Consider the following 90,711-nt stretch of genomic DNA (forward strand, 5'->3'; position numbering starts at 1 on the left):
AAGATGGACGGGGTATCAACTAATCTGGCGTTGATTTTTGGCACGCTGTTGAGTTCTCAAGGTGCGGACGCTTCCTTTGTACTCACCCTCGCGGGCTTTCCTCCGGGCGCTTCCTTCGTTTCCGACTCTATCAGATCTTTCCGATCCGATTTCCTCGGTGCTTTCCGGCCCCTTTCGCTTTCGCTCCGGGCCCTTCCGGCGGTTCCGACTCTATCAGATCCTTTCGGGCCTGATTCCCGGTCAGCGGGAGTTGTCTTCACGGCTGTTGGGCCGTTCCGACGAGTGAGACTTTAGCGGATTCCCCGCCCCCGACGCTAATCGGGGAGCTGCGTCCAAACCTTCGAACGCGGATTCCTCATTTCGCAAAAGCGCACGGAAAGACAAGACGGCACGACGAATCGACGCCGTCAGGCGTTGTGGTTCTTGCGGAGTGGCTGTCCGGGGCCGACCGGAGTCGGTGCTCACGTCGGACAACCCGGAGAACACTACGGTTCCGATAATCCCGTGTCAACCCCGGGCCTGGGGCGTACGCTCTGCGTATGACTACGCATGCGCACACCACCCAGTGGTGGGCCGCCTGACGGCGGCCCGTACGTACGCATGCAGACGACGGCCGCCGCCTCGGCGGCCGTTCGCGTATCCCCCTCCGGGAGTCCGGCCGACGGGCCGGCGGCGCTCGTGACGAGACGGCCAGGAGAGAGAGGGAGAACGAACGCGATGAAGCGGATCTTCAGTGGGGTCAAGCCGACCGGGCATCTGACGCTGGGCAACTACCTCGGTGCCGTGCGGCGGTGGGTCGAGGTGGACCAGCACCGGGCGGACGCGTTGTTCAGCGTCGTGGACCTGCACGCGCTGACCGTGGAGCACGATCCGGCGCGGGTGCGGCGGCTGAGCCGGCAGGCGGCGACGCTGCTGCTGGCGGCGGGGCTCGATCCGGAGCGGTGCACGGTGTTCGTGCAGAGCCATGTGGACGAGCACGCGCGGCTCTCGTATCTGATGGAGTGCGTGGCCACGGACGGCGAGATGCGCCGGATGATCCAGTACAAGGAGAAGAGCGTCCGGGCGCGCGAGGCCGGGCAGAGCGTGCGGCTGTCGCTGCTGACGTATCCGGCGCTGATGGCGGCGGACATCCTCGCGTACGGGACGGACGAGGTGCCGGTCGGCGAGGACCAGACGCAGCACGTGGAGCTGGCGCGGGATCTCGCGGTGCGGTTCAACCATCGGTACGGGCACGTGTTCACGGTGCCGAGGGCGACGAGTCCGGCGGTGGCGGCGCGGGTGATGGATCTGCAGGACCCGACGTCGAAGATGGGGAAGTCGCACGAGAACGGGTCCGGCATCGTCTATCTGCTCGACGACGCCGACACCGTGCGGCGGAAGATCATGCGGGCCGTGACGGACAGCGGGCGGGAGGTCGTCCACGACCGGGAGGCCGCTCCCGGGGTCGCGAACCTGCTGGATCTGCTGGCGGCCGCGACGGGTGGGAACCCGATCGAGCTGGCCGGTGTATATGAGTCGTACGGAGCGTTGAAGAAGGACACGGCGGAGGCCGTCGTCGAGCTGCTGCGGCCGGTGCGGGAGCGGCATGCCGAGCTCGCGGCGGACTCGGGGGAGGTGGACAGGGTGTTGCGTGAGGGAGCCGAGCGGGCGCGCGGGATGGCGCGGCCGCTGGTCGACAGGGCCTATCGGGCGATCGGACTGTTGCCGGCCGTGTGAGGGACGCGGGAGCCGACGGCGCGGCCGCGCGCGGGTGCGCGGCCGTGGCGGTCAGCCGTTGCCGGAGGCGAGCTCGCGGCTGCGGTCGCGGGCGGCTTCGAGGGCGGCGATGAGGGCGGCCCGTACGCCGTGGTTCTCGAGCTCGCGGATGGCGGAGATGGTGGTGCCGGCGGGGCTGGTGACGGCCTCGCGGAGCTTCACCGGGTGTTCGCCGCTGTCGCGGAGCATGACGGCGGCGCCGATGGCGGCCTGGACGATCAGGTCGTGGGCCTGAGCGCGGGGCAGGCCGAGGAGGATGCCGGCGTCGGTCATGGCCTCGACGAGGTAGTAGAAGTAGGCCGGGCCGGAGCCGGAGAGCGCGGTGGCGGCGTCCTGCTGGGACTCGGGGACGCGCAGGGTCTTGCCGACGCCGCCGAAGATCTCCTCGGTGTGGACGAGGTGTTCGTGGGTGGCGTGGCTGCCGGCGGAGATCACGGACATGCCCTCGTCGACCAGGACGGGGGTGTTGGGCATGACCCGGACGACGGGGGTGCCGGTGGTGAGGCGTTCCTCGATGAAGGAGGTGGGGATGCCGGCGGCGGCGCTGATGACCAGGCGGTCGGCGGCGACGTGCGGGGCGAGTTCGTCGAGGAGGCGGCCCATGTCCTGGGGCTTCACGGCGAGGATGAGGGTGTCGGCGCGCTTGGCGGCGTCGGCGTTGCTGACGGCCTCGACCCCGTAGCGGGCGTGGAGTTCTTCGGCGCGCTCGGCGCGGCGGGCGGTGACGAGGAGGTGGGCCGGGCGCCAGCCGGCGCGGATCATGCCGCTGAGGAGCGCTTCACCGATCTTGCCGGTGCCGAGGACTGCGACGGTCTGGGTCATGGCTCTGTTCACCTCGCCGGAAGGGGCTCCACGTGCAGGGCCATCCTCGCACCGGGGGCCGCCGGGTGGGGCGGGTGTCCGAGGAGCGGTCATGCCGGCGGCGGCTCAGGCGGTGCGGCGGCGGAGGGTGGCGGCACCGAGGGCGAGGACGAGGACCGCGCAGCCGGCGACGACGAGGGCGTCGCGGACGAAGTCGGCGGTGAGGTCGGGGTGGCGCAGGACCTGGTTCATGCCGTCGACGGCGTACGACATGGGCAGGAGGTCGGAGACGGCCTCCAGGGCGGGGGCCATGCGGTCGCGCGGGGTGAACAGGCCGCACAGCAGCAGTTGGGGGAAGATCACGGCCGGCATGAACTGGACGGCCTGGAACTCGGAGGCGGCGAAGGCCGAGACGAACAGGCCGAGGGCGGTGCCGAGCAGGGCGTCGAGGAGGGCGACGAGGAGCAGCAGCCAGGGGGAGCCGATGACGTCGAGGCCGAGGAGCCACAGGGCGAGGCCGGTGGCGAGGGTGGACTGGACGACGGCGAGCAGGCCGAAGGCGAGGGCGTAGCCGGCGATGAGGTCGGCCTTGCCGAGGGGCAGGGCGAGGAGGCGTTCGAGGGTGCCGGAGGTGCGTTCGCGCAGGGTGGCGATGGAGGTCACCAGGAACATGGTGATGAGGGGGAAGATGCCGAGCAGTGAGGCGCCGATGCCGTCGAACGTCCGCGGGCTTCCGTCGAAGACGTAGCGGAGCAGGACGAGCATCAGACAGGGCACGAGGAGCATCAGGGCGATCGACCGCGGGTCGTGGCGGAGCTGGCGCAGGACGCGGGCGGCGGTGGCGAGGGTGCGGGCGGTGTTCACGGGCGGGGCTCCTCACGGGGTGCTGCCGCGCGGGCGGTGGCGGCGTCGACGAGGTGGAGGAAGGCGTCCTCGACGGTGGTGGTGCCGCCCCGGCGGCGCAGGGCGTCGGGGGTGTCCTCGGCGAGGAGCCGGCCCTCGCGCAGGAGCAGCAGCCGGTGGCAGCGCTCGGCCTCGTCCATGACGTGGGAGGAGACGAGGAGCGTGGTGCCGCGGTCGGCGGCGATGCGGTGGAAGAGGTTCCACAGGTCGCGGCGGAGCACCGGGTCGAGGCCGACGGTGGGTTCGTCGAGGACGAGGAGGTCGGGGGCGCCGAGGAGGGCGACGGCGAGCGAGACGCGGCTGCGCTGGCCGCCGGAGAGCCGTCCGGCGAGGGCGTCGGCGTGGGAGGTGAGGTCGACGTCCGTGAGGGCCCGGTCGACGGCGGTGCGGCGGTCGTCGCGGTGGGCGCGGCCGGGGAGGAGGACGGCGGCGAAGTAGTCGAGGTTCTGGCGGACGGTGAGGTCGTCGTAGACGGAGGGGGCCTGGGTGACGTAGCCGATGCGGGAGCGCAGGGCGGGGTGTCCGGCGGGCCGGCCGAGCACCTCGAGGGTGCCGGTGACCTTGGCCTGGGTGCCGACGACGGCGCGCATGAGGGTGGTCTTGCCGCAGCCGGAGGGGCCGAGGAGGCCGGTGATGCGGCCGCGGGGGACGGTGAAGTCGAGGTCGCGGAGGACGGGGCGGTCGCCGCGGACGACGTGGAGGCCGGACGCGACGATCGCGGAGGGGGGCACCTCATCGCTTTTATTCACCATGTGATGAATAGTGGGCCTGGGGGTGCCGCAACGTCAAGGACCCCGGACGGCGTCCGGGGTCCTCGGGGAGACTCGGGGATCTAGCGCTTCGGCTTCTTGCGGCCGGACGGATTGCCCGTGCGGTGCGAGCGGCGCTTCTCGTAGCGGGCGACGGCCTCCTCGTACTCGGCGCGCCGCAGCTTCTCGCCCGGGGCCTCGACGAAGGAGCGGACGAACCAGGCCAGGAGCGTGCCGATGAAACCGATCGCCTTCAGGCTGCGCAGGGCGTCCTCGCGGGCCGGGTCGGCGGGGCGGCGGCCGAAGCCCTCCCACGTCTTGCGGAAGGCGATGGCGCTGCAGACCGCGAACATCACCACCACGAGCGTGTTGACGAAGCCGCCGACCGCCGCGATCTCCAGGCCCTGGAACGCGAAGCGCAGCACCAGGGCGCCCGCGACGGCGGCGGCGAGCGAGCCGACGGCCACGCCGGCCCGGCGCAGCCCGTACCGGCCGCTGTGGTCCACCCAGGTCGTCCCGAAGAAGCGGAGCTCCTCGGGCTGCGGCCCCGCCGGAGTGCCGGTCCTGCTCTGCTTGTCGTCGCTCACGGGATCGATTATCCCCGGGCGGGGCGAGGACCGCCGTCAGCCGCAGCGGCGGGCCACATAGCCGTCGGCGCCCGTCTTCACGTAGGCGTCGGACACGAACTGACCCGGGCTGATGTTGTCCCAGATGTTGGTGGTGCCGTAGGGGCCGGTGATCCATTCGCCGGGCGTCTGGCAGTAGATCTGGACCCAGGCGCCCAGGGTGAGGGTCCGGACGATCGGGTACTTGGTGCCGGGGCCCGAGCGGACGTTCACCCGGTAGCCCGGCGCGATCGGATAGGCGGTCACCTCCGCCACCGTGGCCACTCTCTCCTCCGGCGCGCCGGCCTCGGCCCGGACCGGCACGGTGCCGTCGACGTTCCCGGCCTCTGCGTTCTCGACGCTCATGACCACTCCCCCGTTTTGGCGTGAAAGCGCTGTTTCGGAAGCGCTCCGGTGAAATTCACTCTCCGCGACGCGCAGGCTAGCAAGCCCCACCGACATCGGCGGCACCATCGACTAGGCTCCGTGCGTCGCGCACGCGCGCGGACTCGACGGGGAACCACACGGGGGTTGGCGATGCCGCCGTTGCGCAGTACCGGTGCGGACCGGGAAGCGGAAGGGCCCGACTACGCGGGCGAATACCGGCTCCAGGTCTGTCTCGGCGCCGGTGGCATGGGCGTCGTCCACCTCGCCACCTCCGCCTCGGGGCTCCGGCTCGCCGTCAAGGTGGTGCACGCGCAGTACGCGAAGGACCCCGAGTTCAGGGCCCGCTTCCGCCAGGAGGTGGCCGCCGCCCGGCGGGTCAGCGGCGCGTTCACCGCACCCGTCGTGGACGCCGACCCCGACGCCGTACGCCCCTGGATGGCGACCCTCTACGTGCCCGGGCCCACGCTCGCCGACCAGGTGAAGCGGAGCGGCCCGCTGTCCCCCGCCGAGCTGCGCCGGCTCACCGCCGGGCTCGCGGAGGCGCTGCGCGACATCCACCGGGCGGGCGTGGTCCACCGGGACCTCAAGCCCAGCAACGTCCTGCTGACCGATTCCGGCCCCAAGGTCATCGACTTCGGGATCTCCCGGCCCTTCGACAGCGACCTGCACACGGAGACGGGCAAGCTGATCGGCTCGCCGCCGTTCATGGCGCCCGAGCAGTTCCAGCGGCCGAGGGAGGTCGGGCCCGCCGCCGACGTCTTCGCGCTGGGTTCGGTCCTCGTGCACGCGGCGACCGGGCACGGGCCCTTCGACTCCGACAGCCCGTACATCGTGGCGTACCAGGTCGTGCACGACGAGCCGGATCTGACGGGCGTCCCGGCCGACCTGGCGCCCCTGGTGGCCCGCTGCCTCGCGAAGGAACCGGCCGAGCGGCCGACGCCCGCCGAGATCATGGCGGCGCTGCTGCCGCCCTCGTACGAGGCGGCGGCGTTCATACCGTCGCAGCGGCGCTCCCCCGGCCCCGCCCTTTCCGCTCCGGCCCCCGCCTCGAGCTCCGCCGTCTCCGGGGCGTGGGACGCCGACACGCCGGTACGGGCGGTGCCGCCGCCCCGCAGGCGCCGACGGCTGCGGCCTCGGCTGCCCGTCACCCTGGGCCTCCTGCTCGCCCTCGCCGCCGGCGGCACCGTCGCCGTCCTCGCGGCGCGCGACGGACAGCGTCCGGCCGGTCCGGCGCGCCCGGCGGAGGCCGCCAGGGCCTTCCCCGGCTGGCAGACCCACCTCGGCAAGGCCGGCGCCGATCCGGCGGCACCCGCCTGCGCGCTGGCCGAAGGCGCGCTCTACTGCGCGGGCCCCGGGCCCGTCGTCAGCCGGCTCGACGCCACCACGGGACGAGTCGTCTGGTCCCGGCCGGCCCCCGGGACGAGCGGCGGCGGCGCCGCTCCCGCACTGCTGCCCGGCGGCACCGTCGCCGTCACCGCCGACACCGGCGAGCTGCGCACGTACGCGGCCGGGACCGGCGCCCCGGGCTGGCGCACCAGCCCGGCGGCGGCCGAGACCAACCGGCCGGCCGGCTCCGTCGTCGTCCTGGCCGGCGGCACCGGCCGGCTGCGCGCGGTCGACGGCGCCACCGGCAGGCAGGTGTGGCGCCACGGCCTGCCCGGCCACGGTGTCCCGCAGCTCGGCCCGTACGACTCCGCCTCCGGCCTGCTCACCGTCTTCGAGCCGACCGCCGACGCGACGCACACCCTCGTCAGCGCGGTGCACCCGGCGACCGGCAAGACCGTCTGGTCGCAGCGCCTGAAGGGCAACCTCACGCCGGTCGCGTACGACCAGGGCGGCGCCCTCGTCCTGTCCGCCACCTACCGCGACATGCAGACCGAGGCGCTGGTCCGCTACGACCCCGAGCGCCGTGAGGCGCGGCGCGTGCCGCTCCCGTACCGCGTCGACAGCGCGTCGATCGCCGTGGTCGGCTCCACCGCGTACCTGCTGGGCAGGCTCGGGGACCTGACCGCCGTCGACCTCGCCGGGCGGCGGGTCCTGTGGGAGCTGGAGACCGGCAGCCGTAACGTCTCCGCGCTCACGCCCGGGGACGGCGACCGGCTGTACGTCTCCGCCTCCGACGGCCGGCTCCTCGCCGTCGACACCCGCCGGGGCGTCCTCGCGGGCCAGACCCGCCCCCGCCTCGGCGACGGACGCCTCGCCTACGTCCCCTCCGTCCCCGCCCCGGCCACCTCCGGCCCCCGCGCCTACGCCACCGCCCCCGACGGTTCCGTCTTCGCGGTGGACACGCGCGACCCGGGGAGCTGGTGACGCGGGGCGTCGCAGACGCGGACGGGACGGGAATGGGCGGGGCCGCGGCCCGGAAACCCGCGGGGCTTCGCCCCGAGCGGCGACGGCCCGGCGCACGGCCGCCGGCTCCCGTCGGCCGACGCCGCGCGAGCCGAACGGCGAGCCGGGGGAGCTGGTGACGCAAGGCGTCGCGACGCGCACAGGTTGGGGCGGGGCGTCGCCCCGAGCGGCGCGGCCCGACGCACGGCTACCGGCTCCCGCCGGCCGACGCCGCGCGAGCCGAACGGCGAGCCCGGGGAGCTGGTGACGCAAGGCGTCGCGACACGCACGGGCTGGGGCGGGGCGTCGCCCCGGGCAGCGACGGCCCGACGCACGGCTACCGGCTCCCGCCGGCCGACGCCGCGCGAGCCGAACGGCAAGGCCGGGGAGCCGGTGACGCGAAGCGTCGCGACGCGGACGAGCTGGGGGGCGTCGCCCCGGGCGGCGACGGCAGGGCCTCCGTCTGGACGGACACCTTCGCCGTCGACGACCCGGCGAGCGGCCTGCGGCTCGTCTCTTACCGGCTGCGCCTCACGAGCGAACGGCAAGACACCACCGACGCCGCGACGGCGCGTGGCCGAACGCCGCACAAGCGCAACACCGCACGGCCGAAGGCCGCACAGGCGCCAGGCGCACAGGCGCAACGCCGCACAGACGTAAGGCCGCACGAGCGCAACACCGGCCGAAGGCCGCACGCGCGCACAGGCGCACGAGCGCAACGCCGCACGGCCGAAGGCCGCCCAGGCACGCCAGCGCAACGCCGCGACGGCGGTGCGGGGAAGCTCCCCGCACCGCCGTCGGGTGCGTTCAGGATCGGTCCCGGCCGGGGGCCGGCCGGGAGGGCCGGGTGTCAGCCCAGTTTGGAGACGTCGCGCACCGCGCCCTTGTCCGCGCTCGTCGCCATCGCCGCGTACGCCCGCAGCGCCGCGGAGACCTTGCGCTCGCGGTTCTTCGGGGCGTAGACGCCGTTCAGGGCCTCGCGGCGGGCGGCGAGGGTCGCGTCGTCGACGAGGAGGTCGATCGAGCGGTTCGGGATGTCGATGCGGATCCGGTCGCCGTCCTCGACGAGGGCGATCGTGCCGCCGGACGCGGCCTCCGGGGAGGCGTGGCCGATGGACAGGCCCGAGGTGCCGCCGGAGAAGCGGCCGTCGGTCACCAGCGCGCAGGTCTTGCCCAGGCCCCGGCCCTTGAGGAAGGAGGTCGGGTAGAGCATCTCCTGCATGCCGGGGCCGCCCTTGGGGCCCTCGTAACGGATGACGACGACGTCGCCGTCCTTGACCCGCTTGTTCAGGATCTTCTCGACGGCCTCCTCCTGCGACTCGCAGACGACCGCCGGACCCTCGAAGGTCCAGATCGACTCGTCGACGCCGGCCGTCTTGACCACGCACCCGTCGACCGCGAGGTTGCCGCGCAGCACGGCGAGGCCGCCGTCCTTGGAGTAGGCGTGGGCGACGTCGCGGATGCAGCCGCCGGCCGCGTCCACGTCGAGGGAGTCCCAGCGCTCCGACTGGGAGAACGCCTCGGCGGAGCGGACGCAGCCCGGGGCGGCGTGGAACAGCTCGACGGCCTCCTCGGAGGCGGAGCCGCCGCGGACGTCCCAGGTGTCCAGCCACTCCTTGATGGAGCGCGCGTGCACGGCGTGGACGTCCTCGTTGAGCAGCCCGCCCCGGTAGAGCTCGCCCAGGATCGCCGGGATGCCGCCGGCCCGGTGCACGTCCTCCATGTAGTACGTGCCGCGCGGGGCGACGTTCGGGGCGACCTTGGCCAGGCAGGGCACGCGCCGCGAGACGGCGTCCATGTCGGTCAGGCCGTAGTCCAGCTCGGCCTCCTGCGCCGCGGCGAGCAGGTGCAGGATCGTGTTGGTGGAGCCGCCCATGGCGATGTCGAGGGCCATGGCGTTCTCGAAGGCCGCGCGGGTGGCGATGTTGCGCGGCAGGACGGAGGCGTCGTCCTCGTCGTAGTAGCGGTGGGTGAGCTCGACGACCGTGCGGGCCGCGTTCTCGTACAGCGCGCGGCGGGCGGTGTGGGTGGCGAGGACGGAGCCGTTGCCGGGGAGGGAGAGGCCGATGGCCTCGGTCAGGCAGTTCATCGAGTTGGCGGTGAACATGCCGGAACAGGACCCGCAGGTCGGGCAGGCGTTCTCCTCGATGCGGAGGATGTCCTCGTCGGAGACCTTGTCGTTGACCGCCTCGGAGATCGCGTCGACCAGGTCGAGGGTGCGGACCGTGCCGTCGACCAGGGTCGCGCGGCCGGACTCCATGGGGCCGCCGGAGACGAAGACCGTCGGGATGTTGAGGCGCAGCGCGGCCATCAGCATGCCGGGGGTGATCTTGTCGCAGTTGGAGATGCAGATCAGGGCGTCGGCGCAGTGCGCCTCCACCATGTACTCCACGCTGTCGGCGATCAGGTCGCGGGACGGCAGGCTGTAGAGCATGCCGCCGTGGCCCATGGCGATGCCGTCGTCGACGGCGATCGTGTTGAACTCACGGGCGATGCCGCCGGCGGCCGTGATGGCCTCGGAGACGATCCGGCCGACCGGCTGGAGGTGGGTGTGGCCGGGCACGAACTCCGTGAAGGAGTTGGCCACGGCGATGATCGGCTTCCGCCCGATGTCGGCGCCCGGTACACCGGAGGCGCGCATCAGGGCGCGTGCGCCCGCCATATTGCGGCCGTGGGTGACAGTGCGGGACCTCAGCTCGGGCATCGTCGCTCGCTCCTCATGATGGATGTCTCTGGAGTCGAGCGTACGCTTCGACTCCAAGAGCTGGACACGATGTCCGTATGACGGACAAGTTGTTCAGTGTGCGGTCAGCCGCCCCGGCCGGTCGCGGCCGGGCCGGTCGGCCGCCGGGACCGCCTCACGGCTGGGTCAGATAGCGCTGGAGGGTCGGGGACACCTGGGCCACGATCTCCTCCGGGTCCGCCGACGCCAGCGGCTCCACCTGGATCACGTACCGCAGGATCGCGATCCCGATCATGTGCGAGGCCGCCAGCTCCGCGCGGAACTTCGGATCCGGTACGTCGAGGTCCGCGGCGATCCGTTCGAGCAGGCGCCGCAGCACGAAGCCGCGCAGCACCTTCGCCGCCGCCTCGTGGGTCAGCGCGGAACGGATGATCGCCAGCAGCGGCGCCCGGGTCGCCGGGTTCTCCCACACCGAGATGAAGAAGCGGGCCAGGCGCTCGCCGATCGCCTCGCGCGGGCCGCCCACGATGGCCGGAACGACCGTCGCCGGCTCGAAGGAGACCTCGATGGCCGCCGCGAAGACCTCGTCCTTCGTGCCGAAGTAGTGGTGGACGAGGGCCGGGTCGACGTCCGCGGCCTTCGCGATCCCTCGCACCGAGGTCTTGTCGTAGCCGCGCTCGGCGAACAGCGTCCGCGCCGCCTCCAGGATCCGCTCCCGCGCGCCCGGTCCGCTCTCCTCCGCCGCGGTACGGGAGGGGCGGCCGCGCCGCCGGGGGGACGGCTCGGTCACGGGCGCGGAGCCTCGGTCGGTGCCGCCGCCGCGGCCAGGTGCAGCCGGGTGAAGGCCAGGGCCTCGGCGAGGTCGGCCTCGCGTTCGGCGGAGGACATCGCCCTGCGGGTGTTGACCTCGATGACGACATGGCCGTCGTAGCCGGTGCGCGCCAGGTGCTCCAGGAGCTCGGCGCACGGCTGCGTGCCGCGGCCCGGCACCAGGTGCTCGTCCTTGGCGGAGCCGCGGCCGTCGGCGAGGTGGACGTGGCCGAGGCGGTCACCCATGCGGTCGAGCATGGCGAGGGTGTCGGTGCGGGCGGTCGCGGTGTGCGAGAGGTCGATCGTGAAGTGCCGGTAGTCGTCCTTGGTGACGTCCCACTCGGGGGCGTACGCGAGCATCTCGCGGTCCTTGTACCGCCACGGGTACATGTTCTCCACCGCGAACCGGACGTCCGTCTCGTCGGCCATCCGCCAGATGCCGGTCACGAAGTCCCGCGCGTAACTGCGCTGCCAGCGGAACGGCGGGTGCACGACGACCGTCGAGGCGCCCAGCTTCTCGGCGGCCGCCTGGGCGCGCTGGAGCTTGACCCACGGGTCGGTGGACCAGACGCGCTGGGTGATGAGCAGGCAGGGCGCGTGGACGGCCAGGATCGGCACCTGGTGGTAGTCCGAGAGCCGGCGCAGCGCCTCGATGTCCTGGCTGACCGGGTCGGTCCACACCATGATCTCGACCCCGTCGTAGCCGAGGCGTGCGGCGACCTCGAAGGCCGTCGCCGTCGACTCCGGATACACCGAGGCCGTCGACAGGGCGACCTTCGCATCCGGGACGCGCACCGCTGGTTCTGCCACGCAGACAGGGTACGGGGCGGGCCGGAGGACCGGGGGGTGGTTCCGGTCACCCCCGGCCCGGCCGCGGGTGGTTCCGGTCACCCCGGCCCGGCCGCCGCGGACGGACACCCCGGTCGCCCGGCCGGACACCTCCGCCGGCGCCCCCGCCCTCCCGGAGCCCTACGGCAGGTGGTCCAGGCGGCGCAGGATCACGCCCTCGCGCAGCGCCCACGGGCAGATCTCCAGCTCCTCGATGCCGAAGAGGTCCATGGCGCCCTCGGCGACCAGGGCCCCGGCGAGGAGCTGGGCGGCCCGGCCCTCGGAGACGCCCGGGAGGGCGGCGCGCTCGCCGGCGGTCATGGCGGCGAGGCGCGGGACCCACTCCTCCAGGGACTTGCGGGACAGGTTGCGCTGGACGTACAGGCCGAAGCCCGAGCCGGGGGCGCCGGCGATGCGGGCGAGCTGCTTGAAGGTCTTGGAGGTCGCCACGACGTGGTCGGGCGGCCCGAAGCGGCTGAACTCCCCGACCGTACGGGCGATCTGCGCCCGTACGTGGCGGCGCAGGGCCTTCACGTCCGTCAGCTCCGGCGGGTCGCCCGGCAGCCAGCCGGAGGTGAGGCGGCCGGCGCCGAGCGGCAGGGAGACGGCCGTGTCGGGCTCCTCGTCGATGCCGAAGGCGATCTCCAGGGAACCGCCGCCGATGTCGAGGAGGAAGAGCTTGCCCGCGGACCAGCCGAACCAGCGGCGGGCGGCCAGGAAGGTGAGCCGGGCCTCCTCCTCGCCGCTGAGGACCTGGAGCGCGATGCCGGTCTCCTCGTACACGCGGGCGAGGACCGCGTCGGCGTTGCTGGCCTCGCGCACCGCCGAGGTCGCGAACGGCAGCACCTCCTCGCAGCCCTTGTCCTCGGCGGCGGTGAGCGCCTCGCGGACCGTGGCGATCAGCCGCTCCACGCCCGCGTCGGCGATCGCGCCGCGCTCGTCGAGGAGCTCGGCGAGCCGCAGCTCCGCCTTGTGGGAGTGGGCGGGCAGCGGGCGGGCGCCGGGGTGGGCGTCCACCACGAGGAGGTGCACCGTGTTCGAACCGACGTCGAGGACTCCGAGTCTCATGGACGGAACGCTACTGCGCGCGCCCGCATACGCTTGGCGTTGTGCCAAAGACGAAAAAGGCGAAGCCGGGCAAAGACAGTGCCGCCCTCACCCCCGACCACGACGCCGCCAAGGCGGTCAGGGCCGCGCACGCGGCGAAGTCCGTGAAGGTCGGCAGGAAGCGGAGCAAGGGCGAGGAGCCCGACGAGAAGGGCCTGGACTTCCCGCGCGCCTGGGTCGAGTTCGCCGACCCGGACGACGAGGAGCAGGTCTACCGCTGCGACCTGACCTGGCTGACCTCCCGCTGGACCTGCATCTTCGGCAACGGCTGCCAGGGCATCCAGGAGGGGCGGGCCGACGACGGGTGCTGCACGCTCGGCGCGCACTTCTCCGACGAGGACGACGAGAAGCGGGTCGCCGAGCACGTGGCGCGGCTCACGCCGGAGCTGTGGCAGTTCCACGACGTCGGCACCGGGACGGGCTGGGTGCAGGTCGACGAGGACGGCGACCGGCAGACCCGCCGCTGGGAGGGCTCCTGCATCTTCCAGAACCGTCCCGGGTTCGCGGGCGGCGCCGGCTGCTCGCTGCACATCCTGGCCGTGCGGGAGGGCCGGGAGCCGCTGGAGACCAAGCCGGACGTGTGCTGGCAGCTTCCCGTGCGGCGCACCTACGACTGGATCGACCGCCCGGACGACACCAAGGTCCTCCAGGTGTCGATCGGCGAGTACGACCGGCGCGGCTGGGGCCCGGGCGGCCACGACCTGCACTGGTACTGCACGTCGGCGAGCTCGGCGCACGTCGGCCCGGAGCCGGTCTATGTCTCCTACCGGCCCGAGCTCGTCGAGATGATGGGCGAGGGGGCGTACAAGGTCCTGGTCGGGCTGTGCGAGGCGCGGCTCGCCTCGCACCTGCCGCTGGTGGCGCCGCACCCGGCCGACCCCGCGTAGCGGCCCCGGGCAGCGGCCCCGGACGTCAGGGGGACGAGGGCGCCGGATCCTCGCTCGGTGTCCCGGGCCCCGAGTCGGTGGGCGTGGGCGTGGGAGTGGGCTCGGTGGTCGGATCCGTCGTCGGCGGCGGAGTGGTCGGGTCGGTCGTCGGGGGCGGGGTGGTCGGCGGCTCGCTCGTCGGCGGCGGGGTCGTCGGCTCGGTCGTGGACGGGGGCGGGGTGGGGCCCGTGGTGGGCGGCCGCGTCGCCCCGTGGCCGTCGATCCGCACCACCGCGCCCGACGGCTCGACCCCGACCCGGGCGCTCCAGGGTCCGGCGGGCTCGCGGGAGGGGTCGACGGAGATCCGGACCGTGATCGAGCCGCCCGGACGCAGGGTGCCGGCGGCCTGGCTCACGTACAGCCAGGGGGCGTCGGACCACAGCGACCAGGCGGCGGGCGCACCGCCCTCGTTGGTGAGGGTGAGCAGGGTGGTGGCGCCGCTGCCGCGCGCGGTGACGGTGATCCGGGCGGGCGCGGGCTCTCCCGGCCGGGCCGGGGCGGCGGGCCCGCCGGGGCTGATCACCTCCACGGAGACGCCCCCGGGGGCCGCGCTGCCGCGCGGGTCGGGCGGGGCCTGGGCGTTGCCCGTGTTCTCGTAGCGCTCGTACGGGCGGCCGCCGGAGCCGCCCTGCACGGTGCCCGGCCCGTCCTGCTCGCGCGCGCTGATCCGCGCTCCGTCGTGGCCCTCCCCGGCGACGGGCGTGCCGCGGTACGAGGTCCACAGGGCGAGGACCGGGGCGGCGACGACCGCGGCGACGACGGTGGTGGTGACGGCGCGGGCGCGGAGCCGGTCGCGGCGGGCCGCGTGGTCCTTCGGGTCCAGCGGGAAGCCGGTCGGGCCGAAGCGGGGCGCGCCGGCGCGGACGCGCGGGACGTGCAGCATCGCCATGTACGCGGCGGCGCGCGGGGCCTCGACGATCGGGAGCCGCCCGGCGGGGGCGGCCAGGGTGCCCGGCCAGGGCGCGCAGGCGCCCGCGCGCTCGGCGACCCGGCGGCAGCGCGGGCAGTCGTCGACGTGCCGGACCAGCTCGGCGCGCAGGGCGGCGGACAGCAGCACCTGGTGGTCGCCGGTGAGGCGGGTCACGGTGGGGCAGTCGCCGGTCTCGACGACGGCGAGGGCGGCGCGGGTGCGTTCGACCTCGCAGCCGGCGGTGGCGAGCAGCTCGCGGGCGGCGACCGGGTCGAGCGAGAGCACGGCGGCGACCTCGCGGGGCCCCAGGCCGTGCCGCACGGACAGCTCCAGGGCCTCGCGCTGCTCGGGCGTGGTGCCCGCGGCCTCGGGCCAGGCGAGCGCGGCCAGTTCGGCGCGGCGCCGCTCGGCGACCTCCGGGGGGACCGGTCGGGGGGCGGGCGGGGTGACGGCGGGGCGGCCGGTGTGGGCGCCGTGGCGGCTGCGGCGCTGCTCGCCGAGGCTGCGCAGACAGGCCCAGCGGGCCAGGGCGTACAGCCAGGCGCGGCGGCCGGAGTCGTCGGCCGGGCAGCGGCCGTGGTGCCGCTCGGCGATGGCGAGGACGTCGCCGAGGACGGCGGTGGCCGTGTCGTGGTCGCAGAGCACCGAGAGGCAGTACGTGAAGAGGCCGTCCAGGTACTCCTCGTACCGGGCGGGGGGCCGCTGGCCCGGGGTGCGGGGGCCGCCGGTGGTTCGCGTGGGTTGTTCCAGCCTGCTGCTCGTCACCCGGCGACGGTAGGCAAGGGGGCGGGAGGTCTTCTCACCGCTTGCACACTTTTAATCCGTACGGGTGAAGCCATCACCCGAAAGGGGACACCGGACCGGTCTCCGCATGACCGGCCCGGTGCCGCCGGCGGCGGCCGGTGGGGTGCCGTCGGGGTCCGCTGTCAGTGGCGGGGGCTACGGTGGCGCCCATGGCTGCTCGTACCAAAACCGCCAAGGACCGGCCGTCCTACCGCTGCACCGAGTGCGGCTGGCAGACCGCCAAGTGGCTCGGCCGCTGCCCCGAATGCCAGGCATGGGGGACGGTGGAGGAGTACGGCGCGCCGCCCGCGGTCCGGACCACCGCCGCGGGCCGGGTGTCCACCGCCGCGCTGCCCATCGGCCAGGTCGACGGGCGGCAGGCGACCGCCCGCGGCACCGGCGTCGACGAGCTGGACCGGGTCCTCGGCGGCGGGCTCGTGCCGGGCGCGGTCGTGCTGCTCGCGGGCGAGCCGGGCGTCGGCAAGTCCACGCTGCTGCTGGACGTCGCCGCCAAGGCCGCGAGCGACGAGCACCGCACGCTGTACGTGACGGGCGAGGAGTCCGCGAGCCAGGTCCGGCTGCGCGCCGACCGGATCAACGCGCTGAGCGACCACCTCTATCTGGCGGCGGAGACCGACCTGTCGGCCGTCCTCGGGCACCTGGACGCCGTGAAGCCCTCGCTGCTCGTCCTGGACTCGGTGCAGACCGTCGCCTCGCCCGAGATCGACGGCGCCCCCGGCGGCATGGCGCAGGTCCGCGAGGTCGCCGGCGCGCTGATCCGGGCCTCCAAGGAGCGCGGCATGTCGACGCTGCTCGTGGGCCACGTCACCAAGGACGGCGCCATCGCGGGTCCCCGGCTCCTGGAGCACCTGGTCGACGTGGTGCTCCACTTCGAGGGCGACCGGCACGCGCGGCTGCGCCTGGTCCGCGGCGTGAAGAACCGGTACGGGGCGACGGACGAGGTCGGCTGCTTCGAGCTGCACGATGAGGGCATCACCGGGCTCGCCGACCCGTCGGGCCTGTTCCTGACGCGCCGCGCCGAGGCCGTGCCCGGGACCTGTCTGACGGTGACCCTGGAGGGCCGCAGGCCGCTGGTGGCCGAGGTGCAGGCGCTGACGGTCGACTCCCAGATCCCCTCGCCGCGCCGGACCACCTCCGGTCTGGAGACCTCCCGGGTGTCGATGATGCTGGCGGTCCTGGAGCAGCGCGGCCGGATCAGCGCGCTGGGCAAGCGGGACATCTACAGCGCGACCGTCGGCGGGGTGAAGCTCTCCGAGCCCGCCGCCGACCTGGCCATCGCCCTCGCGCTGGCCTCCGCCGCCAGCGACACCCCGCTGCCGAAGAACCTGGTCGCGATCGGGGAGGTCGGGCTCGCGGGCGAGGTCCGGCGGGTGACCGGCGTCCAGCGCCGGCTCGCCGAGGCGCACCGGCTCGGCTTCACGCACGCGCTGGTCCCGGCCGATCCCGGGAAGGTCCCGCCGGGCATGAAGGTCACCGAGGTCGCGGACATGGGCGAGGCCCTGGGGGTGCTGCCGCGCGGCCGCCGGGCCCGCGCGCCGCAGGAGGCGGAGGGGTAGGCCGGCACCGGGCCCGGGCCGGCTCGGGCGGGGGTTCGGGCGAGGGCGCGGGCGGGGGCTCGGGTGGGGCGCGGGGGGCGCGCGGGCGGGGGGCTTCCGGCGCGCGGCGGAGGGCGACGGGGCGGTGTCGCTAGACTTTGCCCTGGTCTCGCCCATCCGTACGAGCCGGAGGAGTGCAGTGGCAGCCAAGGACAACGAGGCACTGATGCGTGCGTCGCTCAGCGCCGTCGCCCCCGGCACCGCCCTCCGTGACGGTCTCGAACGGATTCTGCGCGGCAACACCGGCGGTCTGATCGTCCTCGGCATGGACAAGACCGTCGAGTCGATGTGCACCGGCGGCTTCGTCCTCGACGTCGAGTTCACCGCCACCCGGCTGCGCGAGCTGTGCAAGCTCGACGGGGCGCTCATCCTCGACAAGGACATCAGCAAGATCCTGCGGGCCGGCGTGCAGCTCGTCCCGGACGCGTCCATCCCCACCGAGGAGACCGGCACCCGGCACCGCACCGCGGACCGGGTCTCCAAGCAGTGCGGCTTCCCCGTGGTCTCGGTGTCCCAGTCGATGCGGCTGATCGCCCTGTACGTCAACGGCGAGCGCCGTGTCCTGGAGGAGTCGGCGGCGATCCTGTCCCGCGCCAACCAGGCCCTGGCGACCCTGGAGCGCTACAAGCTGCGCCTGGACGAGGTGGCCGGCACGCTCTCCGCCCTGGAGATCGAGGACCTGGTGACCGTCCGGGACGTCACCGCGGTCGCCCAGCGCCTGGAGATGGTGCGCCGGATCGCCACCGAGATCGCCGAGTACGTGGTGGAGCTCGGCACCGACGGCCGGCTGCTCTCGCTCCAGCTCGACGAGCTGATCGCGGGCGTGGAGCCGGAGCGCGAGCTCGTCATCCGCGACTACGTGCCCGAGCCGACGGCCAAGCGTTCCCGTACGGTCGCCGAGGCGCTGACCGAGCTGGACGCCCTGACCCACGCCGAGCTGCTCGAACTGCCGATAGTGGCCCGGGCGCTCGGCTACACCGGCTCCCCGGAGACGCTGGACTCGGCGGTCTCGCCGCGCGGTTACCGGCTGCTGGCCAAGGTGCCGCGGCTGCCGGGCGCGATCATCGAGCGTCTGGTGGAGCACTTCGGCGGACTGCAGAAGCTGCTCGCGGCGAGCGTGGACGACCTCCAGACCGTGGACGGCGTCGGCGAGGCCCGGGCGCGCAGCGTGCGCGAGGGCCTGTCGCGGCTCGCGGAGTCGTCGATCCTGGAGCGGTACGTCTAGGACGCGTCCGGGCGGTGGACCGAAGGGCCCGCAGGCCCTACGGCCGGGCGGGCGCGGGAGGCCGTACGGTCGCGGCCGCCGCCGTGGGGCGCGAGGGCCGTCGCCCGCGCGTGCCGCCCGGCCGGTCCGTCAGTCCTTGTCCAGCCGGAACGAGACCGGCGACAGCTTCACGCCCGAGACGGTCGCCTCCACCAGGTAGGTGTCCGGGCCGACCTCGCCCGCGGGGGCGGTCGCGCACTGCGGGGCGCTGCGGCGGCGGTCCCACTCCACGGTGTGCGTGATCGCCGCCCGCGCCGGGACCTTCAGGAGCAGCGGGGCCGCGACGCGCGGGCAGTCCTTCGAGGACCACAGCTCGCCCTTGGTGTCACGGATCGTCAACACCGCTGCCTTCGGCCCGAGATCGGCCTTGCAGTCGGCGGCCGAGGTGTTGTGCACGACCAGGTGGAAGCGGGGCTTCTCGCCCGGCTCGTAGGCCACCTTGGCGCTGCGGAGGGTCAACTGCAGTGCGCCGGGTGCGCAGTTCGGCAGCGGGGAATCGGCCGGAACCTGCTGTCCCGCACCCGTACCGGCACCGCCGTCGCCGCCCGCGCCGTCCGTGTCGCCGTTCTTGCCGACGCCGGAGGGACCGCCGTCCGCGCCCGCGCCGGCACCCGCGTCCGTACCGGCGTCGCCCTCGCCCGTTCCGTCACCGCCGCTGGTGTCGCCGCCGCCCGACTCCTCGCGCCCGCCCGGCTGTTGGCTGATCGCTGGGCCGGTGCCGGAGGGCCCGGGGGTGATCGAGGGCGCGGGGGAAGCGCCGTTGGAGGAGTCGTCGCTCTTCCCGCCGTCACCGCCACCCGAGGTGACGGCCCATACGGCGAGCAGCGCCAGCACGGCGATCAGGCACAGCGCGACGGCCCTCCGACGCCAGTAGATGGAGGAGGGAAGCGGCCCGACCGGATTGCGCAGAGATCCCACGCCACGAACCTTACGAGAGATCGCGGCCAACTCCCGCCCCCCATGCCGCCCCAGGCACAAGTTTTGCCGATGATCACATCCGGAATCGGATCCCGACCATCCGGCACCCCCTCCTTTCGTCGGGGACGAGGGTCGCCGATCGGCCGGGGCGGACCGGTCCGTGGGCCGGATACCGTCCTGACCATGGAAAACCTCCCTCACCTCTCCGACGGCCTGTATCTCGACATCACCGCCTTCGCCCACTCCACCCCGCACTGGTTCCAGAAACTCGCGGAGGTGTGGACGGAGCTCGGCCTGCTGCTCTTCGGGGCGCTGTTCCTGGCCGGCTGGTGGCGGAAGCGGAACGGGTCCGCCGACGCGATGGCGCTCGCGCTGCTCGCCCCGCTCGCGACGGCCTTCGGTTACGTGGTGAGCGAGGGGCTGAAGTCGCTGGTCGACGAGGAGCGTCCGTGCCGGGCGGTGGCGGGGGCGCCCGCTCCGCTGGTCGACTGCCCCGCGTACGGCGACTGGTCCTTCCCCAGCAACCACTCGGCCATCGCAGGGGCGGCCGCCGTCGCGCTCGCCCTGTCGTGGCGCGGGCTGGTCTGGCTGACCGCCCCGATGGCCCTGCTGATGGCCTTCTCCCGGGTCTTCGTCGGCGTCCACTACCCGCACGACGTGACGGTCGGCCTGCTGGTCGGCGGTGCGGTCGCGTTCGTCGTCGTGAAGGGGGCCGGGCGGCCGGTCCGGTCCCTGGTCGAGACGGCGAGGTCGAGCCGCAGCGGCGCGGTGGTGTGGTGCGTGGGGCGCGGCCCGCGCGTGCGTGCCTCCGCGCGCCCCGAGGGCGTGCGCCACGGCGCGTACTGACAGCGGGGGGAACGTGCCAGGATCGGGGGTGCCATGACTTCCACTTCCGCCACTTCCGCCCCGTCCTCCGAGACCCCGCCCGCCGCCGAGACCCCGTCCGCCGCCGTGGGCACGGCCCCCGCCGTCCCCGCGGCCCCCGTCTCGTCCTCCCCCTCCCCCTCCCCTTCCTCCGCCTCCGCCCCTTCCTTCTCCGCCGAGCTGCACGGGCCGGTCCTCGCCTGGTTCGACCGGCACGCCCGCGATCTGCCGTGGCGCCGTCCCGAGGCCGGGGCGTGGGGCGTGATGGTCAGCGAGTTCATGCTCCAGCAGACCCCGGTCGTGCGGGTGCTGCCGGTGTACGAGCAGTGGCTGGCGCGCTGGCCGCGCCCGGCCGACCTGGCCGCGGAGGCGCCGGGGGAGGCCGTCCGCGCCTGGGGCAGGCTCGGCTACCCGCGCCGGGCGCTGCGCCTGCACGCGGCGGCCGTGGCCATAACGGAGCGGCACGGCGGTGACGTACCGAGCGATCACGGGCAGTTGCTGGCGCTGCCGGGGATCGGGGAGTACACGGCGGCGGCGGTGGCCTCCTTCGCGTACGGGCAGCGGCATCCGGTCCTCGACACCAATGTGCGCCGGGTCTTCGCGCGGGCGGCCACCGGTGTGCAGTACCCGCCGAACGCCACCACCGCCGCCGAACGCCGGCTGGCTCGGGCCCTCCTGCCCGAGGACGAGGCGACGGCGGCCCGCTGGGCGGCGGCCTCCATGGAGCTGGGCGCGCTGGTGTGCACCGCGAAGAACGAGGACTGCGGGCGCTGTCCGCTGGCCGACCGGTGCGCCTGGCGCCTCGCCGGGAAGCCGGCGCACGACGGCCCGCCGCGGCGCGGCCAGACGTACGCGGGCACGGACCGGCAGGTGCGGGGCAAGCTGCTCGCCGTGCTGCGGGAGGCCGTGGACCCGGTGGAGCAGGCGGCGCTCGACGCGGTCTGGGACGAGCCGGTGCAGCGGGCCCGGGCCCTGGACGGTCTGGTCGCCGACGGACTGGTCGAGCCCCTGGAGGACGGCCGCTACCGCCTCCCGCTGTCCTGAGCCGCGCCGGGCCCCCGGCGCCCGGTGTTCGGGGCGCCGGGGGCCCGGGTCGCCTTCGATCCGAAGGATCCGGAACCTGTGGATCCGCTGTTACACAACCGATGGGTAGCCGTGCGTCCGCCGACGGCTCTCCCGCACAGCCTCGTGACAACCGCTCCGTAGCGTCGTCGACGTAAGAGATCAGGGCTGGTCACGGGGACTGGTGACGGGGATCGGAGGCGGTTCGGGATGGCGCACGGCGAGGTGCTCGATTTCGAGGAGTACGTACGCACTCGGCAGGACGCGCTGCTGCGCAGCGCCCGCCGTCTGGTGCCCGACCCGGTGGACGCCCAGGACCTGCTGCAGACCGCGCTCGCCCGGACCTACGGCCGCTGGGACGGCATCGCCGACAAGTCGCTGGCCGACGCGTACCTCCGCCGGGTCATGATCAACACCCGGACCGAGTGGTGGCGGGCCCGCAAGCTCGAAGAGGTGCCCACCGAGCAGCTTCCCGACGCGAGCGTCGAGGACGCCACCGAGCAGCACGCCGACCGGGCCCTGCTGATGGACATCCTGAAGGTGCTCGCGCCCAAGCAGCGCAGCGTGGTGGTGCTCCGTCACTGGGAGCAGATGAGCACGGAGGAGACCGCCGACGCGCTCGGCATGTCGACCGGTACGGTGAAGAGCACGCTCCACCGCGCCCTGGCCCGACTGCGCCAGGAACTGGAGAGCCGGGCCGCCGACGGCGACACCCGGGCTCTGGAGGCGGGTGTCCTGGAGCGGACGGCCAAGGCCGTACGAGGCGACGAGCGGAAGCAGGAGCGGTGCGCGGCCTGAGACCGGCCAGGACGGCCCGAGCCGGGACGGCCGGGGAGCGGGCGGCGAGTGTCACGGCGATGGCCGGGCTCGCCGCCGTCGGCGTGCTCGTGGCCGGCTGCGCGACCGGTGGTACCGGCTCCCGTGACGAGGGGGCGGCCCGCCCCGACGAGGTCGCCTCGACCCTTCCCGCCACACCGAAGCCGTCCGCCTCGCCGGGCGGCGACGGCGGGCGGGCCGCCGAGCGGGTGGACCCGATCGCCCTGCTGAAGGCCGACCCGAAGATCGGGGAGCGGCTGAAGGCCGATCTGAAGCCGTGCGCGGCGGACGCCTACCCGGTGGACACCTCCTACGGGAACCTCACCGGCTCGACCTCGCCCGACGTGGTCGTGAACGTGATGACCTGCGGGGACGCCGTCGGCATCGGCACGTACGTGTACCGCGAGGAGAACGACACCTACCGGAACGTCTTCATGGCCGAGGACGCCGCCGTGTACGGCACGATCGACCGGGGCGACCTGGTCGTCACCAAGCAGGTGTACGCGAAGGGCGACCCGGTCGCCTTCCCCTCGGGCGAGGACGTGATCACCTACCGCTGGATGGGGAACAGGTTCAGCCAGCACGACTGGGTGCACAACGACTACAGCAAGGCCGTCGGCGACGGCGGCATCGACGGTGCCGCGCCCGCGCCGAGCGAGCCGGGCTCGGACTAGGAAAGGGCGGACGGCGCACATGGCCGAGACCCATGTCCTCTTCGTCGAGGACGACGACGTCATCCGTGAGGCCACCCAGCTCGCGCTGGAGCGGGACGGCTTCACGGTGACGGCCATGCCCGACGGCCTCTCCGGCCTGGACGCCTTCCGCGCGAACCGGCCCGACATCGCCCTCCTGGACGTCATGCTGCCCGGGATGGACGGCGTCAGCCTGTGCCGGCGCATCCGCGACGAGTCCACCGTCCCCGTGATCATGCTGTCGGCGCGGGCCGACTCCATCGACGTCGTCCTCGGCCTGGAGGCCGGGGCGGACGACTACGTGACCAAGCCCTTCGACGGCTCCGTCCTCATGGCCAGGATCCGGGCCGTGCTGCGCCGCTTCGGCCACGCGGGCGGGACGGGCGCGGGCGACGGCGGGCGCGAGGACGCCGCCGCGGGCGGGGTGCTGGCCTTCGGCGACCTGGAGGTCGACACCGACGGCATGGAGGTGCGCAAGGCCGGGGCTCCGGTCGCGCTCACCCCGACGGAGATGCGGCTGCTGCTGGAGTTCTCCACGGCGCCGGGCACGGTGCTGTCCCGCGACAAGCTCCTGGAGCGGGTCTGGGACTACGGCTGGGGCGGCGACACCCGGGTGGTGGACGTCCATGTCCAGCGGCTGCGCACCAAGATCGGCCAGGACCGGATCGAGACGGTCCGGGGCTTCGGGTACAAGCTCAAGGGATGAGCGCACGCGGGAGACGGGCCCCGGTCGCCGGGGCACCAGAGATGAAGCAGGTCAGCAGGTGGTGAACGGGCTCGCCCTCCGTACGGGCGTCCGCTGGAAGATCGCCGTCGCCATCGCGGCGGTCGGCGCCCTCATCGCGGTCACGCTCAGCCTGGTCGTCCACAACGCGGCCCGCGTCTCCATGCTCGACAACGCCCGCGAGGTGCAGATGTGGCGGCTGATCTCCGCCCAGCGGGTGTACGAGAGCTCCAAGCCCAAGGAGCCGCGCTTCGGCACCAAGATCAACGACCCGGCGCTGCCGCCGGAGCTCGACCAGCTCATGCGCGACGGACGGCGCGGCACCTACATCCAGCAGCACGACGGCGGGCCGCCGGACGTGTGGGCGGCCGTGCCGCTCGCCAACGGCGACGTGCTCTCGCTGCACGTCCCCTTCGCCGACCGCAGCGCCACGATCATGAAGGACCTCGACCGGGCCCTGATCATCGGCTCGGTGTCCGTGGTCTTCGGCGGCTGCGCGCTCGGCGTGCTCATCGGCGGCCAGCTCTCGCGCCGGCTCCGCAAGGCTGCCGCCGCGGCCGGCCGGGTCGCGCAGGGCAACACCGAGGTGCGGGTCAGGGACGCCGTCGGCGGAGTCGTCCGCGACGAGACCGACGAGCTCGCCCGGGCCATCGACGCCCTTACCGACGCCCTGAACGAGCGCATCGAGGCCGAGCGGCGGGTCACCGCGGACATCGCGCACGAGCTGCGCACCCCGGTGACCGGGCTGCTCACGGCCGCCGAGCTGCTGCCGCCGGGACGGCCCACCGAGCTCGTACGGGACCGGGCGCAGGCCATGCGGACGCTGGTCGAGGACGTGCTGGAGGTGGCGCGGCTGGACAGCGCGTCGGAGCGGGCCGAGCTCCAGGAGATCGCGCTCGGCGAGTTCGTCGCGCGCCGGGTGCGGGCGCTCGACCCGGACGCGGTGGTCCGGGTGGTGCACGAGTCCTGGGTCAACACCGACCCGCGCCGCCTGGAGCGCATCCTGGGCAACCTCCTCGCCAACGCGGCCAAGCACGGCAAGGGCCCCGGCCCGGTGGAGGTCACCGTCGAGGGCCGGGTGGTCCGGGTCCGGGACCACGGTCCCGGCTTCCCCGAGGCGCTGCTCCGGGAGGGCCCGAGCCGCTTCCGTACGGGCAGCAGCGATCGCGCAGGCCAGGGCCACGGCCTGGGCCTGACCATCGCGGCCGGCCAGGCCCGGGTCCTCGGCGCCCGGCTGACCTTCCGCAACGCGGCCCCCGAGGGCACGCCGGACGGCGCGGGCGGCGCGGTCGCGGTGCTGTGGCTGCCGGAGCACGCGCCGACCAACACGGGAAGCTTCCCCGTGCTGCGGCTGGCGGACTGACCCCTTCCGCCGTTCCGCCGGCCGGCCCCGTCCGGTCCGCGCCCCGGCCGGGTCACTTCTCCTCGGGGATGCCGAGGTCCTGCGGGACCCCGAAGTCCTTGGAGAAGTCCAGTTGCTCGCTGCGCTGGGTCAGCGAGTACCAGTTGCCGTTGTCGTCGCGGAAGATCGCCTCGATCCCGTACGGCCGCTCCTGCGGCTCCTGCACGAACTCCACGCCCTTGGCCCGGAACTCCTCGTAGTCCCCGCGGCAGTCGTCGGTGCGGAACGCGCCCGCGCCGAGGACGCCCTTGCTGAGCAGCCTCTTCAGCGCGGCCGCGGACTCCTCGTCCATGGCGGGGCCGTCGGGGCTCATCAGGGCCAGCTCGACGTCCGGCTGGTCCTTGGCGCCGACGGTGACCCGGAATTGCGCTCCCGGGTATCCGGCTTCCCGCCGCCGGGCGGGCGACCGGGGAATCCGCCCGCGTACAGCAGGGCGAAGCAGCCGGGTATGAGCGCGGCGCCCCGGCCGACGTGCCGGGCGCGGTACTCGGTCGGGGTGAGGCCGGTGAGCTGCTTGAAGCGGGTGGAGAAGGTGCCGAGGCTGCTGAAGCCGACCAGGCCGCAGATCTCGGTCACGCTCAGGTCCGCCGTACGCAGCAGCTCCTGGGCCCGCTCGATGCGGCGGCGGGAAAGATACTGGCCGGGGGGCTCCCCGTAGGCCGCCTTGAAGGCGCGGACGAAGTGGAACCGCGAATAGCCGGCATGCCGGGCCACCGCGTCCAGGTCGAGCGGCTCGCCCCAGTCGCGGTCCATGGCGTCCTTGGCGAGGCGCAGCCGGCGGAGCAGGGCCAGCCGCGCACCCTCGGGGGTGCCGGTCTCCACGTCTCCGAGGTTCGCACGCCGCACTGACAACGGCCCCCGCCGTCCCCAGGGGGCGGCGAGGGCCGTCGCGGACCGGTCTACTCGGTGGGGCCGGCGGGGCCGGTGCCGCGCAGCGGCTCCTCCTTGACCAGGAAGGCGAGGACGAAGCCGAGGACGGCGACGGCCGAGCCGACCAGGAAGGCGGAGTGGGTGCCGGCGGCCACCGCGTGCTGGTACGCCTCGCGGAGCGCGTCCGGCAGCTTGGCCAGGCTCGCCGCGTCGAGCTGGGCCGAGTGGGCGGTCGCGCCGCCGCCGCCACGGGCGGCCATCTCGTCCTGGACCCGGTGGTTGAACAGGGCGCCCATGACCGCGACGCCGAAGGACGAGCCGAGGGTCCGGAAGAGGGTGGTCGAGGAGGAGGCGACGCCCATGTCCTTCATCTCGACGCTGTTCTGCGCGACCAGCATCGTGATCTGCATCAGGAAGCCCATGCCGGCGCCGAGCAGCGCCATGTAGAGGCCGGAGGTGAGCCGCGAGGTGCCGGTGTCCATCTGGGCGAGCAGGAACAGGCCGGCGACCATGAGCGCCGAGCCGACGATCGGAAAGATCTTGTACTTGCCGCTGTTGGTGGTGATGCGGCCGGAGATCATCGAGACGACCATCATCGACAGGAGCATCGGCAGGAGCAGCAGCCCCGAGTTGGTCGCGGAGGCGCCCTGCACGGACTGCTGGAACAGCGGCAGGAAGAGCACCGCGCCGAACATCACGAAGCCGACGAGGAAGCCGATCACGGACATCAGCGTGAAGTTGCGGCTGCGGAAGATGTGCAGCGGCACGATCGGGTCGCTCGCGCGGGTCTCCACGAAGAGGAAGGCCACGAGGGCGAGGACGCCGCCGGCCGCGAGTCCGACGATGGTGGCCGAGCCCCAGGCGTACTCGGTGCCGCCCCAGGTGGTGACGAGGACGATCGCGGTGATGCCGAGGGTGAGCAGGGCCGCGCCGAGGAAGTCGATGCGGGTGCCGGCGGTGCGCTGCCGCTTCGGCAGGTGGAGCACGGTGGTGACCATCGCGAGGGCGACGGCGCCGAGCGGCAGGTTGATGTAGAAGGACCAGCGCCAGCCCCAGTGGTCGGTGATGGTGCCGCCGACCAGCGGTCCGCCGATCATGGCGAGGGCCATGACGCCGGCCATCATGCCCTGGTACTTGCCCCGGTCGCGGGGCGGGATCAGGTCGCCGATGATCGCCATGACGCCGACCATGAGACCGCCCGCGCCCAGGCCCTGGACGGCGCGGAAGCCGATGAGCTGCCCCATGTCCTGGGCCATGCCGCTGAGGGCGGAGCCGATGAGGAAGAGGACGATCGAGCCGAGGAAGACGCCCTTGCGGCCGTACATGTCGCCGAGCTTGCCCCAGATGGGCGTGGAGGCGGCGGTGGCCAGGGTGTAGGCGGTGACGACCCAGGAGAGGTGCTCCAGGCCGCCGAGCTCACCGACGATCGTCGGCATCGCGGTGCCGATGATCATGTTGTCCAGCATCGCGAGCAGCATCGCGATCATGAGGGCGAGGAGGACGACGCGGACACTGCGCGGCCGTATCGACCCGGTCTCCGCCCGCTTCTCCGCCTCCTCCTTCCCCGTCGTCCCGTTCTCCGTGGTCACGGGTGTTCTCGGTGCGGTGGTCGCCATGTCGTTCCCTTACTTGCCGCCCGGCTAGTTACTACACTGGGGGACGGTAGACCCGTCACTAGCCGGGCGTCAAGTAAGTTTGTGCGTGGAGAGCGAGCAGATCATGGCCAGAGGCAACACCCGTCAGCGCATCCAGGACGTGGCCCTCGAACTCTTCGCCGAGCAGGGGTACGAGAAGACCTCGCTGCGCGAGATCGCGGAGCGCCTCGACGTCACCAAGGCCGCGCTCTACTACCACTTCAAGACCAAGGAAGACATCCTGATCAGCGTCTTCCAGGACCTCACCCGCCCCATGGACGAGCTGATCGCCTGGGCCGGCGAGCAGCCGCGCACCCTGGAGACCAAGCGGGAGATCCTCCGCCGCTACCAGCGGGCGCTGCTCGCCGCGGCCCCGCTCTTCCGCTTCATGCAGGACAACCAGGCCGCGGTGAGCAAGCTGAGCGTCGGACTGACCTTCAAGGAGCGCATGATCGCGCTGACGGGCCTCGTCCAGGAGCCGGACCTCTCGATGGCGGACAAGGTCCGCTCCATCAGCGCGATCTTCACGCTGCACGCCGGCACGTTCTTCATGCAGAACGTCGAGGGCGACCCCGAGGAGAAGCACGAAGCCGTCCTCGAGGTCGCCCTCGATCTGATCGAGCAGGCCCATCGGGCCTGACGGACCCGGTGGGTCAGATGGAGACGCCGTGGGACCGCAGGAAGGCGGCCGGGTTCACGGCGGAACCGTAGTTCGGGGTGGTGCGGATCTCGAAGTGGAGGTGCGGGCCGGAGGAGTTGCCGGTGTTGCCCGAGAGGGCGATCTGCTGACCGGCGGCGACCTTCTGGCCGATGCCGACCTTGATCTTCGAGAGGTGGGCGTACTGCGAGTACGTGCCGTTGGCGTGCTTCACGACGATCGCGTTGCCGTACGCGGGACCGTCGCCGCCGCCGTACGGGCCGGCCTTCACGACGGTGCCGGCGCCGGCCGCCTTGACCGGGGTGCCGACCGGAACGGCGAAGTCCTGGCCGGAGTGCTTGTGGGCCCACATGGCGCCGCCCTGGTTGTAGCTGGCGGTCAGCGTGTAGCCGGCGACCGGCTTGACCCAGGCCGCCTTCTTGGCGGCCTTCTTGACGGCGGCGGCCTTCTTCACGGCGGCCTGCTTGGCGGCGGCCTGCTTCTGGGCGGCGGCCTTGGCGGCGGCGGCCTTCACCTGCGCGGCCACCTGGGCGGCGGCCTCGGCCTGGACGTCGGCCTGCTTGGCGACGGCGGCGGACGCGGCGACGGCCTGCGTGTTGGCGACGGCGGCCTTGCCCTCGGCGGCGAACGCGGAGCCGCCTCCGGCCACCAGCGACGCTCCCAGACCCGCGGCGGCGAGGGCGACGGCGGTGGTACGGATGCTGGGCTTCATGACGCGCTTCGACATACGGGGGAGAACCTCCGGGCAGAACGGGACCCGGCGCCAGAGTGGTGAGCGCCGGGCTTGCTCATCCTTGGTAACCCGGACCCCCATCCCGGCCAAAACACCCCATCTACGACATCACGTCGTAGCGATCTCCCGGGAAGTTCACCTCTTGACGACCCGAGCCGGGGCGTACGAAATCGGACAAAGCAGCCCGCGTAGACCCGTTTAATCGCAGGTCGCCGATCCCCGAACGGCCCAAATGGCCGCAGCTCGCCCGCTTCGGGACCCTCCGGGACCAAAGTCCCGACGGTTCAGCCCTGAACGTCCCGAATCCGGACCAAAAGTCGCCACTATTCCCCCTAGTACCGTCCGAAACGCCTGTGCGCCTTGTCACCACGGCCGGCCCGCGAATGCGAGCTGGGTCACGCGAGCAGGGCCTGCGGACACCCCTCCCGCACTACGCTGACGGCTTCGGAGACGTACGCGGAGAACGCGGGGGGACGCACATGGATCCGGCACTCATCGGCACCCGGCTCGCCGGCACGGTGATCGGCCCGCTGCTGAGGAAACTGCTGGTCAGCGACGGTCCGGGAGCCGGCCTCACCGGCGGGGCCCGCAAGGTGCGGCTCTCCGGCCTCGTCTCCTTCCGCGGCGAGAGGCGCACGCTCACCGAGAAGGACGTCCGCAAGCTCGCCACCACCCTCGTGGAACGGGCCGCCACCGGCCCCGGCGAGCCCCCGTTCCCCGCCGGCGAGACCGAGGCCGTCGCCGCCGCCCTCGCGGCCCGCCTCCTCGCCCTCGGCGACCTCGACATGGACGACGTCCAGGCCGCGGCGCTCGGCCCCCAGGCCCTCGCCCGCCGCCTGCGCGCCGCCGCCCCGCCCGCCGACGGCCTCGCCACCGCCTCCGTGCTCTTCCTGGACGCCGTCACGGAGGCCGCCTGCCGCCACATCCTGGAGTTCTTCACCCAGCGCTCCACCTTCGTGGCCCGCACCCTCGTGGAGCAGAGCCGCGGCCAGGCCGAGCTGGGCGAGAAGCTCGACCGCCTGACCGACCGGGTCCCGCACCCCGACGTCCGGGACGCCGACTTCGAACGGCGCTACCTGGCCCACCTGGCCAAGAAGCACGGCCGGCTCACCATCTACGGCATCGACCTGCACCACTCGCCGGACGAGTGGCCCCTGGACATGGCGTATCTGTCGCTGGAGGCGACGGGTCCGGCGGAGACCGGCGAGGCGTGGGACGAGCTGAGCACCACGGAGCAGCTCTTCCGGCTCCGGCACCCCGGCCCCGCCACCCTCCCCGCCGACCGGGCTCTGGCGGAACACTCCCGCATCCTGCTGCGCGGCCTCGCCGGCTCCGGCAAGACCACCCTCGTGCAGTGGCTGACCGTCTCGGCCGCCGCCCACGGCCGCGCGGAGGGCATGGCCTACCTGCACGGCCGCATCCCCTTCGTCCTGCCCCTGCGGACCCTCACCCGGCACGGCGAGCGGCTGCCGGCCGCCGCGCACTTCCTCTCCGCCGCCGGCTGCCCCCTCACCGCCCCCGACGGCTGGGCCGACCGGGTCCTCGCCGCCGGACGCGGCCTGATCCTCGTCGACGGCATCGACGAGATCCCCGAGGCCGAACGCGGCCGCGCCCGCACCTGGCTCCGCGACCTCCTCGCCGCCTACGGCGACGGCAACCGCTGGCTCGTCACCTCGCGCCCCAGCGCCGTGGGCGACGACTGGCTGGCCCGGGACGGCTTCACCGAGCTGACCCTCTCCCCCATGTCCCGTGCCGAGGTGGCCACCTTCGTACGCCGCTGGCACCGGGCCGCGGGCCCGGACGCCGCCCCGTACGAGCAGCCGCTGCTCGACGCCCTGCGCACCACCGAACACGTCGCCCAGCTCGCCACCAACCCCCTGATGTGCGGCCTGATCTGCGCGCTCCACCGCGACCGCCGCGGCTATCTCCCGCGCGGCCGCAAGGCGCTCTACGAGGCCGCCCTGTCCATGCTGCTGACCCGCCGTGACCGGGAGCGGGACATGGGCGCCCCGTACGGCGTCGCGCTCGACGAGGCCCCGCAGATCCAGCTCATCCAGCGCCTCGCGTACTGGCTCACCCTGAACGGCCGGCTCCAGATGGACCGTGCCCACGCCGAGACGATCGTCACCGAGGCCGTCCCCGCCGTCATGGACGCGTCGGCCCACGCGCCCGGCACGGTCTTCACCCACCTCCTGCACCGCAGCGGTCTGCTGCGCGAGCCCACCGCCGACACGGTCGACTTCGTCCACCGCACCTTCCAGGACTACCTGGCCGCCAAGGCCCTCGTGGACCACTGGGACATCGGCGTCCTGGTCTCCCACGCCGCCGACGACCAGTGGGAGGACGTCATCCGCATGGCGGTCGGCCACGCCCGCCCGCGCGAGTGCGCCGAGATCCTGCGCGAGCTGCTCGCCGCCGCGGACCGGGCCGAGAACCGGCGTACCCGCCTCCGTCTCGTGCTCCTCGCGGCGAGCGCGCTGGAACACGCCACGGAGGTCGATCCCCGGACCCGCGAGGACGTGCTCGCCCGGACGGGAGAGCTGATCCCGCCCCGCACCCCGGACGAGGCCCGCGAACTGGCCGGGGTCGGCCGCCTCCTGCTCGACCTTCTGCCCGCCCCCGAGGGGCTCGGCGACGAGGAGGCCGAGATGGTCGTGGTGGCCGCGAGCCATGTCACCGTCGACGCGGCCATTCCCTACCTGGCCCGCTTCGCCCGCCACCCGGCCCTGGACGTCCGGGCCCAGCTCGTGTGGGCCTGGCAGCGCTTCCCGACCCGCCCGTACGCCGAGGCCGTCATCGCCCGCCTGGACCTCACCGAGCTGCGCCTGCTCGTCCTCGACGACGAACAGGCGGCCGAACTCCTGCGCCTCGGCGTCGTCGCGGAACGGCTGGAGATCGACGAGGAGGTGTCGGACGCCCGTACGGCCGCCCTCCTCGCCCGGGGCGGCCTGCGCGGCCTCGTGCTGTCCCGGGGCGCCGGAGGCCGGCTGCCGGCGGAGCTCGCGGCGCTGGGAGAACTCGACACCCTCTCCGTGCTGCTGGACGACGCCACCCCGTGGAGCCTCGGCGAGCTCCCGGCCGCGGCGCCGCTCACCCGCCTGTTCTTCGCCCACCCGCCGACGGAGGGCGTGGCCGGGCTGGGCCGCTACGAGGACCTGGTCCACCTCTCGATGGCCCAGGCCGAGCCGACCGCCGAGGACTGGCGGGAGCTGGCCGCCCTCCCGCGCCTCGTCTCGCTCGTCGCCGGCCTCGACAGCCTGGCCACCTGCCCGGCCGGCGTCGCCCTGCCCGGGATCACCGTCCTCAATCTGGTCCTGAACCGACAGCGGCCACGGTCCCTGACGCGCGTGGCCGAGGTCTTCCCCGCCGTACGCCGTCTCACCCTCTCCCTCATCACCGTCGAGGGAGAGGTGCTCGACGTGGCTCCCGTCGCGGCCCTGCCCGAGCTGTCGGTGCTCCGGGTCCGTGACGTCCCCCTCACCGGCACCGAGCACCTCCCGCCGACCGTCCGGATCCTCACCTGACCGCACGCACCCGCCCACACAAAGGGGCGGCCCCGGAACCGTCAGGTTCCAGGGCCGCCCCTTCAGCGCTTCAGGAGCAGCGCGACGTCAGGTCACGCGTCCTTCGACAGGTTCGGACCCGCGCCGCCCGCCGCCTCCACCGGAGGGACGTCCGGCAGGGCCGACTTCTCCTCGCCGCGGAAGGTGAACTTGCGCTCCTCGCCGTCGCCCTCCGTGTCCACGACCACGATGTGGCCGGGCCGCAGGTCGCCGAAGAGGATCTTCTCGGACAGGGTGTCCTCGATCTCGCGCTGGATCGTCCGGCGCAGCGGACGGGCGCCGAGCACCGGGTCGTAACCCTTCTTCGCGAGCAGCTCCTTCGCGGACTGGGAGAGCTCGATGCCCATGTCCCGGTCCTTCAGGCGCTCGTCGACGCGGCCGATCATCAGGTCGACGATCTGGAGGATGTCGTCCTGAGTGAGCTGCGGGAAGACGATGATGTCGTCCACACGGTTGAGGAACTCCGGGCGGAAGTGCTGCTTCAGCTCGTCGCTGACCTTCGCCTTCATCCGCTCGTAGTTGGACTTCGTGTCGCCCTGGGCCGCGAAGCCGAGGTTGAAGCCCTTCGAGATGTCCCTGGTCCCGAGGTTGGTCGTCATGATGATGACCGTGTTCTTGAAGTCCACGACCCGGCCCTGGGAGTCGGTCAGACGACCGTCCTCCAGGATCTGGAGAAGGGAATTGAAGATATCGGGGTGGGCCTTCTCGACCTCGTCGAAGAGGACCACGGAGAACGGCTTGCGGCGCACCTTCTCGGTGAGCTGGCCGCCCTCTTCGTAGCCGACGTATCCGGGCGGAGAACCGAAGAGGCGGGAGACCGTGTGCTTCTCGCTGAACTCCGACATGTCGAGGGAGATCATCGCGTCCTCGTCGCCGAAGAGGAATTCGGCGAGCGCCTTGGACAGCTCGGTCTTACCGACACCGGACGGGCCGGCGAAGATGAACGAGCCACCGGGGCGCTTCGGGTCCTTCAGACCCGCACGCGTACGCCGGATGGCGCGCGAGAGGCCGATGACGGCGTCCTTCTGGCCGATGACGCGCTTGTGGAGCTCGTCCTCCATGCGGAGCAGACGCGAGGACTCCTCCTCGGTCAGCTTGAAGACCGGAATGCCGGTGGCGGTCGCGAGGACCTCGGCGATCAGCTCGCCGTCGACCTCGGCGACGACGTCCATGTCGCCGGCCTTCCACTCCTTCTCCCGCTTGGTCTTCGCGGCGAGGAGCTGCTTCTCCTTGTCGCGCAGGGAGGCGGCCTTCTCGAAGTCCTGCGAGTCGATCGCGGACTCCTTGTCCCGGCGGACGGCGGCGATCTTCTCGTCGAACTCGCGGAGGTCCGGCGGCGCGGTCATCCGGCGGATGCGCATCCGGGAGCCGGCCTCGTCGATCAGGTCGATCGCCTTGTCCGGCAGGAAGCGGTCCGAGATGTAGCGGTCGGCCAGGGTCGCGGCCTGGACGAGGGCCTCGTCGGTGATGGAGACCCGGTGGTGGGCCTCGTACCGGTCGCGCAGACCCTTGAGGATCTCGATCGTGTGCGGCAGCGACGGCTCGGCGACCTGGATCGGCTGGAAGCGGCGCTCGAGGGCCGCGTCCTTCTCCAGGTACTTCCGGTACTCGTCGAGCGTGGTGGCACCGATGGTCTGGAGCTCACCGCGGGCCAGCATCGGCTTGAGGATGCTGGCGGCGTCGATCGCGCCCTCGGCGGCACCCGCACCCACCAGGGTGTGGAGCTCGTCGATGAACAGGATGATGTCGCCGCGGGTGCGGATCTCCTTGAGGACCTTCTTCAGGCGCTCCTCGAAGTCACCGCGGTACCGGGAGCCGGCGACCAGCGCGCCGAGGTCCAGGGTGTAGAGGTGCTTGTCCTTGAGGGTCTCGGGCACCTCGCCCTTGACGATGGCCTGCGCCAGGCCCTCGACGACGGCGGTCTTGCCGACGCCGGGCTCGCCGATGAGGACCGGGTTGTTCTTGGTCCGGCGGGACAGCACCTGCATGACCCGCTCGATCTCCTTCTCGCGCCCGATGACCGGGTCGAGCTTGGACTCGCGGGCCGCCTGGGTGAGGTTGCGGCCGAACTGGTCGAGGACCAGGGACGTCGAGGGCGTGCCCTCGGCAGGACCGCCGGCGGTGGCGGCTTCCTTGCCCTGGTAGCCGGAGAGCAACTGGATGACCTGCTGCCGCACCCGGTTGAGATCGGCGCCCAGCTTCACGAGGACCTGGGCGGCGACGCCCTCGCCCTCGCGGATCAGGCCGAGCAGGATGTGCTCGGTGCCGATGTAGTTGTGGCCGAGCTGGAGGGCCTCCCGGAGCGACAGCTCCAGGACCTTCTTGGCACGAGGGGTGAAGGGGATGTGCCCGGACGGGGCCTGCTGGCCCTGGCCGATGATCTCCTCCACCTGCTGGCGGACCGCCTCGAGCGAAATCCCGAGGCTCTCCAGGGCCTTAGCGGCGACACCCTCACCCTCGTGGATAAGGCCCAGGAGGATGTGCTCGGTGCCGATGTAGTTGTGGTTGAGCATCCGGGCTTCTTCCTGAGCCAGGACGACAACCCGCCGCGCGCGGTCGGTGAACCTCTCGAACATCGTTAATCGCTCCTCAGAGCGGTCAGTCAGTTAGGGGTCGATCCCCTCCCTGTCCTTCCGCAGCTTAGTCCCGCAAGCGGGGACCGCTCATTCCAACTGCCGACATCCGTCCGGATCACCCCCTCACTTCTCGGGGAGACCTGCTGCCGAACAGCCGACAAATGCTCCAACTCGATGGTGCGAGACGATGTTCCCGCAGGCCAAGCTGTTAGCCACGGCTCCAGTACGCCGATGGCGAACGTGAGACGCTTCCGCCCGCGAGACGCCCCTCCTCACATGGAATGTCTTACCCGGAAGTACCGACACTCCATGCGGCGCACCCCGGTTCCCTCCGCTACGGGCGAACAACCTTGCGCGGTCGAATGCACCCGTACGCCCCCATCCTGGACACCCGGTGCTCCCGGGCGGGGACTCCCGGTCACCGTTTCCCGTAACCCGCCGGGTCCCGGAGGCGTTCCCCCGGTATGGCCCTCACCGTCCCGCCGCCCCGTTCGCCGATCGACGGCGGCCTGGCCCGGTGGTACGAGCACGAGCTGGGCTGGGCGACCGCGGCCGGGCCACCGGTGCAACTGGTGACGGGCCTGCGGTTCGACGTCCTGGAGCTGCCGGCGGCGGCCGGCCGCGGTGTGCTGCGCCGGATGGGCGCCGCCGTCGGTCCGGTGGCCCTCATGGGGCGGCGGATGCGGCTGCTCGTGGCCGCGGGGAGCGCGGAGGAGCTTCCCGGGCTGCTCGACTGGCTGGAATGGGGCGGGATCTCACTGGATCTGGCGATGCTGGGCACCGACGGCCGGATGACCGCCCCCGTGCCTCCCGGCCGGAGATCCGCCGGTCGGAGCGGTTCCGGCCCGCCGGAGGCCGCGGTGTGGCTGAGGGCCCCGGAGCCGGGGCGCGAGGTCGAGCCCTCGCTGCCGGCCCTGCGGCCCTCGCTGCGGGGACGGGCCGCCGCCGAGGCGGACGCCCCCTGTCTGGTGCGGCTGGTCGCCACCGCGGCCGCCGAGTGCCACCGGGTGCGGCTGCTGAGTGCTGCCGCCCGGGGCCGCCGGCCGGAGCCGGAGGCGGGGGCGGCCGCTCAGCAGCGAGGCGCTCAGCGGTTCGCGTCCTCGTAGGCGGCCTTGATCTCGGCGGGCACCCGGCCGCGGTCGTTCACGTTGTAGCCGTTCTCCTTGGCCCACGCGCGGATCTTGGCGGTGTCCGGGCTGCCGCCCGAGGCCGCGACGCGGCCCTTGCCGCGGGCGCCGGTGCCGCGGCCACCGGTGCGACGGCCGTTCTTGGTGTACGGCTCGAGCAGGTCGCGGAGCTTGTCCGCGTTGGCGGTGGTGAGGTCGATCTCGTAGGACTTGCCGTCCAGAGCGAACGTCACGGTCTCGTCCGCCTCGCCGCCGTCGAGGTCATCGACAAGAAGGACCTGAACCTTCTGTGCCACCGGATTTCCTTTCATCGAAAATGCAGTACGCGGAAAGGAAACCGCTTTTCCCGGAAAAACACAAACCCCTGGGAGAGGTTCAGAACCCCGGCAACGCGGGAAACGTGCGCGATTCGGACATAGACACTCCGAAGAGGCCGCCATCCGCCCGCCCGGTCACAGGTGCAGAAGCATCCGGCTGTTGCCCAAAGTGTTCGGCTTCACTCGTTCGAGACCCAGGAACTCGGCGACGCCCTCGTCATAGGAACGCAGGAGCTCGCTGTAGACATCTCCGTCGACCGGAGTCTCGCCGATCTCGACGAAGCCGTGCTTCGCGAAGAAGTCGACTTCGAAGGTGAGGCAGAAAACCCGGCGGACACCGAGCCATCGCGCGGTGTGCAGCAACTTGTCGAGCACCTGATGTCCCACTCCGGCGCCCTTGAAGTCGGGATCGACGGCGAGAGTGCGCACTTCGGCCAGGTCTTCCCACATCACGTGGAGGGCGCCGCAGCCGACCACCGTGGCGTCGTCGTCGCGTTCCGCGACCCAGAACTCCTGGATGTCCTCGTAAAGCGTCACGGGCGCCTTCTCGAGGAGGATGCCGCGGCGCGCGTAGGGCTCGACGAGACGGCGCAGCGCGGCGACGTCGGAGGTGCGGGCCCGGCGTACGGTGACGGCGTTGGCGGATGCGGAAGGCATGGGGGGACGTTATCGCCCGGGCCCGCCCGCCCCCTCGCCGCCCTCGGGCGTTTCGGCGGGCGGCGGGGCCGCCTCGGGGGTGTCGCGCCGGGCGATTCGGACGGCGTCCTCCAGCGCCTCGCGCTGTTCGGGCGACATCATCCCGAAGAAGGCGACGAGGGCCGCGGCGGGGTTGTCGCTCTGCGCCCAGGCTTCGTTCATCAGTGCGGCCGAGTAGGCGGCCCGGGTGGAGACCGCCGTATATCGATAGGCGCGGCCTTCGACTTCCCTGCGCACCCAGCCCTTCTGATGGAGATTGTCCAATACCGTCATGACGGTGGTGTAGGCGATGGACCGTTCCTGCTGGAGATCCTCCAGGACTTCCCGGACGGTCACCGGCCGGTTCCATTGCCAGACGCGGGTCATGACGGCGTCTTCGAGCTCTCCCAATTGACGGGGCACAGCGCCACCTTAGTGCGAGACCGGCGAATACACAGCCATTCCCGGACGAAACGCCCCTGAAGACAGCAAAAAGGACGTACGGCCTGACGGCGGTCGTACGTCCTCGGGGCCCCGGGCTGCTACGGGGCGGTGCTGCCGCTCTGCTGGCGGGTGGCCTCGGCGCGGGCGAGGGCGGCGTCCACGGCGGCGTCCTCCTTGGCCTTGTTGGGGCCGCCCTGGCTCTTGACGATCACGACGATGAGGGCGGTGAAGAACACGGCCATCACGACGGGGGGCAGGAGCGCGGATACGTATTCCATGGCGTCCAGAGTAGCTATCCGGCGGCGCGTTCCTCGGGCGGGGGCGGCGGTACGGGGCGCCGGCGCGGCGGGAACACCTCGGAGGGCTTGGGCACCGGGCGCTCGCCGGGCTCCGGCGGTTTCGGCCCGGGTCGTCCCGGGCCGTCCGGCGCGGGCGCCCTCGGGCCCTCCTCGGCGGCGCGGCCGCCGGGCAGGGCGAGCAGCCGGGTGCGCGGCGCGGGCGCGGTCCCGGCCGGGGCCGGGACGGGGGTCCGGGCGGGGGTCCGCGGCCGGGCGGAGCCGGGGGCGGGGAGCGGTGCGCGGGTGCCGGCCTGGGCGACGCGGGCCAGGCGGGCGCGGACGGATCGTTCCGCCAGGACCTGGCAGCGGGCCAGCAGCGCGGCGGCCGCCGGGTTGCCGCGCAGGGCGCGCAGGGCGGCGAGGTCGTCGGCGCCGGGGTCGTAGCCGGCGGCCAGGGCGTCCCGGAGGAGCTCCAGATAGCCGGGCAGGGCGGCGGGCAGGGCCTGGCGGTAGCGCACCAGGTCGGCGAGGAGGAAGGCGCGCTGCCGGGCTGCCTCGCGCACCGCCTCGTCCACGGAATCGGCCAGGCGCAGGCAGTCCTGGACGTCGTCGTCCTGAAGGGGGGCAGGGTTGAGGGCGGTGGCGAGGGCGCGTCGGAGCACACGCAGCTCGTCCGCGCTGAACGCCATGCCGCCGCGGGGTCCGTAGGGCGTGGGCATGGGCCGACGATACGCGCTAATCGGACAAATCTCCCGTTTCTCGATCTTCCCGGCGGGTCGGTACGCCGATCGGGTCGAGAACTCGCCCGCCCGGCCCTACATCCGCGACACGTTCCGCTCGTAGACCATCCGCAGGCCGATCAGCGTCAGCCACGGCTCGTGCGCGTCGATCTCCTGGGAGTCCGCCAGGACCATCGGCGCCAGACCGCCGGTCGCGATGACCGTCACGGCCGACGGGTCCCCGTTCGGGCCGGCCAGCTCCCGCTTCATCCGCGCGACCACGCCGTCCACCTGACCCGCGTAGCCGAAGACGATGCCGGACTGCATCGCCTCGACCGTGTTCTTGCCGATCACGCTGCGCGGGCGGGCCAGCTCGATCTTGCGGAGCATGGCGCCCTTCACCCCGAGCGCCTCGACCGAGATCTCGATGCCCGGGGCGATCGCGCCGCCCGCGTACTCGCCGCGCGCGGTGACCGCGTCGTACGTGGTCGCCGTGCCGAAGTCGACGACGATCGCCGGACCGCCGTACAGCTCGACCGCCGCGACCGCGTTGATGACGCGGTCGGCGCCGACCTCCTTGGGGTTGTCCGTGAGGACCGGGACGCCCGTCTTGACGCCCGGCTCCACCAGGACCGCCGGGACGTCCCCGTAATAGCGCCGCGTCACCTCGCGCAGCTCGTGCAGCACCGAGGGGACCGTGGCGCAGATCGCGATCCCCCCGATGCCGTCGCTCAGCTCGACGCCGAGCAGCGGATGCATGCCCATGAGGCCCTGCAGCAGGACCGCCCACTCGTCGGCGGTGCGCCGCGGGTCGGTGGAGATGCGCCAGTGCTCGACGATCTCCTCCCCGTCGAAGAGACCGAGCACCGTCTGCGTGTTGCCGACGTCGATGGTGAGCAGCATCAGGCCCGCACCTCGCGCAGGTCGAGGCCGATGTCGAGGATCGGGGAGGAGTGCGTGAGGCCGCCCACCGCCAGGTAGTCCACGCCGGTCGCCGCGTACGCCGCCGCGTTCTCCAGGGTGAGCCGGCCGGAGGACTCCAGGACCGCCCGGCCGGCGACCAGGGCGACCGCCTCCTCCGTCTCCGCCGGCGTGAAGTTGTCGAGCAGGATCAGATCGGCGCCCGCGTCCAGGACCTCGCGGACCTGGTGCATGGTGTCGACCTCGACCTCGATCGGCACGTCCGGGAACTGCTCCCGCACGGCCTTGAACGCCTCCGCGACGCCGCCGGCCGCCACCACGTGGTTGTCCTTGACCAGGGCCGCGTCGGACAGCGACATGCGGTGGTTGACGCCGCCGCCGCAGCGCACCGCGTACTTCTCCAGGGCACGCAGGCCCGGCGTCGTCTTGCGGGTGTCGCGGACCTTCGCCTTCGTGCCCTCCAGGGCGTCCGCCCACGCGCGCGTGGCGGTGGCGATGCCGGACAGGCGGCACAGGATGTTCAGCGCGCTGCGCTCGCCGGTGAGCAGGTCGCGGGTGCGGGCGGTGACGCTGAGCAGCGTGTCGCCGGCCTCGACCCGCGCGCCGTCCTCGACGTGCCGCTCGACCTCGAACTCGTCGGTGCAGACGATCGACAGGACCGCCTCGGCGACCCGGAGACCGGCCACCACACCGGCCTCGCGGGCGGTGAAGTCGGCGGTCGCGACGGCGTCCTCGGGGACGGTCGCCACCGTCGTCACGTCCACGCCGCCGTCGAGGTCCTCGGCGATGGCCAGGTGGGCGATGTCCTCCACCTGCACCGGGTCGAGCCCGGCGTCGGCGAGGAGCCCGGCGAGCGCCGGGTCGAGACCGCACTCGTACGCGTCGGCCTCCCCGCAGCCGCAGCCGTCGCCGCAGCCGCCACCGGCCTCGGCCGGGGCGTTGATCTGGATCAGGGGCACGTCCACGGGCTCCGGACGTGCTTCTTCGGGCGTGCTCACGGCTTCGGCTCCCTGGGTGCGTCGGGGGTTACGGGCGGAAAGTCTGCGGTGGCGGTGCGGTGCACCACCAGTCGCCGGTCGGGCGTCAGCCGTACGACCAGATGCCGGCGCCAGGACGCGTCGTCCCGGTCGGGCCGGTCCTCGCGCCAGTGGCAGCCGCGGGTCTCCTCGCGGGCCTGCGCCGAGGCCACCAGGACCCGGGCGACGACCAGCAGATTGGCGGTCTCCCACGCCTCGACGCCGGGCTCGGCGGCCTTGGGGCCGTCCCGCTCCGCGTCGAGCTCCGCGAGGCGCTGCAGCCCCTCCAGGGCGTCGGCCGCGTCGCCGAGGCTCGCGGCGGACCGCAGCACGCCCGCACCGGCCGTCATGATCCGCTGGATCTCCCGGCGCTCCTCGGGCGGCAGCAGGGTCTGTACGGAGCCGGAGGCGGCGGCGGCCGGCGGCAGGCCCTCGCGGTGCGGGCCGTGCGCCGTGATGTCGTCGGCGATCCGCTCGGCGAAGACCAGGCCCTCCAGGAGGGAGTTCGAGGCCAGGCGGTTCGCGCCGTGCACACCCGTGCAGGCGACCTCGCCGCACGCGTACAGGCCGGGCACCGTCGTACGGCCGCGCAGGTCGGTGCGGACACCGCCGGAGGCGTAGTGGGCGGCCGGGGCGACCGGGATCGGCTCGGTGACCGGGTCGATGCCGTGGGCGCGGCAGGCCGCCAGGATGGTCGGGAAGCGCCGCTCCCACATCTCGGCGCCGAAGTGGCGGGCGTCGAGATACATGTGCTCGGTGCCCTGCTCCCGCATCCGGCGCATGATCGCCTTGGCGACGATGTCCCGGGGCGCCAGCTCGGCCAGCTCGTGCTGCCCGAGCATGAAACGGACCCCGTCGGCGTCGACGAGATGGGCGCCCTCGCCCCGTACCGCCTCGGAGACCAGCGGCTGCTGGCCCTCGGAGCCCGCGCCCAGGAACAGCACCGTCGGGTGGAACTGGACGAACTCCAGGTCGGACACCTCGGCGCCGGCCCGGAGCGCGAGCGCCACGCCGTCGCCGGTGGAGACGGCCGGGTTGGTGGTGGCGGAGAAGACCTGGCCCATGCCGCCGGTGGCGAGGACCACGGCGGGGGCGTGGACGGCGCCGACGCCGTCGTGCTGGCCCTCGCCCATGACGTGCAGGGTGACACCGGCCGTGCGGCCCTCGGCGTCCTTGAGGAGGTCGAGGACGAGGGCGTGCTCGATGAAGCGCACGCCCCCGTCGCGTATCGCCTCCACCAGGGCGCGGGAGATCTCGGCGCCGGTCGCGTCGCCGCCGGCGTGCGCGATCCGGCGGCGGTGGTGGCCGCCCTCACGGGTGAGGGCGATCTCGCCGTCGTCGGTCCGGTCGAAGTCGGCCCCGGTGGCGATGAGCCGCCGGACCGCGCCCGGACCCTCGGTGACCAGGGCGCGCACGGCCTGCTCGTCGCAGAGCCCGGCGCCCGCGACGAGCGTGTCGTCGAGGTGCTGCTCGGGGGTGTCGCCCTCGCCCAGCGCGGCGGCGATGCCGCCCTGCGCCCAGCGGGTGGAGCCGTCGTCGAGCCGGGCCTTGGTGACGACGACCGTGCGCAGCCCGGCGGAGGTGCAGCGCAGGGCCGCGGTCAGACCCGCGACGCCGGAGCCGACCACGACGACGTCCGCGTCGATGGACCAGCCCGGGGCGGGGGCGTGCAGCCGTATTCCGGTCACTTCGTGACTCCGAAGGTCAGGGGGAGGTTGTCGATGAGCCGCGTGGTCCCCACCCGCGCGGCGACGGCGAGGATCGCCTCTCCGTCGTGGTCGTCGGCGACCTCGGTGAAGTCGGCCGGATCGACCAGGGCCAGATAGTCCAGAGAGAGCGGCGGATCGGCCTTCGCCGCGTCGTCCAGGACGGCCTGGGCGGCGGCCCGCACGGCCTCGGCGCCCCCGCCCTCGGCGGCCTGCGCCACCGCGTGCGCGTCGGCCGCGGCGCGGGCCTCGCCCAGCCGGGACAGCGCCTCGGCACGGGTCTCGGCCCGCCCCTGCGCGCCGGGCAGGGCGGCGGCCCGGGCGCGCAGCGCCTCCTGGGCGGCGAGCCGGTCACGGGCGGCGAACAGCGCGCGGGAGAGCGCCAGGGCCGTACGGCGCTCCCCGGACGACAGGTAGCGGTTGCGGCTGGACAGGGCGAGGCCGTCGCTCTCGCGCACGGTCGGCACGCCGACGATCTCGACCGGGAAGTTCAGGTCGCGGACCATGCGGCGGATCAGCGCCAGTTGCTGGGCGTCCTTCTGGCCGAAGAACGCCAGGTCCGGGGCCGTCAGGTGGAGGAGCTTGGCGACGACGGTGAGCATGCCGTCGAAGTGGCCGGGCCGGGAGGCGCCTTCGAGGCGCGCGCCCATGGGGCCGGCGGTGATCCGCACCTGCGGCTCCCCGCCCGGGTAGACCTCGTCGACGGAGGGCGCGAAGACGGCGTCCGCGCCGGCCGCCTCGGCGACCTCCAGATCGGCGTCCAGGGTGCGGGGATAGCGGTCGAGGTCCTCGCCCGCGCCGAACTGGAGCGGGTTGACGAAGACGGTGACGACGACGGTGCCGTCCGGGCCGACCCGCTCGCGGGCGGTGCGGACCAGGGTGGCGTGGCCGTCGTGCAGGGCGCCCATCGTCATGACGACGGCGCGGCGGCCCGCGCTCCCCAGAGCGTGGAGCTCGGCGGCCGTACGGACCGGCGTGAGAGTCATCGGCGGGTGTCCCCCTCGGCGAGCACGCCCAGCAGGTCCTGAGCCAGCTCGGGCTTGAGCAGTCCGTGCGCGAGCGCGCGGTCGGCGGTGGCGCGCGCCATCGCCAGATAACCGGCGACGGTGCCCGGCGCGTGCTTGTGGAGCTCGGCGACATGGGCGGCGACGGTCCCGGCGTCGCCGCGGGCGACGGGCCCGGTCAGGGCGGCGTCACCGGACCGCAGCGCGTTGTCCAGGGCGGCGCCGAGCAGCGGGCCGAGCATCCGGTCGGGGGCGGCGACCCCGGCGGAGCGGAGCAGCTCCATGGCCTGGGCGACCAGGGTCACCAGGTGGTTCGCCCCGAGGGCGAGGGCCGCGTGGTAGAGCGGCCGGCTCTCCTCGGCGATCCACTCCGGCTCGCCGCCCATCTCGATGACGAGGGCCTCGGCGGCCAGCCGCAGCTCCTCGGGGGCGGTGACGCCGAAGGAGCAGCCGGCGAGCCGCTGGACGTCCACGGAGGTGCCGGTGAAGGTCATCGCGGGATGCAGGGCCAGCGGCAGGGCGCCGGCCCGGCGGGCCGGGTCGAGGACCCGCACGCCGTACCGCCCGGAGGTGTGCACCAGGAGCTGTCCTGGGCGCACCGCGCCGGTGTCGGCGAGGCCCTCGACGAGACCGGGCAGGGCGTCGTCGGGGACGGTGAGCAGGACCAGGTCCGCGAGGGCGAGCACCTGCGCGGGCTCGACGACGGGGACGTCGGGCAGCAGGTCGGCGGCACGGCGCCGGGAGGCGTCGGAGACCGCCGAGACGGCCACCGGGCGGTGTCCGGCGAGCTGGAGGGAGGCGGCGAGGGCGGGGCCCACGCGGCCCGCGCCGACGACCCCGACGGTGAGCCTGGCGGGACGGTCCTCGGCCCGGTCGGGCTGCTGCCGGGGCTCTGCTGGTGCGTTCACGATGTGGGTCGGCCTTCCGTTCCAGTCCTCGGCGGGTACCGGACGATTTCTGGTCATGCTACGCCAGCGTTTCGCGCTCTCCCCCGACTGTCCACAGGGTGTGGGCGGCAGTGTGACGATCATTCCGGGCCTGTGGACGACTCGGTGAGGCGTCTCGCCCCATGGACGATGATCGGGCCATGGAATCCGATCAGCACAGCAGCGAGGAATCGGCCCGCGAGTACCGCGCCCGGGTATGGGGCGGCGCCGCGCGCCGACTGTGGGAGACCTCGATGGACGGCACCACCGGCGGGCGCCTGCGTGAGCTGGCCGACTGGGCGGCGACGACGCCGTACGGGGCCGGGCCGGTCGACACGTACGGCGACGCGGTCGTCGAGGAGCTGGAGCGGCGGGTCGCCGAGGAGCTGGGCCTTCCCGCCGCCGCCTTCTTCCCCACCGGGACGATGGCCCAGCAGGTCGCGCTGCGCTGCTGGGCCGGCCGGACGGGGAACGCGGTGGTCGCCCTGCACCCGCTCGCCCACCCCGAGCTGCACGAGAACGGGGCCTTCGAGACGGTCGCCGGTCTGCGCACGGTCCATCTGACGGACGAGCCGCGCCTGCCGACCGCCGAGGAGGTGCGGGACCACCCGGAGCCCTTCGGGGCGCTGATGGTGGAGCTGCCGCTGCGGGACGCGGGCTTCGTGCTGCCGAGCTGGGAGGAGCTCGTGGAGGTGGTGGAGGCGGCCCGCGAGCGGGACGCGGTGGTCCACTTCGACGGGGCGCGGCTGTGGGACTGCCCGACGCATCTGGGTCGCGGGCTGCCGGAGATCGCGGGTCTCGCGGACAGCGTCTACGTGTCGTTCTACAAGTCGCTGGGCGGCCTGTCGGGCGCGGCCCTCGCCGGCCCGGCCGAGCTGGTGGAGGAGGCCCGCCTGTGGCGCCACCGCTACGGCGGCCAGGTCTTCCAGCAGTACCCGGCGGCCCTGTCCGCCCTGCGCGGCCTGGAGACGGAGCTGCCCCGGCTGCCCTCGTACGTGGCGCACGCGCGCGTGGTCGCCGCCGCGATGGGGGAGGCCCTGGCCGAGGCGGGCGTGCCCTGGTTCCGGGTCCACCCGGAGATACCGCACACCCACCAGTTCCGCGTCTGGCTGCCGTACGACCCGGACTCCCTCACGTCCGCCGCGCTGTCCCTCACCGAGGACACCGGCACCGCCCTCTTCCGCCGCTGGTCCCCCGCCCCGGCGGGCGGCCCGCCGGGCCTGGCGGTGACCGAGGTGACGGTCAACGCACCGGGCCTGACCTGGTCCGCCCAGGACGTGAAGGAGGCGGTACGGAGCTTCTTGAGCCGGCGATAGCGGCCGACGGAAGCGGGGGCCGTGCAGGGGGCCGCGTTCGGGACGTAAAGCGTGATTTGTGGCGCGGAACGAGGGGCCGCGCCTGGCAGGTCGGGGTTTCCGCGCCGTAAATCATGCAGTCCCGAACGCGGCCCCCGGAACGGCCCCCGCGCACCCACCCCCTACCCCCACTTGGACCCCGGTCGCAACCGACGCAGCCGGCGCCGCAGGTGCCCGCGGATCACCCGCAGCGCCGCCAGCTCGTGGGTGCCGGGCGCCGGCGGGCGCGGTTCGCCGAGCCGGGCGGCCCGGTAGCTGTCCAGAAGGTGCTGCTGCAGTGCGTCCATGTCCCCACCGTGCGCCCACCCCGCCCCACCCGGCCCGCCGATTGACGGCCCTCGTCAAACGGCACGACACCGCCCCCACCGGCCCCCGCACCATAGGAGGGTGAGCGTGACCATCGACATCACCGGACTGCCGCACGAGCGGATCGCCTTCTCCCCCTCGCCGCTGGCCGAGCTGGGCAACGCCCTGCACGCCCTGGCCGAGCCGGCCCACCACCCGCGCGTGCACGGGTGGACGACGGCGACGGCGGCCGGGCTGAAGCCGGAGCTCGCCGAGCGGCTCCATGAGGCGGACTTCATGTGGCGGTCCACCCGCTCCGACTTCCTGCTGCCCGCCCGTCCCCGCGAGACCCTCGCCGAGGAGCTGGACGACCTGGACCGCATGGACGACGAGACGTTCGTCGGCGCGGCCCTGGAGATCTCGTGCAGCAGCCGCTATTCGGACGGCATCCCGTCTCCGCTGGTCGACGAGCGGTCCCGCCGCCGCGCCCTGGATCTGGCGGCGGCGCGCGGCCCGCGCCAGGCCGCCTTCGTGGAGCGGATGCTGGCCGAGCCCGCCGCGACCCGCGCGTGGATCCGCCGGCTCCTGGAGGACTGCGACGACGCGTTCTTCGCCGACACCTGGCGGCGGGTCCGGGTCCAGCTCGCGACGGACGCCCGCCACAAGACGGAGCTGCTGCGCCGCAAGGGCCTGGCCGAGGCCCTGACGGCGGCCTCCCCGGCGCTGTCCCTGGAGGCGGACGGGCGCGGCTCCCGGATCGTGGTCGACAAGCTGGGGCACGGCCGCACGGAGGCCCACGGCTCCGCCGTGACGCTGATCCCGACCGTGTTCGGCTGGCCGCATCTGTTCGCGCTGTGCGCGCCCGGCTGGCAGCCGGTGATCCAGTATCCGGCCGCGGCCCACGAGGTCGGCGGGGCGGAGTCGGTCGAGGCGGTCAAGCTGCGTCTGGAGGCCATCGCCCACCCGATGCGGATGCGTCTGTGCCGGAGCCTGGCGCGCGGCCCGTACGCGACGAGCGAGCTGGCCGACGCGTACGGCATCACCGCCCCGGAGGTGTCCCGTCACCTCTCCGTCCTGAAGAAGGCGGGCCTGCTCACGACCCAGCGCCGGGGCCGCTATGTGCTGCACGAGCTGGACTTCTCGGTCGTGGCCCGGCTGGGCAGCGACTTCCTGGAGTCGGTCCTGCGCTAGGGAGGCGCCCGGCCCGCCCCGGGCGTTCAAGGGAGGCGCCCGGCCCGCCCCGGCGAGTTCAGTCGAAGCGGATGTGCGACAGCCCGACCCGGATCCGCCGCAGCCGGTGCCGCAGCGGACCGTCCGTGTTCGGCGCGAGCCGCAGCCCGGCGAGCTCCGCGATCCGGTCGGCGACCTGCGGCACGGTCAGCGCGTCCGTGCGGATGTGGTGGGCGAAGGCGGGGGCGGCGAGCCGTTCCAGGCAGCCGTCGAGTTTCCGTACGGCGAAGCTCTCCCGTTTGAGGCCGCGTCCGAGGCCCCGCTCGCTCAGCCGCCGCAGCACGGTCTCCCGCTCCGCGAGCAGGGCGACGTGCCGCACGCGTTCCTCCCCGTGCGTCTCCCGCAGCCGGCCGACCGTCTCGGCGAAGTACGCGGGCTCGACGACGGTCATCGGCGCGATAACCACTCCGTCGTGCCGCCGCAGCGCCAGGTCGAGCACCTCGTACACGCCTTGGCGCCACGCCGCCAGGTCCTGGAAGTCGCCCCGCAGTCCCGGCGGCAGGGTGCGGTGCAGGCCGAAGCCCACGTGTTCGGGGTCGCAGACGACGCTGCCGGGCAGGCGGCGGCGCAGTTCGTACGCGGTCTGGGTCTTGCCGCCGCCGAAGGGCCCGTTGAGCCAGAGCAGCACGGCCGGTCAGACCGCTCCGCCGCCGGCCCGGACCAGGCCGGTCTCGTACGCGAGGACGACGACCTGCACGCGGTCGCGCAGGCCCAGTTTGGTGAGGATGCGGCCCACGTGGGTCTTCACGGTGGCTTCGGACAGCACCAGCCGGGCGGCGATCTCGCCGTTCGACAGGCCCTGGGCCACCAGCATCATGACCTCGCGTTCCCGGTCGGTGAGCCGGTCGAGCTCCTTCTGGCGCGGCTCGGGGCCGGCCGAGGGCAGCATCGGGGAGAAGCGGTCGAGGAGGCGGCGGGTGGTGGACGGCGCGACGACCGCGTCGCCGCTGTGGACGGAGCGGATCGCCCCGAGGAGTTCGCCGGGCGGCACGTCCTTGAGCATGAAGCCGCTCGCGCCCGCCTTGAGGCCGGAGAAGGCGTATTCGTCGAGGTCGAAGGTGGTGAGGATGAGCACTTTCGGGGCGTCGGGCTGCGAGCAGATCCGCCGGGTCGTCTCCACCCCGTCCAGCTTGGGCATGCGCACGTCCATCAGGACCACGTCGACCGCGGTCCCGCGCAGCACCTCCAGGGCCTCCACGCCGTCGCCCGCCTCCGCCACGACCTCCATGTCCGGCTGGGCGGCGAGCACCATGCGGAAGCCGGTGCGCAGCAGCACCTGGTCGTCGACGAGCATCACGCGGATGGACATGCGGGTTCCTTCAGGGTCAGTGAGCGGGTTTGAGGGGGAGCAGGGCACTGATGCGGAAGCCGCCGCCGGGGCGCGGTCCGGCGTCCAGGGTGCCGCCGACCATGCCGACGCGCTCGCGCATGCCGATCAGTCCGTGGCCGCGGCCGTCGGCGCCGCCGTCCTCGTACATCTCCTGTGGCGCGCCGCGCCCGTCGTCCTCGACGAGCAGCCCGAGGCCGTCGTCGAAGTAGACGAGGCGGACGCTGGCGCCGGCTTCGGGGCCGCCGTGCTTGCGCGTGTTGGTGAGGGCCTCCTGGACGATCCGGTAGGCGGTGAGCTCGACGCCGCTGGGCAGCGGGCGCGGGGTGCCCTCGATCTTGAAGTCGACGGCGAGGCCGGCGCCGCGGACCTGCTCGACGAGGTCCCCGATCTGCTGGACGTCGGGCTGCGGCACGTATTCGCCGGCCTCCTGGTGCTCGCCGGTGCGGAGGATGCCGAGCAGCCGGCGCATCTCGGCGAGGGCCTGGCGGCCGGTGCCGGAGATGGTCTCCAGGGCCTGCTTGGCGGTCTCGGGCGAGGAGTCCATGACGTACGCGGCGCCGTCGGCCTGCACCACCATCACGGAGACGTTGTGGGCGACGACGTCGTGCAGCTCGCGGGCGATCCGGGCGCGTTCGGCGGCGACGGCGACCTTGGCCTGCGCCTCGCGTTCCTTCTCCAGGCGGGAGGCGCGCTCCTCCAACTGGGCGAAGTAGGCGCGGCGGGTGCGCAGGGAGTCGCCGAGGACCCAGGCGAGCGCGAACGGCACGGTCATGATGACGGTGAAGAAGATCTTGGCGCCGAGCGAGTCGCTGCCGTCCTGCACCGGCCAGCGCAACTGGGAGAGGGTGCTGGCGCTCAGCCCGCCGGCGAGGGCGAGCCGGGAGGCCCAGCGGGCGCCGTCGTGCGCGGCGACCGTGTAGATGATCACGAGCATGGCGAAGTCCGCCATGAAGGGGACGATCCCGAGGGCGAGCTGGACGAGGCCGAGGCCGACGGCGAGCAGCAGCATCTTCTCGGGCATGCGTCGGCGCAGGGCGACGACCAGGGAGAACAGCGCGGCGACCAGGCCGTACGCGGCGGGCGCCCCGCTGTTCGGCACCGGCTCCGAGGCCACCCACAGCAGGGAGAACCCGAAGAGGACGACGGCCCAGAAGGTGTCGACGCCCGTCGGGTGTCTGCGGAGGAAGTCGTAGAGGCGCTGCACGTGCCCAGCGTAGGGAACGGGGATAGGTGCATGGGTCAACCGTGGGGTCGATCCTTCCCGTGAGGCCCCTACTCCCCAAGGTGGAGACTGGGGCCTGTGACGGATGAGACGTGTCAATGGCAGGGGTGGCGGGACGCCATGGAGCGGGCGCTGTACGGCCCCGGGGGCTTCTTCCTGCGGCCCGAGGGGCCGGCCGGCCACTTCCGTACGTCGGTGCACGCCTCGCCCCTGTTCGCGGGCGCGGTGGCGCGGCTGCTGGTGCGGTCGGCCGAGGAGCTGGGGGCGGACGAGGTCGCGTTCGTGGACGTGGGCGCGGGGCGGGGCGAGCTGCTGACGGGGGTGCTCGCGGCGGTGCCGCCGGGGCTGCGGGTCCGCCCGTACGGGGTGGAGCGCGCGGCCCGCCCGGAGGGCCTGGATCCGCGGATCACGTGGACCGGGCGGCTGCCGGACGGGGAGCGGGGGCTGCTGTTCGCGAACGAGTGGCTGGACAACGTGCCGGTGGAGGTGGCGCAGGTCGACGAGGCGGGGGCGGTGCGGTACGTGGAGGTGGACGGGGCCGGCCGGGAGCGACTGGGCGGGGTGGTGGCGGGGCCGGACGCGGAGTGGCTGGAGCGGTGGTGGCCGCTGCGGGAGCCCGGCGCCCGCGCGGAGATCGGCCGCCCGCGCGACGCGGCCTGGGCGGCGGCGGTGGCCTCGCTCGCGGCGGGCACGGCGGTGGCCGTCGACTACGCCCACCTCTCCGCCGCCCGCCCCCTCTTCGGCACCCTCACCGGTTTCCGCGCCGGCCGCGAGGTCCCCCCGGTCCCGGACGGCACCTGCGACCTGACGGCCCACGTGGCCCTGGACGCGTGCGGGGCGGCGGGAGCGGCCGTCGCGGGCCCGGGCCGGCCCGGAGCCGGGCCCTCCGCGCCCGAACCGGTCACCCAGCGCGAGGCGCTGCGGGCCCTCGGTGTGTCCGGGGAGCGGCCGTCCCTGGCGCTGGCCTCGACCGACCCCGTCGGCTACGTCCGGGCGCTGGCCTCCGCGGGCGAGGCGGCGGAGCTCACCGCGCCGGGCGGCCTCGGCGACTTCCTCTGGTTGGTCCAGCGCGTGGGATGACCGAGCGCCCCCCGCCCCGCCGGAGGGCCGCCCGCGCCGTCGGAGGCGTAACGCGCGCGAGGGATACTGTCCCGCATGACGGAGACGACGGTCGGCATCGGTGGCGCGGCGGAGAGCACCGACATGGTGCTCAACATCGGGCCCCAGCATCCCTCCACGCACGGTGTGCTCCGGTTGCGGCTCGTGCTCGACGGCGAGGTGGTGCGCGAGGCCGAGCCGGTGGTCGGCTATATGCACCGGGGCGCCGAGAAGCTGTTCGAGGCGCGGGACTACCGGCAGATCATCATGCTGGCCAACCGGCACGACTGGCTCTCCGCGTTCTCCAACGAGCTCGGGGTCGTCATGGCCGTCGAGCGGATGCTGGGCATGGAGGTCCCGGAGCGGGCCGTGTGGACGCGGACGCTGCTCGCCGAGCTGAACCGGGTGCTCAACCACCTGATGTTCCTCGGCTCGTATCCGCTCGAGCTCGGCGGCATCACGCCCGTCTTCCACGCCTTCCGCGAGCGCGAGGAGCTCCAGACCGTCATGGAGGAGGTCTCCGGCGGGCGGATGCACTACATGTTCAACCGGGTCGGCGGCCTCAAGGAGGACCTGCCGGCCGGCTGGCTGGGCCGGGCCCGGCAGGCCGTCGCGGACGTGCGGTCGCGGATGGACGTGTACGACCGGCTGGTGCTCGGCAACGAGATCTTCCGGGGGCGGACCCGCGGGGTCGGCGTCCTGTCGCAGGAGACGGCGCACGCGTACGGGGTGTCGGGGCCCATCGCCCGCGCCTCGGGCGTCGACTTCGACCTGCGCCGGGACGAGCCGTATCTCGCGTACGGGGAGCTCGGGGACACCCTGCGCGTGGTGACCCGGACCGAGGGCGACTGCCTGGCCCGCTTCGAGTGCCTCCTGGACCAGACCCACAACTCCCTGGAGCTCGCCGACGCCTGTCTGGACCGGATCGAGGAGCTGCCGCAGGGGCCCATCAACCAGCGGCTGCCGAAGGTCCTCAAGGCACCGGAGGGGCACACCTACGCCTGGACCGAGAACCCGCTCGGCATCAACGGCTACTACCTGGTGTCCAAGGGCGAGAAGACCCCGTACCGGCTGAAGCTGCGCTCGGCCTCGTACAACAACATCCAGGCGCTGACCGAGCTGCTGCCCGGGACGCTGGTCGCCGACATGGTGGCGATCCTCGGTTCGCTCTTCTTCGTCGTCGGCGACATCGACAAGTAGCCCCGCGCCCGCCCGCGCTGCCGCGCCCCGCGCCGCGACGCCGGACGGCTCCGGGGGCGGTCAGGAGTTGACGGCGCCGCGCAGCTCCACCACGTCGAGCTGCTCCGTCTCGTCGTGCGCGGTCAGGTCGATGACCTGGCCGATCGCCCGCTGCTCGGGGGCGGCCGGCCTCGCGGCATCGGCGAGGACCTCCTCGCCCACGACGTCGGCGAGGTCCGCGTTCTGCACGGCCTCGATCGCGGCGGCCGCCTTCTTCGCGCCCAGCGCGGCCTGCGGGCCGGACGCGCTCTGCGTACCGAAGTAGTCGAATCCGCCCGTGGGCCGCTGGACGGGCCGGCGGGCGGCGTACGGGGCGATCGCGGCCGCGGCGGGCACGGTGCGCAGAGCGGCGGCCCCGGACGTCTTCCCGTGCTGCTCGTTCCGCGCGTCCGCCCCGGGCCGCCCGTCCTCCCCGTGCTGCTCCGGCGGCCCGTCCTGCTGCCGGGCGGCCGCCGGCTCGGGCTCCTTGTCCGCGTCGGCCGCGCTCTCGGCCTCCGTCGCCGGTTCCGCCTTCTGTTCCGCCTTCGCCGTCAGGTTGCGCAGGGCCTCCGCGGCCCTGCGGTACGCCTCCGGGGTCGGGGTGGAGCCGGCCGCGGGCAGGGACTTCGGGCCGGCGGACGCGCTCGTCTCCAGGGCGAGCACGCGGCGGCCCTCCAGCGCGCTGGCCCGCTCGGTCTCCGCGGTGGCGTAGCGGCGCAGCAGGTCGGCGTGCTCGCTGCGGAGGCCGGCCAGCTCGACGCGCTTGGCGCGCAGCTTGGCGTCGAGGCGGGCCCGCAGCTCGCGGGACTCCTCGAGGTCGGACTCCAGTTCGGCGATCCGCTCCTCGGTCTTCCACTGGTCGGCGGTGCGGGCCCGGTTCAGCTCGGCGACCTGACGGCCGGCGCTGCGGTCCCAACTGCGCATGAGGACGGCGCCGGTGACGGCCGCGGCCGCCGCGGCGGCGACGAGGAGCCGTAGCACCACGGGATCACCGAGCAGCCAGGCGCCCGCGGCACAGACGACCGAAGCCCCGGCGACCGCGGAGGGCGGCAGGAGCTTGTGCAGAGGTGGGGAATGGCGGTGGCGTCCACGTGGCATGGCCTGAAATTTACCGTGCGTAGGCGCCGTATGGGGGGTCGGCCCGGCAATCTCTTGGCGAGTTCTCGACGTCGCCGAGCCGGGCCGTCGCCATTCCCGGGCGGGCCCGGCCGACTCCCCTTACCCGGCGCCTACTTCTTGAGCAGCCCCTTCGACTCCAGATAGGCCCTCGCCACGTCCTGCGGCTTCGCCCGCTCGGCATCGACCTTGCGGTTGAGTTCGGCGAGATCCTCCGTCGTCAGCACCTTCGTGATCTTGTCGAGGGCGGCGGCTATCTCCGGGGAACCGGCGTCCTTCGCATTGACGACGGGCAGCACGTTGTCCGCGTTCTGCAGCTTCTTGTCGTCGTCGAGGAAGACGAGTCCGAAGGACTCGAGGGTGGCGTCCGTGGTCGTGGTGAGGACGAGCTGGTCGACCCCGTCCTTCACGGCCTGCTTGGCCTGCGGGGTGCCGACTCCCTTGGGGTCGACGCCGATGACGTCGATCCCGTAGGTCTTCTTCAGGCCCGGCGCGCAGAAGGGCCGGATCTCGCATTCGTCGCCGGCCGCGATCTTCACCTTCAGCTTGGCGCGGCCGAGATCGGAAAGCGTCCTCAGCTTGTTCTTCTCCGCGAATTCCCTGCTCACGGCGAAGGCGTTCTGGTCGACGGCCTCACCGACGGCGAGCACCTTCAGTCCGCGCGGCTCGGCGAGCTTCTTCAGCGCCTCGGTGGTGGCGACCGGGTCCGCGGAGGCGACCGGCTTCTCCTCGGGCGCCTTGGGCCCGTTCACCTTCGCGTTGAGGAATTCCGCGAGCGTCGCCGCGTATTCCGGTACGACGTCGATCTCGCCCTTCTCCAGGGACGGTTCATAGAGCTCGCGATTCTTCACCGTGGTGACGCTCGCGGAGTATCCGGCGTCGTCGAGGATCTGGGCGTAGAGCTCGGCCAGGACCTTCGACTCGGTGAACGCGGCGGCTCCGACGACGATCGCGCCCTTGCCGCCGCCCGCGCCCCCGTCGGGGGCCGCGCCGGGCTTCGTCTTCTCCAGGCTGTCGCCGCCTGCGCACGCGGCCAGCGAGACGGCGAGTGCCGCCGCGCCCAGTGCCGTACCCGTGATGCGCGAGGTCCTGCCCACTAGATCATCCCTTCAGTCGTCCGGCGCGGCCGAGGAGCCGGTCCGCGGCCACCAGGAGCGCCTCCACGAGGAGGGCCAGCAGGGCCACGAGCACGGCGCCGGCGACCACCTGCGGTGTGTCGTACGTGTGGAATCCGGCGGTGATGATGCGGCCGAGGCCGCCCTGGCCGACCATGGCGGCGATCGTCGCCGTGGCGACCACCTGCACAGCCGCCGAGCGCAGACCCGCCATCAGCATCGACCGGGCGAGGGGGAGTTCCACCCCGCGGAAGAGCTGGCCGCCGGACATGCCCATGCCCCGGGCGGCCTCCACGACGGCGCGGTCCACCTCCCGCACGCCCACGTAGGCGTGGGTGAGCAGCGGGGGTATCGCGAACAGCACGAGGGCGGTGACGGTCGGCACGTAACCGGCGTTGCGCAGCGGCGAGACCATGAACAGGGCGAGGACGGCGAAGACGGGGATCGCCCGGCCCGCGTTGGAGACGTTGACGGCGACGGCGCCGCCCCGGCCCAGGTGCCCCAGCCACAGGCCGAGCGGCAGGGCGAGGGCGCAGGCCAGGAGCAGGGCGGTCCCGCTCACGTACAGGTGCTCGGCGAGCCGGTGCGCGATGCCGCTCTCGCCCGACCAGTGGGCACCGGTGGTCAGCCAGCTCCAAGTGTCCGCGACGACCGTCATCCCCGCCGCCTCCCGTCGCCCGCCCGCCGGGCCGGCGTCCGCGTCCAGGGCGTGAGGAGCCGCTGGAGGCCGAGGAGCAGCAGGTCGGCGATGACGGCGAGCAGCACGCACAGCACGGAGGCGGCGAGCACCTGGGCCTTGAAGAAGGTGGGCAGCGCGTCCTCGATGAGGTTGCCGAGACCGCCGCGGCCGACGAGGGAGCCGACCGTGGTGAGCGCGATCGTGGACACGGTCGCGATCCGTACGCCGGCCATCAGGGCGGGCAGCGCGAGCGGCAGCTCGACCTCCCACAGCAGCCGGCCCGCCCCGTATCCCATGCCCCGGGCGGCCTCGCGGGTCTCCGCGGGCACGGCCGCGAGCCCGGCGAGGACGCCCCGCACCAGGATGGTCAGCGAATACAGCACGAGCCCGGTCACCACGAGCGCCGACGACAGGCCGAGGAAGGGCAGGAGCAGCGAGAACATCGCGAGCGACGGGATCGTGTAGAGCAGGGTGGTGAGCCCGAGGACGGGGCCGGCGAGCCGTGGTCTGGCCCGCACGAGCAGGGCGAGGGGGAAGGAGACGGCGAGGCCGAGCAGCACCGACGTCACGGTGATGCCGACGTGTTGGAGGGTGGCGTCGGTCAACTCCTGGGAGCGCGTGCGCAGATACTCGCCGCAGATCCAGTCGTTCGTCACCAGGCAGTTCGCCGCGGCCATGCGCACCCCCTTCCCCCCACGCGTCCGTCGAACATCCGTCTGACGACCCTAGCCCCCGCCACCGACAATCGGCCGACGATCACCACGAAGCGCCACGATGTGGCAATACTTCCTTCACACATACCCGGTCGCGACGGGCCAGAATGGGGAACCATGATCCGGTTCGAGCACGTGACCAAGCGGTACGAGGACGGCACGACCGCCGTCGACGACCTCTCCTTCGAGGTCGCCGAAGGCGAACTGGTCACCCTCGTCGGCCCGTCCGGCTGCGGCAAGACGACCACCATGAAGATGGTGAACCGGCTCGTCGAACCCACCGAGGGCCGGATCCTGCTCGGCGGCGAGGACGTCTCCGCCGTCGACCCCGTCCGACTGCGCCGCACCATCGGCTACGTCATCCAGCAGGTCGGCCTCTTCCCGCACCGCACCGTCCTCGACAACACGGCCACCGTCCCGGCCCTGCTCGGCTGGAAGAAGGCCAGGGCCCGCGCACGCGCCGCCGAACTCCTCGACCTCGTCGGCCTCGACCCCACCACCTACGGCCACCGCTACCCCGAGCAGCTCTCCGGCGGCCAGCGCCAGCGCGTCGGCGTGGCCCGCGCCCTCGCCGCCGATCCGCCGGTCCTCCTCATGGACGAGCCCTTCGGCGCCGTCGACCCGGTCGTCCGCGAACGCCTCCAGACGGAGTTCCTGCACCTCCAGGCCACCGTCCGCAAGACGGTGCTGCTCGTCACCCACGACCTGGAGGAGGCGGTCCGGCTCGGCGACCGGATCGCCGTCTACGGGCAGGGCCGCATCGAGCAGTTCGACACCCCCGCCACCGTCCTCGGCGCCCCCGCCACCCCGTACGTCGCCGACTTCGTCGGAGCCGACCGCGGCCTCAAGCGGCTCGCCGTCACCCCCGTCACCGAGGCCGACCTCGAACCGGCCGACGGCCCCACCGGCGCCACGGGCCCCGCCGGGCCGACCGGCGCCACCGACCCCGCCGGGCCGACCGGCGCCACGGGCCAGGACCTCGTTCCCCTCCCCCTCGGCGCCTCCCTCAAGGACGCCCTCGCCGTCCTCCTCCAGCACGACGCCGGCCGGCTCGCCGTGCACGCCCCCGGCGACCCCGCGCGCGTCCTCGGCACCCTCACGACCGAGGGCGTCCACCGCGCCCTGCGCCGTACGACACCCCCGGAGACACCCCTCAGCTCGCGCTGAGCCGCCCGCTCATCCACACCAGACCCGGCGGGATCTCCCGGTTCCAGGTGTTGAAGTTGTGGCCACCGCTGTCCAGCGTGATGGACGAGACCCGCGCCGGCGCCTTCACCTTCTTGATGAACTCCCGCGTCCCCTTGAGGTTCCCCTCACCCTGCTTCGACGTCGTCACCAGGAACGACGAGTTCCCCTGCGGCAGGTGGTCCAGGCTCCACAGCAGGTTCGCCCGCTTGCGCGCCTTGTCGTCGCCGTGGAACAGATCACCGGTCGTCACGTCCTCGGCCGCCTTGTAGTACGCGGAGAAGCCCGCGCCCGCCGCGAACCGGTCCGGGTGGTGCAGCGCGATCTTCAGCGCGCAGTAGCCGCCGGTCGAGTTCCCCATGAAGCCCCAGTTCCGCGGCTTCGTGCCCACCCGGTAGGTCTCCGAGATCGCCTTCGGCAGATCCTCGGCGAAGAACGTCTCCGTCTGCGGCCCGCCCGGGATGTTCACGCACTCCGTGTCCCGCGGCGGCGCGACCGTCGGCCGCAGCATCACCAGGATCATCGGCTGCATCTTCTTGTCCTTGGCCTGCTGGAAGGCCGTCTTCGGGTACTTCAGGCCCTTCAGCAGGTTCTCCGCCGTGCCCGGGTAGCCGGTCAGCACCACGGAGGCCGGAAAGGTGGACTTCGCGTACCGGCCCTGGAAGTACTCCGGCGGCAGGTACACATACGCCGGCGAGTCGATTCTCGACTTCTCACCGGCTATGACGACCTTCTGGATCTGCCCGCCGACCGACGGACGCCCGCCGCCCGGCACGTCCAGCGCCTGCGTGCCGACGACCTTCACGTCCTTCGAACCGGCCGAGTGGTCCACCACCACGCCCATGTCCTGCTCCTGACCGAACAGGTCCGCCCAGGAGCCGTAGAAGAGGAACGAATTGTTCGCCGCCAGACCGACCGAGGCGAACAGGGCGAGCTGCGTGGCCAGCAGCAGCCCGATCCGCCCCAGGACGGACTTCCAGCCACCACGCGCGAGCCTCGGCCACAGCCAGATCGTGGCGACGAAGAACACCACGGCCAGCGCGACCGCCAGAGCGAGGACCTTGTTGCTGGTGAGACCCATGAGACGTCCGAGCCTTCTTCCTGATCTTTCCCTGAAAATTTCCCTGACGGCGAGTGAACCCGCCCCATCGTCGCTCCGTCCTAGAGGGCGCACACCTCCGGTACGCCCGCCCGACCAGCGTGGCCCACCGGATCAACGATCTCTTGCGGAGTCACGGGAAGCACGGGAAACGATGTCTGTCACGGTAGATGGGGACAAATCAGGATCGGTTCCGGATCGCGTACGCCGGATTCTGCGCGGACCACGCCCCGAGAAGGTCCCCGCGCTCGTCGGAACGGCCTGCACGCTCATCGGCCTGATCGACATCGCCGCCGGCGTCTTCCCGCGCTTCCGCACCAGCCGCATGCACGCCCTCGCCGAAGTCCTCCCCGGCACCCTCGGACCGCTCTCCGCGGCCCTCTCCCTCAGCGCCGGCGTCCTGCTGCTGCTCCTCGCCCACGGCCTCAAGCGCAACAAGCGCCGCGCCTGGCGCGCCGCCGTCGTCCTCCTCCCGATCGGCGCCGTCGCCCAGTTCGTCTGGCGCCACTCCCTCGCCGGCGCCCTGCTCTCCCTCGCCCTGCTGGCCCTCCTCGTCCGCCACCGCGACGAGTTCGCCGCCCTGCCCGACCCCCGCAGCCGCTGGCGCGCACTCGCCAACTTCGTCGTCATGGGCGCCGGATCCATCGCCCTCGGCCTCGTCATCGTCAGCGCCCACCCCCGCCGCGTCATCGGCAGCCCCAGCCTCACCGACCGCCTCGAACACGTCCTCTACGGCCTCTTCGGCTTCGAAGGCCCCGTCGCCTACACCGGCGGCGTCGACTGGACCGTCGGATACTCCCTCGGCGCCCTCGGCATGCTGACCGCCCTCACCACCATCTACCTCGCCTTCCGCCCCGAGCACCCCGCCGCCCGGCTCACCGAGGACGACGAGACCAAGCTGCGCGCCCTCCTCGACAAGCACGGCGCCCGCGACTCCCTCGGCCACTTCGCCCTCCGCCGCGACAAGGGCGTCGTCTTCTCCCCCAGCGGCAAGGCCGCCGTCTGCTACCGCGTCGTCTCCGGCGTCATGCTCGCCAGCGGCGACCCCATCGGCGACGTCGAGGCATGGCCCGGCGCCATCGAACGCTTCATGGACGAGGCCAAGGCCCACTCCTGGACCCCCGCCGTCATGGGCTGCTCCGAGACCGGCGGCCACGTCTGGACCCGCGAGACCGGACTCGACGCCCTCGAACTCGGCGACGAGGCCATCGTCGACGTCGCCGACTTCTCCCTCACCGGCCGCGCCATGCGCAACGTACGCCAGATGGTCAAGCGCATCGAACGCAACGGCTACACCACCAAGGTCCGCCGCGTCGCCGACCTCAGCGACGGCGAACTCGAGCGCATCCGCCGCGCCGCCGACGACTGGCGCGGCACCGACACCGAACGCGGCTTCTCCATGGCCCTCGGCCGCATCGGCGACCCCGGCGACGGCGAGGCGGTCATAGCGACCGCCCACAAAGAGGACGACCCCGACACCCCCGGCGCCGACTCCCCCTACGGCGACCTGAAGGCGATCATCCACTTCGTCCCCTGGGGCCCCGACGGCATGTCCCTGGAACTCATGCGCCGCGACCGCGCCGCCGACCCCGGCATGAACGAGCTCCTCATCGTCGCCGCCCTCCAGAACGCCCCCCGCCTCGGCATCAAGCACGTCTCCCTCAACTTCGCCATGTTCCGTGCCGCCCTCGCGCGCGGCGAGAAGATCGGCGCCGGACCCGTCCTGCGCCTGTGGCGCGGACTCCTCGTCTTCCTCTCCCGCTGGTTCCAGATCGAGTCCCTCTACAAGTTCAACGCCAAATTCCAGCCCCGCTGGGAACCCCGCTTCGTCGTCTACCGCAAAAGCCGCGACCTCCCCCGCATCGGCTTCGCCGCCATGCAGGCCGAAGGATTCGTGAACCTCTCCCTGCCCCGCCCCCTCGCCCGCCTCACCCGGCGCACCCGCACCACCGCACCCCGCCCCTGCGCCCACATCGTCCCCTCCCAGGCCGAGCACGAGGTCCGCGCGGCCTGAGCTCCCCCCGGGCCTCAGGGGGTGTCTCGCCGATCATGCCGGATCAGGGAGCGGCGTCTGGTGCCGTGGATCGCAAGGCGGAGGAGGGAGTCCATGCGGAGCATCGGCGACCGACGACAACGCGGCGAGGCGCGGTGCGCATGGGGGCACCTCCCAGGCGAAGCTCTGGGGGAGTCGCGAGCCCGGCATGATCGGCGAGACACCCCCTACGCTGGACGCATGAGTACGACGAACGACCGCGGCACCGCACTCGGCCTGCCGGAGTGGGACCGCTGCGCGGTCATGGGCGTGGTCAACGTGACCCCCGACTCCTTCTCCGACGGCGGCCGCTGGTTCGACACCACGGCCGCCGTCAAGCACGGCCTCGACCTCGTCGCCGAAGGCGCCGACCTCGTCGACGTCGGCGGTGAATCCACCCGCCCCGGCGCCAGCCGCGTCGACGAGGACGAAGAACTCCGCCGCGTCATCCCCGTCGTCCGCGGCCTCGCCGCCGAAGGCGTCACCGTCTCCGTCGACACCATGCGCGCCACCGTCGCCGCCCGCGCCGTCGAAGCCGGCGCCGCACTCGTCAACGACGTCAGCGGCGGCCTCGCCGACCCCGCCATGGTCCCCGCCGTCGCCGCCGCCGAAGTCCCCTTCGTCGTCATGCACTGGCGCGGCTTCAGCAAGGACATGAACAGCCTCGCCGTCTACGACGACGTCGTCACCGAAGTCCTCACCGAACTCCGCACCCGCATGGAAGCCGTCATCGACGGCGGCATCGCCCCCGAACGCATCGTCGTCGACCCCGGCCTCGGCTTCGCCAAACTCGCCCCCCACGACCTCGCCCTCGTCGCCCACCTCCCGGCGCTCCGCGCCCTCGGCCGCCCCCTCCTCGTCGCCGCCTCCCGCAAACGCTTCCTCGGCCACGTCCTCGCCCACGACGGCGCCGCCCCGCCCCCCGCCCGCGAACGCGACGCCGCCACCGCCGCCGTCTCCGCCATCGCCGCCCACGAAGGCGCCTGGGCCGTCCGCGTCCACGAGGTCCGCGCCACCGCCGACGCCGTACGAGTCGCCAGAGCCGTCGAAGGAGCCAGGTGACCCACCCCGCCGCCCACCAGGCCGACCGCACCGCCGTCGAAGCCGCCAACACCGCCTACTACGAGGCGATGGAACAGGGAGACTTCGACACCGTCACCGACCTCTGGCTCGACGAGGACGCCACCCCCATCACCTGCGTCCACCCCGGCTGGCCCGTCCTCACCGGCCGCGGCGAGGTGCTCCGCTCGTACGCCCTGATCATGGCGAACACCGACTACATCCAGTTCTTCCTCACCGACGTCGAGATCTCCCTCGCCGGCGACGTGGCGGTCGTCACCTGCACCGAGAACATCCTCAGCGGCGGCCCCGCCGAGGACGGCGCCGCACTCGGCCCCCTCGTCGGCGAGCTCGTCGTCGCCACCAACGTCTTCCGCCGCACGCCGGACGGCTGGCGCATCTGGTCCCACCACGCCTCCCCCGTCCTCCCCGAGAACGACCCCGACGACGCGCCCGACACCGACGACTGAACCCCCCCGCCCCGGCGCCCGACCAGAGGCGCCGACCCGGCTGTCGGTGCCCGCAGGTAGATTCGATGGTGGACACCCGGCCGTCCGCACCCGGCTGCGTGGCCAACCGAACTACGACAGCAGGAGTGATTCGCGTGGATCGTGTCGCGCTGCGCGGCCTCAAGGCCCGAGGACACCACGGCGTCTTCCCCAAGGAACGCGAGGAGGGCCAGACCTTCATCGTCGACCTCACCCTCGGCCTGGACACCCGCGCCGCGGCCGCCGACGACGACCTGACGAAGACCGTCCACTACGGCGTCGTCGCCGAGGAAGTCGTCGACGTCGTCCAGGGCGAACCGGTCGACCTCATCGAGACGCTCGCCGAGCGCATCGCCCAGCAGTGCCTCAAGCACGCCGGCGTCCAGGAGGTCGAGGTCGTCGTCCACAAGCCGGACGCCCCCATCACCGTCCCCTTCGACGACGTCACCGTCACCATCACCCGGAGCCGCGCATGAAGCCCCAGCACAGCGACCCCACCGTGCAGCCCGTACCGGCCGCGGTGACCGCCGCCGTCGACGCGGCCGACGTCACCCTCTCCAACCCCAAATGGGCCGTCCTCGCCCTCGGCGCCAACCTCGGCAACCGCCTGGAGACCCTCCAGGGCGCCGTCGACGCCCTCGAAGACACCCCCGGCCTGCGCGTCAAGGCCGTCTCCCCCGTCTACGAGACCGAGCCCTGGGGCGTCGACCCCGACACCCAGCCCTCGTACCTCAACGCCGTCGTCCTCGTGAAGACCACCCTTCCCCCGGCCTCCCTGCTGGAGCGGGCCCACGCCGTCGAGGAGGCGTTCCACCGCGTCCGCGAAGAGCGCTGGGGCGCCCGCACCATAGACGTCGACATCATCACCTACGCCGAGGTCGTCTCCGACGACCCCGTCCTCACCCTCCCCCACCCCCGCGCCCACCAGCGCGCCTTCGTCCTCGCCCCCTGGCACGACGTCGACCCCGAAGCCCAGCTCCCCGGCCACGGCACCGTCACCGACCTCCTCGCCGGCCTCGGCCACGAAGGCGTCGCGCCGCGCACCGACCTGGAACTCCGACTCCCCGAGTAGTCGTTACGCTCCTCAGAGAGAACACGGACAGGCGCTCGGACCACACGAAGGACACCCGGTGAAACAACTGCGGCTCAAGGTGCTCGCCGGACTGTTCCTCGCGGCCGGCATCCTCTCCTGGGGCGGCGCCCGGCTCTGGGACTCGATCGGCACGCTGCCCAGCGTGCCGCTCGCCGCCCCCATCGTGCTCGCCGCCATCGCCGCCGTCCTCACCGCCACGGCCCTCTCCCTGCGCACCCGCCTCAAGGCCCAGCGCGAGCGCCGCCCCGACGCCAAGGGCGTCGAACCCCTGATGGCGGCCCGCGCGGTCGTCTTCGGCCAGGCGAGCGCCCTGGTCGCCGCCCTGGTCGCCGGCATGTACGGCGGCACGGGCGTCTTCCTCCTCGGCTCCCTCGACGTCCCGGCCCGCCGCGACCAGGCCCTCTACGCCGCCTTCGCGGTCCTCGCCGCCTTCGCCGTCATCGCCGCCGCCCTCTTCCTGGAACACGTCTGCAAGCTCCCGGAGGACGGCGACGACAACGACAGCGGCCGCGCCCCGGCGGCCTAGCCCGCCCGTGGCTACCAGGGCTCCCGCACCAGGTGCCCGTTCACCAGGAACGTCGGGTGCGGGGCGAGCTTGTAGCTGTAGAACGTGAAGGGCTTCGCCCCGAGAGCGGGACGGGGGCGGACCTCTCGGACCTGGACCCAGGAGGACTCGGGCGGGAGGAGGGAGTGGTGCTCGGGGATGAAGGTGCCACGGCTCTGCCAGCGGTCGGACACGACAAGCTGGGAGGCCCCGCCGCGCTTGGCCGGCGTGAACCGTGCTCCGATGATCGGAGCGATCTCCGCCAGGAACGGGACATTGGCGCTGACGATCATCCGCGCTGGCCATCGCTTGATGCGGCAGCCGTCGCCGTCGATGTATCCGTCGAGAAACCCACTGAACGTATCGATGTCACGCAGCACCACTCGCGGAAAGCGCTGCCGCATGTGGTGAGCGTCCCCGCCTACGTAGTGCCTCAGCGCGTCCGAGAGGTACGAGGAGACCACCCGGACCCGGAAGCCCGCCAGGTCTCGCTTCAAGTACCCAGACGGCCGACTGACCGCCTCCAGCCTCGCAGGGAGCCCCGTGCAGGCCGTCAGGGCGGTCGCGTAGCGGGCCGCGAAGTCCTGCTCGTTCACGACCAGCGATACGTAGTTCTTGCCGACCGTCCCGTCGGCGCAGGTAGCCCCCACGAAGTAGCCGAACTCGTATCCCGGCCGGATCATGAACCGCTCCCGGCGCAGCTTCCGAGCCGGCGTCCAGGCGACCGTCGTCCCCGCCGCGTCCTTCGCATGCGTCCAACCGCCCGGCGTCGCCAGCAACAGATCCCGGCTGGCGGTGAAGGTCATGTGGTCCGTGACCACGTCGACGGCGTCGCGGCCCTTCACCGCCGTCACCCCGACAACCGTGGTCTCCGCCGTCCGGTCGCCGTCCAGCGTCCACACGGCGCTGCCGGGCGCCACGTTCTTAGCCTGGACGCAGCCGTCCACCAGGTTCACCAGCATCTTGCTGGGAAGCCCGTACCCCATACCGATCCCCCTTGATCAGCGATCAACTCGACTGATCGGGGACGGTATGGAGCAAGGCGGACAGCCCGCTACTAACGGGCCAATATCAGGGACATAGCCTCAGCTCGTGTAGTAGCGTCACGAAGTTGGCCACGCACCGCCGAGGTCGTCGTCTTCGCACCCGGCTTCCGGATGCCGCGCAGCGACATGCACATGTGCTCGGCCTCGATCACGACGATCGCGCCCCGCGCCTCCAGGATTTTCATCAGCGAATCGGCGATCTGGGTCGTCAGCCGCTCCTGCACCTGCGGCCGACGCGCGAAGACATCGACAAGCCGGGCGAGCTTCGACAGCCCCGTGATCTTCCCAGTCTCCGCAGGGATGTAGCCCACGTGAGCCACCCCGTGGAACGGGAGCAAATGATGTTCGCAGAAGCTAACGAGTTCGATGTCCTTTACGAGGACCATTTCATCATGGCCGAGGTCAAAAGTGGTGGTCAGGACATCCTCAGGTGCCTGACGCATACCCGACAAGAGTTCTCTGTATGCACGCGCAACGCGCGCGGGCGTCTCCTTGAGCCCCTCGCGGTCGGGGTCCTCGCCGACCGCGATCAGCAGCTCCCGTACGGCGTTCTCGGCGCGCTTCTCGTCGAACTCGCCGATCGTGCCCTCGCCGTCCAGCGTCACCGGGTCGGTCATCTGTGCCTCGTTCCGTCTGTCTGACATGACGCGAAAAAACCGCGCCCCCACAGGCTAGAACCTGCGGGGGCGCGGCTCGCATTCCGGGCCCGTCGCCGGGCCTGGGGAGCCTCAGGGCTCCGGGGTGTCCTCGGGGGCTACCTCGATGGCCTTGGTGGTGTCCACCGAGGGGGTCGTCGAGGAGGAGCCGTTGGCACTGTTGGTCAGGGCCAGCTCCTTCGGGGAGAGGACGGGCGGGCGGGTGGAGGGGGTCCGGCGGGAGGAGCCGGTCCAGGCCGGGCGGGCCGGGCGCTTGACGATGGGGGCGAAGATCTCGGCGATCTCCTCCTTGCCCAGCGTCTCCTTCTCCAGCAGGGCGAGGACGAGGTTGTCGAGGACGTCGCGGTTCTCGACGAGGATCTCCCATGCCTCGTTGTGCGCGGCCTCGATGAGCTTCTTGACCTCTTCGTCGACCAGCGCGGCGACCTCTTCGGAGTAGTCGCGCTGGTGCGCCATCTCGCGGCCGAGGAAGGGCTCGGTGTTGTCGCCGCCGAACTTGATGGCGCCGAGCCGCTCGGTCATGCCGTACTGGGTGACCATCGCGCGGGCCGTGGCGGTGGCCTTCTCGATGTCGTTGGCGGCGCCGGTGGTCGGGTCGTGGAAGACCAGTTCCTCGGCGGCGCGTCCGCCCAGCATGTAGGCCAACTGGTCGAGCATCTCGTTGCGGGTCGTGGAGTACTTGTCCTCGTCGGGGAGGACCATGGTGTAGCCCAGGGCCCGGCCGCGGGACAGGATGGTGATCTTGTGGACCGGGTCGGAGTTCGGCGAGGCCGCCGCGACCAGGGCGTGGCCGCCCTCGTGGTACGCGGTGATCTTCTTTTCCTTGTCCGACATGATCCGGGTCCGCTTCTGCGGGCCGGCGACGACGCGGTCGATCGCCTCGTCGAGCGCCTTGTTGTCGATCAGCTTCTTGTCCGAGCGGGCGGTGAGCAGCGCCGCCTCGTTGAGGACGTTGGAGAGATCGGCACCCGTGAAGCCGGGGGTGCGGCGGGCGACGGCGCCGAGGTCGACGTCCGGTGCGACCGGCTTGCCCTTCTGGTGGACCTTGAGGATCTCCAGGCGGCCCTGCATGTCGGGGCGGTCGACGGCGATCTGCCGGTCGAAGCGGCCGGGGCGCAGGAGGGCGGGGTCGAGGATGTCGGGCCGGTTGGTGGCGGCGATGAGGATGACGCCGCCCTTCACGTCGAAGCCGTCCATCTCGACGAGGAGCTGGTTGAGGGTCTGCTCGCGCTCGTCGTGGCCGCCGCCGAGGCCGGCGCCGCGGTGGCGGCCGACCGCGTCGATCTCGTCGACGAAGACGATGGCGGGGGCGTTGGCCTTGGCCTGCTCGAAGAGGTCGCGGACGCGGGAGGCGCCGACGCCGACGAACATCTCGACGAAGTCGGAGCCGGAGATCGAGTAGAACGGCACTCCGGCCTCGCCGGCGACGGCGCGGGCGAGGAGGGTCTTGCCGGTTCCGGGCGGGCCGTAGAGCAGCACGCCCTTGGGGATCTTGGCGCCGACGGCCTGGAACTTGGCCGGCTCCTGGAGGAATTCCTTGATCTCGTGGAGTTCCTCGACGGCCTCGTCGGAGCCCGCGACGTCCGCGAAGGTCGTCTTGGGGGTGTCCTTGGTGATGAGCTTGGCCTTGGACTTCCCGAAGTTCATGACGCGGGAGCCGCCGCCCTGCATCTGGTTCATCAGGAAGAGGAAGACGACCACGATGAGGACGAAGGGCAGCAGGGAGAACAGGACGGAGAGGAAGGGGGACTGCTTCTCGGGGGAGACGGTGTAGCCGCCCTCGATCTGCCCTGCCTCGAACTTCTCCTGGAGCTTGTCGGCCAGGTCGGCGCCCTGGGTGCCGATGTAGCTGGCCTGGACCTTGCTGCTCTTGTCGATCTTCTGGCCGTCGATGAGCTCGATCTTGACGACCTGCTCGTCACCGGTGGTGAGCTTTGCGGATTTGACCTGGTTCTTGTCGATCGCCTGGACGACCTTGCCGGTGTCCACCGTCTTGTAGCCCTCGGACGAGCCGACGACCTGCATCAGCACGACCACGGCGAGGACGGCCAGCACGATCCACATGACCGGCCCGCGGAAGTATCGCTTCACGTCCATCCATACGGGGCGCGCTCGGCGCCCCGTCCCTCCTGCCCGTAGGTGAATGCTGCTGTGTGAGAAAAGAACTGTTCTTCGGACGGTACCCCAGCATTGTCGCCCGGGACCGTCTTCCCTTGGTTCAACGGTGGGAAGACGGTTCGGGTTCCCTTGGGTCAGCCGCCGTAGACGTGGGGGGCGAGGGTACCGACGAAGGGGAGATTGCGGTACTTCTCGGCGTAGTCGAGGCCGTAGCCGACGACGAACTCGTTGGGGATGTCGAAGCCGATCCACTTGACGTCGATGGCGACCTTGGCGGCGTCCGGCTTGCGCAGGAGGGTGCAGACCTCGAGGGAGGCCGGCTCGCGGGAGCCGAGGTTGGACAGGAGCCAGGAGAGGGTCAGGCCCGAGTCGATGATGTCCTCGACGATCAGGACGTGCTTGCCCTTGATGTCGGTGTCGAGGTCCTTGAGGATGCGGACCACGCCGGAGGACTGGGTGCCGGCGCCGTAGGAGGAGACGGCCATCCAGTCCATGGTGACGGGGGTGGACAGCGCGCGCGCCAGGTCCGCCATCACCATCACGGCTCCCTTGAGGACGCCGACGATGAGCAGGTCCTTGCCCGCGTACTCCGCGTCGATCTTCGCGGCCAGTTCGGCCAGCTTCGCGTCGATCTCTTCCTTGGTGATGAGCACCGACTTGAGGTCGGTGCCCATGTCCTTCTCGTTCACCCGGGTCACTTTCGTTGCAGCCTTGCGTCAGCCTTGCCGAATGACCAGTCTGCCACCCTGGCGGCGCGCTTCGACGCGGCCGGGCAGGTTGATGGCTCCTTGGCCGCGCCAGCCGGTGACGAGCCGGTCGAGTTCTTCGATGTGGCGGGCGAAGAGGGAGCCGGCGGGGGCGCCCTCGGCGATGACGGCGCGGCGCAGGACGCGGCGGCGTACGGCGGGGGGCAGGCCGAAGAGCTTGGCGCATTCGAGGCGGCCGGCTTCGTCGCGTACGGCGGCTTCGGCGTCGGCGGCCCAGGAGTCGAGGGCGTCGGCGTCGTCGCGGGAGAGCTGGGCCGTGCGGGCGAGGGCTTCGACGACGCCTTTGCCGAGGGCTTTCTCGAGGGCGGGGAGGCCCTCGTGGCGGAGCCGGGAGCGGGTGTAGGCGGGGTCGCTGTTGTGGGGGTCGTCCCAGACGGCGAGTTCCTGGGCGATGCATGCCTTGCGTACGGTCTGCCGGTCGAGCTCCAGGAAGGGGCGGCGGTAGCGGCGGGCGGTGCCGGATACGGCGGCCATGCCGGAGAGGGAGCGGATGCCGGAGCCGCGGGCGAGGCCGAGGAGGACGGTTTCGGCTTGGTCGTCGCGGGTGTGGCCGAGGAGGACGGCGGTGGCGCCGTGGCGTTCGGCGGCGGCGTCGAGGGCGGCGTAGCGGGCGTCGCGGGCGGCGGCTTCGGGGCCTCCGTCGCGTCCGACGGTGACGGCGATGGCTTCGACGGGGTCGAGGCCGAGGGCGGTCATGCGGTCGGCGACTTCGGCGGCGCGCTGGTCGGAGCCCTGCTGGAGGCCGTGGTCGACGGTGATGCCGCCGGCGCGGAGGTCGAGTTTGCGGGCTTCGAAGGCGAGCGCGGAGGCGAGGGCCATGGAGTCGGCGCCGCCGGAGCAGGCGACGAGGACGAGGGGCTGTGCGCCGGGTGTGCCGCTCGGGGTGGTGTCGGGGGTGGTGTTCCGGTGTTCGGTGAGGACGTCGTGGAGTACGCGGCGGACCGCCAGGCGTATCGCCGCGACCGCAGGATGGGGACCCATGTCCGGTGCCCTTCGTGGAGAGTGTGCAGTGCCTCGGTCGGAGTCTTAACGGTCGGAAGTGGGGGTTCGGTCACTCAGAGTGCGTCGATGGTGACAGAACCTGGCCGTTACCCGAGCATTGCACGCCTTACCCGCCGTCTACGGTCCCTCGGATGGGTGATGGGTGGGGTGTTCTTCGGTCATCCGACTCACCTGTCTCAGGAGTCTGCCTTACGGTGCACCCTCGCCACCCAGTCGGCCGGTTTGGCGATCTCGGACTTGGTGGGGAGCGTGTTGGGGGAGGTCCACACGCGGTTGAAGCCGTCCATGCCGACCTGGTCGACGACGGCGCGGACGAAGCGTTCGCCGTCGCGGTACTGGCGGAGTTTGGCGTCGAGGCCGAGGAGCTTGCGCAGGGCGAGGTCGAGGCGGGAGGCGCCGCGGGCGCGGCGCTGCTGGAACTTCTCGCGGATCTCGGCGACGGAGGGCACGACGTCGGGGCCGACGCCGTCCATGACGTAGTCGGCGTGGCCTTCGAGGAGGGACATGACGGCGGTGAGGCGGCCGAGGATCTCGCGCTGTTCGGGGGTCTGGACGATTTCGACGAGGGAGGGGGCGGGTTCGCCCTGTTCGCCTTCGGGGCGGCCGCCGACGAGGGCCTGGGCGGCTTCGCGGAGGCGTTCGACGACGGTGGAGGGGTCGACGTCGGTGGCGGCGAGGAATGACTGGATCTCGCCCTGGAGGTGGTCGCGGAGCCAGGGGACGCCGGTGAACTGGGTGCGGTGGGTCTCCTCGTGGAGGCAGACCCAGAGCCGGAAGTCGTGGGGGGAGACTTCGAGCTCGCGTTCGACGTGGACGATGTTGGGGGCGACGAGGAGGAGGCGTCCGCCGCCGTCGGTGCCGGCGGGCAGTTCGCGGGTGGCGGGGGCGAAGGTCTCGTACTGGCCGAGGATGCGGCTGGCGAGGAAGGACAGCAGCATGCCGAGCTCGACGCCGGTGACCTTGCCGCCGACGGCGCTGAGGACGGTGCCGCCGGGGGTGTTGGCGCGGCGTTCCCGCATCTTGTCGAGGAGCGGGGAGAGCAGTTCGCGGAAGCCGGCGACGTTGGCCTTGATCCAGCCGGCGCGGTCGACGACGAGGACGGGTGTGTCGTCGGGCTGGTGGCCGTCGGGGATCATCCGGGTGTAGGCGCGGACGTGTTCCTCGGCGGCTTTGGCGTGTTCGCGGAGTTCGGCGACGACCGCGCGGGCCTCTTCCCTGGTGACCTCGGGGCCCGGCCGCACCAGGCGGGTCGCCGTCGCGACGGCGAGATTCCAGTCGACCATCCCCGATGTGCCTGCACCACCGATGCTCGTCATGCGTCAACCGTACGTTCTCGGCGCCCGTTCGGTGAGGGTTCGTGCGGATGCCGGGCCGGGTGGGTCGGGGAGGGTGCCTGGGCCGGCGCCGGTCAGGGGTGTGCGGCGAGGGCGGCGGGGAGGCGGTCGAGGGCGGGTCGGGCGGTGTACGGGGAGCTGGTGCGGCCGGCGAGGAAGGCGAAGGCGAGGAGGCGGCCGTCGGGGGTGACGACGGTGCCGGCGAGGGTGTCGACGCCTTTGAGGGTGCCGGTCTTGGCGCGGACGGTGCCGGCGCCGGGGGCGGTGGCGGGGTCGTCGTAGCGGCCGGCGAGGGTGCCGCTGAAGCCGCCGACGGGCAGTCCGGTGAGGAGGGGCCGCAGGTGGGGGCGGGCGGGGTCGGCCGCGCGGGTGAGGATGCCGGTGAGGAGGGCGGCGGAGACGCGGTCGCGGCGGTCGAGGCCGCTGCCGTCGGCGAAGCGGCTGCCGGCGAGGGGGAGGCGGAGGCGGGCGAGCTCGTCGTGGACGGCCTTGGCGGCGCCGGCGAAGCCGGCGGGTTGCCGGTGGGCGAGGGCGGTCTGCCGGGCGAGGGCTTCGGCGAGGTCGTTGTCGCTGTGGGTGAGGGTGCGTTCGACGAGGTCGGCGAGGGGTGCGGAGTCGGTACGGGCGAGGGGCACGGCCCGGTCGCCCTGGGGGGCCTTGCCGGGGGTGGGGGCGCCCTGGACGGTGACGCCGGCCCGGTGGAGGAGGTCGGCGAAGGCGGTGGCGGTGTCGCGGGCCGGGTCGCCGCTGCGGGGGGCGGTTCCGCTGTGGCTGTCGTCGAGCCGGCCGGCGTTCGTCATGAGGGCGGTGACGGGGGCCAGGTTCTCGTTGGGGCCGATGGGGTGGAGGACGGGGCCCTGGTAGAGGCCGGTGTCGTAGGCGAGGCGTACGGAGGTGGCGCCGTGGGTCTTGAGGGCGCGGGCGGTGGCGTCGGCGAGGGCCGCGAGGCGGGTCGTGTCGAGGGTGGGGTCGCCGCCGCCGACGAGGGTGACGGTGCGCCGGTCGGGGCCGGTGGTCGTGGTGGTGGCGATGCGGTGGTCGGGGCCGAGGGCGGAGAGCGCGGCGGCCGCGGTGGCGATCTTGATGGTGGAGGCGGGGGTCATGGGGGTGCCGGCGCCTTCGCCGTAGAGCTGCCGGCCGGTGGTGGCGTCGACGACGGAGGCGGTGCGCAGGGGGCCGAGGCCGGGGTCGGCCAGGAGGGGGACGAGGGTGGCGGCGAGGTCGTCGCCCGGTCGGGTGGTCGTGCCGGTGGTCCCGGCGGCGCCGAGGGCGCGGAGCACTCCGGCGGCGCTGGGGGCGGGTGCGGGGCGGCGCGGGGCGGTGGTGCCGGGGGCGCCGGCGTGATGTGCGCCACCTGTCGTTGCGAGGGTGACCGCTCGGGCCCGCTCGGCCTTACGCTGACCCGTGTCCCACGGGCCGGCCGCGGCCACCGCTCCGGCGGCCAGGGCCAGACCGAGCACGGCGGAGCCCGCCGCGAGCTGCCAGGTTCTCGGCTCCGGCATGTGATGACCAGCCCCTTTCGCGATCAAGACCCTGCGTGAGGGACACTTAACCACCGCGCGTCGTCGCGAGCATTGACATGTGTTGATTCAGGAGGAGATCCACCCGTGGAGTTCGACGTCACCATCGAGATCCCCAAGGGGTCGCGGAACAAGTACGAGGTCGACCACGAGACCGGTCGGATCCGCCTGGACCGCCGTCTCTTCACCTCGACCGCCTACCCGACGGACTACGGCTTCGTCGAGAACACGCTCGGTGAGGACGGTGACCCGCTGGACGCGCTCGTGATCCTGGACGAGCCGACGTTCCCGGGCTGCCTCATCAAGTGCCGTGCCATCGGCATGTTCCGCATGACGGACGAGGCCGGCGGCGACGACAAGCTGCTGTGCGTCCCGGCGACGGACCCGCGCATGGAGCACCTGCGCGACATCCACCACGTGCCGGAGTTCGACCGCCTGGAGATCCAGCACTTCTTCGAGGTCTACAAGGACCTGGAGCCCGGCAAGTCCGTCGAGGGCGCCGACTGGGTCGGCCGCGCCGAGGCCGAGGCCGAGATCGAGAAGTCGTACGCGCGCTTCAAGGAGCAGGGCGGCCACTGAGCCCCTGTCCGGCTGAGCCTGTGAGGGCGGCGCACCTGCTGAGGTGCGCCGCCCTTCGCGCGTCCATACTGGCGGGAGTCGGGCTCGTATGGGGCCCGGACGTGCGGGTACCAGGCCGGAATGAGGGCGAGCAGAGTGGTGGCGAGGCCGGACGGGCCCGAGGAGGCTCCGGAGGACCGGAAGCCGCCGTCGGACGAGGCGCGGAGCGCGTTCGTCCCGCCGGCCGGTGTGGAGCCGCCCGAGCCGGTGGAGGACGAGCACCCGACGTCGGAGTTCGCGCTGCCCGAGGGGCTGGCGCCGGAGCCGCCGGTGGAGCAGGAAGGTTCCGCCTTCGCGCCGCCCTCGACGTATTCGGTCAAGGACTCGCCGCCGGCCTTCACTCCCGCGTACGGCGTCCCGCTGGTCAAGATGGCGCAGGACGCGCCGTGGCAGGACCGGATGCGGACCATGCTGCGGCTGCCGGTGGGCGAGCGGCCGGTGCCGGAGGCGCCGCGCAAGGCGGACGAGGGCGGTCCGCCGGTGCCGCGCGTGCTCGACCTGACCCTGCGTATCGGCGAGCTGCTGCTCGCGGGCGGCCAGGGCGCGGAGGACGTCGAGGCGGCGATGTTCGCGATCTGCCGTTCGTACGGTCTCGACCGCTGCGAGCCGACGGTGACGTTCACGCTGCTGTCGATCACGTACCAGCCGTCGCTGGTGGACGATCCGGTGACCGCGAACCGTACGGTGCGGCGGCGGGGCACCGACTACACCCGTCTGGAGGCGGTCTACCAGCTCCTCGCGGACATCAACGACCCGGACCACGAGGTGTCGCCGGAGGAGGCGTACCGGCGGCTGGCGGAGATCCGGCGCAACCGGCATCCGTATCCGGGCTGGGTCCTGACGAGCGCGGCCGGGGCCCTGGCGGGGGCGGCGTCGGTGCTGGTGGGCGGTGGCGCCACGGTGTTCTTCGTGGCGGCGCTCGGCGCGATGCTGGGCGACCGGCTGGCGTGGCTGTGCGCGGGGCGCGGGCTGCCGGAGTTCTACCAGTTCCTGGTGGCGGCGATGCCGCCGGCGGCGCTGGGGGTGGCGCTGACGGTGCTGCACGCGGATCTGCGGCCCTCGGCGGTGATCACGGGTGGGCTGTTCGCGCTGATCCCGGGGCGGGCGCTGGTGGCGGCCGTGCAGGACGGTCTGACCGGTTTCTACATCACGGCCTCGGCCCGGCTGCTGGAGGTCGGCTACTTCTTCGTGGCGATCGTGGTGGGCGTGCTGTCGGTGCTGTACATCGCCGTGCAGTTCGACGCCCAGCTCAATCCGGAGGGGGTGCTCAGTCCGGTCGAGCGGCCGGTGGTGCAGATCGCGGCGTCGATGGTGCTGTGCGCGACCTTCGCGATCCTGCTGCAGCAGTCGCGGGCGACGGTGCTGTTCGCGACGCTGAACGGCGGGGTGGCGTGGGTGATCTACGCGTCGATCGCGGTGACGGCGGGCGGTTCGACGGTGATGGCGACGGCGGTGGCGGCCGGTCTGGTGGGCCTGTTCGGGCAGTTGATCGCCCGTTACCACCACACGTCGTCCCTGCCGTACGTGACGGCGGCGATCGGGCCGCTGCTGCCCGGTTCGGCGACCTACTTCGGGGTGCTCTCGATCGCCCAGAACAACCTGGACCAGGGCTTCGCCTACCTGGCGAAGGCGTCGGCCCTGGCCCTGGCGATCGCCATCGGCGTGAACCTGGGAGGCGAGCTGGCCCGCCTCTTCATGCAGTCCCCGGGCGCGGCGGCGGCCCGCCGCGCGGCGAAGCGGACCCGAGGCTTCTGACCGGAGTCCTCCCTAGCGCTTGGCGTGGCGGCCGCGCTCGGTCGGGGGGTTGGGGGAGCCGGGGGCGTCGTGCTCGTCGTTCCGCTGCTGCTTCTTCGACTGGGAGCGGGCGCGCAGGTACTCGATCACGATCGGGATCACGGAGATCAGCACGATGAGGATGAGGATGGCCTCGATGTGCTTGTGGACGAAGTCCACCTTGCCGAGGGACGCGCCGAGCAGCGTCACGCCCGCGCCCCACAGCACGCCGCCGATGACGTTGAAGATGATGAAGGAGCGGTAGTTCATCCGGCTGACGCCGGCGATGATCGGCGTGAACGTGCGGACGATCGGCACGAAGCGGGCCAGGATCAGGGACTTCGGGCCGTGCTTCTCGAAGAAGTCGTGGGCCTTCTCGACGTTCTCCTGCTTGAAGAGCTTGGAGTCGGGGCGCTTGAAGAGGGCCGGTCCGACCTTGCGGCCGAAGAGGTAGCCCACCTGGTCGCCGATGATGGCGGCGGCGACGATCAGGGTGCACACCAGCCACAGCGGCTGGTCCAGCTTGCCGGTGGTGACGAGCAGGCCGGTGGTGAAGAGCAGGGAGTCACCGGGCAGGAAGAAGCCGATGAGGAGTCCGGACTCGGCGAAGACGATGACGAGGACACCGATCAGACCGAAGGTCTGGATCAGATAGTCCGGGTCCAGCCAGCTCGGTCCGAGGGCAAGCGTGTTCACGGGTTCCGGGCTCCTGCGGTCGGTGGGGGCGGGAAGGGCACGTGGGGGATTGTCGTACGGGACTGCCGCCCCAAGCTATCAACGAGAGGTGAACGCCCCGGGTTCCACCCGGCTCCTTCCCGCCCCTCTCGGGCCTGTCCCCCGCCTCCGACGCGGCTTTCCAACCGGCTCCCTCCCGGATGCGCGCGGGCCTGGAGGGCCCCAGGCTGAGGCGCAGGAGGTGGATGCGCATGGGCATCGACGAGTACGGCGGCGGCCAGGTGGCCCAGTCGGACGTGCTGGTGGTCACCACGAACGACGTGCCGGGATACGACGTGCGGGAGGTGATCGGCGAGGTGTTCGGGCTGACCGTCCGCTCGCGGCATCTGGGCAGTCAGATCGGCGCGGGCCTGAAGTCGATGATCGGCGGGGAGCTGAAGGGGCTGACGAAGACCCTGGTGGAGACCCGTAACCAGGCGATGGAGCGTCTGGTCGAGCAGGCGCGGGCGCGCGGCGCGAACGCGGTGCTGATGTTCCGCTTCGACGTGACGGAGGCCGCCGACGTGGGCACGGAGGTGTGCGCCTACGGCACCGCCGTGGTCATCACGCCGCGCGCCTAGGACGGCCCGTACCCGTCTGTCCGGTCCTCGCAGGCGAGGCGGAACTCCGACCAGCGCAGCCCGTCGCGCGTCGTCGCGTACCCGCAGCGGTCGCCGGCCTCCCGCAGGAGGCCGAGCCCGGTCCGCCGGACCCAGGAGGTCCCCCTGTCGGTGGCCTGGAACGTGCGGCCGCCGTCCTCGCTCGCGTACTGCCGCAGCTCCGCGTCGATCCGCACGCGGCCGCCGGGGCCCGGCACCGGCAGGCCCAGGAGGCTGCGCGGCTCCGCGACGGGGCCCGTGGTCCACATCCGGGTCCAGGTGCGGCCGCCGTCGAGCGAGCGGTGCAGGGCCCGCAGCGGGTTCTTCACCGGCTCGCCGCCGTCCGGCTCGCCCAGCTCCGCCGCGTAGACCGCGTCGGGGCCGACCGCGACCACCGCCCCGTGCCCGGGCGGGGTGCCCGTGCCCGGCGGCCGGCTGCTCGGCAGCGGGCTCGGGGTCCAGTTGCGGCCCGCGTCCCGGGAGACGGCGAGCGTGGTCGCGCCCGTGGCCGGGTCGGTGCCGGACACCCACCACGAGCCGTCCGGCTCCGCCACGGGCGCCGGCCGCGGGTGCGCCCCGAGGGCCGGCACCCGGGCCAGCGCCCGGCGCCGCCCGTCCTGCGGCGAGATGACGACCAGCCGCTCCCGGGCGCACTCGTCGGGCGAGGGCCCGGTGGGTGCCACGCACGCGGTGGTCAGGACCGCACCGGCGGGTATCAGCGGGGTCGTGCCGACTGTGCGCCGGTCGACCGCGCGCCAGCCGCGCCCCCCGTCCCCGGTGAACCAGGTCCGCTCCGGCTCCTCCCCGCCGCCGTCCTCGATCAGTGCCCGCCCCGGCCCGAGCACCGTCAGCCCCGCGGAGACGCCCCGCGACGGCGGTATGTCGGGCAGCGGTGTGGGCCGCAGCGCCCAGGACCGCGCGCCCCGGTCGAGGGCGGCGACCTGCTGGCGGCAGAAGCCGCTCTCCGGCCGCGCCGCGTCCGTGACGCACTGGACGAGGAGCACGAAGCCGCTGCCGTCGGCGGCGAAGCCCAGGCTGTGCGCCCACCCGGGAAGCCCCGGCGCGGACGGTATCCGCGCCGGAGCCCCGTAGGGCCCGGGAGCCGTGGCGGACGCCGGCCCGCCGCCCGGGCCGGTCGGGCCCGCCGGTCCGGCCGGCCGGGGCGGCGACCCCGTACAGGCCGCGAGCAGCATCAGAAGCAGGACGGCACAGGCCGCCGTCCGGGAACCGCGCATCGAACTCCCCCTGTCCTCGGTCCCGCGGTCCCCCGGCCCGTCCGCCGTGAAGACCCGCTGCCTCTGTTACACCGCTCACCGCCTCCGGGTTCCCACCTCCGCCCCGCTATTTCCCCAGCCGGCCGAAGCGCCGTACCGCCAGCGGGAAGAACACCGCCGTCAGGACCAGCGGCCACACCACCGCGGCCCCCACCCAGCCCGGCTCGCCGCCCGGGCCGCCGCACAGGTCCCGTACGGCCGTCGCCGTCGCCGACATCGGGTTCCACTCCACGACCGCGCCCAGCCAGCCCGGCATGGCGTCGGGCGAGGCGAAGGCGTTGGAGAGGAAGCCGACCGGCCAGACCAGGATCTGCACCGCCTGCACGAGCTCCGCGCGCCCCGCGACCAGGGCCAGGTAGATCCCGATCCACAGCATCGCGAACCGCAGCAGGAGCAGCAGCCCCATCGCCCCCAGGAAGGCCCCGAGGCCGCCGTGCGCCCGCCAGCCGATCGCGTGGCCGACGCCCGTCATCAGGAGCAGGCCCACCGTCGACTGGAGCATGTCGGCGGCGGCCCGCCCCACGAGCACGGCGCCGTCGGTCATCGGCATGGACCGGAAGCGGTCGATCACTCCCTTGTCCAGGTCCCGCGTCACCGCCGTCATGGTGCCTTCGAGCCCGAACACCATGGTCAGGGTGAGCATGCCGGGCACGAGGAAGTCGACGTAGTCGCCCTCGATCGCCCGGCCGCCGCCGACCAGATAGCCGAACATCAGCAGCATCATCACCGGGAACACGAGCCCGACCACGACCTGCACGGGCTGCCGCGCCCAGTGGGCCAGCTCACGCCGGGTCATGGTCCAGCAGTCACTCACCGCGTACGCCGCGCTCATGCCGCCACCTCCGTCTCGCGCCCACCGGTCAGATGCAGGAAGACCTCGTCGAGCGTCGGGCGCCGCAGGGCGATGTCCTCCGCCTCGATGCCGGCCGCCTCCAGGGCCCGTACCGTCTCGGCGAGGGCGGCCATCCGGTCGTCCACGGGCGCGCTGACGCGCCGCCGGTCGCGGTCGACCTCCGCCTCCCCCGGCCCGAACGGGAGCGCCTTCACCGCCTCGTCGAGCCGTGCCCCGTCCCGTACGACCACGTCGACGCGGTCCCGCCCGACGCGGGTCTTCAGTTGGTCCGGTGTGCCGTCGGCGACCACCCGGCCGCGGTCGACGACCGAGATCCGGTCGGCGAGCTGGTCCGCCTCCTCCAGGTACTGGGTGGTCAGCAGCACCGTCGTCCCTCCGCCGACCAGGGAGCGCACGGAGTCCCACACCTCACCGCGCCCGCGCGGGTCGAGTCCGGTGGTCGGCTCGTCGAGGAAGAGCACCTCCGGTTCGGTGATCAGCGACGCGGCCAGGTCGAGCCGCCGCCGCATGCCGCCGCTGTAGCTCCGTACGGGCTTGCGGCCCGTGTCGGCGAGCCCGAAGCGCTCCAGGAGCTCGTCCGCGCGCCGCCCCGCGCCCCGGGCGCCCAGGTGGTGCAGCCGTCCGAACATCTCCAGGTTCTGCCGCCCGGACAGGTCCTCGTCGAGGGCCGCGTGCTGCCCGAGCAGTCCGATCCGCCGCCGCACCTCGGCGGCCTCCCGGCGTACGTCGTGGCCGGCGACCCGCACCACGCCCTCGTCGTGGCGCAGGAGGGTGGCCAGGACCCGGACGGTCGTGGTCTTCCCGGCGCCGTTGGGGCCGAGCAGGCCGTGCACCGTGCCGCGCCGGACGGTCAGGTCCAGGCCGTCGAGCGCCTTCTTCTCTCCGTAGCGCTTGCGCGCGCCCTCCACGAGGATCGCGTGCTCCGCGTGCACCGACATCCCTGTTCCTCCCGAAAAATCCGTAGTCAAATTTGACCACTTGCCCGCGCCGGAGGGTATGCCCCGGGGCTCGGTTAGTCAAACTTGATTAGCTGTCGCGGTCCGGCGCCTGCGCGCTGTCCGTCGCGTACGGGTTCTCCTGGCCCTCCGCGAGGATCCCGACGAAGGGCTCGCCGCCCTCCCCCGCGAAGGAGTACGCCCCCGCCTCGATCCGCTCGATCAGCCCGAGCGTCCACTCCCGGCCCGCGTCGGCCGAGTGCACCCAGAGGTGCATGATCTCCCCGATGTGGCCGAGCTGCTCCGGGCCGCCCTCCGGCGTGTAGTACTCGGTGACCGAAGCGCGCCACTCGTCCAGGCCGCGCACCCGGGCCCGGAGCAGCTCCACGGCCTCCGCGCGGGGCAGGTCCACGATGAAGCCGATGGCCGAGGACAGCACGTCCATCTGCTGGTCGTACGTGGACAGGGCCTCGCGCAGCAGCCGCAGATACTCCTCCCGGCCCGCCTCCGTGATCTCGTACTCGACCCTCGGCGGGCCCCCCGCCGTGCTCGGCGCGATCTCGTCGGCGGCCAGCAGTCCCTGCTTGGCCATCTGCTTGAGCGCGTGGTAGATCGAGCCGGGCTTGGCGTTGGACCACTCGTGCGCGCCCCAGAACTCCAGGTCGTTGCGCACCTGGTAGCCGTGGGCGCGGCCGTGCTGCTTGACCGCACCGAGGACGAGAAGACGGATCGCTGACATGCCCCGAGTCTAGTGAGGCACTGGTCAACCTTGACTAGGAAGCGGTCCCCCGGACCCCCGAGCCCTCGCCCGCGGCCTTCTCCATCTCGATCAGCTCGAAGGACCCCTTGCCGTCCAGGGACTCCCGGACGATGTCGGCGTGGCCCGCGTGCCGGCCCATCTCCTGCACCAGGTGGAGCAGCATCCAGCGGACCGAGACCCGCCCGTCCTTGGGGAACCAGGGCGCCGGGGGCAGCGGGAAGGTGTCGTCCAGGCTCGGCACGCCCCGGACGAACTCCTCGGTCTCCTTGGCCACGCCCTCCCAGAAGGCCAGCGTCTCCGGGACGGTCTCGCCGTCCACGAGCCGGAACGCCTCGTCCCAGGTCTCCTGGGTCCGCTGCCGCTCGTTCGGCCGCTGCTGGGCGAGCCGCAGCCAGTTGAGCTCGACCTCGGCGCAGTGCTTGATCAGGCCGGAGAGCGTCAGCTCGCTGGCGCTGGGGCGGCTCGCCGCCTGCTCCTCGGTCAGTCCGAGCGCGGCCCGGACGACGGCGGCCCGCTGCGCCTCGACGAAGTTGAGGAACGCGCCGCGCTCGTCGCCGGGAGCCTCCGCGGGAACAAGAGCAACCATGGTGTCCACCTTCCGTAAGTGGCCTTCTCGACCTCGACACCGACCACGCTACGGGCCCTTGCGGACAGCCACGGTCCTAAAAGGGAAACCGGCTGCGACCGTGCTGGATCGAGATCCACTTCCGGGTGGTGAACGCCTCGATCATCGCGTCGCCGTTGAGCCGGCCCATGCCCGACCGCCCCTCGCCGCCGAACGGCACGATCGGCTCGTCGTGCACGGTCCCGTCGTTGATGTGGATCATTCCGGTGCGGATGCGCCGGGCGATCCGCACGCCCCGCTCGATGTCGCCCGTGTGCACGGCGCCGCTCAGCCCGTACGGGGTGTCGTTGGCGATCCGTACGGCCTCGTCCTCGCCGTCGAACGGCACGATCAGGGCGACCGGGCCGAAGATCTCCTGGCTCAGGACGGGCGCGTCGGGGGCGATGCCGGTGAGGACGGACGGGGAGACGAGGCTGCCGTCGACCGAGCCGCGCAGCAGCGCCGTCGCACCGGCGGCGACGGTCTGCTCGACGACCGAGGAGACGGCCTCCGCCTGCTGGGAGTTGATGAGCGGGCCGATGTGGGTGGCGGGATCGGCCGGGTCGCCGACCCGCAGCGTCCTCACCTTCGCGACGAACTTCTCGGTGAACTCCGCCTCCAGGGAGCGGTCCACCAGGATCCGGTTGGCGGCCATGCAGACCTGCCCCTGGTGCACGAAACGGCTGAAGACCGCCGCGTCCACCGCGTAGTCGACGTCGGCGTCGTCGAGGACGATCAGGGCGCTGTTGCCGCCGAGTTCGAGCACGGCGTGCTTGAAGTGCTGGGCGCAGACGGTGGCGACGTGGCGGCCGGTGCGGTCGGAGCCGGTGAAGGAGATGACCTTCGGGACCGGGTGGGTGAGGAGCGCGTCGCCGATCTCGGCGATGTCGGTGACGACGACGTTGAGCAGCCCGGCGGGCAGTCCCGCGTCCTCCAGGACCTTGGCGACGAGGGTGCCGCCGCAGATCGGGGTGTTCTGGTGGGGCTTGAGCACGACGGCGTTGCCGAGGGCGAGGGCCGCGGCCACCGACTTGACCGACAGGAGGAAGGGGAAGTTGAAGGGGGAGATCACGCCGACGACGCCGACGGGGAGGCGATAGACCCGGTTCTCCTTGCCGTCGACCGGGGAGGGCAGGATGCGGCCCTCGGGCCGCAGCGCCAACTGGATCGCCTCGCGCAGGAACTCCTTGGCCAGGTGCAGCTCGAAGGCGGCCTTCAGCCGCGTCCCGCCGAGCTCGGCGACGATCGCCTCGGCGATCTCCTCCTCGCGCTCCTCGACGATCCGCAGCGCCCGCTCGAAGACGAGCCGGCGGGTGTACGGGTTGGTCTCGGCCCACGCGGCCTGGGCGCGCTCGGCGGCCCGGTAGGCTCGGTCGACCTCACCGGCCGTGGCCACGGTGATGGCGGCCAGCTTCTCCCCGGTGTACGGGTTGAAGTCGATGATGTCCCACGAGCCGCTGCCGGGCTTCCACTCGCCGTCGATGTACTGGTGGGCGAGCTCGGAGAAGTAGTCCCTGGACGGGGAGGACGGTGCCATGGAACGAGACCCCTTACCCGCGGTGGCGGACGTCGGCACGGACGACTGCCGCGTCACAGCCGCCTCACTGATGTCCCGTCATCGTACTGACGTATCAGCACAGTTGTAGTGCCTGTGGACAAGCGGCTGTGGACAAGTGACTTCGGTCAAGAGACTGCGGACAAGGGAGCTCGGGCGGCCGGTGCGCCTCAGGAGAGCTGGAGGAGTCCCCGGAGCAGGTCGCGGCTCTCCGCGGGGTCCGGGCTGTCCTTCTGCAGCCGCTCCATCACGCGCGCGTACTGCGCGACCTCCTCGCGCTTGTCGAGGTAGAGGGCGCTGGTGAGCTGCTCCAGGTAGACGACGTCGGAGAGGTCGGACTCGGGGAAGCTCAGCATGGCGAAGGCGCCGCTCTCGCCCGCGTGCCCGCCGAAGCTGAAGGGCATGACCTGGAGGGTGATGTGGGGGTGCTCGGAGACCTCGATGAGGTGCCGCAACTGCCCCCGCATCACGGAGCGGTCGCCGTACGGGCGGCGCAACGCGGCCTCGTCGAGGACGGCGTGCAGGTGCGGCGCGTTCTCGGAGACGAGGACCTTCTGGCGCTCCAGGCGCAGCGCGACGCGGCGCTCGATCTCGGCGCGCGGGGCGTCGGGCATGCCGCGGGTGACGACGGCGTGGGCGTACGCCTCGGTCTGCAACAGGCCGTGGACGAACTGCACTTCGTAGATGCGGATGAGGGAGGCGGCACCCTCCAGGCCGATGTACGTCTGGAACCAGCCCGGCAGCACGTCGCCGAAGCTGTGCCACCAGCCGGCGACGTTGGCCTCGCGGGCCAGCCCGAGGAGCGAGCCTCGCTCGGCCTCGTCGGTGACCCCGTAGAGCGTGAGCAGGTCCTCGACGTCCCTGGCCTTGAAGCTCACCCTTCCCAACTCCATACGGCTGATCTTGGATTCGGACGCCCGGATCGAATAGCCGGCCGCCTCCCGGGTGATGCCACGGGACTCGCGCAGTCGCCTCAACTGGGAGCCCAGCAGGATGCGGCGCACCACACTCCCGCTCGCCCCGCTCGATTCGCCTGCCGTCACGGCTCCAGCCTCCCCTTCGCGGTGCTGCTCTCGCTCTCGAGCCCCCGTCGAGCCCCGGATTCTGCCACTAAACGCTTCAGCGCGTACACATTCGATTACGGATAGACGGCGGGTTCCGGGCATCCTCCGCGCAATGCGTGGACGACTTATGCACAGATTCGGCACGGGGACGGACAGGTCCGGCGCGTGCACGTGCATCTGCCCTTGCATCCCTTGGACGCATTCGGAACCATGGTGCTCGCGCAGCCGCGTACTCGCGCGGTGCCGCACCGCTTTCCGCACCGCTCTTCGCACCGCCTTGTCGCACCGCCGCACCGCCTTGTCGCACCACCGCCGCGATTCCCGGGAGTGCCTCGCATGGGACCGAATGGATCCACCATGCTCGAGCCGTTACGGCAGGGGCTTCCGCCGATCGATCCCGCGACCGTCTCCAACTCGGCCTCCTGCGCCCTGCCACCGCGTTACGACGCGGTGCGCGGCGCGCGGAAGTTCACCAGCCAGACGCTCAGCAACTGGGATCTCGCCGACCGCTTCGACGATGTCGCCCTGGTCGTCTCCGAGCTCGTCACCAACGCGCTGCGCCACGCGCTGCCCGGGGACGCGGCGGACGGCACGGACCACGGCGCCGAGGAGGGCCTGAATCCGCCCGTCCGGCTGCACCTGATGCGCTGGGCCTCACGCCTGGTGTGCGCCGTGCGCGACCCCAGCCGGGAGAGCCCGGAGACTCGGGAAGGCGGCGAGGACTTCGCCGCCGAGTCGGGCCGCGGGCTGTTCCTGGTGGAGTCGTTCAGCGATAGCTGGGGCTGGCATCCGCTCGCGGGCACGCTCCAGGGCAAGGTGGTGTGGGCGCTGTTCCGGCTGGGGCCGGAGTAGCAGCCCCCCTCCCCCGGCAGACGGAAGGGCCCCGATGGCAGTCGCCATCGGGGCCCTTCCCGTGCGCCGTGACGTTTCCTCACACCAGGTGGTCGAACTCCCCGTCCTTCACACCCAGGATCAGCGCCTCTATCTCGGCGGGCGTGTAGACCAGCGCGGGCCCGTCCGGGTGGCGCGAGTTGCGCACCGCGACGTTCCCTCCGGGCAGCTTGGCGAACTCCACGCAGGACCCCTGGGAGTTGCTGTGCCGGCTCTTCTGCCACACGACACCACGAAGTTCCGTGGCCGCCATGCCGTTGTACGCGTGGTCCGCGTGATGCACTGGTAGCTCCCCGAGAAGTTTGGTGCAGGTGTCAACTTCCTCGGATCATAGCTGTGTTCATATGCCGATGCAGGGGCAGATGCATGTGCGGATGCACGTGCACGCGGGGTCGCGTAGTGACTACGCGACTCAGCGTGCTACCGACGAGTACGGCAGCAGCGCCATCTCCCGGGCGTTCTTGACGGCGCGGGCGATCTGCCGCTGCTGCTGGGCGGTCACCCGGGTCACCCGCCGGCTCCTGATCTTGCCCCGGTCGGAGATGAACCTCCGCAGCAGGTCGGTGTCCTTGTAGTCGACGTACGTGATGCCGGCGGCGTCCAGCGGGTTGGGGCGCGCGGCGCCGGACCTGCGCCCGGCCGTCTTGCCTGACGTGCCGGACCTGCCGGACCTGCCGGACGCGGCGGCCTTGGTGGGCTTGGGGGGCTTGGGGGACACGGGTCAGACCTCCAGGAGGGTGTCGAAGTCGGACGGCAGCCGCTTCCAGGCGTCGCGCCCGGCGGCGTACTCGGCGTCGGTGAGCAGGCAGGAGTCGAGCAGTTCGGCCAGGCCGTCGCGGTCCAGGCCGGGCGAGGTGAAGACGAGGTGCTGGCAGCGGTCGCCGTGCTCCGGGTGCCAGTCGAGTGCGGCGGCGGCCCGGCGCATCGGCGGGACCATCTCCCAGGCGGCGTCGGGCAGCGAGGCCAGCCACGGTCCGGCGCTCTCCACGCACAGCGCGCCGCCCGCCGCGTCCCAGCCGAGCAGGGTGTCGGGCCGGTCGGCGAGGTAGAAGCGGCCGCGGCTGCGGGCGGCCGCGCAGGTCAGGTCCTCCAGCGCGGCGTACAGCCGGCCGGGGTGGAAGGGCCGGTGGTGGCGCCAGACGAAGGTGGCGACACCGTGCTCGTCCGCCTCCTGCGGCAGCCGCGCGCACGCCGGGTGCTGGGCCGCGGCCGCCGCCTCCACGTCGAAACCGGCGAGCGCGGCGGCGGCGAGGGCGCCCGGCTCGTCCACGGGAATCCGGAGGGCGGTGGGGTGGAGCTGGGCGAGCAGCGCGCGGTCCTCGTCGTCGGCCTCGGGGCTGTCGACGACGGCGAGCACGGGCGCGTACTCCAACTGGCGCGCCCAGGTGTCGGCGATGGTCCGCTGGTCGGTTGCGGCCGCGGCGAGACCGGCGTCGGCGAGGTCGTCGCCGTTGCCGAGGTACGGCAGGAGCAGGGCCGGGTCGACGGCGGTGACGACACCGCCGAGGCGCAGCCCGTGGGCGGCGACCACCTCGGCCATCGCCTTGGGCTCGACGGAGTCCCAGAGCTCGACGACCGCGAGCCGGGTGCGGCCGTCGGGGACCTCGTCGGCGAGCCGCTCCAGCTCGGGGACGAGGTCCTCGCGCAGGGCGCAGCAGGCGCAGTCGTTGACGAGCGGTGTCTCGCCGCTGGAGAGCGGTCCGCCGGCGTCGCGGACGGTACGGGTGACGGTCCCGGTGCGCGGCGCCGTGGACAGGTCGTGGTGGAGCGCCACGCTGCCGGGGACGGCGGCGAGCAGCCGGTCCACGGCGGCGCGGCGGGCGTCGGAGTGGAGGCCCCCGACGAGGACGACGGAGAGGGCGGGGGGCGGGGCCGCCGGCGGTACGGACATCAGCGGGCCTCGCGCCGTCCGTAGCGCTTCTCGAAGCGCTCCACGCGGCCGGCGGTGTCGAGGACGCGCGCGGTGCCGGTGTAGAAGGGGTGGCTGGCCGAGGAGATCTCGACGTCGACGACGGGGTAGGTGCGGCCGTCCTCCCACTCGACCGTCTTGTCGCTGGTCATGGTCGAGCGGGTGAGGAAGGCGAAGCCGCCGGCCCGGTCACGGAAGACGACGGGGCGGTAGTCGGGGTGGATGCCGGGCTTCATGGCTCAGCGCTCCTCTCGGAAGTCGACGTGCCGGCGGGCGACCGGGTCGTACTTGCGCAGGGTGAGACGGTCGGGGTCGTTCCTGCGGTTCTTGCGGGTGACGTAGGTGTAGCCGGTGCCGGCGGTGGACCGGAGTTTGATGATCGGGCGGAGTTCGTTGCGGGCCATGGTGTGTAGAGTAAATGAAAACGATTCCCATTACCAATGCCGCTTCCTTGCGGGGCGGCACCGGAGAGGCAGGTCACCCCTTGTCCGCCCATTGCCAGCTCACCGGAGCCCAGCCCGGCTTCGGCAACCGCGTCTCGCACTCCCACCGCCGCACCTCGCGGCGCTTCGACCCCAACATCCAGCGCAAGCGCTACTGGCTGCCGAGCGAGGGCCGCCATGTCCGGCTCACCCTCAGCGCCCGCGCGATCAAGACGGTCGACGCCATCGGCGTCGAGGCGGCCGTGGCCCGCATCCGCGCCCGGGGGGTGAAGGTCTGATGGCCAAGGCGAGCAAGATCGCGCGCAACGAGCACCGCAAGGCCGTCGTCGCCCGCTACGCGGTGCGCCGCGCCGCCCTCAAGGCGATCATCCGCGACCGCTCCGTCCCGGAGGCCGAGCGCGAGGCCGCCGCCCGCGAACTGCGCCGCCAGCCGCGCGACGCGAGCCCGACCCGCGTCCGCAACCGCGACGCCGTCGACGGCCGCCCGCGCGGCCACCTGCGGAAGTTCGGCCTGTCCCGGGTCCGCGTACGGAACCAGGCGCACGCCGGGTTCCTGCCGGGGGTGCGCAAGTCCTCCTGGTGAGGAGGGGTCCTGGCGGGGGTGCGGCGGGGCCGTACGGGGTGCCGGGGCGGCCGCTACGGGGTGCCGGGGCGGCCGCTACGGGGTGCCGGGGAGACGTTACGGGGTGCCGGGGAGACGTTACGGGGGCCGGGGAGGCCGTTACGGGGTGCCGGGGAGGCCGTCGAGCCCGGCCAGGCGCTTGCCGGCGCGGTCGTAGAGGACCACGTCCGGGGTGGCGCCCGGGTCCTTCGCCGAGGGCGGCGTGTACGCGTACCAGACGCCCCACCCCGGTCGGCCCGGCAGCTCCAGGAGCGACGCGGCGGTCGTCCGGCCGTCCGCGTCCCTCAGCTCCACCCGGCCGACCGCCCGAGTGCCGTGGTAGAGGCCGGAGTTGAAGATTCCGGCCGCATCGCCCTCCGACTGGTGCGAGACGCCCGGCCGGGAGGTCTCCACGTTGCCGTCGACGACGCTGCGGAAGTTCTCGTAACCGTCCGGGCCCGACCAGTGCTTGCCCTCCTCGGTCAGCCACACCCTCCAGCCTCGGCCCGCGTCCACCCGCTCGCCCGGCCGGACCACGCGGACGTCGGTCACCGGCGGCCGGGCGACGGCGGTGGGCAGCGGCGGTACGGGCGGGACCAGCGGGTCGACCGGGCCCTGCGCGGCCGGCCGCACCGGCCCCCGGCCGGGCACGGGCAGGGTCACCGCCGCCACCGTCACCGCACCGGACACCGAGAGCACCGTCAGGGCGACCAGCGCCACCGCGCGGCGCCTCCGGTGGGCCCGTCCGCCTCGGCGGACGGCCGCGAGGGGCACGGGCCCGGGGGTGATGTCGAGCGCGGTGCGCGCGAAAGCCGCCCGGAGTCGGTCCTCCACCTCCGGATCGGTCGCGTCCGGATCCGGATCGGGTGCGGAGGTGGGGCGGCCGGGCTCGGGGGTCATCGTCGGGCTCCGGTGGGGGTGGTGGGGGTGGTGTCGGCTCCCAGGGCAGGAGCGGGAAGGGGGGTGGGAGCGGGGGCGGGAACGGGAGCGGGAGCGGGAACGGAAGGAGGGTGGGGCAGGGTGAGGCCGGGGTGGGCCCGCAGAGCGGCGAGACCGCGTCGGGCATGCGTCTTCACCGTACCGATCGAGCAGTGGAGCACCGCCGCGATCTCCTGCTCGCTCAGGTCCTCCCAGTACCGCAGGACCATCACGGCACGCTGCCGCGCCGGCAGGTCCGCGAGCGCCGCGAGGAGCGCGGTGCGCTGCTCGACCGCGTCCGCGTGGCCCGCGTGGGCGTGCCGTACCGAGTCGGGGAGCACCGGCGTCAGCAGGTGCACCACCCGCTTCCGGCGGAGACGGCTGAGGTTGTTGTTGATCAGGGCCCGGCGCACATAGAGGTCGATCTCCTCGCGCGGGACCCGGCGCCAGCGGCCGTAGACCTTGGCGAGGGTGGTCTGCACGAGGTCCTCGGCCTCGTGGAAGTCCCCCGTCAGAAGCTGTGCCGTACGCACCAGACGGGGCCAGGCGGCGACGGCGAACGCGGCGAAGCCGTCGTCCTCGTCCCCGCCGGCGGACTGCTGCGGTGCGGGCTCGTACGACACGGTGAAGGACCTCGGGCTCGCTGAGGGAAGGGGGCAGGGCCCGCCCCGTGCCGGGCCCTGCCGGGGAACACGCACGATCAGCCGTCAGGCGTTCCAGCCCGGCAGCTCGGCGAGCAGCCGTCCGTTGCGGTCGTAGAACGCGACGGAGGCGCCGCCGTCGTTCTCCGGTCCGGTGTGCGCGTACCAGACGCCCCAGCCGGGACGGCCGGGCAGTTCGAGCAGGGCCGCCGTGGTCCGCGTACCGTCCGTGCCCGTCAGGACGACCTTGCCGGCCTTCTTGGTGCCGTAGAAGAGACCGGAGTGGAAGACGCCGGCCGCGTCGCCCTCCGACTGGTGGCTGACGCCCGGCCGGGACAGGTCCACGTTGCCGTCGACGACGCTGCGGAAGTTCTCGTAACCGTCCGGGCCCGACCAGTGCTTGCCCTCCTCGGTCAGCCACACCGTCCAGCCTCGGCCGGCGTCCACGCGCTCGCCGGGCGCGACGACGCGGACGGAGGACGCGGGGGCGGCGACAGCGTGGGACGCGGGGGCGGCCTGGGGCGCGGGGGCGGCGACGGCGGGCGCGGCGACGGTCGCGCCCACGGCCACGACCACCGCCGCGGCCAGCAGGTACTTCTTCATGTGCGTGCTCCTGGATCGGGGATCTGGGGTCTGGGGTCTCGATGAGACGAAGAGCGGTCCTCGTCTCTTTCAACTCCGCCGAGGGGAGGTACGGATGACAGGGCGTCGGTCCTTTTTTCCGCCCGCTCAGCGCGTGAGCGCCGTCGACACCTCGTCCAGCGCCTCCAGGAGCAGTACCGCCGCCTTGCGCAGCAGGAAGTGGTCCGGCTCTCCCTCGCCCCGCTCCCATGCCTCGACGGTCTTCCGCAGGTCGCCCCAGTGCGGCACCTTCCGTTCCCGCAGCTCCTTCGCGCCCCGCTCCGTCGACCGGCGCAGCGCCTCCGCGAGGGCTTCGGCCTCCGGTACGGGCGGTGCTCCGGGCTCCGGGAGATGGGCCTCCAAGAGCATCGCGACCCGCCCGAACTGGGCCAGCGCGTGCCCCGCTTCGTCGGCCGCCGTGTGCGACAGGCCCCGGTGGCGCACCGGCTCGTGGGTGGCCCGGCCCACGGCCTCCTGCCAGGCGATCCGGGCCTCCCGGGTGCCGAGCAGCGCCTCGCGGACGTCCGGGGCGGCAGGGCCGGCCGAGACGGGGGAGGCGTCCGGGGCGGCAGGGGCGGCGTAGTGGGTGACGACGGTGGCCGCGTACAGCCCGTCCGCCGTCAGCCAGTCGGCCAGCCGGCCGCGCAGCCGCGGCGTCTCCCAGGCCGGGTACACGGCGTAGGACAGCATCGCGAGCACGCCGCCGAGCAGCGTCAGCAGGACGCGTTCGCGGACGGTCTGGGTGAGGCCGGCGCCGTCCATGCCGAGCAGGAAGACCACGTACGCGGAGACGAAGACCTGGCTCGCCGCGTATCCGGTCCGCATGAGGAGGTACATCCCGAAGGCGCAGAGGACGGCGAGTCCGCCGGAGAGGTAAGTGCCGGGGTGGGCGGTCTGGACGACGCCCGTGGCGAGGGCGACGCCGAGGAGCGTGCCGCCGAACCGGGCCACGGAACGGGCGTACGTCTGCGAGAAGTCGGGGCGCATCACCATCACCGAGGCCATCGGCGCCCAGTAGCCGTGGCCGAAGGGGAGGGCGGTGCCGAGGACGTAGCCGGCGGCCGTCACCGCCGTGACCCGGATCGCGTGCCGCAGGACCGGCGACTCGTGCCGCAGCTCCGCCCGCGTCCTGGCCAGCGCGACCGGGACGAGCCGGACCAGGGTGGGCCGGCTGCGGGCTCCCTCGGCGGCCGTCTCCGTACGCGGCTCGGCCGTCTCGACGACGTCGTCGAGCAGCGCGGCGAGCCGGGTCGAGGCCCGGCGGGACGCGCCGGACAGGATCGCGCCGGTGTCCGGCGTGCGGAGGGCGGCGAGGGCCGGGGGCGGGAGGTCGACCGGCCGGCCGTGCCGGATCGCGTGCGCGCACGCGTCGAGGACCGCGCCCGCCGCGCCGAGCAGCTCCCGGACCCGGTCGCGCTGCGGGCCCTCGGCGGGCGCGCCGACCGCCGGGTCCGCGAGCGAGGCGAGCACCGGCCTGATCCGCTCGGCGAGCCCGCGGGCGCCGTGCAGTTCGGCGGGGCGGCGGCGGGCCTGGCGCGGGGTGACGGCGGCGGCGCTGCGGGCCGTCATCAGCGGTACGGGGTCGAAGGAGGCGGTCGGGTCGTGGCGCAGCCGGCGGGCGTAGTCCGCCTCGGCGGCGAGTGCGTCGGCGAGGGCGTCGCGCTGGGCGCCCCAGCGGCGCACCGGCAGCAGGACGATGAGGGCGGCCTGGACGAGGCCGCCGACGGCGATCATCGCGGCGTGGCCGGCGGCGGTGGCGACGGAGGTGGGGAGGGTGACGGTGACCAGCATGATCGCCACGTTGGAGGAGGCGATGATGCCGACGGTCGGGCCCGCGGCCCAGGCCATCCCCGAGAGGAAGGTCCACAGGGCGAGCAGCGCGAGGAAAAGGGCCGGGTGGGCGCCGGTCAGATATCCGAGGAACGTCGACACGGCGAGGCTCGCGCCGGACGCGAGGGCGAGGGTGGGGCGGGGGCGGTACGAGCGCTGGAAGGTCGCGATCGCCGCCTGGAACGCCCCGAACGCGGACGACACCGCGACCGCGGGCCCGAACAGCGCGAGCGCACCCCCGACCACGACCGCCAACCCGAGCGCCCCCCGCCCGGCGACAACCGGCTCCAACCGCCGCCGCTCGACCCGGAACCCGGAACGCGCGGTCTCTTTCAGGGCGCGGAGCCAGCTCATGGGGGGAGCGTAGCGGCGATCCGGGGCGAACCACCCATAAGGTGCGGCTGCGATCCCGCCTCGTTCCGGTGCTGCGCGCCAGGGCCTTGTCCCGCTGGGGCGGTGCCCTTCCGCCACCTCCGTTGTGGGCATTCGTTCCGCTGGGGCGGAACGGGTGGGCACAACGGAACGGTGCCCTTTGCCGGGCCTAGGCTCCCGGTGCCTGGACCCGCACCACGAGTGCGCCGTGCTCGTGGTGCGGCCAGGTGCAGGTGCGGACGGCGCCCGCATGGGCGCCGTCCCGTGTGCCCACCCGTCCCGCCCGGCGGGACGATTGCCCACACGGGCGGGGGCGACGGCCCACGTGGGCG

89 protein-coding genes and 1 pseudogene are annotated in these 90,711 nt (G+C 72.9%); 31 read left to right on the top strand and 59 right to left on the bottom strand.

The window, feature by feature from the left end; translation table 11 throughout:
* Positions 1–717 precede the first annotated feature (717 nt).
* Positions 718–1,716, top strand: coding sequence for a tryptophan--tRNA ligase (gene trpS, locus ABZ135_RS25945; protein ID WP_356698662.1), 999 nt, complete (start codon positions 718–720; stop codon positions 1,714–1,716).
* Between the two features lie 51 nt (positions 1,717–1,767).
* Here the strand turns inward: trpS and proC are convergent, their stop codons facing one another.
* From proC to ABZ135_RS25970, 5 genes are all read right to left on the bottom strand, one after another.
* Positions 1,768–2,577, bottom strand: coding sequence for a pyrroline-5-carboxylate reductase (gene proC / locus ABZ135_RS25950; RefSeq protein ID WP_356698663.1), 810 nt, complete (start codon positions 2,575–2,577; stop codon positions 1,768–1,770).
* A gap of 105 nt (positions 2,578–2,682) precedes the next feature.
* Positions 2,683–3,420 carry an ABC transporter permease gene (locus ABZ135_RS25955; protein ID WP_356698664.1) on the bottom strand — a complete coding sequence of 246 codons (738 nt, stop codon included), beginning with the start codon at positions 3,418–3,420 and terminating at the stop codon, positions 2,683–2,685.
* A complete protein-coding gene (locus ABZ135_RS25960) occupies positions 3,417–4,211 on the bottom strand; it encodes an ABC transporter ATP-binding protein (protein WP_356698665.1) in 795 nt (264 codons plus the stop codon). The genes ABZ135_RS25955 and ABZ135_RS25960 overlap by 4 nt, the downstream gene beginning before the upstream one ends.
* An 80-nt stretch (positions 4,212–4,291) precedes the next feature.
* Positions 4,292–4,795, bottom strand: a complete 504-nt coding sequence (locus tag ABZ135_RS25965; RefSeq protein ID WP_356698666.1) for a hypothetical protein — start codon at positions 4,793–4,795, stop codon at positions 4,292–4,294.
* Between the two features lie 36 nt (positions 4,796–4,831).
* Positions 4,832–5,179 (bottom strand): SH3 domain-containing protein, encoded by a 348-nt coding sequence (locus ABZ135_RS25970; RefSeq protein WP_356698667.1) that lies wholly within the window; start codon positions 5,177–5,179, stop codon positions 4,832–4,834.
* A gap of 171 nt (positions 5,180–5,350) precedes the next feature.
* Here ABZ135_RS25970 and ABZ135_RS25975 point away from each other — a divergent pair, with 171 nt between their 5' ends.
* On the top strand, positions 5,351–7,510 hold the full coding sequence (locus tag ABZ135_RS25975) for a serine/threonine-protein kinase (RefSeq protein ID WP_356698668.1): 2,160 nt from the start codon (positions 5,351–5,353) through the stop codon (positions 7,508–7,510).
* 868 nt (positions 7,511–8,378) lie between these two features.
* Here ABZ135_RS25975 and ilvD read toward each other — a convergent pair.
* From ilvD to ABZ135_RS25995, 4 genes are all read right to left on the bottom strand, one after another.
* On the bottom strand, positions 8,379–10,232 hold the full coding sequence (gene ilvD / locus ABZ135_RS25980; protein WP_356698669.1) for a dihydroxy-acid dehydratase: 1,854 nt from the start codon (positions 10,230–10,232) through the stop codon (positions 8,379–8,381).
* A 154-nt stretch (positions 10,233–10,386) separates the two neighbouring features.
* Positions 10,387–11,001: a TetR family transcriptional regulator gene (locus tag ABZ135_RS25985; RefSeq protein ID WP_356698670.1), complete on the bottom strand. Its 615-nt coding sequence runs from the start codon at positions 10,999–11,001 to the stop codon at positions 10,387–10,389.
* Positions 10,998–11,831, bottom strand: coding sequence for a sugar phosphate isomerase/epimerase (locus tag ABZ135_RS25990; RefSeq protein ID WP_356698671.1), 834 nt, complete (start codon positions 11,829–11,831; stop codon positions 10,998–11,000). The genes ABZ135_RS25985 and ABZ135_RS25990 overlap by 4 nt, the downstream gene beginning before the upstream one ends.
* 159 nt (positions 11,832–11,990) lie before the next feature.
* Positions 11,991–12,917 (bottom strand): Ppx/GppA phosphatase family protein, encoded by a 927-nt coding sequence (locus tag ABZ135_RS25995; protein ID WP_356698672.1) that lies wholly within the window; start codon positions 12,915–12,917, stop codon positions 11,991–11,993.
* Positions 12,918–13,060: 143 nt separating this feature from the next.
* Between ABZ135_RS25995 and ABZ135_RS26000 the strand changes: the two genes are divergently transcribed.
* Positions 13,061–13,843, top strand: coding sequence for a hypothetical protein (locus ABZ135_RS26000; RefSeq protein WP_356698775.1), 783 nt, complete (start codon positions 13,061–13,063; stop codon positions 13,841–13,843).
* Between the two features lie 25 nt (positions 13,844–13,868).
* Here the strand turns inward: ABZ135_RS26000 and ABZ135_RS26005 are convergent, their stop codons facing one another.
* Entirely contained in the window at positions 13,869–15,557 is a 1,689-nt protein-coding gene (locus ABZ135_RS26005; protein WP_356698673.1) for a hypothetical protein, read from the bottom strand.
* Positions 15,558–15,745: 188 nt separating this feature from the next.
* On the opposite strand from ABZ135_RS26005, the gene radA reads away from it, so the two are divergent.
* Together radA and disA are read left to right on the top strand one after the other, a co-directional pair.
* Positions 15,746–17,152, top strand: a complete 1,407-nt coding sequence (gene radA, locus ABZ135_RS26010) for a DNA repair protein RadA (RefSeq protein ID WP_356698674.1) — start codon at positions 15,746–15,748, stop codon at positions 17,150–17,152.
* Between the two features lie 205 nt (positions 17,153–17,357).
* Entirely contained in the window at positions 17,358–18,416 is a 1,059-nt protein-coding gene (gene disA / locus ABZ135_RS26015) for a DNA integrity scanning diadenylate cyclase DisA (RefSeq protein WP_356698777.1), read from the top strand.
* A gap of 129 nt (positions 18,417–18,545) precedes the next feature.
* Here disA and ABZ135_RS26020 read toward each other — a convergent pair whose 3' ends face one another.
* Positions 18,546–19,373 (bottom strand): hypothetical protein, encoded by an 828-nt coding sequence (locus ABZ135_RS26020; RefSeq protein ID WP_356698675.1) that lies wholly within the window; start codon positions 19,371–19,373, stop codon positions 18,546–18,548.
* Positions 19,374–19,556: 183 nt separating this feature from the next.
* Here ABZ135_RS26020 and ABZ135_RS26025 point away from each other — a divergent pair, with 183 nt between their 5' ends.
* The 6 genes from ABZ135_RS26025 (at position 19,557) to cseC (ending at position 24,894) form a co-directional block, all read left to right on the top strand.
* Complete coding sequence (locus tag ABZ135_RS26025) at positions 19,557–20,219, top strand: phosphatase PAP2 family protein (protein WP_356698676.1); 663 nt, start codon at positions 19,557–19,559, stop codon at positions 20,217–20,219.
* 33 nt (positions 20,220–20,252) lie between these two features.
* A complete protein-coding gene (locus ABZ135_RS26030; protein WP_356698677.1) occupies positions 20,253–21,281 on the top strand; it encodes an A/G-specific adenine glycosylase in 1,029 nt (342 codons plus the stop codon).
* A 228-nt stretch (positions 21,282–21,509) separates the two neighbouring features.
* Positions 21,510–22,097 (top strand): SigE family RNA polymerase sigma factor, encoded by a 588-nt coding sequence (locus ABZ135_RS26035; protein ID WP_356698678.1) that lies wholly within the window; start codon positions 21,510–21,512, stop codon positions 22,095–22,097.
* A gap of 59 nt (positions 22,098–22,156) precedes the next feature.
* Positions 22,157–22,789 carry a hypothetical protein gene (locus ABZ135_RS26040; protein WP_356698779.1) on the top strand — a complete coding sequence of 211 codons (633 nt, stop codon included), beginning with the start codon at positions 22,157–22,159 and terminating at the stop codon, positions 22,787–22,789.
* A 19-nt stretch (positions 22,790–22,808) separates the two neighbouring features.
* Positions 22,809–23,513, top strand: coding sequence for a two-component system response regulator CseB (gene cseB / locus ABZ135_RS26045; RefSeq protein ID WP_356698679.1), 705 nt, complete (start codon positions 22,809–22,811; stop codon positions 23,511–23,513).
* A 61-nt stretch (positions 23,514–23,574) separates the two neighbouring features.
* On the top strand, positions 23,575–24,894 hold the full coding sequence (cseC, locus tag ABZ135_RS26050; RefSeq protein ID WP_356698781.1) for a two-component system sensor histidine kinase CseC: 1,320 nt from the start codon (positions 23,575–23,577) through the stop codon (positions 24,892–24,894).
* Between the two features lie 52 nt (positions 24,895–24,946).
* Here cseC and ABZ135_RS26055 read toward each other — a convergent pair.
* The 3 genes and pseudogenes from ABZ135_RS26055 to ABZ135_RS26065 form a co-directional block, all read right to left on the bottom strand.
* Positions 24,947–25,291, bottom strand: a pseudogene (locus tag ABZ135_RS26055) (VOC family protein); the annotation flags it as partial.
* Positions 25,246–25,686, bottom strand: coding sequence for a helix-turn-helix transcriptional regulator (locus tag ABZ135_RS26060; protein WP_356698783.1), 441 nt, complete (start codon positions 25,684–25,686; stop codon positions 25,246–25,248). The pseudogene ABZ135_RS26055 and the gene ABZ135_RS26060, both read right to left, overlap by 46 nt.
* A gap of 146 nt (positions 25,687–25,832) precedes the next feature.
* Positions 25,833–27,419, bottom strand: a complete 1,587-nt coding sequence (locus ABZ135_RS26065) for an MDR family MFS transporter (RefSeq protein WP_356698680.1) — start codon at positions 27,417–27,419, stop codon at positions 25,833–25,835.
* 103 nt (positions 27,420–27,522) lie between these two features.
* Here ABZ135_RS26065 and ABZ135_RS26070 point away from each other — a divergent pair, with 103 nt between their 5' ends.
* A complete protein-coding gene (locus tag ABZ135_RS26070; protein ID WP_356698785.1) occupies positions 27,523–28,077 on the top strand; it encodes a helix-turn-helix domain-containing protein in 555 nt (184 codons plus the stop codon).
* Positions 28,078–28,090: 13 nt separating this feature from the next.
* Here ABZ135_RS26070 and ABZ135_RS26075 read toward each other — a convergent pair whose 3' ends face one another.
* The gene (locus tag ABZ135_RS26075) at positions 28,091–28,822 is read right to left on the bottom strand and encodes a M23 family metallopeptidase (protein WP_356698681.1); all 732 of its coding nucleotides are present in this window, start codon (positions 28,820–28,822) and stop codon (positions 28,091–28,093) included.
* 485 nt (positions 28,823–29,307) lie between these two features.
* On the opposite strand from ABZ135_RS26075, the gene ABZ135_RS26080 reads away from it, so the two are divergent.
* Positions 29,308–32,352 carry an NACHT domain-containing protein gene (locus ABZ135_RS26080; RefSeq protein WP_356698682.1) on the top strand — a complete coding sequence of 1,015 codons (3,045 nt, stop codon included), beginning with the start codon at positions 29,308–29,310 and terminating at the stop codon, positions 32,350–32,352.
* A gap of 92 nt (positions 32,353–32,444) precedes the next feature.
* On the opposite strand, the gene ABZ135_RS26085 is transcribed toward ABZ135_RS26080, so the two are convergent.
* The gene (locus tag ABZ135_RS26085) at positions 32,445–34,967 is read right to left on the bottom strand and encodes an ATP-dependent Clp protease ATP-binding subunit (RefSeq protein ID WP_356698683.1); all 2,523 of its coding nucleotides are present in this window, start codon (positions 34,965–34,967) and stop codon (positions 32,445–32,447) included.
* A 464-nt stretch (positions 34,968–35,431) separates the two neighbouring features.
* On the opposite strand from ABZ135_RS26085, the gene ABZ135_RS26090 reads away from it, so the two are divergent.
* Positions 35,432–36,073: an SCO3374 family protein gene (locus ABZ135_RS26090; RefSeq protein ID WP_356698684.1), complete on the top strand. Its 642-nt coding sequence runs from the start codon at positions 35,432–35,434 to the stop codon at positions 36,071–36,073.
* Here the strand turns inward: ABZ135_RS26090 and ABZ135_RS26095 are convergent.
* From ABZ135_RS26095 to ABZ135_RS26140, 10 genes are all read right to left on the bottom strand, one after another.
* Positions 36,052–36,390, bottom strand: a complete 339-nt coding sequence (locus ABZ135_RS26095; RefSeq protein ID WP_356698685.1) for an Lsr2 family protein — start codon at positions 36,388–36,390, stop codon at positions 36,052–36,054. The two genes, ABZ135_RS26090 and ABZ135_RS26095, sit on opposite strands and share 22 nt — an antisense overlap.
* A 156-nt stretch (positions 36,391–36,546) precedes the next feature.
* Positions 36,547–37,068: an amino-acid N-acetyltransferase gene (locus tag ABZ135_RS26100; RefSeq protein WP_356698686.1), complete on the bottom strand. Its 522-nt coding sequence runs from the start codon at positions 37,066–37,068 to the stop codon at positions 36,547–36,549.
* Positions 37,069–37,077: 9 nt separating this feature from the next.
* Positions 37,078–37,509, bottom strand: coding sequence for a BlaI/MecI/CopY family transcriptional regulator (locus ABZ135_RS26105; protein WP_356698687.1), 432 nt, complete (start codon positions 37,507–37,509; stop codon positions 37,078–37,080).
* Between the two features lie 119 nt (positions 37,510–37,628).
* Positions 37,629–37,808 (bottom strand): hypothetical protein, encoded by a 180-nt coding sequence (locus ABZ135_RS26110; RefSeq protein ID WP_356698688.1) that lies wholly within the window; start codon positions 37,806–37,808, stop codon positions 37,629–37,631.
* A gap of 14 nt (positions 37,809–37,822) precedes the next feature.
* Positions 37,823–38,497, bottom strand: a complete 675-nt coding sequence (locus tag ABZ135_RS26115; RefSeq protein WP_356698786.1) for a hypothetical protein — start codon at positions 38,495–38,497, stop codon at positions 37,823–37,825.
* Between the two features lie 126 nt (positions 38,498–38,623).
* Positions 38,624–39,430: a type III pantothenate kinase gene (locus ABZ135_RS26120; protein WP_356698689.1), complete on the bottom strand. Its 807-nt coding sequence runs from the start codon at positions 39,428–39,430 to the stop codon at positions 38,624–38,626.
* Positions 39,430–40,446, bottom strand: coding sequence for a carboxylating nicotinate-nucleotide diphosphorylase (nadC, locus tag ABZ135_RS26125; protein ID WP_356698690.1), 1,017 nt, complete (start codon positions 40,444–40,446; stop codon positions 39,430–39,432). The genes ABZ135_RS26120 and nadC overlap by 1 nt, the downstream gene beginning before the upstream one ends.
* On the bottom strand, positions 40,443–42,152 hold the full coding sequence (locus ABZ135_RS26130; RefSeq protein WP_356698692.1) for an L-aspartate oxidase: 1,710 nt from the start codon (positions 42,150–42,152) through the stop codon (positions 40,443–40,445). The genes nadC and ABZ135_RS26130 overlap by 4 nt, the downstream gene beginning before the upstream one ends.
* Entirely contained in the window at positions 42,149–43,156 is a 1,008-nt protein-coding gene (panC, locus tag ABZ135_RS26135) for a pantoate--beta-alanine ligase (protein WP_356698693.1), read from the bottom strand. The genes ABZ135_RS26130 and panC overlap by 4 nt, the downstream gene beginning before the upstream one ends.
* A complete protein-coding gene (locus ABZ135_RS26140) occupies positions 43,153–44,139 on the bottom strand; it encodes a DUF2520 domain-containing protein (RefSeq protein WP_356698695.1) in 987 nt (328 codons plus the stop codon). Before ABZ135_RS26140 ends, panC begins: the two co-directional genes overlap by 4 nt.
* A 122-nt stretch (positions 44,140–44,261) precedes the next feature.
* Here ABZ135_RS26140 and ABZ135_RS26145 point away from each other — a divergent pair, with 122 nt between their 5' ends.
* Entirely contained in the window at positions 44,262–45,416 is a 1,155-nt protein-coding gene (locus tag ABZ135_RS26145) for a beta-eliminating lyase-related protein (protein ID WP_356698696.1), read from the top strand.
* 161 nt (positions 45,417–45,577) lie between these two features.
* On the opposite strand, the gene ABZ135_RS26150 is transcribed toward ABZ135_RS26145, so the two are convergent.
* A complete protein-coding gene (locus tag ABZ135_RS26150) occupies positions 45,578–45,742 on the bottom strand; it encodes a hypothetical protein (RefSeq protein WP_356698698.1) in 165 nt (54 codons plus the stop codon).
* A 100-nt stretch (positions 45,743–45,842) separates the two neighbouring features.
* Here ABZ135_RS26150 and ABZ135_RS26155 point away from each other — a divergent pair, with 100 nt between their 5' ends.
* The gene (locus ABZ135_RS26155) at positions 45,843–46,931 is read left to right on the top strand and encodes a DUF5937 family protein (RefSeq protein WP_356698700.1); all 1,089 of its coding nucleotides are present in this window, start codon (positions 45,843–45,845) and stop codon (positions 46,929–46,931) included.
* Between the two features lie 58 nt (positions 46,932–46,989).
* On the opposite strand, the gene ABZ135_RS26160 is transcribed toward ABZ135_RS26155, so the two are convergent.
* From ABZ135_RS26160 to ABZ135_RS26170, 3 genes are read right to left on the bottom strand one after another with little or no spacing between them, the layout of a single operon-like run.
* Entirely contained in the window at positions 46,990–47,598 is a 609-nt protein-coding gene (locus ABZ135_RS26160) for an AAA family ATPase (protein ID WP_356698702.1), read from the bottom strand.
* A 6-nt stretch (positions 47,599–47,604) separates the two neighbouring features.
* Positions 47,605–48,279 (bottom strand): response regulator transcription factor, encoded by a 675-nt coding sequence (locus ABZ135_RS26165; protein ID WP_356698703.1) that lies wholly within the window; start codon positions 48,277–48,279, stop codon positions 47,605–47,607.
* A 16-nt stretch (positions 48,280–48,295) separates the two neighbouring features.
* Positions 48,296–49,504 carry a sensor histidine kinase gene (locus ABZ135_RS26170; RefSeq protein WP_356698705.1) on the bottom strand — a complete coding sequence of 403 codons (1,209 nt, stop codon included), beginning with the start codon at positions 49,502–49,504 and terminating at the stop codon, positions 48,296–48,298.
* 138 nt (positions 49,505–49,642) lie between these two features.
* Here ABZ135_RS26170 and ABZ135_RS26175 point away from each other — a divergent pair, with 138 nt between their 5' ends.
* Both ABZ135_RS26175 and ABZ135_RS26180 read left to right on the top strand, forming a co-directional pair.
* Complete coding sequence (locus ABZ135_RS26175) at positions 49,643–50,602, top strand: SAM-dependent methyltransferase (protein WP_356698707.1); 960 nt, start codon at positions 49,643–49,645, stop codon at positions 50,600–50,602.
* A gap of 75 nt (positions 50,603–50,677) precedes the next feature.
* The gene (locus ABZ135_RS26180; protein WP_356698709.1) at positions 50,678–51,820 is read left to right on the top strand and encodes an NADH-quinone oxidoreductase subunit D; all 1,143 of its coding nucleotides are present in this window, start codon (positions 50,678–50,680) and stop codon (positions 51,818–51,820) included.
* 60 nt (positions 51,821–51,880) lie between these two features.
* Here the strand turns inward: ABZ135_RS26180 and ABZ135_RS26185 are convergent, their stop codons facing one another.
* The 4 genes from ABZ135_RS26185 to ABZ135_RS26200 all read right to left on the bottom strand — a co-directional run bounded on the left by ABZ135_RS26185 (position 51,881) and on the right by ABZ135_RS26200 (position 55,425).
* The gene (locus ABZ135_RS26185) at positions 51,881–52,936 is read right to left on the bottom strand and encodes a hypothetical protein (RefSeq protein WP_356698711.1); all 1,056 of its coding nucleotides are present in this window, start codon (positions 52,934–52,936) and stop codon (positions 51,881–51,883) included.
* A 131-nt stretch (positions 52,937–53,067) separates the two neighbouring features.
* On the bottom strand, positions 53,068–54,051 hold the full coding sequence (locus ABZ135_RS26190; protein WP_356698713.1) for an ABC transporter substrate-binding protein: 984 nt from the start codon (positions 54,049–54,051) through the stop codon (positions 53,068–53,070).
* A gap of 4 nt (positions 54,052–54,055) precedes the next feature.
* The gene (locus ABZ135_RS26195; RefSeq protein ID WP_356698715.1) at positions 54,056–54,727 is read right to left on the bottom strand and encodes an ABC transporter permease; all 672 of its coding nucleotides are present in this window, start codon (positions 54,725–54,727) and stop codon (positions 54,056–54,058) included.
* Positions 54,724–55,425, bottom strand: coding sequence for an ABC transporter permease (locus ABZ135_RS26200; RefSeq protein ID WP_356698716.1), 702 nt, complete (start codon positions 55,423–55,425; stop codon positions 54,724–54,726). The genes ABZ135_RS26195 and ABZ135_RS26200 overlap by 4 nt, the downstream gene beginning before the upstream one ends.
* Positions 55,426–55,578: 153 nt before the next feature.
* Between ABZ135_RS26200 and ABZ135_RS26205 the strand changes: the two genes are divergently transcribed.
* On the top strand, positions 55,579–56,628 hold the full coding sequence (locus ABZ135_RS26205; RefSeq protein WP_356698718.1) for an ATP-binding cassette domain-containing protein: 1,050 nt from the start codon (positions 55,579–55,581) through the stop codon (positions 56,626–56,628).
* Here the strand turns inward: ABZ135_RS26205 and ABZ135_RS26210 are convergent.
* Positions 56,615–57,727: an alpha/beta hydrolase-fold protein gene (locus ABZ135_RS26210; protein ID WP_356698720.1), complete on the bottom strand. Its 1,113-nt coding sequence runs from the start codon at positions 57,725–57,727 to the stop codon at positions 56,615–56,617. The two genes, ABZ135_RS26205 and ABZ135_RS26210, sit on opposite strands and share 14 nt — an antisense overlap.
* A 172-nt stretch (positions 57,728–57,899) precedes the next feature.
* Here ABZ135_RS26210 and ABZ135_RS26215 point away from each other — a divergent pair, with 172 nt between their 5' ends.
* The 6 genes from ABZ135_RS26215 to ABZ135_RS26240 all read left to right on the top strand — a co-directional run bounded on the left by ABZ135_RS26215 (position 57,900) and on the right by ABZ135_RS26240 (position 62,943).
* On the top strand, positions 57,900–59,759 hold the full coding sequence (locus tag ABZ135_RS26215; protein ID WP_356698722.1) for a phosphatidylglycerol lysyltransferase domain-containing protein: 1,860 nt from the start codon (positions 57,900–57,902) through the stop codon (positions 59,757–59,759).
* A gap of 219 nt (positions 59,760–59,978) precedes the next feature.
* On the top strand, positions 59,979–60,839 hold the full coding sequence (gene folP / locus ABZ135_RS26220) for a dihydropteroate synthase (RefSeq protein WP_356698724.1): 861 nt from the start codon (positions 59,979–59,981) through the stop codon (positions 60,837–60,839).
* Positions 60,836–61,306: a nuclear transport factor 2 family protein gene (locus ABZ135_RS26225; protein ID WP_356698726.1), complete on the top strand. Its 471-nt coding sequence runs from the start codon at positions 60,836–60,838 to the stop codon at positions 61,304–61,306. Before folP ends, ABZ135_RS26225 begins: the two co-directional genes overlap by 4 nt.
* A gap of 134 nt (positions 61,307–61,440) precedes the next feature.
* On the top strand, positions 61,441–61,800 hold the full coding sequence (gene folB / locus ABZ135_RS26230; RefSeq protein WP_356698728.1) for a dihydroneopterin aldolase: 360 nt from the start codon (positions 61,441–61,443) through the stop codon (positions 61,798–61,800).
* Positions 61,797–62,396, top strand: coding sequence for a 2-amino-4-hydroxy-6-hydroxymethyldihydropteridine diphosphokinase (folK, locus tag ABZ135_RS26235; RefSeq protein WP_356698730.1), 600 nt, complete (start codon positions 61,797–61,799; stop codon positions 62,394–62,396). Before folB ends, folK begins: the two co-directional genes overlap by 4 nt.
* A gap of 58 nt (positions 62,397–62,454) precedes the next feature.
* Complete coding sequence (locus ABZ135_RS26240) at positions 62,455–62,943, top strand: DUF3180 domain-containing protein (RefSeq protein WP_356698732.1); 489 nt, start codon at positions 62,455–62,457, stop codon at positions 62,941–62,943.
* A gap of 11 nt (positions 62,944–62,954) precedes the next feature.
* Here ABZ135_RS26240 and ABZ135_RS26245 read toward each other — a convergent pair whose 3' ends face one another.
* From ABZ135_RS26245 to dacB, 7 genes are all read right to left on the bottom strand, one after another.
* Positions 62,955–63,947, bottom strand: coding sequence for a hypothetical protein (locus tag ABZ135_RS26245; RefSeq protein ID WP_356698734.1), 993 nt, complete (start codon positions 63,945–63,947; stop codon positions 62,955–62,957).
* 71 nt (positions 63,948–64,018) lie between these two features.
* Positions 64,019–64,624, bottom strand: coding sequence for a GTP cyclohydrolase I FolE (folE, locus tag ABZ135_RS26250; RefSeq protein WP_356698736.1), 606 nt, complete (start codon positions 64,622–64,624; stop codon positions 64,019–64,021).
* Between the two features lie 111 nt (positions 64,625–64,735).
* Positions 64,736–66,760 (bottom strand): ATP-dependent zinc metalloprotease FtsH, encoded by a 2,025-nt coding sequence (gene ftsH, locus ABZ135_RS26255; RefSeq protein ID WP_356698737.1) that lies wholly within the window; start codon positions 66,758–66,760, stop codon positions 64,736–64,738.
* A gap of 155 nt (positions 66,761–66,915) precedes the next feature.
* Positions 66,916–67,455: a hypoxanthine phosphoribosyltransferase gene (gene hpt, locus ABZ135_RS26260; RefSeq protein WP_132917781.1), complete on the bottom strand. Its 540-nt coding sequence runs from the start codon at positions 67,453–67,455 to the stop codon at positions 66,916–66,918.
* Positions 67,456–67,497: 42 nt separating this feature from the next.
* Complete coding sequence (gene tilS, locus ABZ135_RS26265; protein ID WP_356698739.1) at positions 67,498–68,529, bottom strand: tRNA lysidine(34) synthetase TilS; 1,032 nt, start codon at positions 68,527–68,529, stop codon at positions 67,498–67,500.
* Positions 68,530–68,726: 197 nt separating this feature from the next.
* Complete coding sequence (locus tag ABZ135_RS26270; RefSeq protein ID WP_356698740.1) at positions 68,727–69,866, bottom strand: zinc-dependent metalloprotease; 1,140 nt, start codon at positions 69,864–69,866, stop codon at positions 68,727–68,729.
* A gap of 92 nt (positions 69,867–69,958) precedes the next feature.
* On the bottom strand, positions 69,959–71,386 hold the full coding sequence (gene dacB, locus ABZ135_RS26275) for a D-alanyl-D-alanine carboxypeptidase/D-alanyl-D-alanine-endopeptidase (protein WP_356698742.1): 1,428 nt from the start codon (positions 71,384–71,386) through the stop codon (positions 69,959–69,961).
* A 105-nt stretch (positions 71,387–71,491) separates the two neighbouring features.
* Between dacB and ABZ135_RS26280 the strand changes: the two genes are divergently transcribed.
* Complete coding sequence (locus ABZ135_RS26280) at positions 71,492–71,983, top strand: inorganic diphosphatase (RefSeq protein ID WP_356698744.1); 492 nt, start codon at positions 71,492–71,494, stop codon at positions 71,981–71,983.
* Positions 71,984–72,118: 135 nt separating this feature from the next.
* Positions 72,119–73,777 carry a threonine/serine exporter family protein gene (locus tag ABZ135_RS26285; protein WP_356698788.1) on the top strand — a complete coding sequence of 553 codons (1,659 nt, stop codon included), beginning with the start codon at positions 72,119–72,121 and terminating at the stop codon, positions 73,775–73,777.
* 12 nt (positions 73,778–73,789) lie between these two features.
* Here the strand turns inward: ABZ135_RS26285 and ABZ135_RS26290 are convergent, their stop codons facing one another.
* On the bottom strand, positions 73,790–74,491 hold the full coding sequence (locus ABZ135_RS26290) for a VTT domain-containing protein (protein WP_356698746.1): 702 nt from the start codon (positions 74,489–74,491) through the stop codon (positions 73,790–73,792).
* A 230-nt stretch (positions 74,492–74,721) separates the two neighbouring features.
* Between ABZ135_RS26290 and ABZ135_RS26295 the strand changes: the two genes are divergently transcribed.
* Positions 74,722–75,090, top strand: a complete 369-nt coding sequence (locus ABZ135_RS26295) for a YbjQ family protein (RefSeq protein ID WP_356698747.1) — start codon at positions 74,722–74,724, stop codon at positions 75,088–75,090.
* Here ABZ135_RS26295 and ABZ135_RS26300 read toward each other — a convergent pair.
* The 7 genes from ABZ135_RS26300 to ABZ135_RS26330 all read right to left on the bottom strand — a co-directional run bounded on the left by ABZ135_RS26300 (position 75,087) and on the right by ABZ135_RS26330 (position 82,132).
* Entirely contained in the window at positions 75,087–76,343 is a 1,257-nt protein-coding gene (locus ABZ135_RS26300) for an exo-alpha-sialidase (protein ID WP_356698749.1), read from the bottom strand. The two genes, ABZ135_RS26295 and ABZ135_RS26300, sit on opposite strands and share 4 nt — an antisense overlap.
* Positions 76,344–76,449: 106 nt before the next feature.
* Positions 76,450–77,214, bottom strand: coding sequence for an ABC transporter permease (locus tag ABZ135_RS26305; RefSeq protein WP_356698750.1), 765 nt, complete (start codon positions 77,212–77,214; stop codon positions 76,450–76,452).
* Entirely contained in the window at positions 77,211–78,173 is a 963-nt protein-coding gene (locus tag ABZ135_RS26310; RefSeq protein WP_356698752.1) for an ATP-binding cassette domain-containing protein, read from the bottom strand. Before ABZ135_RS26310 ends, ABZ135_RS26305 begins: the two co-directional genes overlap by 4 nt.
* Before the next feature lie 88 nt (positions 78,174–78,261).
* Positions 78,262–78,909: a PadR family transcriptional regulator gene (locus ABZ135_RS26315; RefSeq protein ID WP_356698754.1), complete on the bottom strand. Its 648-nt coding sequence runs from the start codon at positions 78,907–78,909 to the stop codon at positions 78,262–78,264.
* Between the two features lie 34 nt (positions 78,910–78,943).
* On the bottom strand, positions 78,944–79,516 hold the full coding sequence (locus ABZ135_RS26320) for a DinB family protein (RefSeq protein ID WP_356698755.1): 573 nt from the start codon (positions 79,514–79,516) through the stop codon (positions 78,944–78,946).
* 76 nt (positions 79,517–79,592) lie between these two features.
* Positions 79,593–81,071, bottom strand: a complete 1,479-nt coding sequence (locus ABZ135_RS26325) for an aldehyde dehydrogenase family protein (protein WP_356698757.1) — start codon at positions 81,069–81,071, stop codon at positions 79,593–79,595.
* A 188-nt stretch (positions 81,072–81,259) separates the two neighbouring features.
* Positions 81,260–82,132 carry a helix-turn-helix transcriptional regulator gene (locus ABZ135_RS26330; RefSeq protein ID WP_356698759.1) on the bottom strand — a complete coding sequence of 291 codons (873 nt, stop codon included), beginning with the start codon at positions 82,130–82,132 and terminating at the stop codon, positions 81,260–81,262.
* Between the two features lie 357 nt (positions 82,133–82,489).
* Between ABZ135_RS26330 and ABZ135_RS26335 the strand changes: the two genes are divergently transcribed.
* Entirely contained in the window at positions 82,490–83,005 is a 516-nt protein-coding gene (locus ABZ135_RS26335) for an ATP-binding protein (RefSeq protein WP_356698760.1), read from the top strand.
* Positions 83,006–83,084: 79 nt separating this feature from the next.
* Here the strand turns inward: ABZ135_RS26335 and ABZ135_RS26340 are convergent, their stop codons facing one another.
* The 5 genes from ABZ135_RS26340 to rpmG form a co-directional block, all read right to left on the bottom strand.
* On the bottom strand, positions 83,085–83,297 hold the full coding sequence (locus ABZ135_RS26340) for a DUF397 domain-containing protein (RefSeq protein ID WP_356698790.1): 213 nt from the start codon (positions 83,295–83,297) through the stop codon (positions 83,085–83,087).
* A 159-nt stretch (positions 83,298–83,456) separates the two neighbouring features.
* Positions 83,457–83,648 carry a 30S ribosomal protein S18 gene (rpsR, locus tag ABZ135_RS26345; protein ID WP_352077289.1) on the bottom strand — a complete coding sequence of 64 codons (192 nt, stop codon included), beginning with the start codon at positions 83,646–83,648 and terminating at the stop codon, positions 83,457–83,459.
* A 117-nt stretch (positions 83,649–83,765) separates the two neighbouring features.
* A complete protein-coding gene (locus tag ABZ135_RS26350) occupies positions 83,766–84,935 on the bottom strand; it encodes a GTP-binding protein (RefSeq protein ID WP_356698762.1) in 1,170 nt (389 codons plus the stop codon).
* Positions 84,935–85,189 (bottom strand): type B 50S ribosomal protein L31, encoded by a 255-nt coding sequence (locus ABZ135_RS26355; RefSeq protein ID WP_345487179.1) that lies wholly within the window; start codon positions 85,187–85,189, stop codon positions 84,935–84,937. Before ABZ135_RS26355 ends, ABZ135_RS26350 begins: the two co-directional genes overlap by 1 nt.
* A 3-nt stretch (positions 85,190–85,192) precedes the next feature.
* The gene (gene rpmG, locus ABZ135_RS26360) at positions 85,193–85,357 is read right to left on the bottom strand and encodes a 50S ribosomal protein L33 (protein WP_127355271.1); all 165 of its coding nucleotides are present in this window, start codon (positions 85,355–85,357) and stop codon (positions 85,193–85,195) included.
* Positions 85,358–85,437: 80 nt separating this feature from the next.
* Between rpmG and rpmB the strand changes: the two genes are divergently transcribed.
* Positions 85,438–85,674: a 50S ribosomal protein L28 gene (rpmB, locus tag ABZ135_RS26365; RefSeq protein WP_356698765.1), complete on the top strand. Its 237-nt coding sequence runs from the start codon at positions 85,438–85,440 to the stop codon at positions 85,672–85,674.
* Positions 85,674–85,979: a 30S ribosomal protein S14 gene (gene rpsN, locus ABZ135_RS26370; RefSeq protein ID WP_356698767.1), complete on the top strand. Its 306-nt coding sequence runs from the start codon at positions 85,674–85,676 to the stop codon at positions 85,977–85,979. The genes rpmB and rpsN overlap by 1 nt, the downstream gene beginning before the upstream one ends.
* A 138-nt stretch (positions 85,980–86,117) precedes the next feature.
* Here the strand turns inward: rpsN and ABZ135_RS26375 are convergent, their stop codons facing one another.
* From ABZ135_RS26375 to ABZ135_RS26390, 4 genes are all read right to left on the bottom strand, one after another.
* Positions 86,118–86,897, bottom strand: coding sequence for a hypothetical protein (locus tag ABZ135_RS26375; RefSeq protein WP_356698768.1), 780 nt, complete (start codon positions 86,895–86,897; stop codon positions 86,118–86,120).
* Complete coding sequence (locus ABZ135_RS26380; RefSeq protein ID WP_356698770.1) at positions 86,894–87,538, bottom strand: SigE family RNA polymerase sigma factor; 645 nt, start codon at positions 87,536–87,538, stop codon at positions 86,894–86,896. Before ABZ135_RS26380 ends, ABZ135_RS26375 begins: the two co-directional genes overlap by 4 nt.
* A gap of 84 nt (positions 87,539–87,622) precedes the next feature.
* On the bottom strand, positions 87,623–88,159 hold the full coding sequence (locus tag ABZ135_RS26385; RefSeq protein ID WP_356698772.1) for a hypothetical protein: 537 nt from the start codon (positions 88,157–88,159) through the stop codon (positions 87,623–87,625).
* Positions 88,160–88,285: 126 nt separating this feature from the next.
* Positions 88,286–90,361, bottom strand: coding sequence for an FUSC family protein (locus ABZ135_RS26390; RefSeq protein WP_356698774.1), 2,076 nt, complete (start codon positions 90,359–90,361; stop codon positions 88,286–88,288).
* Positions 90,362–90,711 lie beyond the last annotated feature (350 nt).

This window comes from Streptomyces sp. NPDC006339 (assembly GCF_040612775.1).
Lineage (GTDB): Bacteria > Actinomycetota > Actinomycetes > Streptomycetales > Streptomycetaceae > Streptomyces.

Bases quoted from the DNA above. Each gene is read 5' to 3' on its own strand.
- ABZ135_RS26040 (WP_356698779.1), top strand. From the start codon at position 22,157: ATGGCCGGGCTCGCCGCCGTCGGCGTGCTCGTGGCCGGCTGCGCGACC.
- ABZ135_RS26305 (WP_356698750.1), bottom strand. From the start codon at position 77,214: ATGAGCGCGGCGTACGCGGTGAGTGACTGCTGGACCATGACCCGGCGT.
- ABZ135_RS25995 (WP_356698672.1), bottom strand. From the start codon at position 12,917: ATGAGACTCGGAGTCCTCGACGTCGGTTCGAACACGGTGCACCTCCTC.
- dacB (WP_356698742.1), bottom strand. From the start codon at position 71,386: ATGCCGGAGCCGAGAACCTGGCAGCTCGCGGCGGGCTCCGCCGTGCTC.
- ABZ135_RS26060 (WP_356698783.1), bottom strand. From the start codon at position 25,686: ATGGACCGCGACTGGGGCGAGCCGCTCGACCTGGACGCGGTGGCCCGG.
- cseB (WP_356698679.1), top strand. From the start codon at position 22,809: ATGGCCGAGACCCATGTCCTCTTCGTCGAGGACGACGACGTCATCCGT.
- ABZ135_RS26205 (WP_356698718.1), top strand. From the start codon at position 55,579: ATGATCCGGTTCGAGCACGTGACCAAGCGGTACGAGGACGGCACGACC.
- ABZ135_RS26080 (WP_356698682.1), top strand. From the start codon at position 29,308: ATGGATCCGGCACTCATCGGCACCCGGCTCGCCGGCACGGTGATCGGC.
- ABZ135_RS26350 (WP_356698762.1), bottom strand. From the start codon at position 84,935: ATGTCCGTACCGCCGGCGGCCCCGCCCCCCGCCCTCTCCGTCGTCCTC.
- ABZ135_RS26335 (WP_356698760.1), top strand. From the start codon at position 82,490: ATGGGACCGAATGGATCCACCATGCTCGAGCCGTTACGGCAGGGGCTT.
- tilS (WP_356698739.1), bottom strand. From the start codon at position 68,529: ATGGGTCCCCATCCTGCGGTCGCGGCGATACGCCTGGCGGTCCGCCGC.
- ABZ135_RS26150 (WP_356698698.1), bottom strand. From the start codon at position 45,742: ATGGACGCACTGCAGCAGCACCTTCTGGACAGCTACCGGGCCGCCCGG.
- disA (WP_356698777.1), top strand. From the start codon at position 17,358: ATGCGTGCGTCGCTCAGCGCCGTCGCCCCCGGCACCGCCCTCCGTGAC.
- hpt (WP_132917781.1), bottom strand. From the start codon at position 67,455: ATGGGCACCGACCTCAAGTCGGTGCTCATCACCAAGGAAGAGATCGAC.
- ABZ135_RS26300 (WP_356698749.1), bottom strand. From the start codon at position 76,343: ATGCGCGGTTCCCGGACGGCGGCCTGTGCCGTCCTGCTTCTGATGCTG.
- ABZ135_RS26195 (WP_356698715.1), bottom strand. From the start codon at position 54,727: ATGACGGTCGTCGCGGACACTTGGAGCTGGCTGACCACCGGTGCCCAC.
- ABZ135_RS26100 (WP_356698686.1), bottom strand. From the start codon at position 37,068: ATGCCTTCCGCATCCGCCAACGCCGTCACCGTACGCCGGGCCCGCACC.
- radA (WP_356698674.1), top strand. From the start codon at position 15,746: ATGGCTGCTCGTACCAAAACCGCCAAGGACCGGCCGTCCTACCGCTGC.
- ABZ135_RS26315 (WP_356698754.1), bottom strand. From the start codon at position 78,909: ATGTCAGCGATCCGTCTTCTCGTCCTCGGTGCGGTCAAGCAGCACGGC.
- ilvD (WP_356698669.1), bottom strand. From the start codon at position 10,232: ATGCCCGAGCTGAGGTCCCGCACTGTCACCCACGGCCGCAATATGGCG.
- ABZ135_RS26355 (WP_345487179.1), bottom strand. From the start codon at position 85,189: ATGAAGCCCGGCATCCACCCCGACTACCGCCCCGTCGTCTTCCGTGAC.
- ABZ135_RS26390 (WP_356698774.1), bottom strand. From the start codon at position 90,361: ATGAGCTGGCTCCGCGCCCTGAAAGAGACCGCGCGTTCCGGGTTCCGG.
- folE (WP_356698736.1), bottom strand. From the start codon at position 64,624: ATGACCGACCCGGTGACGCTGGACGGCGAGGGCACGATCGGCGAGTTC.
- ftsH (WP_356698737.1), bottom strand. From the start codon at position 66,760: ATGGACGTGAAGCGATACTTCCGCGGGCCGGTCATGTGGATCGTGCTG.
- ABZ135_RS26200 (WP_356698716.1), bottom strand. From the start codon at position 55,425: ATGGCCGCGGCGAACTGCCTGGTGACGAACGACTGGATCTGCGGCGAG.
- ABZ135_RS25975 (WP_356698668.1), top strand. From the start codon at position 5,351: ATGCCGCCGTTGCGCAGTACCGGTGCGGACCGGGAAGCGGAAGGGCCC.
- ABZ135_RS26085 (WP_356698683.1), bottom strand. From the start codon at position 34,967: ATGTTCGAGAGGTTCACCGACCGCGCGCGGCGGGTTGTCGTCCTGGCT.
- ABZ135_RS26165 (WP_356698703.1), bottom strand. From the start codon at position 48,279: ATGTCCATCCGCGTGATGCTCGTCGACGACCAGGTGCTGCTGCGCACC.
- ABZ135_RS26185 (WP_356698711.1), bottom strand. From the start codon at position 52,936: ATGCCACGTGGACGCCACCGCCATTCCCCACCTCTGCACAAGCTCCTG.
- rpmG (WP_127355271.1), bottom strand. From the start codon at position 85,357: ATGGCCCGCAACGAACTCCGCCCGATCATCAAACTCCGGTCCACCGCC.
- ABZ135_RS26030 (WP_356698677.1), top strand. From the start codon at position 20,253: ATGACTTCCACTTCCGCCACTTCCGCCCCGTCCTCCGAGACCCCGCCC.
- trpS (WP_356698662.1), top strand. From the start codon at position 718: ATGAAGCGGATCTTCAGTGGGGTCAAGCCGACCGGGCATCTGACGCTG.
- ABZ135_RS26385 (WP_356698772.1), bottom strand. From the start codon at position 88,159: ATGAAGAAGTACCTGCTGGCCGCGGCGGTGGTCGTGGCCGTGGGCGCG.
- rpsN (WP_356698767.1), top strand. From the start codon at position 85,674: ATGGCCAAGGCGAGCAAGATCGCGCGCAACGAGCACCGCAAGGCCGTC.
- proC (WP_356698663.1), bottom strand. From the start codon at position 2,577: ATGACCCAGACCGTCGCAGTCCTCGGCACCGGCAAGATCGGTGAAGCG.
- ABZ135_RS26210 (WP_356698720.1), bottom strand. From the start codon at position 57,727: ATGGGTCTCACCAGCAACAAGGTCCTCGCTCTGGCGGTCGCGCTGGCC.
- ABZ135_RS26145 (WP_356698696.1), top strand. From the start codon at position 44,262: ATGGAATCCGATCAGCACAGCAGCGAGGAATCGGCCCGCGAGTACCGC.
- ABZ135_RS26075 (WP_356698681.1), bottom strand. From the start codon at position 28,822: ATGTCGAAGCGCGTCATGAAGCCCAGCATCCGTACCACCGCCGTCGCC.
- ABZ135_RS26325 (WP_356698757.1), bottom strand. From the start codon at position 81,071: ATGGCACCGTCCTCCCCGTCCAGGGACTACTTCTCCGAGCTCGCCCAC.
- ABZ135_RS26110 (WP_356698688.1), bottom strand. From the start codon at position 37,808: ATGGAATACGTATCCGCGCTCCTGCCCCCCGTCGTGATGGCCGTGTTC.
- ABZ135_RS26035 (WP_356698678.1), top strand. From the start codon at position 21,510: ATGGCGCACGGCGAGGTGCTCGATTTCGAGGAGTACGTACGCACTCGG.
- ABZ135_RS25970 (WP_356698667.1), bottom strand. From the start codon at position 5,179: ATGAGCGTCGAGAACGCAGAGGCCGGGAACGTCGACGGCACCGTGCCG.
- ABZ135_RS26115 (WP_356698786.1), bottom strand. From the start codon at position 38,497: ATGGCGTTCAGCGCGGACGAGCTGCGTGTGCTCCGACGCGCCCTCGCC.
- ABZ135_RS26295 (WP_356698747.1), top strand. From the start codon at position 74,722: ATGGGCATCGACGAGTACGGCGGCGGCCAGGTGGCCCAGTCGGACGTG.
- ABZ135_RS25960 (WP_356698665.1), bottom strand. From the start codon at position 4,211: ATGGTGAATAAAAGCGATGAGGTGCCCCCCTCCGCGATCGTCGCGTCC.
- ABZ135_RS26090 (WP_356698684.1), top strand. From the start codon at position 35,432: ATGGCCCTCACCGTCCCGCCGCCCCGTTCGCCGATCGACGGCGGCCTG.
- panC (WP_356698693.1), bottom strand. From the start codon at position 43,156: ATGACTCTCACGCCGGTCCGTACGGCCGCCGAGCTCCACGCTCTGGGG.
- ABZ135_RS26320 (WP_356698755.1), bottom strand. From the start codon at position 79,516: ATGGTTGCTCTTGTTCCCGCGGAGGCTCCCGGCGACGAGCGCGGCGCG.
- ABZ135_RS26375 (WP_356698768.1), bottom strand. From the start codon at position 86,897: ATGACCCCCGAGCCCGGCCGCCCCACCTCCGCACCCGATCCGGATCCG.
- ABZ135_RS26140 (WP_356698695.1), bottom strand. From the start codon at position 44,139: ATGACCAGAAATCGTCCGGTACCCGCCGAGGACTGGAACGGAAGGCCG.
- ABZ135_RS26310 (WP_356698752.1), bottom strand. From the start codon at position 78,173: ATGTCGGTGCACGCGGAGCACGCGATCCTCGTGGAGGGCGCGCGCAAG.
- ABZ135_RS26025 (WP_356698676.1), top strand. From the start codon at position 19,557: ATGGAAAACCTCCCTCACCTCTCCGACGGCCTGTATCTCGACATCACC.
- ABZ135_RS26065 (WP_356698680.1), bottom strand. From the start codon at position 27,419: ATGGCGACCACCGCACCGAGAACACCCGTGACCACGGAGAACGGGACG.
- ABZ135_RS26180 (WP_356698709.1), top strand. From the start codon at position 50,678: ATGACGGAGACGACGGTCGGCATCGGTGGCGCGGCGGAGAGCACCGAC.
- ABZ135_RS26270 (WP_356698740.1), bottom strand. From the start codon at position 69,866: ATGACGAGCATCGGTGGTGCAGGCACATCGGGGATGGTCGACTGGAAT.
- ABZ135_RS26070 (WP_356698785.1), top strand. From the start codon at position 27,523: ATGGCCAGAGGCAACACCCGTCAGCGCATCCAGGACGTGGCCCTCGAA.
- ABZ135_RS26245 (WP_356698734.1), bottom strand. From the start codon at position 63,947: ATGGGGTACGGGCTTCCCAGCAAGATGCTGGTGAACCTGGTGGACGGC.
- ABZ135_RS26120 (WP_356698689.1), bottom strand. From the start codon at position 39,430: ATGCTGCTCACCATCGACGTCGGCAACACGCAGACGGTGCTCGGTCTC.
- ABZ135_RS26215 (WP_356698722.1), top strand. From the start codon at position 57,900: ATGTCTGTCACGGTAGATGGGGACAAATCAGGATCGGTTCCGGATCGC.
- folK (WP_356698730.1), top strand. From the start codon at position 61,797: ATGAAGCCCCAGCACAGCGACCCCACCGTGCAGCCCGTACCGGCCGCG.
- ABZ135_RS26175 (WP_356698707.1), top strand. From the start codon at position 49,643: ATGGAGCGGGCGCTGTACGGCCCCGGGGGCTTCTTCCTGCGGCCCGAG.
- folP (WP_356698724.1), top strand. From the start codon at position 59,979: ATGAGTACGACGAACGACCGCGGCACCGCACTCGGCCTGCCGGAGTGG.
- ABZ135_RS26340 (WP_356698790.1), bottom strand. From the start codon at position 83,297: ATGGCGGCCACGGAACTTCGTGGTGTCGTGTGGCAGAAGAGCCGGCAC.